Annotated in this window: 123 protein-coding genes and 1 tRNA gene (2 of these 124 only partly in view); 103 read left to right on the top strand and 21 right to left on the bottom strand. The window is 68.1% G+C overall.

Annotation, left to right across the window (positions count from 1 at the left end):
- Positions 1-84: the final stretch of a 2-succinyl-5-enolpyruvyl-6-hydroxy-3-cyclohexene-1-carboxylic-acid synthase gene (gene menD / locus V7Z82_RS09205; RefSeq protein ID WP_334150451.1), read on the top strand. It extends 1590 nt beyond the left edge of the window; 84 of the gene's 1674 nt are visible here — the last part of the coding sequence; the start codon falls outside the window, past its left edge; it ends in the stop codon at positions 82-84.
- A 44-nt stretch (positions 85-128) separates the two neighbouring features.
- Positions 129-971 (top strand): PPK2 family polyphosphate kinase, encoded by an 843-nt coding sequence (locus V7Z82_RS09200; protein WP_334150449.1) that lies wholly within the window; start codon positions 129-131, stop codon positions 969-971.
- 9 nt (positions 972-980) lie between these two features.
- Here V7Z82_RS09200 and V7Z82_RS09195 read toward each other — a convergent pair whose 3' ends face one another.
- Positions 981-2228, bottom strand: a complete 1248-nt coding sequence (locus V7Z82_RS09195) for an isochorismate synthase (RefSeq protein ID WP_334150447.1) — start codon at positions 2226-2228, stop codon at positions 981-983.
- 82 nt (positions 2229-2310) lie between these two features.
- On the opposite strand from V7Z82_RS09195, the gene V7Z82_RS09190 reads away from it, so the two are divergent.
- From V7Z82_RS09190 to V7Z82_RS09170, 5 genes are read left to right on the top strand one after another with little or no spacing between them, the layout of a single operon-like run.
- Positions 2311-2868, top strand: a complete 558-nt coding sequence (locus tag V7Z82_RS09190) for a hypothetical protein (RefSeq protein ID WP_334150444.1) — start codon at positions 2311-2313, stop codon at positions 2866-2868.
- Positions 2869-2885: 17 nt separating this feature from the next.
- Entirely contained in the window at positions 2886-3605 is a 720-nt protein-coding gene (locus V7Z82_RS09185; protein WP_334150442.1) for a class I SAM-dependent methyltransferase, read from the top strand.
- 45 nt (positions 3606-3650) lie between these two features.
- The gene (locus V7Z82_RS09180) at positions 3651-4712 is read left to right on the top strand and encodes a polyprenyl synthetase family protein (RefSeq protein ID WP_334150439.1); all 1062 of its coding nucleotides are present in this window, start codon (positions 3651-3653) and stop codon (positions 4710-4712) included.
- 55 nt (positions 4713-4767) lie between these two features.
- Positions 4768-6141 (top strand): FAD-dependent oxidoreductase, encoded by a 1374-nt coding sequence (locus V7Z82_RS09175; RefSeq protein WP_334150437.1) that lies wholly within the window; start codon positions 4768-4770, stop codon positions 6139-6141.
- A gap of 60 nt (positions 6142-6201) precedes the next feature.
- Positions 6202-7209 carry an alpha/beta hydrolase gene (locus tag V7Z82_RS09170; RefSeq protein WP_334150435.1) on the top strand — a complete coding sequence of 336 codons (1008 nt, stop codon included), beginning with the start codon at positions 6202-6204 and terminating at the stop codon, positions 7207-7209.
- Positions 7210-7216: 7 nt separating this feature from the next.
- Here V7Z82_RS09170 and V7Z82_RS09165 read toward each other — a convergent pair whose 3' ends face one another.
- A complete protein-coding gene (locus V7Z82_RS09165; protein ID WP_334150433.1) occupies positions 7217-7849 on the bottom strand; it encodes a GntR family transcriptional regulator in 633 nt (210 codons plus the stop codon).
- Positions 7850-8310: 461 nt separating this feature from the next.
- Positions 8311-8799 carry a YajQ family cyclic di-GMP-binding protein gene (locus tag V7Z82_RS09160; protein ID WP_045278762.1) on the bottom strand — a complete coding sequence of 163 codons (489 nt, stop codon included), beginning with the start codon at positions 8797-8799 and terminating at the stop codon, positions 8311-8313.
- Between the two features lie 73 nt (positions 8800-8872).
- On the opposite strand from V7Z82_RS09160, the gene V7Z82_RS09155 reads away from it, so the two are divergent.
- From V7Z82_RS09155 to rplQ, 41 genes are all read left to right on the top strand, one after another.
- Positions 8873-9199: a PadR family transcriptional regulator gene (locus V7Z82_RS09155; RefSeq protein ID WP_334150430.1), complete on the top strand. Its 327-nt coding sequence runs from the start codon at positions 8873-8875 to the stop codon at positions 9197-9199.
- Positions 9200-9201: 2 nt separating this feature from the next.
- A complete protein-coding gene (locus V7Z82_RS09150; protein WP_334150428.1) occupies positions 9202-9849 on the top strand; it encodes an HAAS signaling domain-containing protein in 648 nt (215 codons plus the stop codon).
- Positions 9850-9914: 65 nt separating this feature from the next.
- Positions 9915-10067 carry a hypothetical protein gene (locus V7Z82_RS09145; RefSeq protein ID WP_334150425.1) on the top strand — a complete coding sequence of 51 codons (153 nt, stop codon included), beginning with the start codon at positions 9915-9917 and terminating at the stop codon, positions 10065-10067.
- Between the two features lie 112 nt (positions 10068-10179).
- Entirely contained in the window at positions 10180-11172 is a 993-nt protein-coding gene (locus V7Z82_RS09140) for an ABC transporter (protein ID WP_334150423.1), read from the top strand.
- A gap of 8 nt (positions 11173-11180) precedes the next feature.
- Complete coding sequence (locus V7Z82_RS09135; protein ID WP_334150420.1) at positions 11181-11672, top strand: hypothetical protein; 492 nt, start codon at positions 11181-11183, stop codon at positions 11670-11672.
- 61 nt (positions 11673-11733) lie between these two features.
- Entirely contained in the window at positions 11734-12381 is a 648-nt protein-coding gene (locus V7Z82_RS09130; RefSeq protein ID WP_334150755.1) for a spermidine/putrescine ABC transporter substrate-binding protein, read from the top strand.
- A gap of 217 nt (positions 12382-12598) precedes the next feature.
- On the top strand, positions 12599-12967 hold the full coding sequence (gene rpsL / locus V7Z82_RS09125) for a 30S ribosomal protein S12 (RefSeq protein WP_017201609.1): 369 nt from the start codon (positions 12599-12601) through the stop codon (positions 12965-12967).
- A gap of 5 nt (positions 12968-12972) precedes the next feature.
- Complete coding sequence (gene rpsG / locus V7Z82_RS09120) at positions 12973-13443, top strand: 30S ribosomal protein S7 (protein ID WP_017201608.1); 471 nt, start codon at positions 12973-12975, stop codon at positions 13441-13443.
- 90 nt (positions 13444-13533) lie between these two features.
- Positions 13534-15648, top strand: coding sequence for an elongation factor G (fusA, locus tag V7Z82_RS09115; RefSeq protein ID WP_334150405.1), 2115 nt, complete (start codon positions 13534-13536; stop codon positions 15646-15648).
- A gap of 167 nt (positions 15649-15815) precedes the next feature.
- Complete coding sequence (tuf, locus tag V7Z82_RS09110) at positions 15816-17006, top strand: elongation factor Tu (RefSeq protein ID WP_045278755.1); 1191 nt, start codon at positions 15816-15818, stop codon at positions 17004-17006.
- A 182-nt stretch (positions 17007-17188) separates the two neighbouring features.
- A complete protein-coding gene (locus V7Z82_RS09105) occupies positions 17189-17401 on the top strand; it encodes a hypothetical protein (protein ID WP_334150401.1) in 213 nt (70 codons plus the stop codon).
- Between the two features lie 836 nt (positions 17402-18237).
- Positions 18238-18546 (top strand): 30S ribosomal protein S10, encoded by a 309-nt coding sequence (gene rpsJ, locus V7Z82_RS09100; RefSeq protein WP_030147986.1) that lies wholly within the window; start codon positions 18238-18240, stop codon positions 18544-18546.
- Positions 18547-18554: 8 nt separating this feature from the next.
- Complete coding sequence (gene rplC, locus V7Z82_RS09095; RefSeq protein WP_045278753.1) at positions 18555-19214, top strand: 50S ribosomal protein L3; 660 nt, start codon at positions 18555-18557, stop codon at positions 19212-19214.
- 2 nt (positions 19215-19216) lie between these two features.
- Positions 19217-19879: a 50S ribosomal protein L4 gene (gene rplD, locus V7Z82_RS09090; protein WP_091029526.1), complete on the top strand. Its 663-nt coding sequence runs from the start codon at positions 19217-19219 to the stop codon at positions 19877-19879.
- Complete coding sequence (rplW, locus tag V7Z82_RS09085; RefSeq protein WP_045278752.1) at positions 19876-20199, top strand: 50S ribosomal protein L23; 324 nt, start codon at positions 19876-19878, stop codon at positions 20197-20199. The genes rplD and rplW overlap by 4 nt, the downstream gene beginning before the upstream one ends.
- An 18-nt stretch (positions 20200-20217) precedes the next feature.
- Positions 20218-21057, top strand: a complete 840-nt coding sequence (gene rplB / locus V7Z82_RS09080; RefSeq protein ID WP_045278751.1) for a 50S ribosomal protein L2 — start codon at positions 20218-20220, stop codon at positions 21055-21057.
- 12 nt (positions 21058-21069) lie between these two features.
- Positions 21070-21351, top strand: coding sequence for a 30S ribosomal protein S19 (gene rpsS / locus V7Z82_RS09075; RefSeq protein ID WP_045278750.1), 282 nt, complete (start codon positions 21070-21072; stop codon positions 21349-21351).
- Positions 21352-21375: 24 nt separating this feature from the next.
- Positions 21376-21774 (top strand): 50S ribosomal protein L22, encoded by a 399-nt coding sequence (rplV, locus tag V7Z82_RS09070; protein WP_334150392.1) that lies wholly within the window; start codon positions 21376-21378, stop codon positions 21772-21774.
- Positions 21774-22529 carry a 30S ribosomal protein S3 gene (gene rpsC, locus V7Z82_RS09065; RefSeq protein WP_017201587.1) on the top strand — a complete coding sequence of 252 codons (756 nt, stop codon included), beginning with the start codon at positions 21774-21776 and terminating at the stop codon, positions 22527-22529. Before rplV ends, rpsC begins: the two co-directional genes overlap by 1 nt.
- A complete protein-coding gene (gene rplP, locus V7Z82_RS09060) occupies positions 22529-22948 on the top strand; it encodes a 50S ribosomal protein L16 (RefSeq protein WP_045278748.1) in 420 nt (139 codons plus the stop codon). Before rpsC ends, rplP begins: the two co-directional genes overlap by 1 nt.
- Complete coding sequence (gene rpmC / locus V7Z82_RS09055) at positions 22948-23265, top strand: 50S ribosomal protein L29 (RefSeq protein ID WP_045278747.1); 318 nt, start codon at positions 22948-22950, stop codon at positions 23263-23265. The genes rplP and rpmC overlap by 1 nt, the downstream gene beginning before the upstream one ends.
- The gene (gene rpsQ / locus V7Z82_RS09050) at positions 23265-23597 is read left to right on the top strand and encodes a 30S ribosomal protein S17 (RefSeq protein WP_334150383.1); all 333 of its coding nucleotides are present in this window, start codon (positions 23265-23267) and stop codon (positions 23595-23597) included. The genes rpmC and rpsQ overlap by 1 nt, the downstream gene beginning before the upstream one ends.
- Complete coding sequence (gene rplN / locus V7Z82_RS09045; RefSeq protein WP_045278746.1) at positions 23594-23962, top strand: 50S ribosomal protein L14; 369 nt, start codon at positions 23594-23596, stop codon at positions 23960-23962. The genes rpsQ and rplN overlap by 4 nt, the downstream gene beginning before the upstream one ends.
- 2 nt (positions 23963-23964) lie before the next feature.
- Positions 23965-24324, top strand: a complete 360-nt coding sequence (gene rplX / locus V7Z82_RS09040; RefSeq protein WP_230113953.1) for a 50S ribosomal protein L24 — start codon at positions 23965-23967, stop codon at positions 24322-24324.
- Positions 24324-24914, top strand: coding sequence for a 50S ribosomal protein L5 (rplE, locus tag V7Z82_RS09035; protein WP_334150377.1), 591 nt, complete (start codon positions 24324-24326; stop codon positions 24912-24914). Before rplX ends, rplE begins: the two co-directional genes overlap by 1 nt.
- Positions 24915-25066: 152 nt before the next feature.
- Positions 25067-25465 (top strand): 30S ribosomal protein S8, encoded by a 399-nt coding sequence (rpsH, locus tag V7Z82_RS09030; protein WP_334150374.1) that lies wholly within the window; start codon positions 25067-25069, stop codon positions 25463-25465.
- 6 nt (positions 25466-25471) lie between these two features.
- Positions 25472-26008 carry a 50S ribosomal protein L6 gene (gene rplF / locus V7Z82_RS09025; RefSeq protein ID WP_045278742.1) on the top strand — a complete coding sequence of 179 codons (537 nt, stop codon included), beginning with the start codon at positions 25472-25474 and terminating at the stop codon, positions 26006-26008.
- Between the two features lie 2 nt (positions 26009-26010).
- On the top strand, positions 26011-26370 hold the full coding sequence (gene rplR / locus V7Z82_RS09020; protein WP_029260926.1) for a 50S ribosomal protein L18: 360 nt from the start codon (positions 26011-26013) through the stop codon (positions 26368-26370).
- Between the two features lie 20 nt (positions 26371-26390).
- Complete coding sequence (gene rpsE, locus V7Z82_RS09015; protein ID WP_374197751.1) at positions 26391-27083, top strand: 30S ribosomal protein S5; 693 nt, start codon at positions 26391-26393, stop codon at positions 27081-27083.
- Positions 27083-27268: a 50S ribosomal protein L30 gene (gene rpmD, locus V7Z82_RS09010; protein ID WP_042538783.1), complete on the top strand. Its 186-nt coding sequence runs from the start codon at positions 27083-27085 to the stop codon at positions 27266-27268. Before rpsE ends, rpmD begins: the two co-directional genes overlap by 1 nt.
- Positions 27268-27903 (top strand): 50S ribosomal protein L15, encoded by a 636-nt coding sequence (rplO, locus tag V7Z82_RS09005; RefSeq protein ID WP_052678921.1) that lies wholly within the window; start codon positions 27268-27270, stop codon positions 27901-27903. Before rpmD ends, rplO begins: the two co-directional genes overlap by 1 nt.
- 130 nt (positions 27904-28033) lie before the next feature.
- The gene (gene secY, locus V7Z82_RS09000) at positions 28034-29356 is read left to right on the top strand and encodes a preprotein translocase subunit SecY (RefSeq protein WP_334150363.1); all 1323 of its coding nucleotides are present in this window, start codon (positions 28034-28036) and stop codon (positions 29354-29356) included.
- Positions 29353-29949 (top strand): adenylate kinase, encoded by a 597-nt coding sequence (locus V7Z82_RS08995; protein WP_334150361.1) that lies wholly within the window; start codon positions 29353-29355, stop codon positions 29947-29949. Before secY ends, V7Z82_RS08995 begins: the two co-directional genes overlap by 4 nt.
- A gap of 10 nt (positions 29950-29959) precedes the next feature.
- Entirely contained in the window at positions 29960-30811 is an 852-nt protein-coding gene (gene map, locus V7Z82_RS08990; protein WP_334150359.1) for a type I methionyl aminopeptidase, read from the top strand.
- Positions 30811-31470 (top strand): DsbA family protein, encoded by a 660-nt coding sequence (locus tag V7Z82_RS08985; RefSeq protein WP_334150357.1) that lies wholly within the window; start codon positions 30811-30813, stop codon positions 31468-31470. The genes map and V7Z82_RS08985 overlap by 1 nt, the downstream gene beginning before the upstream one ends.
- 179 nt (positions 31471-31649) lie before the next feature.
- A complete protein-coding gene (gene infA / locus V7Z82_RS08980; protein ID WP_017201569.1) occupies positions 31650-31871 on the top strand; it encodes a translation initiation factor IF-1 in 222 nt (73 codons plus the stop codon).
- A 65-nt stretch (positions 31872-31936) separates the two neighbouring features.
- Positions 31937-32053, top strand: coding sequence for a 50S ribosomal protein L36 (rpmJ, locus tag V7Z82_RS08975; RefSeq protein WP_005050492.1), 117 nt, complete (start codon positions 31937-31939; stop codon positions 32051-32053).
- Between the two features lie 183 nt (positions 32054-32236).
- Positions 32237-32611 carry a 30S ribosomal protein S13 gene (gene rpsM, locus V7Z82_RS08970; protein ID WP_334150289.1) on the top strand — a complete coding sequence of 125 codons (375 nt, stop codon included), beginning with the start codon at positions 32237-32239 and terminating at the stop codon, positions 32609-32611.
- Between the two features lie 31 nt (positions 32612-32642).
- Entirely contained in the window at positions 32643-33041 is a 399-nt protein-coding gene (gene rpsK / locus V7Z82_RS08965) for a 30S ribosomal protein S11 (protein ID WP_017829189.1), read from the top strand.
- 156 nt (positions 33042-33197) lie between these two features.
- Complete coding sequence (locus V7Z82_RS08960) at positions 33198-34187, top strand: DNA-directed RNA polymerase subunit alpha (protein WP_045278736.1); 990 nt, start codon at positions 33198-33200, stop codon at positions 34185-34187.
- A gap of 32 nt (positions 34188-34219) precedes the next feature.
- Positions 34220-34765 (top strand): 50S ribosomal protein L17, encoded by a 546-nt coding sequence (gene rplQ / locus V7Z82_RS08955; protein ID WP_334150264.1) that lies wholly within the window; start codon positions 34220-34222, stop codon positions 34763-34765.
- Between the two features lie 74 nt (positions 34766-34839).
- Here the strand turns inward: rplQ and V7Z82_RS08950 are convergent, their stop codons facing one another.
- Positions 34840-36414, bottom strand: a complete 1575-nt coding sequence (locus V7Z82_RS08950; protein WP_334150262.1) for an AMP-binding protein — start codon at positions 36412-36414, stop codon at positions 34840-34842.
- A gap of 85 nt (positions 36415-36499) precedes the next feature.
- Positions 36500-37750, bottom strand: coding sequence for a PAS domain-containing protein (locus V7Z82_RS08945; protein WP_334150260.1), 1251 nt, complete (start codon positions 37748-37750; stop codon positions 36500-36502).
- A gap of 165 nt (positions 37751-37915) precedes the next feature.
- Between V7Z82_RS08945 and V7Z82_RS08940 the strand changes: the two genes are divergently transcribed.
- The 8 genes from V7Z82_RS08940 (at position 37916) to V7Z82_RS08905 (ending at position 44381) form a co-directional block, all read left to right on the top strand.
- Positions 37916-38929 (top strand): Bug family tripartite tricarboxylate transporter substrate binding protein, encoded by a 1014-nt coding sequence (locus V7Z82_RS08940; protein ID WP_334150258.1) that lies wholly within the window; start codon positions 37916-37918, stop codon positions 38927-38929.
- A gap of 1 nt (position 38930) precedes the next feature.
- Complete coding sequence (locus V7Z82_RS08935) at positions 38931-39491, top strand: tripartite tricarboxylate transporter TctB family protein (RefSeq protein WP_334150256.1); 561 nt, start codon at positions 38931-38933, stop codon at positions 39489-39491.
- Positions 39491-41038: a tripartite tricarboxylate transporter permease gene (locus V7Z82_RS08930; RefSeq protein WP_334150254.1), complete on the top strand. Its 1548-nt coding sequence runs from the start codon at positions 39491-39493 to the stop codon at positions 41036-41038. Before V7Z82_RS08935 ends, V7Z82_RS08930 begins: the two co-directional genes overlap by 1 nt.
- A gap of 80 nt (positions 41039-41118) precedes the next feature.
- Positions 41119-41919 carry a sulfite exporter TauE/SafE family protein gene (locus tag V7Z82_RS08925; RefSeq protein WP_334150253.1) on the top strand — a complete coding sequence of 267 codons (801 nt, stop codon included), beginning with the start codon at positions 41119-41121 and terminating at the stop codon, positions 41917-41919.
- A gap of 40 nt (positions 41920-41959) precedes the next feature.
- A complete protein-coding gene (locus V7Z82_RS08920; protein WP_334150250.1) occupies positions 41960-42406 on the top strand; it encodes an FAS1-like dehydratase domain-containing protein in 447 nt (148 codons plus the stop codon).
- The gene (locus V7Z82_RS08915; protein ID WP_334150248.1) at positions 42406-42804 is read left to right on the top strand and encodes a MaoC/PaaZ C-terminal domain-containing protein; all 399 of its coding nucleotides are present in this window, start codon (positions 42406-42408) and stop codon (positions 42802-42804) included. Before V7Z82_RS08920 ends, V7Z82_RS08915 begins: the two co-directional genes overlap by 1 nt.
- Positions 42805-42817: 13 nt before the next feature.
- Positions 42818-43948, top strand: a complete 1131-nt coding sequence (locus V7Z82_RS08910; protein WP_334150246.1) for a UDP-N-acetylmuramate dehydrogenase — start codon at positions 42818-42820, stop codon at positions 43946-43948.
- 31 nt (positions 43949-43979) lie between these two features.
- Positions 43980-44381: a VOC family protein gene (locus V7Z82_RS08905; RefSeq protein ID WP_334150244.1), complete on the top strand. Its 402-nt coding sequence runs from the start codon at positions 43980-43982 to the stop codon at positions 44379-44381.
- Positions 44382-44442: 61 nt separating this feature from the next.
- On the opposite strand, the gene V7Z82_RS08900 is transcribed toward V7Z82_RS08905, so the two are convergent.
- Both V7Z82_RS08900 and ald read right to left on the bottom strand, forming a co-directional pair.
- Positions 44443-45642, bottom strand: a complete 1200-nt coding sequence (locus tag V7Z82_RS08900) for a pyridoxal phosphate-dependent aminotransferase (RefSeq protein ID WP_334150243.1) — start codon at positions 45640-45642, stop codon at positions 44443-44445.
- Positions 45643-45735: 93 nt separating this feature from the next.
- On the bottom strand, positions 45736-46830 hold the full coding sequence (gene ald, locus V7Z82_RS08895; protein WP_334150241.1) for an alanine dehydrogenase: 1095 nt from the start codon (positions 46828-46830) through the stop codon (positions 45736-45738).
- 122 nt (positions 46831-46952) lie between these two features.
- On the opposite strand from ald, the gene V7Z82_RS08890 reads away from it, so the two are divergent.
- Entirely contained in the window at positions 46953-47471 is a 519-nt protein-coding gene (locus V7Z82_RS08890) for an Lrp/AsnC family transcriptional regulator (RefSeq protein WP_334150239.1), read from the top strand.
- 112 nt (positions 47472-47583) lie between these two features.
- Here V7Z82_RS08890 and V7Z82_RS08885 read toward each other — a convergent pair whose 3' ends face one another.
- The 3 genes from V7Z82_RS08885 to aceA all read right to left on the bottom strand — a co-directional run bounded on the left by V7Z82_RS08885 (position 47584) and on the right by aceA (position 51149).
- Positions 47584-48018 carry a hypothetical protein gene (locus V7Z82_RS08885; RefSeq protein WP_334150237.1) on the bottom strand — a complete coding sequence of 145 codons (435 nt, stop codon included), beginning with the start codon at positions 48016-48018 and terminating at the stop codon, positions 47584-47586.
- A 114-nt stretch (positions 48019-48132) separates the two neighbouring features.
- Positions 48133-49788, bottom strand: a complete 1656-nt coding sequence (gene aceB / locus V7Z82_RS08880) for a malate synthase A (protein ID WP_334150235.1) — start codon at positions 49786-49788, stop codon at positions 48133-48135.
- 20 nt (positions 49789-49808) lie between these two features.
- Positions 49809-51149, bottom strand: a complete 1341-nt coding sequence (aceA, locus tag V7Z82_RS08875) for an isocitrate lyase (protein WP_334150233.1) — start codon at positions 51147-51149, stop codon at positions 49809-49811.
- 149 nt (positions 51150-51298) lie between these two features.
- Here aceA and V7Z82_RS08870 point away from each other — a divergent pair, with 149 nt between their 5' ends.
- The 8 genes from V7Z82_RS08870 (at position 51299) to V7Z82_RS08835 (ending at position 60354) form a co-directional block, all read left to right on the top strand.
- A complete protein-coding gene (locus tag V7Z82_RS08870) occupies positions 51299-52771 on the top strand; it encodes a helix-turn-helix domain-containing protein (protein WP_334150231.1) in 1473 nt (490 codons plus the stop codon).
- 119 nt (positions 52772-52890) lie between these two features.
- A complete protein-coding gene (locus tag V7Z82_RS08865; RefSeq protein WP_442927603.1) occupies positions 52891-54447 on the top strand; it encodes a glucoamylase family protein in 1557 nt (518 codons plus the stop codon).
- 36 nt (positions 54448-54483) lie between these two features.
- Entirely contained in the window at positions 54484-55110 is a 627-nt protein-coding gene (locus V7Z82_RS08860) for a TetR/AcrR family transcriptional regulator (RefSeq protein ID WP_334150226.1), read from the top strand.
- 136 nt (positions 55111-55246) lie between these two features.
- Positions 55247-56353, top strand: coding sequence for an ABC transporter substrate-binding protein (locus V7Z82_RS08855; RefSeq protein ID WP_334150224.1), 1107 nt, complete (start codon positions 55247-55249; stop codon positions 56351-56353).
- Entirely contained in the window at positions 56353-57150 is a 798-nt protein-coding gene (locus tag V7Z82_RS08850; protein ID WP_334150222.1) for an ABC transporter ATP-binding protein, read from the top strand. Before V7Z82_RS08855 ends, V7Z82_RS08850 begins: the two co-directional genes overlap by 1 nt.
- Positions 57143-57991, top strand: coding sequence for an ABC transporter permease (locus V7Z82_RS08845; protein WP_334150221.1), 849 nt, complete (start codon positions 57143-57145; stop codon positions 57989-57991). Before V7Z82_RS08850 ends, V7Z82_RS08845 begins: the two co-directional genes overlap by 8 nt.
- Positions 57992-58097: 106 nt before the next feature.
- Positions 58098-59477, top strand: coding sequence for an NtaA/DmoA family FMN-dependent monooxygenase (locus V7Z82_RS08840; RefSeq protein WP_334150219.1), 1380 nt, complete (start codon positions 58098-58100; stop codon positions 59475-59477).
- Positions 59470-60354 carry a ribokinase gene (locus V7Z82_RS08835; protein WP_334150218.1) on the top strand — a complete coding sequence of 295 codons (885 nt, stop codon included), beginning with the start codon at positions 59470-59472 and terminating at the stop codon, positions 60352-60354. The genes V7Z82_RS08840 and V7Z82_RS08835 overlap by 8 nt, the downstream gene beginning before the upstream one ends.
- A 16-nt stretch (positions 60355-60370) precedes the next feature.
- Here V7Z82_RS08835 and V7Z82_RS08830 read toward each other — a convergent pair whose 3' ends face one another.
- Entirely contained in the window at positions 60371-60961 is a 591-nt protein-coding gene (locus V7Z82_RS08830) for a PadR family transcriptional regulator (RefSeq protein ID WP_334150217.1), read from the bottom strand.
- 103 nt (positions 60962-61064) lie between these two features.
- Between V7Z82_RS08830 and V7Z82_RS08825 the strand changes: the two genes are divergently transcribed.
- A complete protein-coding gene (locus V7Z82_RS08825) occupies positions 61065-61574 on the top strand; it encodes a flavin reductase family protein (RefSeq protein ID WP_334150215.1) in 510 nt (169 codons plus the stop codon).
- Positions 61571-61969 carry a riboflavin kinase gene (locus V7Z82_RS08820; RefSeq protein WP_334150212.1) on the top strand — a complete coding sequence of 133 codons (399 nt, stop codon included), beginning with the start codon at positions 61571-61573 and terminating at the stop codon, positions 61967-61969. Before V7Z82_RS08825 ends, V7Z82_RS08820 begins: the two co-directional genes overlap by 4 nt.
- Here V7Z82_RS08820 and V7Z82_RS08815 read toward each other — a convergent pair.
- The gene (locus V7Z82_RS08815) at positions 61966-62619 is read right to left on the bottom strand and encodes an amino acid deaminase (protein WP_334150210.1); all 654 of its coding nucleotides are present in this window, start codon (positions 62617-62619) and stop codon (positions 61966-61968) included. The two genes, V7Z82_RS08820 and V7Z82_RS08815, sit on opposite strands and share 4 nt — an antisense overlap.
- Before the next feature lie 118 nt (positions 62620-62737).
- Here V7Z82_RS08815 and V7Z82_RS08810 point away from each other — a divergent pair, with 118 nt between their 5' ends.
- The 7 genes from V7Z82_RS08810 to V7Z82_RS08780 all read left to right on the top strand — a co-directional run bounded on the left by V7Z82_RS08810 (position 62738) and on the right by V7Z82_RS08780 (position 68553).
- Positions 62738-63376, top strand: coding sequence for an HAD family hydrolase (locus V7Z82_RS08810; RefSeq protein WP_334150208.1), 639 nt, complete (start codon positions 62738-62740; stop codon positions 63374-63376).
- A gap of 43 nt (positions 63377-63419) precedes the next feature.
- Entirely contained in the window at positions 63420-64409 is a 990-nt protein-coding gene (gene phnD, locus V7Z82_RS08805; protein WP_334150207.1) for a phosphate/phosphite/phosphonate ABC transporter substrate-binding protein, read from the top strand.
- Positions 64410-64431: 22 nt separating this feature from the next.
- Positions 64432-65235 carry a phosphonate ABC transporter ATP-binding protein gene (phnC, locus tag V7Z82_RS08800; RefSeq protein ID WP_334150205.1) on the top strand — a complete coding sequence of 268 codons (804 nt, stop codon included), beginning with the start codon at positions 64432-64434 and terminating at the stop codon, positions 65233-65235.
- Complete coding sequence (phnE, locus tag V7Z82_RS08795; RefSeq protein WP_334150204.1) at positions 65232-66044, top strand: phosphonate ABC transporter, permease protein PhnE; 813 nt, start codon at positions 65232-65234, stop codon at positions 66042-66044. Before phnC ends, phnE (V7Z82_RS08795) begins: the two co-directional genes overlap by 4 nt.
- Positions 66041-66856 carry a phosphonate ABC transporter, permease protein PhnE gene (gene phnE / locus V7Z82_RS08790; RefSeq protein WP_334150203.1) on the top strand — a complete coding sequence of 272 codons (816 nt, stop codon included), beginning with the start codon at positions 66041-66043 and terminating at the stop codon, positions 66854-66856. The genes phnE (V7Z82_RS08795) and phnE (V7Z82_RS08790) overlap by 4 nt, the downstream gene beginning before the upstream one ends.
- Positions 66843-67709: a MurR/RpiR family transcriptional regulator gene (locus V7Z82_RS08785; protein WP_334150202.1), complete on the top strand. Its 867-nt coding sequence runs from the start codon at positions 66843-66845 to the stop codon at positions 67707-67709. The genes phnE (V7Z82_RS08790) and V7Z82_RS08785 overlap by 14 nt, the downstream gene beginning before the upstream one ends.
- Before the next feature lie 115 nt (positions 67710-67824).
- On the top strand, positions 67825-68553 hold the full coding sequence (locus V7Z82_RS08780; protein ID WP_334150201.1) for a hypothetical protein: 729 nt from the start codon (positions 67825-67827) through the stop codon (positions 68551-68553).
- Between the two features lie 5 nt (positions 68554-68558).
- Here the strand turns inward: V7Z82_RS08780 and V7Z82_RS08775 are convergent, their stop codons facing one another.
- The gene (locus tag V7Z82_RS08775) at positions 68559-70058 is read right to left on the bottom strand and encodes a PucR family transcriptional regulator (RefSeq protein WP_334150200.1); all 1500 of its coding nucleotides are present in this window, start codon (positions 70056-70058) and stop codon (positions 68559-68561) included.
- A gap of 120 nt (positions 70059-70178) precedes the next feature.
- Here V7Z82_RS08775 and gabT point away from each other — a divergent pair, with 120 nt between their 5' ends.
- The 7 genes from gabT (at position 70179) to poxB (ending at position 80264) form a co-directional block, all read left to right on the top strand.
- On the top strand, positions 70179-71546 hold the full coding sequence (gene gabT, locus V7Z82_RS08770) for a 4-aminobutyrate--2-oxoglutarate transaminase (RefSeq protein ID WP_334150199.1): 1368 nt from the start codon (positions 70179-70181) through the stop codon (positions 71544-71546).
- 79 nt (positions 71547-71625) lie between these two features.
- Positions 71626-73032 carry a flavin monoamine oxidase family protein gene (locus tag V7Z82_RS08765; RefSeq protein ID WP_334150196.1) on the top strand — a complete coding sequence of 469 codons (1407 nt, stop codon included), beginning with the start codon at positions 71626-71628 and terminating at the stop codon, positions 73030-73032.
- Positions 73029-73913 carry a universal stress protein gene (locus tag V7Z82_RS08760; RefSeq protein WP_334150194.1) on the top strand — a complete coding sequence of 295 codons (885 nt, stop codon included), beginning with the start codon at positions 73029-73031 and terminating at the stop codon, positions 73911-73913. Before V7Z82_RS08765 ends, V7Z82_RS08760 begins: the two co-directional genes overlap by 4 nt.
- The gene (locus V7Z82_RS08755; protein WP_334150193.1) at positions 73913-75454 is read left to right on the top strand and encodes an APC family permease; all 1542 of its coding nucleotides are present in this window, start codon (positions 73913-73915) and stop codon (positions 75452-75454) included. Before V7Z82_RS08760 ends, V7Z82_RS08755 begins: the two co-directional genes overlap by 1 nt.
- Positions 75455-75481: 27 nt before the next feature.
- Positions 75482-76957, top strand: a complete 1476-nt coding sequence (locus tag V7Z82_RS08750; RefSeq protein WP_334150189.1) for an NAD-dependent succinate-semialdehyde dehydrogenase — start codon at positions 75482-75484, stop codon at positions 76955-76957.
- A gap of 67 nt (positions 76958-77024) precedes the next feature.
- On the top strand, positions 77025-78389 hold the full coding sequence (locus tag V7Z82_RS08745) for an NAD-dependent succinate-semialdehyde dehydrogenase (RefSeq protein ID WP_334150187.1): 1365 nt from the start codon (positions 77025-77027) through the stop codon (positions 78387-78389).
- A gap of 153 nt (positions 78390-78542) precedes the next feature.
- The gene (gene poxB / locus V7Z82_RS08740; protein ID WP_334150185.1) at positions 78543-80264 is read left to right on the top strand and encodes a ubiquinone-dependent pyruvate dehydrogenase; all 1722 of its coding nucleotides are present in this window, start codon (positions 78543-78545) and stop codon (positions 80262-80264) included.
- A 71-nt stretch (positions 80265-80335) separates the two neighbouring features.
- On the opposite strand, the gene V7Z82_RS08735 is transcribed toward poxB, so the two are convergent.
- The gene (locus tag V7Z82_RS08735; RefSeq protein WP_334150183.1) at positions 80336-83134 is read right to left on the bottom strand and encodes a tetratricopeptide repeat protein; all 2799 of its coding nucleotides are present in this window, start codon (positions 83132-83134) and stop codon (positions 80336-80338) included.
- A gap of 43 nt (positions 83135-83177) precedes the next feature.
- Positions 83178-85022, bottom strand: coding sequence for an HSP90 family protein (locus V7Z82_RS08730; protein ID WP_334150181.1), 1845 nt, complete (start codon positions 85020-85022; stop codon positions 83178-83180).
- A gap of 173 nt (positions 85023-85195) precedes the next feature.
- Here V7Z82_RS08730 and V7Z82_RS08725 point away from each other — a divergent pair.
- From V7Z82_RS08725 to V7Z82_RS08690, 8 genes are all read left to right on the top strand, one after another.
- A tRNA-Trp gene (locus tag V7Z82_RS08725) sits at positions 85196-85268 on the top strand.
- A 39-nt stretch (positions 85269-85307) separates the two neighbouring features.
- The gene (secE, locus tag V7Z82_RS08720; protein WP_045278705.1) at positions 85308-85580 is read left to right on the top strand and encodes a preprotein translocase subunit SecE; all 273 of its coding nucleotides are present in this window, start codon (positions 85308-85310) and stop codon (positions 85578-85580) included.
- 42 nt (positions 85581-85622) lie between these two features.
- Positions 85623-86666: a transcription termination/antitermination protein NusG gene (gene nusG, locus V7Z82_RS08715; RefSeq protein ID WP_334150178.1), complete on the top strand. Its 1044-nt coding sequence runs from the start codon at positions 85623-85625 to the stop codon at positions 86664-86666.
- A gap of 375 nt (positions 86667-87041) precedes the next feature.
- Positions 87042-87473: a 50S ribosomal protein L11 gene (gene rplK, locus V7Z82_RS08710; RefSeq protein WP_334150176.1), complete on the top strand. Its 432-nt coding sequence runs from the start codon at positions 87042-87044 to the stop codon at positions 87471-87473.
- 11 nt (positions 87474-87484) lie between these two features.
- On the top strand, positions 87485-88171 hold the full coding sequence (gene rplA / locus V7Z82_RS08705) for a 50S ribosomal protein L1 (RefSeq protein WP_334150174.1): 687 nt from the start codon (positions 87485-87487) through the stop codon (positions 88169-88171).
- 207 nt (positions 88172-88378) lie between these two features.
- Positions 88379-89197, top strand: a complete 819-nt coding sequence (locus V7Z82_RS08700; protein ID WP_334150172.1) for an amino acid ABC transporter substrate-binding protein — start codon at positions 88379-88381, stop codon at positions 89195-89197.
- Between the two features lie 3 nt (positions 89198-89200).
- Positions 89201-89866, top strand: a complete 666-nt coding sequence (locus V7Z82_RS08695) for an amino acid ABC transporter permease (protein WP_045278701.1) — start codon at positions 89201-89203, stop codon at positions 89864-89866.
- Complete coding sequence (locus V7Z82_RS08690) at positions 89853-90653, top strand: amino acid ABC transporter ATP-binding protein (RefSeq protein WP_334150170.1); 801 nt, start codon at positions 89853-89855, stop codon at positions 90651-90653. The genes V7Z82_RS08695 and V7Z82_RS08690 overlap by 14 nt, the downstream gene beginning before the upstream one ends.
- A 175-nt stretch (positions 90654-90828) precedes the next feature.
- Here V7Z82_RS08690 and V7Z82_RS08685 read toward each other — a convergent pair whose 3' ends face one another.
- The gene (locus V7Z82_RS08685) at positions 90829-91491 is read right to left on the bottom strand and encodes a LysE/ArgO family amino acid transporter (RefSeq protein WP_334150168.1); all 663 of its coding nucleotides are present in this window, start codon (positions 91489-91491) and stop codon (positions 90829-90831) included.
- A gap of 70 nt (positions 91492-91561) precedes the next feature.
- Here V7Z82_RS08685 and V7Z82_RS08680 point away from each other — a divergent pair, with 70 nt between their 5' ends.
- Entirely contained in the window at positions 91562-92455 is an 894-nt protein-coding gene (locus V7Z82_RS08680; protein WP_334150166.1) for an ArgP/LysG family DNA-binding transcriptional regulator, read from the top strand.
- Here V7Z82_RS08680 and V7Z82_RS08675 read toward each other — a convergent pair.
- Both V7Z82_RS08675 and V7Z82_RS08670 read right to left on the bottom strand, forming a co-directional pair.
- On the bottom strand, positions 92452-92949 hold the full coding sequence (locus V7Z82_RS08675) for a MarR family winged helix-turn-helix transcriptional regulator (RefSeq protein ID WP_334150164.1): 498 nt from the start codon (positions 92947-92949) through the stop codon (positions 92452-92454). The genes V7Z82_RS08680 and V7Z82_RS08675 overlap by 4 nt on opposite strands.
- The gene (locus tag V7Z82_RS08670; protein WP_334150162.1) at positions 92936-94651 is read right to left on the bottom strand and encodes an MDR family MFS transporter; all 1716 of its coding nucleotides are present in this window, start codon (positions 94649-94651) and stop codon (positions 92936-92938) included. Before V7Z82_RS08670 ends, V7Z82_RS08675 begins: the two co-directional genes overlap by 14 nt.
- Positions 94652-94934: 283 nt before the next feature.
- Between V7Z82_RS08670 and V7Z82_RS08665 the strand changes: the two genes are divergently transcribed.
- From V7Z82_RS08665 to V7Z82_RS08645, 5 genes are read left to right on the top strand one after another with little or no spacing between them, the layout of a single operon-like run.
- Positions 94935-95570, top strand: coding sequence for a SipW-dependent-type signal peptide-containing protein (locus V7Z82_RS08665; protein WP_334150161.1), 636 nt, complete (start codon positions 94935-94937; stop codon positions 95568-95570).
- Between the two features lie 7 nt (positions 95571-95577).
- Entirely contained in the window at positions 95578-96195 is a 618-nt protein-coding gene (locus tag V7Z82_RS08660) for a SipW-dependent-type signal peptide-containing protein (protein WP_334150159.1), read from the top strand.
- Positions 96196-96232: 37 nt separating this feature from the next.
- A complete protein-coding gene (locus V7Z82_RS08655; RefSeq protein WP_334150157.1) occupies positions 96233-96850 on the top strand; it encodes a signal peptidase I in 618 nt (205 codons plus the stop codon).
- Positions 96847-97485, top strand: coding sequence for a hypothetical protein (locus tag V7Z82_RS08650; protein WP_334150155.1), 639 nt, complete (start codon positions 96847-96849; stop codon positions 97483-97485). The genes V7Z82_RS08655 and V7Z82_RS08650 overlap by 4 nt, the downstream gene beginning before the upstream one ends.
- The gene (locus tag V7Z82_RS08645) at positions 97485-98006 is read left to right on the top strand and encodes a hypothetical protein (RefSeq protein ID WP_334150153.1); all 522 of its coding nucleotides are present in this window, start codon (positions 97485-97487) and stop codon (positions 98004-98006) included. The genes V7Z82_RS08650 and V7Z82_RS08645 overlap by 1 nt, the downstream gene beginning before the upstream one ends.
- Positions 98007-98017: 11 nt before the next feature.
- On the opposite strand, the gene V7Z82_RS08640 is transcribed toward V7Z82_RS08645, so the two are convergent.
- Entirely contained in the window at positions 98018-98710 is a 693-nt protein-coding gene (locus V7Z82_RS08640; RefSeq protein WP_334150151.1) for a YqaJ viral recombinase family protein, read from the bottom strand.
- 304 nt (positions 98711-99014) lie between these two features.
- Here V7Z82_RS08640 and V7Z82_RS08635 point away from each other — a divergent pair, with 304 nt between their 5' ends.
- The gene (locus V7Z82_RS08635; protein WP_334150149.1) at positions 99015-100025 is read left to right on the top strand and encodes a type IV toxin-antitoxin system AbiEi family antitoxin domain-containing protein; all 1011 of its coding nucleotides are present in this window, start codon (positions 99015-99017) and stop codon (positions 100023-100025) included.
- Between the two features lie 119 nt (positions 100026-100144).
- Here V7Z82_RS08635 and V7Z82_RS08630 read toward each other — a convergent pair whose 3' ends face one another.
- Positions 100145-101509 carry a glucose-6-phosphate dehydrogenase gene (locus V7Z82_RS08630; RefSeq protein WP_334150147.1) on the bottom strand — a complete coding sequence of 455 codons (1365 nt, stop codon included), beginning with the start codon at positions 101507-101509 and terminating at the stop codon, positions 100145-100147.
- 51 nt (positions 101510-101560) lie between these two features.
- Between V7Z82_RS08630 and V7Z82_RS08625 the strand changes: the two genes are divergently transcribed.
- From V7Z82_RS08625 to rplL, 3 genes are all read left to right on the top strand, one after another.
- Positions 101561-103354: a glycoside hydrolase family 15 protein gene (locus V7Z82_RS08625; RefSeq protein WP_334150145.1), complete on the top strand. Its 1794-nt coding sequence runs from the start codon at positions 101561-101563 to the stop codon at positions 103352-103354.
- A 235-nt stretch (positions 103355-103589) separates the two neighbouring features.
- Entirely contained in the window at positions 103590-104078 is a 489-nt protein-coding gene (gene rplJ / locus V7Z82_RS08620; RefSeq protein ID WP_045255761.1) for a 50S ribosomal protein L10, read from the top strand.
- 48 nt (positions 104079-104126) lie between these two features.
- Positions 104127-104504, top strand: a complete 378-nt coding sequence (rplL, locus tag V7Z82_RS08615; protein ID WP_042539579.1) for a 50S ribosomal protein L7/L12 — start codon at positions 104127-104129, stop codon at positions 104502-104504.
- 113 nt (positions 104505-104617) lie between these two features.
- On the opposite strand, the gene V7Z82_RS08610 is transcribed toward rplL, so the two are convergent.
- Positions 104618-105622 (bottom strand): LacI family DNA-binding transcriptional regulator, encoded by a 1005-nt coding sequence (locus V7Z82_RS08610; RefSeq protein ID WP_334150134.1) that lies wholly within the window; start codon positions 105620-105622, stop codon positions 104618-104620.
- A 287-nt stretch (positions 105623-105909) separates the two neighbouring features.
- Between V7Z82_RS08610 and V7Z82_RS08605 the strand changes: the two genes are divergently transcribed.
- From V7Z82_RS08605 to V7Z82_RS08590, 4 genes are all read left to right on the top strand, one after another.
- On the top strand, positions 105910-107226 hold the full coding sequence (locus V7Z82_RS08605; protein ID WP_334150132.1) for an ABC transporter substrate-binding protein: 1317 nt from the start codon (positions 105910-105912) through the stop codon (positions 107224-107226).
- Between the two features lie 101 nt (positions 107227-107327).
- Positions 107328-108467 (top strand): carbohydrate ABC transporter permease, encoded by a 1140-nt coding sequence (locus V7Z82_RS08600; RefSeq protein WP_334150130.1) that lies wholly within the window; start codon positions 107328-107330, stop codon positions 108465-108467.
- Complete coding sequence (locus tag V7Z82_RS08595; RefSeq protein ID WP_334150128.1) at positions 108467-109429, top strand: carbohydrate ABC transporter permease; 963 nt, start codon at positions 108467-108469, stop codon at positions 109427-109429. Before V7Z82_RS08600 ends, V7Z82_RS08595 begins: the two co-directional genes overlap by 1 nt.
- Before the next feature lie 121 nt (positions 109430-109550).
- Positions 109551-109897: the start of a cystathionine beta-synthase gene (locus V7Z82_RS08590; RefSeq protein ID WP_334150126.1), read on the top strand. Its footprint extends 1150 nt past the window's final position; 347 of the gene's 1497 nt are visible here — the first part of the coding sequence; it begins with the start codon at positions 109551-109553; its stop codon lies beyond the right edge, outside the window.

Below are 109897 nucleotides of genomic sequence, written 5' to 3'. Positions count from 1 at the left end.
GTGACGACCCGCACGGCGCTCGATCAGGTGCTGACGACGCCGTTCGGCGGGCGTCAGCTGATCGAGGTGCCGCTGCCCCGCTGAACCGGGGGCGTGCACTGCACGCCGGGACTCGGCAGGATGAGCACATGAACGCACACAGCTGGGCAGACATCCTCCGCGTCGACGAAGGGTTCCGTCTCGCCGACGTCGACCCCGGCAGCAGGCCGGGCTACGACCGCGGCAAGACGCACGGTACGAAGGATCTCGAGACCGGTCTCGTGACGCTGAGCGGACTGCAGGAGCGCCTGTTCGCCGAGAGCCGGGTGGGGGTCGCGAAGAACGCCGTGCTGCTCGTGCTGCAGGCGATGGACTCCGCCGGGAAGGGCGGCATCGTCCGTCATGTCGTCGGCGGCGTCGACCCGCAGGGCGTCGCGCTCGCGGCGTTCAAGGCGCCGACTGCCGAGGAACGGGAGCATGACTTCCTGTGGCGCATCGAGAAGCGGCTGCCGGAGCCGGGGTTCATCGGCGTCTTCGACCGCTCGCACTTTGAGGACGTGCTGATCGGCAAGGTCCGCGAGCTCGCCGATGCCGCCGAGATCGAGCGCCGCTACGACGCCATCAACCGATTCGAGGCCGGCGTCGCGGCATCCGGCGTTCGCATCATCAAGGTCATGCTGCACATCTCCCCGGAGGAGCAGAAGGAGCGCCTGCGCGAGCGGCTCGAACGTCCCGACAAGCACTGGAAGTACAACCCGGGAGACGTCGACGAGCGGCTGCTGTGGGACCAGTACATGCAGGCGTACCAGACCGTGTTCGACCGCACCTCGACCGAGGCCGCGCCCTGGTACGTGATCCCGGCGAACAGCAAGTGGTACGCACGGCTGGCCGTGCAGGAGCTGCTGCTCGCCGCGCTCGAGGACATCGACCCGCAGTGGCCGGTGGCCGACTTCGACGTCGAGGCCGAGAAGCAGCGTCTCGACGCGAGCTGAGTGTGCGCCTCAGGCGAGGGCGTCGACCAGCGGGCGGAACTTCACCCTGGTCTCGAGCAGCTCCGACTCCGGGTCGGAGCCCGCGACGATGCCAGCGCCCGCGTAGGCGGTGACGCGGATGTCGCCGTCGCCGTCCTCGAACTGCGCGCAGCGCAGCGCGATGGCCCACTCGCCGTTGCCCGCGGCGTCGACCCAGCCGACCGGACCGGCGTAGCGCCCGCGGTCGAAGGGTTCGAGCTCGCGGATCACGCCGATCGCGATCGTGGTCGGCGTGCCGGCGACGGCGGCGGTCGGATGCAGCGCGCCGACGAGGTCGAGGGCCGATTCGCCCTCAGCGAGCTCGCCCTCGACGTCGGTCGCGAGGTGGAACAGGTTCGGCAGCTTCAGCAGGAAGGGCTGCTCGCTCGCCGCGAGGACCCGCGTGTGCGGGCGGAGCGATGCGAGCACGCTCTGCACGGCGTACTGGTGCTCGTCGAGATCCTTCGTGCTCGAGGCGAGGGATGCCGATGCCGCGGTGTCGGCATCCGCGTCGGCCCCGCGGCCGATCGTGCCAGCGAGCACGCGTGCGGTGACGGTGCGGTTCTGGACGGTGACCAGCGTCTCCGGGCTCGCGCCGATCAGCCCGTCGACCGCGAAGGCCCACGTGTCGGGATACCCGGTCGAGAGCGCTCGCACGAGTCGGCGCAGATCTGATCCTTCGGGGATGCTGCCGGTCAGGTCACGCGCGAGCACGACCTTGCTCAGCTCGCCCTGCGCGATGCGGCCGAGGGCCTCGCGCACCGAGTCCTGATACCCCTGCGGGCTCTGCGCGCCAGGGCCGACCGTGCCGGCCCAGTGCGGCCCGTACGGGTGCTCCGTCGCAGCGGCGGGCGCCTCAGCATCCGCATACCCGATGGTGGTGCGCCAGAAGCGATCGCCGTGGCGTCCGAGCACCTCGGACGGGATCACGAGCACGCTGTCTGCGGCCGAGCGCTCGTCGAACGCGAGCGCGCCGAAGGCGATGAGTCCGGTCCCTGGAAGGCCGAGCGGGTCGTCGATCCGCGCATCTGTCGTGAGGCGGCGCCAGGCTGTCGCGAGTGCAGCGCTGCGCTGCATCGGGGCGCCGGCCCTGGCGCGCAGCTCGCGCAATGGCTCGCCGACCGCGACGATGCCGTCTCCGCGACGCAGCCAGGCCAGCGGGCGGGCTGGGTCGGCCGCAGCCAGGAGATCCTCGATCGGATCGATCTCTCGGGTCTCCACGACCAGCGCGCTGCTCACCGCTCCAGCCTAGGACTCGCTCCTGTGCGCGAGAAACCGACGCGTTCAGCCTCGCGTCGCCGCACGCTCCTAGGCTGAGCGGATGAGCGACGCACGGCCCGCACCAGGCACCGAGATGATCTTCCAGTGGCGCAAATGGGACGGCTCGCCGCACTGGCGCCACGAGTGCGTGTATCTCGGCGCCGACGAGTGGGGCGACTGGATCGGGCAGCCCGTCGGCTGGCCCAGCGAACGACCCGGAGCCGCATTCATCGCGGCAGGGCCGAATGTCACGCTCGTCCCCAGGCGGACCGACTACGCGCTCACCGTGAACCGCGATCATCCGAAGGGGATGCGGATCTACATCGACCTCGGATGGGATGTGCGCTGGTCCGATGATCCACTGCTCGCGACCGGCATCGACATGGACCTCGACGTCGTGCGGGTGGTGGGGGAGCGCGGCACCTGGGTCGACGACCGTGACGAGTGGGCGGAGCACAGCATGCGCTACGGGTATCCGGCCGAGGTGAAGGCGGTGCTCGAGCCGCTCGCACTCGACCTCGAGGACCGGGTCCGCAGGCAGGTCGCACCATTCGACGACGCGACGGCCGATGCGTGGCTCGACCGGCTCGAAGCCCTGCGGCTCGCTCCAAGGCGGTGACACCTACACTGGGTCAGGTGACCCCGAACGAGCCCAATCGCGCCGATCTCGGCAAGGACCCCGCCCGCGTCAGCGGCATGTTCGACCAGGTCGCGGCCGGCTACGACCGCACCAACACGGCGATGACCTTCGGCAACGACGCGCTGTGGCGCGCTGCCACCACTCGCGCGGTCGCGCCGAAGCCGGGCGAGCGCATCCTCGATCTCGGCGCCGGCACCGCGTCGTCATCCGCCTCGCTCGCGCGCAGCGGCGCGCAGGTCGTGGCGGCCGACTTCTCGCCCGGCATGCTCGCGGAGGGGCAGCGCCGCCACGGCAGCATCCGCAATCTCTCCTTCGTCGAGGCCGATGCGACCGACCTCCCGTTCGAGGATGCCGAGTTCGACGCCGTGACGATGTCGTACGCGCTGCGCAACGTCAGCGACCCGAAGCAGGGGCTGCGCGAGCTCTTCCGCGTGACGAAGCCCGGCGGCCGACTCGTGATCAACGAGTTCTCCACGCCTCCCGGCGCGCTGTTCCGCGGCGCCTACCGCTTCTACAACGACCAGGTGCTGCCGCGCGTGGCCCGCATCGCGGGCACGAACGGCGACGCGTACGACTACCTGAACGAGTCGATCCGCGACTGGCCTGACCAGAAGAAGCTGTCGGCCTGGATCCGCGAGGCGGGGTGGACCGACGTCGCGTACCGCAACCTCACCTTCGGCATCGTCGCCCTGCACCGCGCCCGCAAGCCGGAGTAGTGCCGTGGGCGCTGCACGGACGCGCGACGGCGCTAGGCTGAGAACGTGACTTCGAGCCGCGTTGCCCCTGGTTCGCGACTGGCGAGCCGTCTCGGCTTCAGCGACCGTGTTTTCATCGGTCCAGCCGCACGCCGGGTCGCCCGCGCCATCGAGGACGGCCTCGAGCTCGTCGAGACGGGGCTCGCGGAGGACGTGCGCGTCGCCGACCCGCTGGCCGATGCTGCGAGCCGCTACCTGTACGAGGCCGGTGGCAAGCGCATCCGTCCTGTGCTGACGCTGCTGGCAGCGCAGCTCGGCGACGGCAACACCGAGCAGGTGATCGACGTCGCCAAGGCGCTCGAGATCACGCACCTCGGCTCGCTGTATCACGATGACGTCATGGACGGCGCCGACCGTCGTCGCGGAGTTCCTGCCGCGCATGCGGTGTGGGGCAACAACATCGCGATCCTCACCGGCGACATCCTGTTCTCCCGCGCGAGCCAGCTGATGTCTCGCCTCGGCGAGCGCGCCATCCGCCTGCAGGCCGACACCTTCGAGCGGCTCGTCCTCGGTCAGATGCACGAGACCCTCGGCGCGCAGCCGGACGACGATCCGATCGAGTTCTACATCCAGGTGCTCGCCGACAAGACGGGGTCGCTGATCGCTGCCGCCACGCAGGGCGGTGTGATCTTCTCGAACGCGCCCAGCGAGTACGAGGAGCCGCTGCGCGTGTACGGCGAGAAGATCGGCGTCGCGTTCCAGCTGCTCGACGACGTGATCGACCTCTCTGCCAAGCCGGAGGACACCGGCAAGGTGCCGGGTACCGACCTGCGCGCCGGCGTGCCGACCATGCCCTATCTGCTCCTGAAGGCCGAGACGGACGACGCGTCCGTCGATCTGGCCGCGCGGATCGACGACGGCGTCGCGCGCATCGCGGACGGCGCGGACCCTGCCATCCTGGACGGGCCGCTCACCGAGCTGCGCGACCACGTCGGAACGCAGAACACCCTCGCGCTCGCGCACACCTGGACCAAGGATGCGATCGACGCACTCGGCCCGCTGCCGCGCGGAACGGTGCGCGAGGCGCTGACCCGATTCGCAGAGACACTCGTCGAACGCTCCAGCTGAGCACGGCGCGGCCCTCGTCGGCCGCGCGGCTCGCTGCGGCACCAGAAAGGACCCCATGACCAAGCTCAGACTTGCCATCGTCGGAGCAGGGCCCGCCGGCATCTACGCCGCCGACATCCTGCTGAAGGCCGAGCGGAAGTTCGATGTCTCGATCGACCTGTTCGAGCAGCTCCCCGCGCCCTACGGTCTGGTCCGATACGGGGTCGCCCCCGATCACCCCCGGATCAAGGGGATCATCGGAGCGCTGCGCGATGTGCTCGACCGCGGTGACATCCGCCTGTTCGGCAACGTCCGCTTCGGCGAGGACATCACGCTCGAAGACCTCAAGAAGCACTACAACGCGGTGATCTTCGCGACCGGCGCGGTCCGCGACACCTCCCTCGACCTTCCCGGCATCGATGCGGTCGCCTCCTACGGCGCTGCGGACTACGTCAGCTGGTTCGACGGCCACCCCGATGTCCCCCGCGAATGGCCGCTGGACGCGGCGTCCGTCGGCGTGCTCGGCAACGGCAACGTCGCGCTCGATGTGGCGCGCATGCTCGCGAAGCATGCCGAGGATCTGCTCGTCACCGAGGTCCCGGCGAACGTCTACGAGGGCCTCAAGGCCAGCGAGATCACCGATGTCCACGTCTTCGGACGCCGCGGACCGGCGCAGGTGAAGTTCACCCCGCTGGAACTGCGCGAGCTCGGTGAGCTGCGCGACGTCGACATGGTCGTCTACGACGAGGACTTCGACTACGACGAGGCGTCGAAGGATGCCGTCGCCAGCAACAAGCAGGTCATGGTCATCGACCGCGTGCTGCAGTCGTGGCGCAAGCGCGACTCGGTCAACAACGCCGGCGGGACGGCATCCCGTCGTCTGCACCTGCACTTCTGGGCTCGCCCGGTCGAGGTGCGCAAGGACGAGAGCGGCCGTGTCGCAGCGCTCGTCTACGAGCGGACCAAGCCCGACGGCCAGGGCGGTGCTGTGGGCACCGGAGAGCTCCGCGAGGTGCCGCTGCAGGCGCTCTACCGCGCGATCGGCTACTTCGGTTCGCCGCTGCCCGACGTGCCGTTCGACAAGAAGCACGGCGTGATCCCGAACCGCGAGGGCCAGGTGCTGGCGAAGGACTCCAACCAGCAGCTCCCCGGCGTCTACGCGACCGGCTGGATCAAGCGCGGCCCGGTCGGCCTGATCGGACACACCAAGTCCGATGCCATGGAGACGGTCCGTCACATCATCAACGACCAGGGCTCGTGGTGGCACCCCGAGGACCCCTCGGAAGAGGCGATCGTCGATCTCCTGCTGGAGCGCGGCGTGAAGTGGACCGACCTCGACGGATGGCACCGTCTCGACGAGCACGAGATCTCGCTCGGTGCTCCCGACGAGCGCGCACGCGTGAAGGTCGTCCCGCGCGACGAGATGGTGCGCGTCTCCCGGGGGGAGTGACCTCCGTCGCCCTGCGTGAGCCGCCCGGAAGGCGTGAGAGCGCTCGGCTAGCCTGGCGACATGGCTGACTGGATTCCCGACGTCCTCGGAGACGAGTTCGAGCAGCTCACGCTCGACCTGGACGATGACGATCACGGGCCGGTCGTCGCGACGCTCGTGCGGGCGCTGCCGACCGAGCAGGGCTGCTGGGAGCGCGTGCGCGGCATCCGACGTCCACTCGAAGGCGTCGACGTGCTGTACGTGCACGGCTGGTCGGACTACTTCTTCCAGAAGCGCCTCGCCAGGTTCTGGACCGCGCGCGGTGCGCGGTTCCACGCGCTCGACCTGCGTCGCTACGGCCGCAGCCTGCGCGAGGGGCAGATCCCGGGGTACATCAGCGACCTGAAGAGCTACGACGAGGACATCGCCGCGGCGCTCGAGGCGATGGGGCGGGGGACCGAGGGCGACGCATCCGGCCGGAAGCTCGTGCTGCTCGGGCATTCCACCGGTGGACTGACGCTGAGCCTGTGGGCCTCGCGGCATCCGGATGCCGCGGATGCCCTGATCCTGAACAGCCCGTGGCTGGAGTTCCAGTTCGCCTCCGTCCGCTCCGCGATCGCGCCGGTGGTCGAGCTCACTGCACGGATCAGGCCACTGGAGGTCGCGCCGCAGGTGGACCTCGGGTTCTACACGCGCGCGCAGCAGGAGGCGGCAGACCCGGACGACCCGGTGGAGGTGAACACCGACTGGCGGCCGGTGCAGAGCATGGCCGTCTACGCGGGGTGGCTGAGCGCGATCCTCTCCGGGCACGCGACGGTGGCCGCAGGGCTGTCGATCACCGCCCCCGTGCTCGTGCTGCTGTCCGCCCGCTCGTCGACGCCGAACAAGTGGACCGAGGATCTGACGAGGACCGATTCCGTCCTGGTCGTCGACGACATCGCGCGTGCGTCGCTGCGCCTGGGATCCTCGGTCACGGTCGAACGGATCGACGGCGCGCTCCACGACGTCTTCCTGTCGCGGCACGCGGCGCGCGAGGATGCGTATCGCCGGCTCGGGCAGTGGGCGACCGCCTGGCGCGCCACCTGGTGACCGTGCGTCACACGTAGAACATCGCGCGGGCGAGGGTCTCCGCGGCGTCTCCGTCGCCCGACAGCACCGCGGCCCTGAACTCGGCGTAGATCCCGCGCATGTGCTCGTGGTCCGCGACCGGGACGCGCCAGTCGCGCAGATTGCGGAACAGTGCGACGGTCGCGTCGTCGAGCAGTGCGGCCAGCGCGGTGTTGCCGCTGTGCTCGCCGAGGAACGAGAACACCGGCCATCGTGCCTCGGTGACCGGGATGTCGTCACCGAGCGCAGAGGACATCTGATCGATGAGCGCCGCCACCCGCTCGCGCTGCGGGAGGGTCATCCGGATCACGCCCATCCTGGCGGCGAAGCCGATCTGATAGCCGGCGAACTCCAAGGACTGCTCGACGATCTCCGGGGTGACATCGGTGACCTCGGTGTACCGACTCGGGTACATCACCACCAGCCCGTGGCGCTCCAACCGCTGCAGCGCTTCACGCACCGGCGTGCGGGAGACATGCAGCTCCTCGGCCACCTCGACATCCCGGATGCGGTAATGCGGCGGGAGGACCCCGTCGATGATCTGTCGTCCGATGTGCTGGAACACCTCGTCTGCGAGCGGCCGCTTGGTCTCGCTCTGGGTGTTCGTTGCTGCGTCGCTCATGGATTCTGCCCCCGGTCGTGCGTCCTGATCCCCATGCTCCGTGTCTCGCCGCACGCACGGCGACAGCGGGAGCTCGTCTTCGGTGCTCACGGTAGACGAGCCGTGTTCACAGACGAGCAGGCCGTGAGTGCACACGTCCTGCTCGTCCATGACCGGTGAGTCCGCATGACGCCCACCGAGTCTTCGACGCGAGCCACGGGAACACCGAGTGCCCGATCCCCACCGGGCGGGCCCCATGCTTCGAGGTGGTCACGACATCCAGGGATGCCGCGCATCGCGAAGTTCACGTCGTCGGCCGCCTCTGACGGACGGCCGAGGACAAGTCTTCGACATCCGCGCCGGTATACCGATATGCAATTCGCGAGCCGCTGAGCGCGGGGGAGGGCCGCCGTGTGGAGCACAGATGAACGACCCCCGCTCACCCAGAGGGGAGCGGGGGTCGGATGCCCAGCGGGCAGGTATCAGCGGTAGTTGATGAACTGCAGGTCGACGTCGAGGTCGGAGCCCTTCAGGAGCGAGATCACGGCCTGGAGGTCGTCACGGCTCTTCGACTGCACGCGCAGCTCATCGCCCTGGATCTGGCTCTTCACGCCCTTGGGGCCCTCGTCGCGGATGATCTTGTTGATCTTCTTCGCGTTCTCGGAGGAGATGCCGTCTTTGATCGTCGAGACGATGCGGAACTCCTTGCCACTCGCGAAGGGGTCGCCCGACTCGAGGCTCTTCAGCGAGATGCCGCGCTTGATGAGCTTCGACTGGAACACGTCGAGCACCGCCTTCGCGCGCTCCTCGGAGCCGGCGATGATGAGCACGCTCTCGCCGCTCCACGCGATCGAGGCGCCGGTGCCCTTGAAGTCGTAGCGCTGCTCGATCTCCTTGCGGGCCTGGTTCAGGGCGTTCTCGGCCTCCTGGTGGTCGACTTTCGAGACGATGTCAAAGGAACTGTCAGCCATACAGGCAGTGTACCGAGGGTCATCGCGGATCGGGGGTGGGCAGTAACGTGCGTCGCATGCTAGCTTGTGATGCATGACAGCCGACATCGGAGCGCAGATGCGCAAGGGGGTCGTCGAGTACTGCGTGCTCGGCCTCCTGGCGCGCGAGCCGATGTACGGCTGGCAGCTCGCGGAGGAGCTCACCGGCGTCGGCCTCATCGCGAGCATCGGCACGCTCTATCCGCTGCTCGGACGCCTTCGCGACAACGGCTGGGTCAGCACCTTCGACCAGCCGTCGGAGAGCGGGCCCGTTCGCAGGTACTACCGGCTGACGGATGCCGGCACCGAGCAGCTCGAGCGCTTCCGCGCGCAGTGGAGTCCGTTCGCCCGTGTGGTCACGGGCATCGTCGGAGAGGGATGAACATGACCGAGAATGCCGCTCAGGAACTGCGCGAGGAGTACCTCTCGCAGCTCGACGAGGCCATGCGGGGACTGCCGCACGGCGTCGCCACCGACATCCGCGCCGGGATCGACGAGGAGCTCCAGGGACTCGACGCGTCCGCGACGGCAGAGCGTATCGCCCGGCTGGGCGACCCGGCGGAGATCGCGCGCGGTGCTCAGGAGGAGACGCCCGGCGGCCAGGCATTCGCGCCGCCGCCGGTGGTCGCGCCGACGACACCTCGCGGGCCTGTGTCGGCGACCAAGGGGTTCGCGATCACCGCGGCGCTCGCCCTGGGGTTCGGTGGATTCCTGGTGCCGGTGCTGGGCTGGTTCATCGGTGTCGTCCTCGTGTCGCTGAGCGCACTCTGGAAGACCTGGGAGAAGGTCGTCGCGATCCTGGTGCCCTTCGTCGTCACCGGGCTGTCGTTCCTCGCCGCCTCGGCGTTCACCGGCTTCTCATCGGGTGCATCCGGCGGCAGCTCCTCCGGCATCGGCCCCGAGGTCGAGGCCGCCAACCCGCTGGTTCCAGGCATCGGCGAATGGCACGTCCTGATCCTCCTCGGGTTCCTGCTCATCCCGGCATCCGGTCTCTGGCTGCTCTGGCGGCTCCGCGGGCGCGCAGCTCGCTGACCGCGACGCGAGTCGCCTCGGCGTTGCTCCCGTGCTGTGCGGCTGCGCCGTCGTACCGTTGTCCCATGGCACGGGTCGACGGTCGCAACCTCACGATGAGCTGGATCGCAGGGATCTTCTGCGCCGGCATCGTCGGGGCGCTGCTGTGGCTCTCGCTCCCGATGATGCCGGTGCTCGCGGAGCTCGCGGGTGACACCCTGCGGAGCATCCTTCCCTGACACCGAGAACCCGTGATCCGGCGGTCCGACGACACGTCGGCACGCCTCCCTGAGCGCCCCGTTCCCCGGCGGTATCCTCGCACTGCACACTTCCGATGAGAGGCGCACCCACATGAGTGACCCCGACGTTCCCCAGTCCGAGCGGCCGAAAGACGTCGACGACGTCGTCGGCAGCGCGAACGCCGGTCTCGACGCCGCCGCCGCGGCAGGTGCCGACATCCCCGGTGGCCCTGCGCAGCCGGCAGCCGACGAGTCGGTCGACCCCGACCTCGCGGCCTTCGAAGCCGCCGAGCGCGACCACCCCGGAACCTTCCAGCCTCCTGCGGCTCCGGCAGCGCCCCCGCTCTTCACCGCGGACGCCGACGAGACCGCGGTCGTGTCGACGCCGGTCGCCGACCGCGACGAGACCACCCCGTTCTCGTACCGCGATGAGGAGCCGACGATCGCGGATGCCGCGTACTCGCCGTCGTACGCCGGCGACGAGACGCGCGTCCTGCCATCCGAGCCTCTGGTCGCCGCGGCTGCTGCACCGCTGGTCCCGCAGCCGATCTTCGTCCAGGCTCCGGAGCCGCCCCGTGATCGCGGCAACCGGGGGACCGCCGGAGCGATCGGACTCCTCGCGACCCTCGTGTTCGCGCTGCTGTACCTCGGCACCACGATCGGCCTCGGCGCCCTCGCCGGCGACGTGACCGCCGAGAACATCGGTACCGCCGCAGCCGCACCGCTGCTCACCTGGGGCTTCTGGACCCCGGTGGTCGTGTTCTTCCTCGGCTTCTGGTTCCTCGGCGCGATCATCAACCGCGGACGCTGGGGCCTGTGGGTCGTGTTCGGCATCATCGTCGGCGCGATCGCCTACGGCGGCCACATCCTCGGCCAGGTCTTCGAGGCCAGGTTCTGGACTCTCAGCCCTTCGACCGGACTCGAGCTCGTCGGCGAGCAGCTGCTCGCCCCGCTCGCGATCGCGGCCTTCGTCTTCGCCCGCGAGCTGACGATCTGGTTCGGCGCCTGGGTCGCCCGCAGCGGCGCGCGCAAGACCGAGCTGAACGCCGAGGCGCAGCGAGAGTACGAGCGCACGCTCGAAGCCGGCCCGACGCTGGCGCGCTGATCGCAGACATGACGACACCGAACCCCCGCGGACCCGAGTCCGCGGGGGTTTCGCTGCCTCTGGCGCTGGTCCTGGCGACCATCGGCTTCTTCGCCCTCGCGGTGTTCGGCCTCGGGGCGGTCAGCATCATCACGGACGCCGACATCATCTCGGTCCCAGGTCTCGGCCAGGCGCCGGGCGTCATCGGGATGAGCGTGGCGCTGCTCGCGTTCGCGGTGACGCTGTGGTCGGCGCTGCGACGGGATCGCCCGTCATACGTCTCGGCCGCGGCGATCGCGCTCGTCTCGGCCCTCGCCCACCTGATCGCGGTCTGGATGGCCGTGTTGATCGCCACCGGCGGCATCATCACCGCCACCGCCGTCGCCGGCGACCTCGTCCGCGGCGGGGCGAGCGCGGTGCTCCTGCTCGCAGCCGCCATCGCGGGCTGGGCTGGTGTCGCGCTCCGTCGAACCCGTTCGCGGCGTCCGCAATGGCCGTGGGAACGCGACGACGAGGAGTGACGCCCCGCCGGTGAGTGCGGAAATCGGCGCGCTGCGGCGCGACGCGCCGTACGCTGGTCCTGTGGAGCGCTCGTTGGAGACGCAGGTCGACCAGGCCGTCGAGGCCTGGCTGCGTTGGGTGCCCCGCTGGGAGCCGGCCACCCATCGAGGCAGAGTCGCTCCGTGCCGTCGCTGCCTCGGCTCGCCGATCCTCTCGGCAGCGGGTATCGGTGCCAACGTCCCGCACGGCGTGCAGCACGGACTGTCGACGCGCATCAAGACGATCGTCGACCATGCGGTCGCCGAGTACACGGCACGAAACCTTCCGACGCTGCAGGGTGAGCTCGATCAGCAGTCGGCTCGGAACCGTGCGCGCGGCTATCGCCCGACCGAGAACCTCGACCCCGAGTTCGACGGGCTGCCCCTCGATCCGGAGCCGGTCGCCGGTGCGCCGTTCCTGTTCACGATCGCCGGACTCGCGGATGACGCGGCCGCAGAGCTGCCTCCGCTCCCGCCCCTGAGCGAGGAGGCGAAGGCCGCGCTCCGTCAGGAGGTCGGGCTCGCCGACGAGTACGCCAACATGGTCGGGCGCGAGGTGTGCGGGCTGCTGCTGCGCCACCGGATCTCCATCCAGGCCGCGATCTCGCAGCACGTCGAGCCGCAGATCGAGGCGCTGCTGGCCGAGCTGACGCAGTCGCTGGACTCGCCGTTCGACCCAGACCGCCCCTGACGCTCCGGGACCGGCATCCATTTGACCGTCAGGTTACGCGGCATTACACTTGATCAGGTGTGTGCACGTCTCGACGTGCGCACTGGGCGTCGGCACCTTGCCGGTCCGCCTCCACGGCATACCCACCACACCACAAAGCTCGTCGATTCCGGCGTGCCGGTGGGTCATGATGTGAAACCCATCACGCTGTCACCGTGCAGCACTATGAGGAGAGAACGTGCCAACCATTCAGCAGTTGGTTCGCAAGGGTCGCTCGCCCAAGGTCACCAAGACCAAGGCGCCCGCACTCAAGTCGAACCCGCAGCAGGCCGGGGTCTGCACCCGCGTCTACACCACCACCCCGAAGAAGCCGAACTCGGCGATGCGCAAGGTCGCTCGTGTGAAGCTCCGCAACGGCACCGAGGTCACCGCGTACATCCCCGGTGAGGGCCACAACCTGCAGGAGCACTCGCTGGTGCTCGTCCGCGGCGGTCGTGTCAAGGACCTCCCCGGTGTGCGTTACAAGATCGTCCGTGGCGCCCTGGACACCCAGGCAGTCAAGAACCGTAAGCAGGCTCGTTCCCGCTACGGCGCGAAGAAGGGTTGAGTTAGATGCCTCGTAAGGGTCCCGCCCCGAAGCGCCCCGTTGTCAACGATCCGGTATACGGCGCACCGATCGTCACCTCGCTGGTGAACAAGATCCTCGTCGACGGCAAGAAGTCGCTGGCCGAGTCGATCGTCTACGGCGCCCTCCGCGGCGTCGAGGCGAAGAACGGCCAGGATGCCGTCGCCACCCTCAAGAAGGCGCTCGACAACGTGCGTCCCACCCTCGAGGTCCGCAGCCGCCGTGTCGGTGGCTCGACCTACCAGGTTCCGGTCGAGGTCAAGCCGCACCGCGCGAACACCCTCGCACTGCGCTGGCTCGTGAGCTACGCCAAGGGTCGTCGTGAGAAGACGATGACCGAGCGTCTCCAGAACGAGATCCTGGACGCGTCGAACGGCCTGGGTGCCGCGGTCAAGCGCCGTGAAGACACTCACAAGATGGCCGAGTCGAACCGCGCGTTCGCTCACTACCGCTGGTAAACCCTTCGACAGGCTCAGGAGCCCATCCGCGTTCCTGAGCCTGTCACCCCCTCTGCGCAGTACGACTGCACGAAAGATAAGGACACTCCTGTGGCACAAGACGTGCTCACCGACCTGAGCAAGGTCCGCAACATCGGCATCATGGCGCACATCGATGCCGGCAAGACGACGACGACCGAGCGCATCCTGTTCTACACGGGCGTCAACCACAAGCTCGGCGAGACGCACGATGGCGCCTCGACCACCGACTGGATGGAACAGGAGAAGGAGCGCGGCATCACGATCACGTCTGCCGCCGTGACCTGCTACTGGAACAAGAACCAGATCAACATCATCGACACCCCCGGTCACGTGGACTTCACGGTCGAGGTGGAGCGCTCGCTCCGCGTCCTCGACGGTGCGGTCGCCGTGTTCGACGGCAAGGAGGGCGTCGAGCCCCAGTCCGAGACCGTGTGGCGTCAGGCCGACAAGTACAACGTTCCCCGCATCTGCTTCGTCAACAAGATGGACAAGCTCGGCGCGGACTTCTACTTCACGGTCGACACGATCATCAACCGCCTCGGCGCCAAGCCGCTGGTCATCCAGCTGCCGATCGGTGCGGAGAACGACTTCATCGGTGTCATCGACCTCGTCGAGATGCGTGCACTCGTCTGGGCCGGTGACTCCAAGGGTGACGTGACCATGGGTGCCTCCTACGAGATCCAGGAGATCCCGGCCGACCTCAAGGAGAAGGCTGACGAGTACCGTCAGGCTCTCCTCGAGACCGTCGCCGAGACCGACGACGCGCTGCTCGAGAAGTTCTTCGGTGGCGAGGAGCTCACGGTCGCCGAGATCAAGGGCGCGATCCGCAAGCTCACCGTGGCTTCGGAGATCTACCCGGTCCTCTGCGGTTCCGCGTTCAAGAACCGTGGCGTCCAGCCGATGCTGGACGCGGTCGTCGACTACCTGCCGAACCCGCTCGACGTGGGTTCCATCGAGGCGCACGACCCCAAGGACTACGACACGATCATCGAGCGTCACCCCGACGCGAAGGACCCGTTCGCGGCCCTCGCGTTCAAGGTCGCCGTGCACCCGTTCTTCGGTCGTCTGACCTACGTCCGCGTGTACTCGGGACACCTCGACTCCGGCGCTGCGGTCATCAACTCGACCAAGGGCAAGAAGGAGCGCATCGGGAAGATCTTCCAGATGCACGCCAACAAGGAGATCCCTGTCGCCTCGGTCACCGCCGGCAACATCTACGCGGTCATCGGCCTGAAGGACACCACCACCGGTGACACCCTGACCGACCCCGCCGCCCCGGTCGTCCTCGAGTCGATGACGTTCCCGGAGCCGGTCATCGAGGTCGCGATCGAGCCGAAGACCAAGGCCGACCAGGAGAAGCTGGGTGTCGCCATCCAGAAGCTCGCTGAGGAGGACCCGACCTTCCGCACGGAGCTCAACCCCGAGACCGGTCAGACGACCATCAAGGGCATGGGCGAGCTGCACCTCGACATCCTCGTGGATCGCATGAAGCGCGAGTTCAACGTCGAGGCGAACGTCGGCAAGCCGCAGGTTGCGTACCGCGAGACGATCAAGAAGGCCGTCGAGAAGTACGACTACACCCACAAGAAGCAGACGGGTGGATCGGGCCAGTTCGCGAAGATCCAGTTCAACATCGAGCCGCTCGACCTCGACGGCGAGAAGACCTACGAGTTCGTGAACGCCGTCACCGGTGGTCGCATCCCTCGTGAGTACATCGGCTCGATCGATGCCGGTTTCCAGGACGGGATGAACGTCGGCGTGCTCGCCGGCTACCCGATCGTCGGCGTGAAGGCGACCATCGTCGATGGTGCGGCTCACGACGTCGACTCCTCGGAGATGGCGTTCAAGATCGCAGGATCGATGGGCTTCAAGGAAGCTCTTCGTCGGGCGAACCCCGTGCTCCTCGAGCCGCTCATGGCGGTCGAGGTGCGTACTCCCGAGGAGTACATGGGCGACGTCATCGGTGACCTGAACTCGCGTCGCGGCCAGATCCAGTCGATGGAGGATGCCGCAGGCGTCAAGGTCGTCCGTGCACACGTCCCGCTGTCCGAGATGTTCGGCTACATCGGCGACCTGCGCTCGAAGACCTCGGGCCGCGCCGTCTACTCGATGGAGTTCAACAGCTACGCTGAGGTTCCCCGCGCAGTGGCCGACGAGATCGTCCAGAAGAACCAGGGCGAGTAATCGTCCTTCTGGGATACCCGGGGCGTCGAGCCCAGCGAAGCGCCCCGGGTTCCCAGCTCCCCTACAACTTCACATTCCCTCTCTACTAAACTGAGATTCACACCCGTAGAGAACCGGTCGCAAACCAGTGCCCGGCAACCTCTACATGACGTCCTGAGGAGGACCCAGTGGCTAAGGCCAAGTTCGAGCGGACCAAGCCGCACGTCAACATCGGAACCATCGGTCACGTTGACCACGGCAAGACCACGCTCTCCGCAGCGATCTCGAAGGTGCTTGCTGACAAGTTCCCGTCTGACACCAACGTGCAGCGCGACTTCGCTTCCATCGACTCGGCGCCGGAAGAGCGCCAGCGTGGTATCACCATCAACATCTCGCACATCGAGTACGAGACCCCGAAGCGCCACTACGCGCACGTTGACGCCCCCGGCCACGCCGACTACGTCAAGAACATGATCACCGGTGCGGCTCAGATGGACGGCGCGATCCTCGTGGTCGCCGCCACCGACGGCCCGATGGCTCAGACGCGTGAGCACGTGCTGCTCGCCAAGCAGGTCGGCGTGCCGTACCTGCTGGTCGCGCTGAACAAGTCCGACATGGTCGACGACGAGGAGATCCTGGAGCTCGTCGAGCTCGAGGTCTCCGAGCTGCTCGCATCGCAGGGCTTCGCCGAGGACGCTCCTGTCGTCCGCGTCTCCGCGCTCAAAGCCCTCGAGGGCGACGAGAAGTGGACGCAGTCGATCCTCGACCTCATGGAGGCCGTCGACAACAACGTCCCCGACCCCGTGCGCGACAAGGACAAGCCGTTCCTGATGCCCGTCGAGGACGTCTTCACGATCACCGGTCGTGGAACCGTCGTCACCGGCCGCGCCGAGCGTGGCACGCTGGCCATCAACTCCGAGGTCGAGATCGTCGGACTGCGTCCGACCGTCAAGACCACCGTCACGGGTATCGAGATGTTCCACAAGCAGCTCGACGAGGCATGGGCCGGCGAGAACTGCGGTCTCCTGCTCCGTGGCACGAAGCGTGAGGACGTCGAGCGCGGTCAGGTCATCGTCAAGCCGGGTTCGGTCACGCCGCACACGGACTTCGCTGGCACCGCGTACATCCTGTCCAAGGATGAGGGTGGGCGTCACAACCCGTTCTACACGAACTACCGCCCGCAGTTCTACTTCCGCACCACCGACGTCACCGGCGTCATCACGCTGCCCGAGGGCACCGAGATGGTCATGCCCGGCGACACCACCGACGTGACGGTCGAGCTGATCCAGCCGATCGCCATGGAGGAGGGCCTCGGCTTCGCCATCCGTGAGGGTGGACGCACCGTCGGCGCCGGTACGGTCACGAAGATCATCAAGTAAGCATCTGCTTCCTCGCAGCGGGGTCGGGCCTTCGGGTCCGGCCCCGCTGTCGTTGACGGGCGACCTCTCGCGACGCAGTCGGGAGCAATCGCGGCCGGGGGTTCCGTTCGCAGCCGGCGACATGCACAATGAGGGTGATCGACCGAACTGGTCGTCAGCACACACCTCTGAAGGGGAACACCATGGGTATCGAAGACACCGTCAACAAGGGCAAGGATCTCTTCGAGCAGAACAAGGACAAGATCGCCGAGGCCGTCAAGAGCGAGCAGGCCGAGGACATCAGCGACAAGGTCCTCGACGGCGTCGCGGACTTCGCGAAGAAGATCGCGCCGGGTGCTGCCGACAAGATCGATGAGATCCGCGACTCGGCCGACAAGGCGATCGGCAACGAGTAGGTCTCTTCCGCAGACGATGACGGCGGTCCGCTCCACGGAGCGGGCCGCCGTTCTGTGTGCGGGGTGGGAATCCGGCTCCGGAAGCTCGCATCCGTCCCGCCGAACCCGTAGACTGTGCATGACCGCCTGGGGATCTTGCGGTCGGGAATGTCGAAGGGGTTCGGCATTCCGACATACGCGGTCTTCCGCGTTCAATCTGGGGAATGACGATCTTGGGGATCATCGTACGACGCGCGCACGCTCTGTGCCTCAGCGTCTCCCTGCCTGCGCGGCGAGGGTTTCTCCGTCGCGCCCTCGGTCGAGGATCCTGGCGTCCCTTCACGCCGGATTCCTCGCGTTCGGTGTGCCCCCTCGCACTGAACGCCCTCCCCAAGCGGGGCGAGGCATGGGGATGCCTCGCCCCGCTATCTCCCGCGATCTGACCTGATCAGAGCGTCGTCGGCGCCTCGACGAGGAGGCGCGACACGCCCGGGTTTGCAGAAGTGAAATCGGTCGTGGCAGAATAGACAGGTTCGACATTCCGGCGTGCGTCATGCGTGCCGGATCACTGCCAGGGCAGTGCATAGACGGCGGGTCCTCCGGGACGACGCAGGGTTCTAGGCCGCGGGTAGCAGAACATCCCCGACAACCTTCATTCCGAGGGCTTCGCCATGCGTGGTGGAGTGTCGGCATCCTGCAGGTCGAGAGACATGCGGGCTGATACAAGAACAGTGGTGCAGCAGATCGACTCGCGAGAGCCGTTCGAGTGCCGAGGCGCGAACAGCGCCGACGTGCGTCCAATGCCCCTGGGTCACCCGGCCCAGGTCGGTAAGACGCTTATAGAGAGTGAGCAGACAATGGCGGGACAGAAAATCCGCATTCGCCTGAAGTCGTATGACCACGAGGTCATCGACTCGTCGGCACGCAAGATCGTCGACACCGTGACCCGTGCGGGCGCGACCGTCGTCGGCCCCGTGCCGCTTCCGACCGAGAAGAACGTCGTGTGCGTCATCCGGTCGCCCCACAAGTACAAGGACAGCCGCGAGCACTTCGAGATGCGCACCCACAAGCGTCTGATCGACATCGTCGACCCGACGCCCAAGGCCGTCGACTCGCTGATGCGTCTCGACCTCCCGGCCGATGTCAACATCGAGATCAAGCTCTGAGGTTCGACATGGCTGACATCAACGCAAAGATTTCCAAGGGAATGCTGGGCACGAAGCTCGGCATGACCCAGGTGTGGAACGAGAGCGGCAAGCTCATCCCCGTCACCGTCATCGAACTCGCACCCAACGTGGTCACGCAGGTTCGTACCCCCGAGAAGGACGGCTACAACGCCGTGCAGATCGCGTACGGCCAGATCGACCCCCGCAAGGTGAACAAGCCCCTCTCGGCTCACTTCGAGGCTGCCGGCGTCACGCCGCGTCGCCACGTGACCGAGATCCGCACCGCGGATGCTGCTGACTACTCACTCGGTCAGGAGCTCACGGTCGACGGCACGTTCGAAGCCGGTCAGCTCGTCGACGTCGTCGGCACGAGCAAGGGCAAGGGCTTCGCCGGTGTCATGAAGCGTCACAACTTCAAGGGCGTCTCGGCATCGCACGGTTCGCACCGCAACCACCGCAAGCCCGGCTCCATCGGCGCTTCGTCGACCCCGAGCCGCGTCTTCAAGGGCATGCGCATGGCCGGCCGTATGGGTGGCGAGCGCGTGACCGTCCTCAACCTCACGGTGCACGCCGTCGACATCGAGAAGGGTCTGCTGCTCGTCAAGGGCGCCGTCCCCGGTGCTCGTGGCCGCATCGTCTATGTCCGCAACGCAGTGAAGGGTGCCTGAACATGGCTGACTCCACTCTCGCGCTCGACGTCCTGAAGGCAGACGGCAAGAAGGCAAGCTCCATCGAGCTTCCCGCCGCCCTGTTCGACGCCAAGACGAACATCCCGCTCATCCACCAGGTCGTCGTCGCGCAGCTCGCGGCGGCACGCCAGGGCACGCACTCGACCAAGCGTCGTGGCGAGGTCTCCGGTGCCGGCCGCAAGCCCTTCAAGCAGAAGGGCACGGGTAACGCCCGTCAGGGTTCCATCCGCGCGCCGCACATGACCGGTGGTGGCATCGTCCACGGACCGAAGCCGCGCGACTACTCGCAGCGCACCCCCAAGAAGATGATCGCCGCCGCCCTCCTGGGCGCGCTCAGCGACCGCTTCCGTGGTGACCGCATCCACGCCATCGAGTCCTTCGGCATCGACGGCACGCCTTCCACGAAGACCGCGGTGAACTTCCTCACCAACGTCGTCTCGTCGAAGAACGTGCTCGTCGTCATCGAGCGCAACGATGACGTGACGCTGAAGAGCATCCGCAACCTGTCGAACCTGCACGTGCTGACGTTCGACCAGCTCAACGCCTACGACGTGCTCGTCTCCGACGACATCGTCTTCACCCAGGCCGCGCTCGAGGGCTTCATCGCCTCCAAGTCCGGCGCCAACCAGGAGGTCTCCGCATGAGCGAGCAGGCATCTGTTCTCCAGACGGCCCTGAACAAGGACCCGCGCGACGTCATCCTGAAGCCGGTCGTGTCCGAGAAGAGCTACGGGCTCATCGACGAGGGGAAGTACACCTTCCTCGTCGACCCGCGCGCTTCGAAGACCGAGATCAAGCTCGCCATCGAGAAGATCTTCGGCGTCAAGGTCGCTGGGGTCAACACTCTCAACCGCGTCGGCAAGTCTCGCCGCACCCGCTTCGGAACCGGCAAGCGCAAGGACACCAAGCGCGCCATCGTCACCCTGAAGTCGGGCACCATCGACATCTTCACGGCAATCGGCTGATCGGGGATAAGGACAATCATGGCTATTCGCAAGTACAAGCCCACGACCCCGGGCCGTCGCGGCTCGTCGGTGGCTGACTTCGCCGAGATCACTCGATCGACGCCGGAGAAGTCGCTGCTGCGCCCGCTCTCGAAGACCGGTGGTCGCAACAACCAGGGCCGCATCACGACCCGTCACATCGGTGGTGGCCACAAGCGCCAGTACCGTGTCATCGACTTCCGTCGCAATGACAAGGACGGCGTCGACGCTCGGGTCGCTCACATCGAGTACGACCCCAACCGCACCGCGCGCATCGCGCTGCTGCACTACTTCGACGGCGAGAAGCGCTACATCCTCGCGCCGGCGAAGCTGAAGCAGGGCGACGTCGTCGAGTCGGGTGCCGGGGCTGACATCAAGCCGGGAAACAACCTCCCGCTGAAGAACATCCCCACCGGTACCGTCATCCACGCGATCGAGCTCCGCCCCGGTGGCGGCGCGAAGATGGCACGTTCGGCCGGAGCATCCGTCCGTCTCGTCGCCAAGGACGGCCCCTACGCCCAGCTGCGTCTGCCCTCGGGCGAGATCCGCAACGTCGATGCGCGCTGCCGCGCGACCATCGGCGAGGTCGGCAACGCCGAGCAGTCGAACATCAACTGGGGCAAGGCCGGCCGCATGCGCTGGAAGGGCGTCCGCCCGACCGTGCGTGGTGTCGCGATGAACCCGGTCGACCACCCCCACGGTGGTGGTGAGGGCAAGACCTCCGGTGGACGTCACCCCGTTTCCCCTTGGGGCCAGGCTGAGGGTCGTACCCGTCACGCCAACAAGGAAAGCGACAAGTACATCGTGCGTCGTCGTAACGCCGGCAAGAAGCGCAAGTAGGAGTAAGAGAAGATGCCTCGCAGTCTTAAGAAGGGCCCCTTCGTCGACGAGCACCTGCTTCGCAAGGTGATCGGTCAGAACGAAAAGGGCACCAAGAACGTCATCAAGACCTGGTCTCGCCGGTCCATGATCATCCCGGCCATGCTGGGTCACACGATCGCGGTCCACGACGGTCGCAAGCACATCCCCGTGTTTGTGTCCGAGACCATGGTCGGCCACAAGCTGGGCGAGTTCGCGCCCACCCGCACCTTCCGCGGCCACGAGAAGGACGACAAGAAGGGTCGTCGGCGCTAACGCGCTGGCGTAGAGGAGAGAGAAATGGTGGAGTCCATCGCACGCGTGCGACACATCCGCGTGACCCCTCAGAAGGCTCGTCGTGTCGTCGCGCTCATCAAGGGCAAGCAGGCCCAGGAGGCTCTGGCGATCTTGAAGTTCGCACAGCAGAGCGCCAGTGAGCCGATCTACAAGCTTGTCGCGTCGGCCATGGCCAACGCACAGGTCAAGGCGGATCGTGACGGCGAGTACCTCGACGAGCAGGACCTGTACGTAGCGAATGCCTACGTCGACGAGGGCACGACGCTCAAGCGTTTCCAGCCCCGTGCACAGGGTCGCGCTTTCCAGATCAAGAAGCGCACGAGCCACATCACGGTCGTGCTCTCGACGCCTGAGGCTGCTCCGGCCGCCCCGGGCGACAGCAACAAGAAGGCGAGCAAGTAATGGGACAGAAGGTAAACCCGTACGGCTTCCGTCTCGGTATCACCACGGACCACGTGTCGCGCTGGTTCTCGGACTCGACGAAGCCCGGTCAGCGTTACGCCGACTACGTCGCCGAGGACATCAAGATCCGCAACCTGCTGAAGACGCAGCTCGACCGCGCCGGTGTCTCGAACATCGAGATCGAGCGCACCCGTGACCGCGTCCGCGTCGACATCCACACCGCCCGTCCGGGCATCGTGATCGGTCGTCGTGGCGCCGAGGCCGAGCGCATCCGCGGCGACCTCGAGAAGCTCTCGGGCAAGCAGATCCAGCTGAACATCCTCGAGGTCAAGAACCCCGAGGCTGACGCTCAGCTCGTCGCGCAGGGCATCGCCGAGCAGCTCTCTGCTCGTGTGGCGTTCCGTCGTGCGATGCGCAAGGGTCTCCAGGGCGCGCAGCGCGCTGGCGCCAAGGGCATCCGCATCCAGGTCTCCGGCCGCCTCGGCGGCGCTGAGATGAGCCGCTCGGAGTTCTACCGCGAGGGTCGTGTGCCGCTGCACACGCTGCGTGCGAACATCGACTACGGCTTCTACGAGGCGAAGACCACCTTCGGCCGTATCGGTGTGAAGGTCTGGATCTACAAGGGCGACCTGACCGCAAAGGAGCTCGCTCGCGAGCAGGCCAATGCACCCAAGGCCCGTCGTGACGACCGTGGTGGCGACCGCCGCCGCGCGCCGCGCAACGAGGCACCTGTCGCAGAAGGAGCGTCGGCATAATGCTCATCCCCCGTAAGGTCAAGTTCCGCAAGCAGCACCACCCGGGTCGCTCGGGTCAGGCGACCGGTGGCACGAAGGTCTCCTTCGGCGAGTTCGGTATCCAGGCACTCACGCCTGCGTACGTCACGAACCGTCAGATCGAGTCCGCTCGTATCGCGGTCACCCGTCACATCAAGCGTGGCGGCAAGGTGTGGATCAACATCTACCCTGACCGTCCGCTCACGAAGAAGCCTGCTGAAACCCGCATGGGTTCCGGTAAGGGTTCCCCCGAGTGGTGGGTCGCCAACGTCAAGCCGGGTCGCGTCCTCTTCGAGGTCGGCGGTGTGAGCGAAGAGCTCGCCCGCGAAGCACTGACCCGTGCAATTCACAAGCTGCCTCTCAAGGCACGCATCATCAAGCGCGAGGAGGGCGACGCGTAATGGCGATCGGCACCAAGGAGCTCGCTCCGGCAGAGCTCGACACGTTCGAAGACCAGCGCCTCGTTGAGGAGCTGCGTAAGGCCAAGGAGGAGCTGTTCAACCTCCGTTTCCAGTCGGCCACCGGCCAGCTGGAGAGCCACGGCCGCATCCGCGCCGTCAAGCGCGACATCGCGCGTCTCTACACCGTGATCCGCGAACGCGAGCTGGGCATCCGTGCGACGCCCGCTCCGGTCGAGGTCCCGGCGAAGAAGGCGACCAAGTCGAAGGCGAAGAAGGCGGACTCCGCTGACGACGCCGTGAAGGAAGAGGCTGAGTGATGGCCACCAAGAAGGAAGCGACTGCTGAGACGCAGACCGCAGGACACGAGTCGTCCGCGCACGACGTGCGCGACTCCGCAGCCCGCGGCTACCGCAAGGCGCGTCGTGGCTATGTCGTCAGCGACAAGATGGACAAGACCATCGTGGTCGAGGTCGAGGACCGCGTGAAGCACCCGCTTTACGGCAAGGTCATCCGCCGCACCTCGAAGGTCAAGGCGCACGATGAGGCCAACTCCGCCGGCATCGGCGACCTGGTCCTCATCAACGAGACCCGCCCGCTGAGCGCCACGAAGCGCTGGCGCCTGGTGGAGATTCTGGAGAAGGCCAAGTGATCCAGCAGGAATCCCGACTCAAGGTCGCCGACAACACCGGCGCCAAGGAGCTCCTCACCATCCGCGTGCTCGGTGGCTCCAAGCGTCGTTACGCCGGCCTCGGTGACACCATCGTCGCGACCGTCAAGGACGCGATCCCCGGTGGGAACGTCAAGAAGGGCGACGTCGTCAAGGCGGTCATCGTCCGCACCAAGAAGGAGACGCGCCGTCCCGACGGCTCGTACATCAAGTTCGACGAGAACGCCGCCGTGATCCTGAAGAACGACGGGGAGCCTCGCGGCACCCGTATCTTCGGACCGGTCGGCCGTGAGCTTCGCGACAAGAAGTTCATGAAGATCGTCTCGCTGGCGCCGGAGGTCATTTAATCATGGCGAAGATCAAGAAGGGTGACCTGGTTCAGGTCATCACCGGAGCCACGCAGGAGCGTGGCGGCGACCGCGGGAAGCAGGGCAAGGTCCTCGAGATCCTTGCCGAGAAGAACCGCGTCATCGTTGAGGGCGTGAACTACGTCACCAAGCACACCCGCGTCGGTCAGACGCAGCGTGGCACCAAGACGGGCGGCATCGAGACTGTCGAGGCCTCCATCCACATTTCGAACGTCGCACTCGTCGACCCCTCGACCAAGAAGCCGACCAAGGTCGGCCACCGGGTCGAGGAGCAGGTGAAGGACGGCGTGAAGCGCAACGTCCGCGTGCGCTTCGCGAAGAAGTCAGGTAAGGACCTCTGATGGCAACCACCGACGCCGCGGTGGCTGGCAAGATCCAGCCCCGCCTGAAGGCGAAGTACAACGCTGAGATCAAGAAGGCGCTGCAGGAAGAGTTCGGTTACGCGAACGTCATGCAGATCCCCGGACTGGTCAAGGTCGTCGTGAACACCGGTGTCGGCGAGGCAGCTCGCGACAGCAAGGTGATCGATGGTGCGGTCGACGACCTCACCAAGATCACCGGCCAGAAGCCGATCGTCACGAAGGCTCGCAAGTCCATCGCGCAGTTCAAGCTGCGTGAGGGTCAGGCCATCGGCGCGCACGTCACCCTCCGCGGTGACCGCGCGTGGGAGTTCGTGGACCGCCTCGTCTCGCTCGCACTGCCCCGTATCCGCGACTTCCGCGGCCTCTCGGGCAAGCAGTTCGACGGCAACGGCAACTACACCTTCGGTCTCCAGGAGCAGAGCGTGTTCCACGAGATCGATCAGGACAAGATCGACCGGGTTCGCGGTTTCGACATCACCGTCGTCACCACCGCGAAGACGGATGACGAGGGTCGGGCACTGCTCCGTCACCTCGGCTTCCCGTTCCGCTCGGAAGACGCGCAGGCGTAACCCTTCGACAGGCTCAGAGACCTTCCGGTCTCTGAGCCTGTCGTTCGGTCACTGAGTTCGTCGAAGTGGCCGTACAATTGAAGATTGCGTGTCATCGCAGGCCGTCTGTCGTGTAACGGCAGCCGGAACCTCATGAACAAAGGAAAACAACAATGACAATGACAGACCCGGTCGCAGATCTGCTGACCCGTCTGCGCAACGCGAACTCGGCGCACCACGATTCCGTGACCCTGCCGTCGAGCAAGCTGAAGACGCACATCGCCGACATCCTCCAGCAGGAGGGCTACATCGCCGGCTGGGAGATCTCTGACGCTCGCGTCGGGAAGAACCTGACGCTGACGCTGAAGTACGGCCCGAACCGCGAGCGCTCCATCGCCGGCATCAAGCGTGTCTCGAAGCCCGGCCTCCGCGTGTACGCGAAGTCCACCGAGCTCCCCACGGTCCTCGGCGGTCTCGGCGTGGCCATCCTGTCCACCTCCTCCGGTCTTCTCACCGACCGTCAGGCAGAGCAGAAGGGCGTGGGCGGAGAAGTTCTCGCCTACGTGTGGTAATCCGAAATGTCGCGTATTGGACGACTTCCCATCGACGTTCCCGCGGGCGTGACCATCTCGGTCGACGGCCGTGAGGTCGCGGTGAAGGGCCCCAAGGGTGAGCTCACCCTGACGGTGGCCAGCCCCATCGAGGTCGCGGTCGAGGAGAACCAGGTTCTGGTCTCCCGTCCCGACGACGAGCGTGAGTCGCGGTCGCTTCACGGCCTGACCCGCACGCTCATCAACAACAACATCATCGGCGTGACCCAGGGCTACACCAAGGGTCTCGAGGTCGTCGGAACCGGTTACCGCGTGGCGCAGAAGGGCAGCTCGGTCGAGTTCGCCCTCGGCTTCTCGCACCCGGTCCTCATCGACCCGCCGGCCGGTATCACGCTCACGGTCGAGGGCAACAACAAGCTCACCGTCAGCGGAATCGACAAGCAGGCTGTCGGCGAGGCAGCTGCGAACATCCGCAAGATCCGCAAGCCCGAGCCGTACAAGGGCAAGGGTGTGCGCTACGCCGGCGAGAACGTGCGTCGCAAGGCCGGAAAGAGTGGTAAGTAACCATGGCTCTCAAGTCAAAGTCTGACGCCCGCGCGCGTCGTCACGCCCGCCTTCGCAAGAAGGTCGTCGGCACCGAGGTGCGTCCGCGCCTCGTCGTCAACCGTTCGGCTCGCCACGTCTTCGTGCAGCTCGTCGACGACAGCAAGGGTCACACCGTGGCGTCGGCTTCGACGCTCGAGACCGACCTGCGCTCGCTCGAGGGTGACAAGACCGCCAAGGCACGCAAGGTCGGCGAGCTGCTCGCCGAGCGCGCGAAGGCCGCCGGCGTTTCCGAGGCAGTGTTCGACCGTGGTGGCAACCGCTACGCCGGTCGTGTCGCAGCCATCGCCGATGGCGCCCGTGAAGGGGGGCTGGCACTGTGAGTGACAACAAGGAGAACGAAGTGACCGAAACGGCTGCTGCCGCTCCTGAGGCGGCTGCTGTCGTCTCTGAGACGGCCGCCGGCACGACCCAGGCTGAGCCGGCTCGCGAGGGCCGCCGCGGTGGCGGTCGCGATCGCAACCAGGGTGGCGGACGTGACCGCAACTCGCGCGATCGTGGCGACAACCAGTTCCTGGAGCGCGTCGTCACCATCAACCGCGTCTCGAAGGTCGTGAAGGGTGGTCGTCGCTTCAGCTTCACCGCCCTCGTGGTCGTCGGTGACGGCAACGGTCTGGTCGGTGTCGGCTACGGCAAGGCACGAGAGGTCCCCCTGGCGATCTCGAAGGGTGTCGAAGAGGCTAAGCGCAACTTCTTCCGCGTTCCGCGCGTCGGCAGCACCATCCCGCACCCCGTGCAGGGTGAGGCGGCCGCCGGTGTGGTCCTGCTCCGTCCGGCTGCTGCCGGTACCGGTGTCATCGCGGGTGGTCCGGTTCGCGCCGTCCTCGAGTGCGCCGGCATCCACGACGTGCTGTCGAAGTCGCTCGGCTCGTCGAACACGATCAACATCGTGCACGCGACCGTTGCTGCCCTGAAGCAGCTCGAGGAGCCCCGTGCGGTCGCCGCACGTCGCGGCCTCGAGTTCGACCAGGTGGCTCCGGCGCGTCTGGTCCGCGCGGAGGCAGACGCCATCGCCGCACAGAAGGTAGGTGCCTGATGGCTGCGCGCCTCAAGGTCACACAGGTCAAGTCCAAGGTGAGCGAGAAGCAGAACCAGCGTGACACGCTGCGCAGCCTCGGTCTGAAGCGAATCGGTGACAGCACCGTTCGCCCCGACGACGCGCAGACGCGCGGGTACGTCAAGACCGTCGCCCACCTCGTCAAGGTTGAGGAGATCGACTAATGGCTGAGAAGAACGACGCCGTCGAGGCCGAGAAGGCCCCGAAGAAGGCTGCCGCTCCCAAGGCTGCCGCTGAGAAGAAGCCCGCAGCGAAGAAGGCACCGGCCAAGGCCGCCGCCTCCAACGCCACGGCTGACTCCGCGGCCAAGAAGCCCGCTGCCAAGAAGGCTGCGCCGAAGAAGGATGCTCCGGCATCCCGCCCCGGCGTGCTGAAGGTGCACCACCTGCGTCCCGTCCCCGGCGCCAACACCGCGAAGACCCGTGTCGGTCGCGGTGAGGGCTCCAAGGGTAAGACCGCTGGTCGTGGTACCAAGGGCACCAAGGCTCGCAACACCGTTCGCGTCGGCTTCGAGGGTGGGCAGATGCCGCTGCACATGCGCACCCCGAAGCTGCGCGGGTTCAAGAACCCGTTCCGCGTCGAGTACCAGGTCGTGAACCTGGAGAAGCTCGCGGAGCTGTACCCGAAGGGTGGCGATGTCACCATCAGCGACCTGGTCGCCAAGGGTGCCGTTCGCAAGAACGAGAAGGTCAAGGTTCTCGGAAACGGCGACATCGCCGTGAAGCTCACCGTCGCGGTCGACAAGGTCTCGGGTTCTGCCGAGCAGAAGATCGTGGCTGCAGGCGGATCCGTCAAGTAACCATCACACAAGAGGGGCCGGAGATTCTCCGGCCCCTCTTGTGCTTCGGTCTCCCGGCATGGTCGGGGTAGGTTACCCTGGTCATTCAGCCGTCCTTCGGGATCCGGCAACCTTTTCAGGAGGAACGTCCTTGTTTAGCGCCATCGCGCGGATCTTCCGCACGCCCGACTTGCGTCGGAAGATCGGTTTCACCCTGGCCATCGTCGCCATCTACCGTCTCGGGTCCAACGTCCCCGCGCCGTTCGTGAACTTCCCGAACGTGGAGCAGTGCCTCGCGCAGAACCAGGGTGCCGACGGACTCCTGGGGCTGGTCAACCTCTTCTCCGGCGGTGCGCTGCTCCAGCTGTCGATCTTCGCCCTCGGTGTGATGCCGTACATCACCGCGACGATCATCACCCAGCTGCTGCGCGTCGTCATCCCGCACTTCGAGGCGCTGCACAAGGAAGGCCAGGCCGGCCAGGCCCGCCTGACCCAGTACACGCGCTACCTGACGATCGCTCTCGCGCTGCTGCAGTCGACGACGCTCGTCACGGTCGCTCGCAGCGGCCAGCTGTTCGGTGCATCCGACATCGCAGCCTGCCAGAACCTGCTCACGAACGACGTGTGGTGGGCGCAGCTGCTCATCATCATGGCGATGACCGCCGGCACCGGCCTCATCATGTGGTTCGCCGAGCTCGTCACCGAGCGCGGCATCGGCAACGGCATGTCGCTCCTCATCTTCACCTCGATCTCTGCCACGTTCCCCGGCGCGATGTGGATGATCTGGGAGAGCCGCGGCTTCGAGACCTTCCTGCTGGTGCTGCTGGTCGGCATCATCGTGATGGGCCTCGTGGTGTTCGTCGAGCAGTCGCAGCGACGGATCCCGGTGCAGTACGCCAAGCGCATGGTCGGACGCCGCACGTACGGCGGCACGAACACGTACATCCCGATCAAGGTGAACATGGCGGGTGTGATCCCGGTGATCTTCGCCTCGTCGCTGCTGTACATCCCTGCGCTCATCGCGCAGTTCAACACCCCGCAGGACGGCTCGACGCCGGCCGCCTGGGTCACCTGGATCAGCACGTACTTCACCACGGGCAACCACCCGATCTACATGCTGGCCTACTTCCTGCTGATCATCGGGTTCACCTACTTCTACGTCGCGATCACCTTCAACCCTGTCGAGGTCGCCGACAACATGAAGAAGTACGGCGGGTTCATCCCCGGCATCCGTGCCGGTCGTCCGACCGCCGAGTACCTCGACTACGTCCTGACGCGCATCACGCTTCCCGGATCCATCTACCTGGGTCTCATCGCGCTGATCCCGCTGATCGCCCTCGCCACGGTCGGCGCCAACCAGAACTTCCCGTTCGGTGGCGCGTCCATCCTGATCATCGTGGGTGTCGGTCTCGAGACGGTCAAGCAGATCGACGCGCAGCTGCAGCAGCGCCATTACGAAGGGCTTCTTCGATGACGACATCCGCACGTCTCCTGATCGTCGGCCCGCAGGGCTCCGGAAAGGGCACGCAGGGTGTCCGCATCGCCGAGTCCTACGGCATCCCGGTCGTCTCGACCGGCGACATCTTCCGCGCGAACATCAAGGAGGGGACTCCGCTCGGCCAGCAGGTCACGCAGATCCTCGACAAGGGCGACCTCGTGCCGGACGAGCTGACCAGCGAGATCGTGCGCGACCGTCTGTCGCAGGACGACGCGGCGAACGGGTTCCTGCTCGACGGGTACCCGCGCAACACCGCGCAGGTGGCGCACCTGGAGTCGTTCCTCTCTGAGCGCGGCGCGGCCCTCGACGCCGTGATCCTGCTCGACGTGCCCCGCGAGGAGAGCCTGGAGCGTCTGACGCTCCGCGCCACCGAGCAGGGACGATCGGATGACACCCCTGAGGCCATCGGTCACCGCCTCGACATCTACGAGCGCGAGACCGCTCCGATCCTCGAGGTCTACGGCGCCAAGGGCATCGTCGACCGCATCGACGGGGTCGGCTCGCTCGACGAGATCACCTCCCGCGTGTTCGCCGCACTGACCGCTCGCGGTCTGCGCCTCGCGGCCTGAGCGTCCGGAGATGTTCCGCCGGTCGATCTACAAGACCCCGGCTCAGCTGAGGTCCATGGTGGAGCCAGGGCTCATCACGGCGGCGGCGCTCGACGCCGTGCGGCCGCTGATCCGTCCGGGTGTCACCACGCTGGAGCTGGATGCAGCGGCGAACGCCGCGATCATCGCCCGCGGCGCCGAGTCGAACTTCCAGCTCGTGCGCGGCTACCACCACACGATCTGCGTCTCGGTCAACGAGCAGGTCGTGCACGGCATCCCCGGGGAGCGCGTGCTGCAGGCCGGCGACATCGTCTCGGTCGACTGCGGAGCGCAGTTCGAGGGGTGGAACGGCGACAGCGCCGTGACCTTCGTCGTCCCCGACCCTGAGCGTCCAGAGCTCGTCGCCCGACGCGAGGAGCTCTCCCGCGTCACCGAGGGCTCCATGTGGGCCGGTATCGCTGCCATGGCCTCGGCATCCCACATCGGCGAGATCGGTGCGGCCATCCAGGCGTACATCGAGGCGCAGGGGCCGTCCGAGGTGTCGGGGGAGACCTACGGCATCCTCCGCGAGTACGTGGGTCACGGCATCGGTCGCAAGATGCACGAGGCGCCCAGCGTCTTCAACTACCGCACACCTGACCCCGGCGCCGAGGTCAAGCCCGGTCTCGTGCTGGCGATCGAGCCCATGGTCACGGCGGGCGGCGAGGCCACGTTCATCGAGGACGACGACTGGACCGTCACGACCGTCGACGGCACAGATGGCTCACACTGGGAACATAGCGTGGCCCTGCATGATGGGGGTATCTGGGTGCTGACCGCGCCCGATGGTGGAAGAGCCGGACTCGCCCCGTTCGGGGTCGAGCCTCGAGAGATCGGAAAGTAATGGCAGCGGCGAAGAGCAACACCAACTGGTTCGCGATCGGCGTCTCGGCCGCCGTGGTCGTGGTGCTGGTGGTCCTCGGCGGACTCGTGGTGTTCCTGAACAATCAGGCGACCGCTCCCGGTCCGACGCCCGGCGGCGCATTGATCAGCGAGGAGACCGGCGCGATCACCGTCGGCAAGGGCGACAAGACGATCGACACGTACATCGACTTCATGTGCCCGATCTGCGGCCAGTTCGAAGACGCGTACGGTGAGCAGCTTCAGACGGCAGCAGCGAACGACGAGATCACGCTGAACATCCACCCGATCGCCATCCTCGACTTCCGCTCGACGACCGAGTACTCGTCGCGCGCGGCAGCGGCCATGTACTGCGTCGCGGAGAACGACCCCGACTCGGCGATCCCCTTCATGAACCTGCTCTTCCAGAATCAGCCCGCAGAGGGCTCGGCGGGGCTCGACGACAACCAGCTCGCGTCGTACGCGGAGCAGGCCGGTGCGACGAAGTCGGCTGACTGCATCGCCGACAAGGAGTACATCAAGTTCCCTGTCGCTCAGGCGAAGGAGCATGACATCAAGGGCACGCCGACGGTCGAGATCGATGGAAAGCGCATCGACAACACCGAGATCGCCACGCAGTTCGCGGACATCTTCGGCGGATGACCTGCGGGAGGCCCCGAGTTCCCAGCGGACTCGGGGCCTCTGCATTTGCCGGATGGCCCCAGAGCGTCTAACATAGATCTTTGGTGCTTTGTGCCTTGATTCGGCGTGTCCGGCGGCGCAGTACCACAACCCAATCACCCACCGCAGATCGACCGGTCTGCAGAAGCGTCAGCGAGGCTATGGCTAAGAAAGACGGTGTCATCGAGATCGAGGGCGTGATCTCCGAGGCTCTCCCCAACGCGATGTTCCGCGTTGAACTGAGCAACGGACACAAGGTCCTGGCAACGATCTCAGGCAAGATGCGGCAGAACTACATCCGCATCATCCCCGAAGACCGCGTGGTCGTGGAGCTCAGCCCCTACGACCTCACCCGCGGCCGTATCGTCTACCGCTACCGCTAGCCGGTCGAGAAGTAACGGCCTGCCTCGGATTCGGGGCGGTACGAAGACAGCGAACAGGAAACATCATGAAGGTCAACCCCAGCGTCAAGCCCATCTGCGATCACTGCAAGGTGATCCGCCGTCACGGCCGCGTCATGGTGATCTGCAAGAGCAACCCGCGTCACAAGCAGCGTCAGGGCTAAGCACCTGCGCTGCGCGGCATCGCTCGCGCACATCTCACAACTGAATACACAGACGGCAGGATCAGACGCTTCGACTGGCTCAGCGACCGGGTGACCGGTACGAGACAATCGACGCCGACACCTCGGGGCGGAGGCCCGGGCACCGATCCTGTTCCACACCTCCACAACATCCAGGAGAACCGCATGGCACGTCTTGCCGGCGTTGACATCCCGCGCGACAAGCGCGTGGTGATCGCCCTTACCTACATCTACGGCGTCGGCCGTACCCGCTCGGTCGAGATCCTCAAGGCAACTGAGATCGACGAGAGCATCCGCGTGAAGGACCTCAGCGACGAGCAGCTGATCGCCCTCCGCGACCACATCGAAGGCAACTACAAGGTGGAGGGTGACCTGCGCCGCGAGGTTGCAGCAGACATCCGCCGCAAGGTCGAGATCGGCTCCTACGAGGGCATCCGCCACCGTCGTGGTCTCCCGGTCCGTGGTCAGCGCACCAAGACCAACGCCCGTACCCGCAAGGGCCCGAAGCGCACCGTCGCAGGCAAGAAGAAGGCCCGCTAAGCGCGGCCTCAGGGACTAGGAGAACACTTTCATGGCTGCACCCAAGGCCGCCGCGCGCAAGCCGCGCCGCAAGGAAAAGAAGAACATCGCGCTGGGCCAGGCCCACATCAAGTCGACGTTCAACAACACGATCGTCTCGATCACGGACCCGTCCGGCGCTGTCATCGCGTGGGCATCGTCGGGTGGCGTGGGCTTCAAGGGCTCCCGCAAGTCGACCCCGTACGCCGCCGGCATGGCAGCCGAGTCCGCTGCCCGTCAGGCTGCGGAGCACGGCGTCAAGAAGGTCGACGTCCTCGTGAAGGGTCCGGGCTCCGGCCGCGAGACCGCGATCCGTTCGCTCCAGGCCGCTGGCCTCGAGGTCGGCTCGATCCAGGATGTCACCCCGCAGGCGCACAACGGCTGCCGTCCGCCGAAGCGTCGCCGCGTCTGATCCGGCTCGGTGAGCCGCTCGCCCTCCGACAGGCTCAGGGAGCCAACGTCTGAGGGCCGGGCGGCTCTCCGCCCGCATGCGGGCATCGACTTCCACAACTCAAGACCTCACCCACCACATGTCATATAGCGGTCATGTGATCGAAAGGAACACAGAGTGCTTATTGCACAGCGTCCCACACTCACCGAGGAAAAGATCGTCGAGAACCGGAGCCGGTTCATCATCGAGCCTCTGGAGCCCGGCTTCGGATACACGATCGGCAACGCGCTGCGTCGCAGCCTGCTGTCGTCGATCCCCGGCGCCGCTGTCACCAGCGTTCGCATCGACGGTGTGCTGCACGAGTTCAGCACCATCCCCGGCGTGAAGGAGGATGTCACCGAGATCATCCTCAACATCAAGGGACTGGTCGTCTCCTCGGAGCGCGACGAGCCCATCACCGCGTACCTGCGCAAGACCGGTTCTGGCGAAGTGACCGCCGCTGACATCTCGGCTCCGGCCGGTGTCGAGGTGCACAACCCCGAGCTCGTCATCGCGACGCTGAACGACACCGCGAAGTTCGAGCTCGAGCTGACGATCGAGCGTGGCCGTGGCTACGTCTCGGGCACGCAGAACCGTAACGAGTACGCCGAGGCCGGTCAGATCCCGATCGACTCGATCTACTCGCCCGTCCTGAAGGTCAGCTACCGCGTCGAGGCGACTCGTGCCGGTGAGCGCACCGACTTCGACAAGCTCATCCTCGACGTCGAGACCAAGAACAGCATCGTCCCGCGCGATGCCGTCGCTTCGGCCGCCAAGACGCTGACCGAGCTGTTCGGCCTCGCCCGCGAGCTGAACGTCGAGGCCGAGGGCATCGAGATCGGCCCGGCGCCGGTGGAGGCAGTGAACTCCAGCGAGCTGTCGATGCCGATCGAGGACCTCGACCTGTCGGTCCGCTCGTACAACTGCCTGAAGCGTGAGGGCATCAACACCGTTTCCGAGCTCGTCGCCCTGTCGGAGACGCAGCTCATGAACATCCGCAATTTCGGCCAGAAGTCGGTCGACGAGGTGCGCGACAAGCTCATCTCGCTCGGTCTGTCGCTCAAGGATTCGGTGCCCGGTTTCGACGGCGCCCACTTCTACGGCGGCAGCGAAGACGAGTCCTTCTGAACCCCGACCTTCTGACCAGGAGTTAGACGATTATGCCCAAGCCCACCAAGGGTCCCCGCCTCGGAGGCGGCCCCGCACACGAGCGCCTCATGCTTGCCAACCTCGCAGCGGCGCTCTACACCCACAAGTCGATCAAGACGACCGAGACCAAGGCCAAGCGCCTGCGTCCGCTCGCCGAGCGTCTGATCACCTTCGCCAAGCGCGGCGACCTGCACGCACGCCGTCGCGTGCTCGCGGTCATCGGCGACAAGAGCGTCGTGCACACGCTCTTCGCTGAGATCGCTCCGCTGGTCGCTGACCGTGAGGGTGGCTACACCCGCATCACGAAGGTCGGCAACCGCAAGGGTGACAACGCACCCATGGCCGTGATCGAGCTCGTCCTCGAGCCCGTCACGCCGAAGGCGAAGTCGGCCAAGAAGACCGCTGCCGCTGAGAAGCCGGCAAAGGTCGAGGAAGCCCCCGTCGAGGAGGCTCCCGTCGAGGAGGCTCCCGCCGAGGACGCCGCCGACGCCGGTGCCGAGTCGCAGGCCGAGGGCGAAGCAGCCGAGGCTGCCGCCGAGGACGCTGTCGAGAAGTAAGCACCTCTCATCACGACGAAGCCCGCCGCCCCTTCCGGGGTGGCGGGCTTCGTCGTTTCCTGAGCCGGGGCGGGTCAGCGCGCGCGGAGGTCCTTGCGCAGGATCTTCCCGGAGGCCGACTTGGGGATCGCGTCGATGAATTCCACCTGCCGCACCTTCTCGTGCGGTGCGACGCGCGCGGCGACGTGGGCCATGACGGCATCCGCATCGAGCTCCGCACCCTGCTGCACCACGACGAAGGCCTTCGGCACTTCCTGGCCGTCGTCGTCGGATGCGCCGATGACCGCTGCATCCGCGATCGAGGGGTGCTCCAGCAGCACCGCTTCGAGCACGGCAGGTGCGACCTGATAGCCCTTGTACTTGATGAGCTCCTTCAAGCGGTCGACGATGCGGAAGATCCCGTCATGCGTCACGGTGGCGACGTCTCCGGTGTGCAGCCATCCGTCGTCGTCGAGCATCTCCGCCGTGGCATCAGGACGGTTCAGGTAGCCCTTCATCACCTGGGGGCCTCGGATCAGGATCTCACCCGGCTCGCTCACGCCCTCGGTCGGCGCCTCGACATCGCGCCCGGTCTCGGAGTCGACCAGCCGGGCCTCGGTGCCGGCGAGCAGCAGCCCGACGCTCGAGCGGTCCAGGTCGTCGCGGTCCGCGGGGATCGCGTGCGTCACCGGGCTGGTCTCGGTCATGCCGTAGCCCTGGCAGACCGTGCAGTGCAGACGCGTCGCGACCGCGGACGCGAGCGCTCCGTCGAGGGGAGCGGCTCCCGAGAAGATCACCTTGATCGACGACAGGTCGTACTGATCGACGAGCGGATGCTTCGCCAGGGCCACCGCGATCGGCGGCGCGATGAACACCCACGTCGTCCGATGCTCGGCGACGACCCTGAGGAAGTCGGTGAGATCGAACTTCGGCATCGTGACGAGCGCAGCGCGCTGGCGGAGTGCGAAGTTCAGCAGCACGGTCATACCGTAGATGTGGAAGAAGGGGAGCACCGCGAGGACGCGGTCGTCGTCGGCGAGCGAGATCGTCGAGCGGCACTGGCTCACGTTCGCGACGAGGTTGCGGTGCGTCAGCATCACGCCCTTGGGACGACCGGTCGTGCCGGAGGAATACGGCAGCACCGCGAGGTGCTCGGCAGGGTCGAACGTCACGTCCGGAGCCTGGTGCCCTTCTCCGAGGAGTGCGGGGAGGGACGGATGCCCGTCGGCGCCGTCGAGCACGATGAGGTGGTCGGCGGCGATCCCGACCTTCTCGGCCGCTGCCTGCGCGCCCGGGAGCAGCGGCGACACGGTGATGAGCCAGTCGGCCTCGGCGTCGGTGAGCTGGTTGGCGATCTCGTCGGCTGTGTAGAGCGAGTTGACGGTGGTCGCGGTGGCGCCGGCGCGGAGGATGCCGTGGAACACCGTCGCGAACGCGGGGATGTTCGGGCAGAGCACGCCGACACGCGTGCCGACGCCGACCCCGCGCGCTGCGAGCGCACCCGCGAAGAGCTCGATCTGGCCGATGAGCTGACGGTAGGTGGTCTCGGCGCCGCTCGTCCCGTCGATCAGCGCGGTGGCGTCGAGCCTGGCGTCGTCGAGGTCGCCGAACAGGAAGTCGAAGACGGAGACGTCGGGGATCTCCACATCGGGGAAGGTGCTGCGAACCATGAGATCTCCTTCGATCCGGCCGGAGACCGCGTCGTCCCCGGTGATGGGATCAAGTGTCGCATAGACGGGGACTGCGTCCCAGAGCTCATCGAGGATTCCCCGGCTCCTGCCGGGAGTCGGCCCCCTCGATGACCCGGTAGCGCGTGCTCGGCCGTCCCTTGGTGGAGTAGTCGAGTGTGCGGACCGCCCTGCCGGAGCTCGCGAGGTGCTCCAGGTAGCGACGAGCGCTCACCCGTGAGACCTGCACGTCATCGCCGATCTCCGACGCCGAAGCATCAGGATGCGCGACGAGCGCGGCCACGACCCGGTCGAGCGTCTCTGCGCTCAGCCCTTTGGGCACCCCGAAGCGCTCCCGGAACGCGATGATCGCATCCGCCGTCTCGACGCGTCGGACCGCGTCGTGCAGCTCGGTGTGGTCGCGCAGCAGCAGGGTCGCCCCGACACCCCGCCCGCCGGCATCGCTGCCGGTACTGCGAGCCACCAGCACACGGGCGCCGACGATGACCGGCCGCCCGACCGTCTCTCCCTCGCGCAGCACGGTGGCGAGCTCAGGACCCAGCGCCTCGTCGGCATCCGCTCCGTCCAGCGCTTCGACGCCGGTGCCGAGGAAGCGAGCGGCCGCGTCGTTCGCGAGCGTGATGCGTCCCTGCTCGTCGACCGTGATCACGCCCTCGCTGAGACCATGCAGCGTCGTCTCCTGATTCTTCACCAGCGCGGCGATCTGGTGCGGTTCGAGTCGGTAGATGCGGCGGCGGATGACCGCGGTCACCCACGCCGAGCCGAAGACGCCGGCGACGGCGGCCGCCAGCATCGCGGCGATGAGCCAGGAGAGGTTCGACATGAACTCGGCGTTGAGCTCGGACTCGAGGATGCCGACGGATGCGGTGCCCATCACTGTGCCGTCGGCATCGCGGATCGGCACCTTGACCCGCCACGACGGGCCGAGCGTGCCGGTCTGCGTGCCGACGTAGACCTCGCCGGAGAGCGGGATCGACGGGTCCGTCGACACGCGTTCCCCGATGCGGTCCGGATCCGGGTGCGAGTAGCGGATGCCGTCGGAGTTCGCGACGACGACATAGGCCAGGTCCGACGCCTTGCGGATGACCTCGGCGACGGGCTGGATCTCCGCGGATGGATCGGCGTCGTCGAAGGCCTCGAGGATGGTCGGCAGCTGCGCGATCGATTGGGCCACCGCCTGCATCCGGTCCTTGTAGCCCTCCCGGAGCGCATGCTCCTGGAACGCCCCGGCGACCACACCGGTCGCGAGCGTCACGAGGAACACGATCAGCGCCTGCAGAAGCAGCAGCTGCACGCGAAGCGTCATCTTCGAAGCCACCTGACCATTGTCGCGGGTGCCGGTGCAGCCCGCGAGCGGATGGAGGCGGCGTTCGCGACCAATAGTTTCGGAACCGGGAGCAATAGTTTCCGAAGCTTGAGCGCCGGGGTCGCTGCTCCCAGGGTTGACGGACAGCATTCATCGACGCTCAAGGAGGAGCGCATCATGAACACAGCACGCATCGGCACCCTGGTCGCACTGGCGGCGGTCGCCGCAGTGACACTGACCTCATGCGCAGGCGGCTCGGCGCCGGCCGCGGATCAGAGCGACGAGGCGGTGACCGTCACGGATCTGTCGATCGTCGTCCCGGCCGACCCGGGCGGCGGGTGGGACCAGACCGGCCGGGCGCTCTCGCAGCTGCTCACCGAGGAGAAGATCGTCGGCTCCGCGCCGGTCACCAACGTCGGCGGCGCAGGCGGCACGGTCGGGCTCGCGCAGCTCGCGAACGAGCGCGACCCCGACACGCTCATGGTCATGGGCCTCGTGATGGTCGGTGCGGTGGAGACCAACGCGTCCGCCGTCCGCATCGAGGACATGACGCCGATCGCCCGGCTGACCGATGAGCCCCTCGTCGTGGTGGTTCCGGCCGACTCGGAGTACGACACGCTCGAGGATCTGGTCGAGGACGTCGTCGACACCGGCCAGGCGGTCACGATCACGGGTGGGTCCGCTGGCGGCGCCGACCACATCCTCGCCGGGCTCATGCTGGAGGAGGCGGGCCTCGACGGCGCCGAGATCGCCGAGAAGCTCAACTACACGCCGAATTCGGGCGGCGGCGAGGCGACCTCGCTCATCCTCGGCGGCAAGGTCTCAGCCGGCATCTCCGGCGTCGGCGAGTTCCTGCAGCACATCGAGGCAGGCACCATGCGGGCGCTCGCGGTCTCGTCCGACGCGGAGGTTCCGCAGCTGCCCGACGTGCCCACCATCACCGACTCCGGTTACGACGTCGTGCTGACCAACTGGCGCGGCGTGATCGCTCCCGGTGACATCGACGACGCCCACCGTGCCGAGCTCGAGCGCATCGTCACCGAGCTGCATGACACGGATGCGTGGACCGAGGAGCTCGAGACCAGGGGATGGGCCGACGCCTTCCTCACCGGCGCCGAGTTCGAGGACTACCTCACCGGGAACATCGACGAGGTCACGACCACGCTGCAGAACATCGGTCTGGTCGGCTGACATGGCGCGCGGGTCTCTGCGGGGATCCGAGGAGGTGCGGGTCGGCGTCGACCGACCCGCACGGCTCCTCGGTGGTCTCCCGCCCGGCGAACTCGTGTTCGCCCTGCTCATGGTCGCGCTCGGGCTGTTCGCGCTCATCGGCGTGTTCACGATCCACGTGCCCGTCGGCTCGCAGGTCGGGCCGACCGTGTTCCCGATCTTCGTCGCGGTGCTGCTGCTCGGCTCGGCGGTCGCGGTGGTCATCGGCATCCTCCGGGGTGACCGAGGGGTGCCGGAGGACGGCGAGGACGTCGACCAGAGCCTGCCGACCGACTGGATCACGCTCGTGAAGATCGCCGCATTCCTGGTCGCGCACCTCGCGCTCATCGAGGTGCTCGGCTGGGCCCCAGCCGCCGCACTCCTGTTCGGCGGGGTCGCGTGGTCGCTCGGCGCCAAGAAGTGGTGGCGCGCGCTGATCATCGGCGTCGTGCTCGCGCTCGTCGTCCAGGTCGTGTTCGGCGGACTGCTGGGGCTCTCGCTGCCCTGGGGCCCGGCGCTCGGGTGGCTGGGGAGGATGTTCTGATGGACAGCTGGACCCTGCTCCTGGAAGGCTTCGCCACCGCGCTGCAGCCGCAGTACCTCGTCTTCGCGTTCTTCGGCGTGCTGATCGGCACCGCTGTCGGCGTGCTCCCCGGCATCGGGCCGGCGATGACGGTCGCGCTGCTGCTGCCGCTCACCTACACGCTCGATCCGACCGCGGCGCTCATCACGTTCGCCGGCATCTACTACGGCGGGATGTACGGCGGCTCGACCACCAGCATCCTCCTGAACACCCCGGGGGAGTCCGCCTCGATCGTGACCGCGATCGAGGGGCACAAGATGGCCAAGCTCGGTCGAGGGGCCGCGGCCCTCGCCACGGCTGCGATCGGCTCGTTCATCGCCGGCACCATCGCGACGATCGGCCTCACGCTGCTCGCACCGGTGCTCGCCCAGTTCGCGGTGAACCTCGGACCGTCGGACTACGTCGCGCTGATCGTGGTGGCCTTCGTCACGGTCGGCGCCCTGATGGGTTCGTCCGTGCCGCGCGGGCTGCTCTCGCTCGGCGTCGGACTGTTCCTCGGCCTGATCGGCACCGACCAGCTCTCCGGACAGCAGCGGTACACGCTCGGGCTGCTGCCGCTCGCCGACGGCATCGACATCGTGCTGGTGGCGGTCGGACTCTTCGCGGTGGGGGAGACGCTGTACATCGCGGCGCGGCTCCGGCACGGCGCGATCGATGTGATCCCGGTGAGCCGCGGATGGAAGAACTGGATGACGCGAGACGACTGGCGTCGCTCGTGGAAGCCGTGGCTGCGCGGGACGGCGATCGGCTTCCCGATCGGCACGATCCCGGCGGGCGGTGCCGACGTCGCGACCTTCCTGTCGTATGCCACGGAGCGCAAGCTCTCGAAGCGCAAGGACGAGTTCGGACGGGGCGCGATCGAGGGCGTCGCAGGACCGGAGTCCGCGAACAACGCGGCGGCCGCCGGCGTGCTCGTGCCGCTGCTGACGCTCGGCCTGCCGACGACGGCGACGGCCGCGATCATCCTGACCGCCTTCCAGTCCTACGGCCTCCAGCCGGGGCCGATGCTCTTCACGAGCCAGTCCTCGCTGGTGTGGGCGCTGGTCGCCAGCCTCTACATCGGCAACGTGATCCTGCTCGTGCTGAACCTGCCGCTCGTCGGCATGTGGGTGAAACTGCTGCAGATCCCTCGGCCGTACCTGTACGCCGGCATCCTCATGTTCGCCGCCTTCGGCGCCTACGCGCTGAACTACTCGGTCGTCGACATCCTCATCCTGCTCGTGATCGGTGTGCTCGGCTACTTCATGCGGCGTTATGGCTTCCCGGTCGCGCCGCTCGTCGTCGGCATGATCCTGGGACCGATGGGCGAGGCGCAGCTGCGCCGTGCGCTGCAGCTGAGTCAGGGCGATCTGACGACGCTCGTCGCGCAGCCGTTCGCAGCGATCGCGTACGGTGTGCTGGCACTCCTGATCGTCGGCGGACTGTGGCTGCGCCGCCGTCAGCGGCGGTACGAGCAGGCGCTCACCGAGTCGATCGCGGTGCCGATACGCACGGACTCGGAGGTCTGAGCACGGAACAGGACGAGCGGGTCGCGGGAGTAGGCTGAGCACGGTGCGGCCTTCGTCGGGTCGCGTGGAAGGAACGAAGCGTGAACGACGCCGCCACTGGCCTGCATCGGGGGCCGCGAGCGTACGCGGCGTTCATCGGGATCGGCCTCCTCGCCGGCCTCCTCTCCGGCCTCTTCGGTGTCGGCGGTGGCACGGTGATCGTACCCCTGCTCGTCCTGTTCCTGCACTTCGACCAGCGCCTCGCCGCCGGCACCTCGCTCGCGGCGATCGTGCCGACCGCGAGCGTCGGCGTGATCTCGTACGCCGTGTCGGGTTCGGTCGCCTGGATCCCGGCGCTGATCCTCGCGGCCGGAGCCGTGGTCGGCGCGCAGATCGGCACCCGCCTGCTGCCGCGGATCTCGCAGACCGCGCTGCGGTGGGGCTTCGTCGGCTTCCTCGTCGTCGTGATCGTCACGCTGTTCCTGGTCGTCCCCTCTCGCGATGCCGTGTTCGAACTGACCTGGCTCACCGGCATCGCGCTGGTCGCGGTCGGTGTCGGCACCGGCGTCCTGGCCGGACTCATCGGCGTCGGCGGCGGGGTGATCGTCGTCCCGGTGCTGATGCTCGTGTTCGGCACCAGCGATCTCATCGCGAAGGGCACCTCGCTGCTCATGATGATCCCGACCGCGATCTCGGGAACGGTCGGCAACATCCGCCATCGCAACGTCGACCTGCTGGCCGGAGCCCTGATCGGCGTCGCGGCCTGCACGACCACCGCCCTCGGCGCGTGGATCGCCACCATCGTCGACCCGTCCGTCGGCAACATCCTGTTCGCGGCATACCTCGTCGTGATCGCGGTGCAGATGGCGCTCAAGGCGATCCGCGGTCGGAAGAAGGGCTGATCGGAGCACGGGTGCCGGCTGCCCTCGGTAGGATCGAGAGGTGGCAGTGAACCCAGAACTGGTCGGCCGGGAGTTCCCGCCGACGCTCCCGTACCTCGTCGGACGAGAGAAGATTCGCGAGTTCGCTCGCGCCGTCTTCGCCGATGCCCCGCAGCACACCGACGTCGAGGCGGCCCGCGCGGCCGGATTCGCCGACGTCGTCGCGCCGCCGACCTTCGCGATGGTGGTCCAGGACCAGACGCTGCAGCAGCTGCTCGCCCTCGACGACTCCGGCATCGTGCTCGCGCGCACGATCCACGCCGAGCAGCGCTTCACCTACTCGCGTCCGATCGTGGCCGGCGACGAGCTCGTCGGACGGCTCGAGGTCACCGGCATCCGCACGATGGGCGGCAACGCGCTCATCACCAGCGAGGCCGAGATCACCGATGTCGACGGCGCCCACGTCGTGACCGCGACCAGCGTGCTGCTGGTCGGAGAGGGGGAGTGATGGCGTACGCAGTCGGAGACACGATCGCCGAGCGAACCGTGCACCTCGACCGGGAGTCGCTCGTGCGCTATGCCGGTGCCTCTGGGGACTTCAACCCCATCCACTACCGCGATGACGTCGCAGCATCCGTCGGTCTTCCCGGAGTGCTCGCGCACGGCATGCTCACCATGGGCATCGCGTCGTCGGTCGTCGTCGCCGCCCTCGAGCCCGGCACCAGGATCCTCGACTACGGCGTCCGCTTCACCAAGCCGGTCGTGGTCGACGCCACCGACGGCGCCGACGTGCACGTGCTCGCGACGGTCGGCGCGGTCGACGACGAGTCCGCTCGCATCGATCTGAAGGTCACGTTCGACGAGACCACCGTGCTCGTCAAGGCGCAGCTGCGCGTCGCCGTCTGATGGGCGTGGTCTGATGCGCGAGATCGAGCCGATCCGTCTCGCAGAGCTCACGACGCTGCGCACCGGTGCCGCCCCGGAGCGGATGCAGGAGGCGCACACGACCGAGGGCCTCGTCGAGGCGCTGCGCGACACCTGGTCCCGCGGAGACGACTGGTTCGTGCTCGGCGGCGGGTCGAACCTGTTCGTCGGCGATGAGCCGTTCGAGGGCACCGTCATCCGGGTGCTGACCGAGGGCATCGAAGAGCTGCCCTCGCCGCACACAGGACGGATCCGCCTGCGCGCGCAGGCGGGGCACGGCTGGGATGCGCTCGTCGCCTACGCGGTCGAGCACGGCTACGCGGGCCTCGAGGCGATGTCCGGCATCCCCGGCACGGTCGGCGCTGCGCCGGTGCAGAACATCGGCGCCTACGGCCAGGAGATCCAGGAGACGCTGGTCGAGGTCGAGCTGATCGACGAGAGCACCGGCGTGATCTCGACCGTCCCGGCATCCGAGCTCGGACTCGGCTTCCGCACCTCCGTGCTCAAGCACCACTACGGCAGCGTGCCGGAGCGGCGTGCCGTGATCCTGTCCGCCACGGTCGACCTGGTGGTGGCGAGCGAGCGCATCGTGCGCGGCGAGCAGCTGCGTCGGGCGCTCGGCCTCTCCGATGACACTCCCGTGCCGCTCGCCTGGGTGCGCGAACGCATCCTCGCGACCAGGGCGTCGAAGGGCATGCTGCTCGACGAGAACGATCCGGACACGCACGGCGTCGGCTCGTTCTTCCAGAACGCGATCGTGCCGGAGGGCGTCGCCCGTGCGCTGCCACCGGAGTGCCCTCGGTGGCCGGTCTCGCCGGATCTCGACGCCGTGACCGTGATCCCGCTGGCGACGTACGAGGGACTCGTCGAGGCCCCACGGCGCCAGCCGACCGACGTCAAGGTCAGCGCAGCCTGGCTCATCGAGCAGGCCGGCATCCGCAAGGGGTTCAAGCTGCCACGGTCGCGCGCATCCGTCTCGACCAAGCACGCCCTCGCCCTGACGAACCGCGGAGGCGCGAGCGCCGCCGAGGTCGCGCAGCTCGCGCGATTCATCCAGAGCCGCGTGCACGCCGAGTTCGGCCTGGTGCTGCAGCCCGAGCCGGTGCTCGTCGACGTCGAGCTGTAGTGCGGCGCCGCTCCGGGGCTACACTCGCCGCATGAGTGGACTGACTCCGTACCTGCTGTTCCCCGGGAACGCTGCCGAGGCGATGCGGCACTACCAGTCGGTGTTCGGCGGCGAGCTGCGAATGTTCGACTACGCCCAGTTCGAACGGCACGACGGCCCGTCCGATGCGATCGCGCACGCGATGCTGGAAGGGGTCGTCGACCTCTCCGGCGCGGATGCCGGCATCGATGCGGATGCCGTGCAGATGAACGGCATGTTCTTCTCGCTGCTCGGTACCGCTGACGCCTCGACACTGACCGGCTGGTTCGCCGATCTCTCGGTCGGCGGACGCGTGATCGATCCGCTGCAGCGACGCCCCTGGGGCGACTGGGACGGCACGCTCGTCGATCGCTACGGCGTCCGCTGGCTGATCGGCTACCAGCCGGAATCCTGACAGCACGACGAAGGCCCCCTCTGCAGGCGACTGTGCGAGGGGGCCTTCTCGATTCGTGGGCTCAGGCGAACAGGCGCTGGAGGCGCTGCACCCCTTCGAGGAGTGCATCGTCGCCGAGGGCGTAGGAGAGGCGGAGGTACCCGCTCGGTCCGAACGCCTCACCGGGAACGACTGCGACCTCGGCCTGGTCGAGGATGAGGTCGGCGAGCTCGAGCGAGGTCGTCGGCGTCACGCCGCCCCAGGTGCGGCCGAGCAGGCCCTGCACGTCGGGGTACACGTAGAACGCGCCGAGCGGGTTCGGCACGCGGACGCCGTCGATCTTCGACAGCTCGGCGACGATCAGGCGGCGGCGACGGTCGAATGCCTCGCGCATCTGCTCGGCCTCGTCCTGGGGGCCGTTCAGCGCGGCGATCGCGGCCTTCTGCGCGACGTTGTTCACGTTGCTCGACAGGTGCGACTGCAGGTTCGCGGCGATCTTGATGGCGTCGGCGGGGCCGACCATCCAGCCGACACGCCAGCCGGTCATGGCGTAGGTCTTCGCGACACCGTTGACGAGGATCGTCTGCCCCGCGACCTCGGGGACCGCCTCGACGATCGAGGTCGCCTTGACGCCTTCGTACGTGAGGTTCTGGTAGATCTCGTCGCTGATGACCCAGATGCCGTGCTCGAGCGCCCACTCGCCGATCGCCTTCGTCTCCTCGGCGGTGTAGACGGACCCGGTCGGGTTCGACGGCGAGACGAAGACCAATGCGGTGGTGCGTTCGGTGCGGGCGGCCTCGAGCTGCTCGACGGTGACCTTGTAGTCCTGGTCGGCGCCGGCGAAGACCTCGATCGGGGTGCCGTCGGCGAGACGGATCGCCTCAGGGTAGGTGGTCCAGTACGGCGCCGGCAGCAGCACCTCGTCGCCGGGGTTCACCACGGCCTGGAACGCCTGGTAGACGGACTGCTTGCCGCCGTTGGTCACGATGACCTGGCTCGGCGAGACCTCGAGCCCCGAGTCGCGCAGCGTCTTCGCGGCGATGGCCTCGCGCAGCGCCGGGAGTCCGGCTGCTGGCGTGTACCGGTAACTGGCCGGGTCGGCGAGCGCCTCGGCCGCGGCATCCACGATGAACTGGGGCGTCGAGAAGTCCGGCTCGCCTGCCGCATACGAGATCACGGGCTTGCCCTCAGCCTTGAGAGCCTTCGCCTTGGCATCGACCTTGAGGGTCGCGGATTCGGCGATCGCGGACAGTTTGCGGGAGAGAGGAGCTCGTTCGGTCACGACTACGAGCGTACTCGGGTGGACATGCCGGATGCCGGGCGAGTCGTCATGAAGATCCTGAGTTCTTTCGGATTCCAGCGGGGTTCCGCGAGGTCAGGCGGTGGCGAAGCCGTGCGCCTGAGCGACGGCGTCGAGCACGATGCGGCCACCGTGCACGTTCAGGCCCTTGGCCAGTGCCGCGTCGTCGGCCGCCGCACGGTCCCAGCCCTTGCCGGCGATCGCCGAGACGTAGGGGAGCGTCGCATTCGTGAGCGCACGAGTCGCGGTCTCGGGCACGGCACCCGGCATGTTCGCGACGCAGTAGTAGATCGAGTCGTGCACCGCGAACGTCGGGTCGTCGTGCGTGGTCGGACGAGACCCCTCGAAGCATCCGCCCTGATCGATCGCGATGTCGACCAGCACCGAGCCGGGCTTCATGGTCGCGACCATGTCGTCGGTCACGAGCTTGGGCGCTGCGGCGCCTGGGATCAGCACCGAGCCGATCACGAGGTCTGCGGTGGCGAGTTCCTCGGCGATGTCGTACCGGCTCGAGGCGCGGGTCTCGAGGGCGCCACCGTAGCGGTGCTCGAGCTCGCGCAGACGCGGCAGGGAGATGTCGATCACGGTGACCTTCGAGCCGAGGCCGAGCGCGTTCGCCGCAGCGTGCTCGCCGGCGACGCCACCGCCGATCACGACGGTCTTCGCGCGCGGGGTGCCGGCGATGCCGCCGAGCAGAGTGCCGCGGCCGCCGTTCGAGCGCAGCAGTGCGTAGGAGCCCATCGTCACCGACAGTCGGCCGGCGATCTCGCTCATCGGCACGAGCAGCGGCAGGCTGCGGTCAGGCAGCTGGACGGTCTCGTACGCGACGGCGGTGGTGCCGGCATCGACCAGCGCGGTGGTGAGGGCGCGGTCCGCGGCGAGGTGCAGGTAGGTGAAGAGGGTGAGGTCGGGGCGCAGGAAGCCGTACTCCTGCGCGATCGGCTCCTTGACCTTGATCAGCAGGTCGGCCGCGGCCCACACCTCGGCGGCGGCGTCGACGATCTCGGCCCCGACGGCGCGGTACGCGTCATCCGTGATGCTCGAGCCCAGTCCTGCGCCGGACTGCACGATCACCCGATGGCCCTCGTGCACGAGTCGGTCAGCGCCGGCCGGTGTCAGAGCGACCCGGTTCTCGTTGTTCTTGACCTCGGTGGGGACGCCGATCTTCATCGATCCTCCATATGTCGTGTCCGTGAGGACTACTGTCGCGTGCGTGAAGACAGAATCGCAGAAACGTCGGCACTTCAACAGATTCTCTTCAGAAGATTCGGGCTGAGTCGAAATCCTGAATAATGCTTCGTATGGACGAGGCAGAACAGGCCGCTGGGCCGAAGACTCTTCGGGCGCCGGCGCTCGACCCGATCGATGCGGAGATCGTGAGGCTGCTCAGTCTCGATGGACGGATGACGAACGCCGAGTTGGCCGGAACACTCGGCGTCGCCCCGTCGACCGCGCATGCGCGCCTTCGGTCGCTGATCGATCGCGGTGTGATCACGGGGTTCCACGCGAGCGTCGACGAGCGGATGCTGGGCGCCGGACTCCAGGCGATCATCGGTGTGACGCTGCGTCCGAGCGGGCGGCGGGAGAGCATCGTCGAGTTCGCGGAACGTGTGCGAGTCCTGCCGCAGGTGATCCAGGTGTTCTTCCTCGGCGGCGACGACGACTTCCTGCTGCACATCGCCGTGGCCGACTCGTCGGAGATGCGCGAGTTCGTGCTCGAGCACCTGTCGGCGCAGAGCAGCGTCGCCTCGACCCGCACGAGCATCGTCTTCGACTATCACCGCAACTCGGTCGCCGCGTCGTTCGCGTGAGCGGGTCGCGGCCGCGCGCGTTCCTTCCGGTCGCACTTCGTGCCGCCCCGGCCGGACCGCAAGCGGCACGAACTGCGACCGGAACGACCCAGGGTCCGGTGGTTCGCGCCGGTCAGGCCCCGAAGGAGGCCGGCAGCGCGCAGTAGTCGGCGGTGCGCCGCACCGGGTTGTCCGGGTCGGTGACATCGACGAGAGCGGATGCCACGCTGTGCGGCGGCTCATCGCCGGCGAGCTGCCACAGGGTGAAGTTCCAGATGCCTCGGGTTCCCTCGTCCATCAGCGCGGCTGGGCCGGAGACGATCAGCACGCGTCCGTCCTGCGCTGAGGCGCGGAAGGGCGAGACGATCTCGGCGCGCAGCGCCTCGGCATCCCCGTCGGCGGTGTGCGTGCGCTCGACCCGCTGGTCTGCCGTCGTCAGCGCGGCGGCGAGATCGTCGGCCGCGCGTCGCGAGCGCTCGGCATCCGCTCCGGTCACGGCCAGCAGTCGGTTGCCCCGCGGGTAGAGGTGCAGGAACTCGCCGGCGATGTCACTCCATGCGTCCGTCATGGGTCCAGCGTACGTCCGCTGCGGTGCGTTGGCTCCGGGTGCGCCGAGACGCCACGACGCCCCCGATCGCGCGCCGCCGGATGCGGGCGCGAGCGGGGGCTCGTGGGGGGAACCTCAGTCCTCGTCGATCAGGTACTTCGAGTACGCGCCGAGTGTGAGGAACGCCGGGAACTCCTCGCGCAGCGACACCTCGCGGAAGATCTCCGCCGCGTCGTCGAACCGATCGCCGGCGCTCCGCGTCGCCTGGGCGAGCACCTGGGAGATGAGTCCCTCGATGTACTCGGCCGTGATCGCGGACCCGTCCTGCGTGCTGCGGTCCTGGTGGATCCACTGCCAGACCTGCGAGCGGCTGATCTCGGCGGTCGCGGCATCCTCCATCAGGTTGTCGATCGCGACGGCGCCCAGACCGCGCAGCCACGCCTCGAGGTAGCGGATCGCAACCGAGACGTTGTCGCGAACGCCCTGCGCCGTGATCGGTCGACCGATGTGCAGATCGAGCAGATCGGATGCCTGCACGTGCACATCGTCGCGCTGGCGGTCGACCTGGTTCGGCCGGTCGCCGAGCACCGCATCGAATTCGGCCTGTGCGGTCGGGATCAGGTCGGGGTGCGCGACCCAGGTGCCGTCGAAGCCGTCGCCGGCCTCGCGCTTCTTGTCGGCGGAGACCTTCTCGATCGCGCGCGCCGTCACCTCGGGGTCGCGGCGGTTCGGGATGAACGCGCTCATGCCGCCGATCGCGAAGGCTCCCCGCTTGTGGCAGGTCTGCACGAGCAGGTCGGTGTAGGCCCGCATGAACGGCACCGTCATCGTGACCTCGCTGCGGTCGGGGAGCACGAACCGTGCACCGCGGCCGCGGTAGTTCTTGATGATCGAGAAGATGTAGTCCCAGCGCCCTGCGTTCAGGCCGGCGCAGTGATCGCGCAGCTCGTACAGGATCTCGTCCATCTCGAACGCGGCGGGAAGCGTCTCGATCAGGACAGTCGCCCTGATCGTGCCGTGCGGGATGCCGATGTACTCCTCGCTGAACGAGAAGACGTCGTCCCAGAGCTTGGCCTCTTCGCTGGACTCGATCTTGGCGAGGTAGAAATAGGGCCCACGGCCGCCGTCGATCAGCGCCTGCGCGTTGTGCAGGAAGTAGAGCCCGAAGTCGACCAGGGAGCCGGATGCCGAGGTGCGGCGTCCTGCGCGGTCGATGAAGGCGATGTGCTTCTCCGGCAGGTGCCAGCCGCGCGGACGCATCACGATCGTCGGCGTGCGCTCTGCGGTGACGCGGTACTCCTTGCCTGCGGGAGACGTGAACGAGAGCTCGCCCCGGATCGCGTCGCGCAGCGACAGCTGACCCTCGATGACGTTCTTCCAGGTGGGGCTCGTGGCGTCCTCCTGGTCGGCGAGCCAGACCCTCGCGCCGGAGTTCAGCGCGTTGATCGTCATCTTCGGGTCGGTCGGACCGGTGATCTCGACGCGACGGTCCTCGAGCCCCGGACCTGCACCCGCGACACGCCATTCTGCGTCGTCGCGGATGTGGGCCGTGTCGTCGCGGAACCGCGGGTCGTGGCCGTTGCCGATCTCGAAGCGACGACGCATGCGGTCGGCGAGCCGGTCATGGCGACGCGAGGCGAAGCGATGGTGCAGCTCGGTGAGGAAGGCGATCGCGCCGGGGGTGAGGATCTCCTCGAAGCGGTCGCGCAGTGCGCCGGTGACCTCGATCGCCGGACCCTGCTGGGTCGTCTGGATCGGAGTCGTGGTCGGGGGAGCGGTGGGAGTGGTCATGATCGTGGTCCTTTGCGAAATCAGTGGAACTGCGCGGTCTCGGTGGAGCCGGCGAGGGCGAGGGTCGCGCTGTCGGGGTTGAGCGCGGTGGAGATGACATCGAAGTACCCGGTGCCGGCCTCGCGCTGGTGCTTGGTGGCGGTGTAGCCGTCTGCTTCAGCGGCGAACTCGGCCTCCTGCAGCTCGACGTAGGCGCTCATGGCGCGATCGGCGTAGCCGCGGGCGAGGTCGAACATCGAGTAGTTCAGGGCGTGGAAGCCGGCCAGGGTGATGAACTGGAACTTGTACCCCAGGTCGGCGAGCTCCTGCTGGAAGGTCGCGATCTCGGCGTCCGAGAGGTGGCGCTTCCAGTTGAAGCTCGGCGAGCAGTTGTAGGCGAGGAGCTTGCCGGGGAACTGCTCGTGGACGGCTGCGGCGAAGGCGCGGGCGAGCTCGATGTCGGGCTCTCCCGTCTCGACCCACAGCAGATCGGCGTAGGGCGCGAAGGCGAGTCCGCGGCTGATGACCGACTCGATGCCGGGGCGGATGCGGTAGAAGCCCTCCGGTGTGCGCTCGCCGGTGGTGAACGCCTGGTCGCGCTCGTCGACGTCGCTGGTGAGCAGGTCGGCGGCGAGGGCGTCCGTTCGGGCGATGATGACGGTGGGGACGCCGGCGACGTCGGCCGCGAGGCGAGCCGCATTCAGGGTGCGGATGTGCTGCTGGGTCGGCACGAGCACCTTGCCGCCGAGGTGGCCGCACTTCTTCTCGCTCGCGAGCTGGTCCTCCCAGTGGATCGCCGCAGCTCCGGCCTGGATCAGCGACTGCGCGAGCTCGTAGGCGTTCAGCGGTCCGCCGAACCCGGCCTCGGCGTCGGCGACGATCGGGGCGAGCCAGTCCTGCGTGATCTCGCCGGTGCCGCTCATGGCCTCGGCGTGCTCGAGCTGGTCCTGGCGGATCAGGGCGTTGTTGATGCGGCGGACCACCGCCGGCACCGAGTTCGCGGGGTACAGCGACTGGTCCGGGTAGGTCTGACCGGCGAGGTTGCCGTCGGCCGCGACCTGCCAGCCGGAGAGGTAGATCGCCTTGAGCCCTGCGCGCACCTGCTGCACGGCCTGGCCGCCGGTGTAGGCGCCGAGCGCCCGCACGTAGTCCTCGGTGTGCAGGAGGTTCCAGAGGTTCTCGGCACCGCGGTGGGCGAGCGTCGACTCCTCGCGGACGGAGCCACGGATGCGGATGACGTCGTCTGCCGTGTACGTGCGCTCGACGCCGTCCCACCGGGGGTCCGTCTCCCAGATCTCCTGGAGCTCGGCAGCCGTCTGCACCTGGTCACCGGCTCGCAGGCCGGCGGGGCGGGGTGCGTTGGTTCCTGCGGTGTTCGTCATGGTGTCTCCTCGATGAGCGTGGATCGCTGGGCCTGTCGAAGCGTCCAGCGGGTGGCGTGTTCCCACTGTGTGTGAAGTTCGGGGCATCCGATTGCCGAATCCGAGGAGAAGATCGTGTGAAATTCTGTTTCTGTGACAGAATCACCGCCATGACCCCTTCGACAGGCTCAGGGACCCAGCTCTCCGCTGCAGAGGACGCCGACTCCCTCACGATCGGACGCCGCATCCGTCAGCTGCGCACGGCGCGAGGAATGACCCTGGACGACCTCGCTGCGGCGGTCGATCGCGCGCCGAGCCAGATGTCGATGGTCGAGACCGGCAAGCGCGAGCCCAAACTGACGCAGCTGCAGGCGATCGCCCGAGCGCTCGGCGTCACGATCGATGCCCTGCTCGAGGGTGAGCCGCTCGACGAACGGAGCGCCGTGGAGATCGCGCTCGAGCGAGCGATGAAGGGGCAGACCTTCCAGGCGCTCGGGATCGAGCCGTTCCGCATCGCGAAGAGCGTGCCGACGGATGCGCTGAAGGCGCTGCTCGCGCTGCACGGCGAGATCGACCGCCTCAAGGACGAGCGGGCGGCGACCCCGGAGGAGGCACGCCGCGCGAACGTCGAGCTCCGACACCTGATGCGCAGGCAGGACAACCACTTCGCCGACCTCGAGACCAAGGCATCCGAGATCCTCAGCGCGGTCGGGCACCCTGGCGGACCGCTCACGCAGCGCACGGCATCGGAGATCGCGGCGTACCTCGGCTTCACCCTGCACTACGCACCCGACCTGCCGCAGACGACCCGCAGCGTCGCCGATCTCGCGCACGGCCGGTTGTACCTCTCGAGCCGGGTGCCGGCGAAGGGCGATGCCCGCACCGCGGTGCTGCAGGCGCTGTCGAGCCGCATGCTCGGCCACTCGGAGCCGCGCAGCTACGCCGAGTTCCTGCGCCAGCGGGTCGAGACGAACTACCTCACGGGTGCGCTGCTGATCCCCGAGGCGCACGTGGTGCCTGCGCTCAAGGATGCCAAGGCCCGCCGGTCGATCTCGATCGAGGATCTGCGCGACGCGTACTCGGTGTCGTACGAGACGGCGGCGCACCGGTTCACGAACCTGGCGACCCGGCACCTCGACATCCCGGTGCACTTCCTGAAGGTGCACGAGTCGGGCACGATCACGAAGGCGTATGAGAACGATGACGTGAACTTCCCGACCGATCGCCTGGGCGCGATCGAGGGGCAGATGTGCTGCCGCAAGTGGACGAGCCGCGTCGTGTTCGACGAGGACGACCGCTTCAATCCGTACTACCAGTACACCGACACCGGCAATGGCACCTACTGGTGCACCGCGAGGGTGGAGGCGTCCAGCGAGGGGCTGCACTCGGTGAGCGTCGGTGTGCGATTCGACGACACCAAGTGGTTCGTCGGCCGCGATACGCAGCACCGCGGCGTCTCGAAGCACTCCGTCGAGGTGTGCTGCCGCCGAGCTCCCGCGGATCTCGAGGACCGCTGGCGCGAGCACTCCTGGCCGAATGTGAAGACGCCGCGCACGCTGCTCGCGACGCTGCCGACCGGCGCGTTCCCCGGCGTCGACACGACGGACGTGTACGAGTTCCTGGAGGCGCACGCGCCGAGCTGACGTCTGCTTCTTCCTCGGGAGGTCGCTCCGCAGGGGGTTGAGCGAACATCGAACACGTGTTAGGTTTTCGCGTGTCGGAGCGCCGCAGTCTGCGGTGCCGTTCTCGATGAGGAGACACGATGAAGCGATGGATGAGCACAGTGGTGACGGTCGGACTGGTCGTCTCCGGCCTGACGATCGCCGGCCCCGCGGTGGCGGGCGACGATCGATCCGGCAACCAGGATCTCAACCGATGGGCCACGGACACCTGGCGCTCCCTCGACGCGATGACCGATGAGGCGACGGGGCTGCCGGCCGACAACATCACCGGCGATCTGGTGACACCCAGCGCGTACACCTCGCCGACGAACATCGGCGGCTACCTGTGGTCGACGGTCACGGCTCGTGACCTCGGGGTCATCAGCGCCCATGAGGCACGTGCCCGCCTGTCGACGACGCTCGAGACCCTGGCCGGGCTCGAGCGCAACGACGCGAGTGGGATGTTCTACAACTGGTACTCCCCGACGACGGGTGAGAAGCTGACGACCTGGCCCGACTCCGGCGACCCCGTGTATCCGTTCCTCAGCACGGTGGACAACGGATGGCTCGCCGCCGCGCTGCGCATCGTGCGCGAGGCGGAACCCCGGCTCGCGGCGCAGGCGGACGCCCTCTACGACTCGATGGACTTCGCATCGTTCTTCGACCCCGCCGGCGCGCCAGGGCTGCCGGCCGGCACGAACCGCGGCGGCTTCTGGGACGCGGCTCCGCCGGACTGCAGTGTCGCCGCGCCGATGTACAACGGGTCGGGGGAGACCGCCTACTACACGTGCCATCACTACGACACGACCGTGAGCGAGAGTCGCATCGCGACCTACCTCGGCATCGCCAACGGCCAGATCCCGGCCGACGCGCTCTCCGGCACGCACCGCACCATGCCTCCCGGCTGCGACTGGGCCTGGCAGGAGCAGCTCCCGCAGGGGGAGTACCGCACCTACGGCGACGTCGAGGTCTGGGAGGGCACGTACAGCTACGAAGGGATGTCGTTCGTGCCGAGCTGGGGCGGCAGCATGTTCGAGTCGCTGATGCCCGACCTCCTCGTCCCCGAGACGAAATGGGGGCCGAAATCCTGGCGCCTGAACCACCCGATCACGGTCGCAGTGCAGCAGCAGCACGGACTCGACGAGGCCGGGTACGGCTACTGGGGCTTCTCCCCTGCGAGCAATCCCTTCGGCGGATACGCGGAGTACGGCGTCGACATCGCAGGCATGCGGTCGGACGGCTACACGTCCGATGCCGAGCAGACCGACGTCGACGTCGACCGGCCGGGGTGCGCGACCGGCACGAACCCCGCTCCCGAGTTCGGCGACGGCGTGGTGACGCCGCACGCCGCCTTCCTCGCGCTGCCGTACGACCGCAGTGGCGTGCTGCGCAACCTCCGGGGCATCGAGCATGAGCTCGGCGCCTACGGTCCCGGTGGGTTCTACGACGCCGTCGCCGTGCGCAGCGACACGGTCGCCGAGCGGTACCTGTCGCTCGACCAGTCGATGATCATGGCCGCAATCGGCAACGAACTCACCCGGGATAAGCTCAAGGACTACTTCGTGGATCGCGAGATGGAACAGCGCCTGCGACCCGCGATGCGACAGCAGGAATTCGGCTCGTCGTGGGGGACGCAGGGCCACGGCCACACGGGCTGAGGCGCGAGTTCCCACGCCGAGGGATGGGAGCGGACAGTGGGTGCGGACGGTCAGCCGGCGGCGGGTCGCGGGTCTCGCGGCCCGTACGCCACAGGGCAGGCGCGACGCCAGGCCATCGTGGACGAGGCGCTCGTGGTGTTCTCGCGCACGGGATTCCATGGCGGATCCCTGCGCGAGATCGCGAAGCGCGTCGGGGTGACGCCCTCCGGCTTGCTGCATCACTTCGCCGACAAGGAGGAGCTGTTCGCCGAGGTGCTCCACCAGCGCGACGAGGCGGTGCGTGCCGCAGCGGGCGACCCGGCAGAGCACACCCTGATCGAGCAGGCGAAGCGGGTCGTCGCTCACAATCAGACGTCGCGGGGCCTGACCTCGCTGTACGCGATCGTCTCGGCCGAGGCGACGGATGCCGAGCATCCATCGCATGACGACTTCGCCGCGCGCTATCGGGCCAGGGCCGACGAGGCCGTCGAGATCCTCCGCCGCGGCCAGGAAGCCGGCGAGGTGCGGGACGACATCGACCCAGCGCTCGCGGCCCGCCTGATCAGTGCCGTCATGGACGGGATCCAGCTCCAGTGGCTGCTGGACGAGTCCGTCGACATGGTGCCGCTCTTCGACGAGTTCGTGCGCCGCTACCTGCATCCCGCGGGCCCTTCTCAGGGCTGATCCGGCGGGCCGTGCGTCGGGAGCGGTGATTCGGCGCGCCCTGTTTCGTCAAAAGTTGGTTTGATCTTGCTTAGTCAATCTTGACTATGTTACTTTCATCGAGCCATCAATGACGAACGGCCGAGAAGGGACCCTCATGGCTACTTCCTCTGCGGAAACCCGATTCCGCATCACTGCCACCCTGACGTGCGTTCTCGCCGCCACGCTGATGCTCGGAGCATGCTCCGCGCAGACGCCAGGCGGCGACACCGCCCCCACGAGTGCAGCAGTCGACACCGACACCTGCCAGCGAAATCAGGACGCAGGCACGATCACCTACATCTCCGGCTACGGCTACTCGGCCAGCGCCGGGCAGCTCGACGTGTTCCTCGCGCAGGAGCTGGGCTATTTCGACGAGCTCTGCCTCGACGTCGAGATCAACGCCTCAGGGGCGAACGGGCAGCAGCTCGTCGCATCCGGCCAGGCGCAGTTCACGGCGCTCGGCTCGGCATCCGACGTGATGCTGGCGGCGGCGAACAGCAAGAACCTCACCGCGGTCGCAACCTACGGCACCACCCCGCCGTTCTCGATCTTCGGCAACGAGAAGCTGCAGAGCCTGAAGGATCTCGAGGGCGGCTCGCTGGGCTACTTCATCAACCTGACCCCGATCGCCTCGGCCATGCTCGACGAGGCAGGTGTCGACGTCTCGAAGGTCGAGATGGTGAAGATGACCAACTACGACCCGACCGTCGTGGTGCGCGACCAGGTCGACGCGATCGTCGGCTACGCCTCCAACCAGCCGCAGTCGCTCAAGGCGCAGGACCTGCCGTTCAGCGAGTTCCTCCCGTCGGACCTCGGCGTCGAGGGCACGTACAACGTGATGGAGGTCAACTCCCGCTTCCTCGACGAGCACCGCGAGGTCGCCGCCGACTTCATGCGTGCATCGCTCAAGGCACTGCAGTACTGCCTCGATGAGTCGGATGCCTGCATCGACACCCTCGCCGAGCTCGCCGAGGAGAACAACCAGGGCGCCGCGTTCCCGCGGGACCAGCTCGCCCGCACCTGGGAGGTCGAGTCCGCCTGGGTGCGCGAGAGCGGCGGCGGCAACCCGGGCGTGCAGACCGAGGACATGTGGAAGCCGGAGTACGAGCTCGTCGAGCAGTACGGCGGGGTCAAGGACCTCCCGGACATCGCCGACATGATGGACGCCGACCTCACCGCCGACCTGTACGACGGCGACACGCTGATCTGGCCGGCCGAGTGATGTCGGTCGCACAGGGCGCAGGCGTCGAGGTCAGGGGCGTCACGAAGACCTTCGGGGTCGACGGCGCGAAGGTCACGGTGCTCGATGACGTGAGCCTGACGATCGGCATGGGCGAGTTCGTCTCGGTGATCGGTCCGAGCGGCTGCGGCAAGTCGACGCTGCTCAAGGTGGTCGCCGGTCTCATCGACGCCGACTCCGGCACCGTCACGATCGACGGCGAGAGCGTGACCGCGGCATCTCGAGACAAGAAGATCGGCCTCGTGCCGCAGTCGCCGGCACTGCTGCCGTGGAAGACCGTGCGCGAGAACGTCGAGCTGCCGGTGCGCATCAACGCCAAGGCGAATGCCGGCCGCGCGCTCCGCGACCCGGCGGAGCTGCTCGCGACCTTCGGCCTCGGCAATGCCATGACGAAGTATCCGGGCCAGCTGTCCGGCGGCATGCAGCAGCGTGCGGCGATCGCCAGGGCGTTCGTGTTCGACCCGGCCATCATGCTGATGGACGAGCCGTTCTCAGCGCTCGACGAGATGAACCGCGACCTGCAGCGCATCGCGCTGCTGGAGTTCTGGCAGTCCAACCGCAAGGCCGTGATGTTCGTCACGCACTCCGTGCCGGAGGCGATCATGCTCTCCGACCGGATCGTCGTGATGGCCGCCCACCCCGGACGCATCGCGCAGGTGATCGACGTGGACCTGCCGCGGCCGCGCGACGAGCACGCCTATGCCACGGAGGAGTTCCGCGAACTGGAAGCAGTCGTGCGCGGTGCACTGCGCGCGCAGACGGAGAAGGCCCATGTCTGAGATGACGATCCGCGATACGACGGCGACGCTCGCCACCGCCCGCCTGAAGGCCGAGCCGCGGCGGGGCATCCCGCCCTGGCTGCGCTGGGGATCGTGGGTGCCGACCCTGATCACGTTCGTGATCGCAGCGCTCCTCTGGCAGGTGGTTGCGTGGACGAACCCGTACGTGCTCCCGACCCTCGAGGCGGTCGGCGCGAGCCTCGTCGACGACGCGGGCATGTACTGGTCGAACTTCCTCGTGACGCTGCTCGAGGTCGTGGTCGGCGCCGCGGCCGGCATCCTCGCCGGCTTCCTGCTCGCCGTGGTGATGGCGGAGTTCCAGCTCATCGAGCGGGCGGTGATGCCGCTCGTGATCATCGTGATGGTGACGCCGATCGTGGCGATCGCGCCCGCGCTCGTCGTGGCCTTCGGGTTCGGCATGGTGCCGAAGTTCATCGTCACCGGACTCGTGGTGTTCTTCCCGATGCTCGTGAACTCGCTCGCCGGTCTCCGCGACGTCGACCACCGAGCGCTCGACGTCTTCAAGACGCTGCACGCCTCGCGATGGGAGATCTTCCGCGAGCTGCGGTTCCCCGGCAGCATGCCCTACGTGTTCGCCGGTCTCCGCATCGCGCTGCCACTCGCCGTGGTCGGCGCGGCGGTCGCCGAGTTCGTCGCCGCTGGTCAGCAGGCCGGCCTCGGCTCGCTCGTCACGACCTCGGCGGCGCAGGCCAACCTCGCCGTCACCTGGGCCAGCATCGCGCTGCTCTGCCTGCTCGGCGTGCTCCTCATCATCGTCCTCGCCCTGGTGCGCACGCGCGTGCTGTGGTGGAGCGACGGCGAGGTCACCGCGAAGGGCTGAGGCGGCATCCGCATCCCGGGGCGGGCCCCCACCCGCCCCGGGGTTCCATCGGCATGCCCCGGAACCCCGAATCGACACGAACCACCCACAAGGAAGGCACCCGCACATGACCGATCAGAACAGCGAGAAGCTGCTGCGCCTCGGCCTCTTCGAGAACGCTCAGGCGAACGACTCCGGCACCGCGACCTGGCGCCACCCCGACAACAAGCGGTACCTGTTCGACAAGCTCGAGTACTGGCGAGACACCGCCCGCATGGTCGAGGACGCCGGGTTCGACTTCCTCTTCCTCGCGGATGCCTGGGGCTGGGCCGATGTCGCAGGCGAGCGTCCGGACATCTGCTCGATCGAGGGGCTGGACCTGCCGCGTCTCGACCCGGCGATCATCCTCGCGGCGCTCATCCCCGAGACCACCAGGCTCGGCCTCGTCGCCACCGGTTCGACACTGCTCGAGCCTCCGTACTCCTTCGCGCGCCGGATGGCGACACTCGACATCCTCTCCGGCGGCCGCATCGGCTGGAACGTCGTCACCACCGGCACCGCCGACACGGCAGTGCAGGGCTTCGGCGTGCCGATGGTGGGCCACGACGAGCGCTACCTGATGGCCGATGACTTCATGCAGGTCGTGTACAAGCTCTGGGAGCAGGCCTGGGAGGAGGGTGCACTCGAACGCGACAAGTCCGGTCGATTCGCCGACCCATCGAAGGTGCACCGCATCGCCCATGACGGCCCGTACTTCCGCTCGCACGGCTACGGCAACACCTCGCGCTCGCCGCAGGGAACGCCTGTGCTCTTCCAGGCCGGGGCATCACCCGCCGGTCGGGAGTTCGGCGGCAAGCACGGCGAGGCGATCTTCGTCGGCAGCGGCTCGGTCGAACAGCTCAGGGCGCACTCGAGCGCGATCCGCGAGGAGGCCGTCAAGAACGGCCGAGCGCCCGACGAGGTGAAGATCATGTCGGCATTCGCTGCCGTCGTCGGCAGCACCGAGGAGGAGGCGAAGCGCAAGTACGCCGAGCTCGCCGACGCGCAGAACCCCGAGGTCACGGTCGCCTCCTATGCGTGGTTCACCGGCCTCGACCTCTCGGCGTACGCGCCGAGCACGCCGATGTCGGAGTTGAGCACCGAGCTCTCCCAGACCCAGGTCGCACGGTTCGCCGACAAGACCGTCGGCGACGTCCTCGGCGACTGGCATGCGCACGGCGTCGGCGCCCGACCGATCGTCGGCACGCCCGAGCAGATCGCCGACCGGATGATCGAGCTCGCCGACGGCGCAGACCTCGACGGCTACCTGTTCGCTCCGGTCATCCCGCCGGCATCCACGGTCGACTTCATCGAGCACGTGCTGCCGATCCTCAAGGAGCGCGGTGCGATCGCCGAGCCGTCCGACAAGCCGCAGTCGCTGCGTGAGCGCCTGATGGGCACGCCGACCCCGGCGCTCGCCGACTCGCACGCCGGAGCCCAGTACCGTCGGACGATGTCGCGTGTCTGACACCCTCATGGGCGTCGCCGTGGTGGGGAGCGCGAACCTCGACCTCGTGGTCGAGGTCTCGCGCCCTCCACTGGTCGGCGAGACCCTTCTGGGCAGCGCCGGCGGTCGCTTCGCCGGCGGCAAGGGCCTGAATCAGGCCGTCGCCTCGGCCCGCAGCGGCGCCCCGACCCGCTTCTGCGCGGTCGTCGGTCGCGATGACGGGGCTGACCTGCTGCAGCAGACGCTGGCGGATGCCGGGGTGACGGCGCTTCTTCGCCGGTCGGCCTCGGCGCCGACCGGCGTCGCGCACGTGCTCGCGCTGGACGGCGGCGACAACAGCATCATCGTCGCGGCCGGCGCCAACGCCGAATTGGAGGCGTCGGATGCCGTCGACGGCGTCGAGGGCGCGGCGGTCGTGCTGGTGCAGCTCGAGATCCCGGTGGCCGCGGTCGCGGCCGCCCTCCGCGCCGGTCGCGCTGCCGGCGCGCGCACCCTGCTGAACGCTGCACCCGCCCAGGATGCCGCAATCGGACTGCTCGCCGACGTGGACGTGCTCATCGTGAACGAGACCGAGTGCGAGGAGCTCGGCGGCGTCGATCGGCTGCAGGTCGCCGGTGCGGATGCCGTCGTGCTCACACGCGGTGCGGCAGGGGTGACGCTGCACCGGTCGGGGCAGGCGCCGCTGCACGTGGGTGCCTTCCGAATCGATCCGGTCGACACGACCGGTGCCGGTGATGCGTTCTGCGGAGCGCTGGCTGCTGCGCTCGCCGCGGGGGAGCGGATCGAAGACGCCCTGGTGCGCGCGTGCGCGGCCGGAGCGATCGTGGCGCAGCACCGAGGGGCGACGACGGCCGCACTCTCTCCCGCGTCGATCGCGGCGCTCGTCGCGTCACGCTGAGCTCTCCCGCTGAGGATTACTCGGCGGGGTCGTCGGCCGGCGCCGTCTCGCCGGCGAAGACGTACTCGCCGGAGCGCAGCCGGTCGAGCAGATCCATCAGCCACTGCTTCTCCGCGGCGAGCCGCGCCGTGGAGAGGTCGAAGATCTCACGCACGTACTTCGGGGTGGTCTCCGAGCGCAGCGTGTCCTGTACGTCGAATCCGTTCTGCGTGATGATCGCGTCGCTCTTGATGAGCCGGTGCTCGAGGCCGGCGATGACCTCCTGGCGGCTCAACACGAACATGAACGAGGCGACGGTCATGATCGCCTGTGTGTCGAAGGCGGCGACGTTCCACAGGTTCTCGCGCAGCATCCGCTGCAGCTCGACCTCGCCGGCGGGGGTGATGCGGTAGGTCGTGCGAGCGGGCCGCTTGCCCTCGGCCTCCGTGCCGCTCTCGGCGATGTAGCCGTCGACCTCGAGAGCGCGCAGGGCGTTGTAGATCGAGCCGGGCTGGATGTGCGCCCATTCGTCGACGTGCCAGGTCATCAGCTCTCGACGGAGGAAGTATCCGTGCACCGGCTGGAACTGCTTCACGGCGCCGAGGACGACGAGGCGGGTGGTCGACATGCCCCTCATGCTAACGGCTGCTCCGTGAGATTCCTGTTGTTTGCATGGTCAAAGTTGCCTATGATCAGAACTAGTCAAAGTTGACTAACGAAAGGAACCCGAAATGACGACTGTCGCGACCGACGCTCTGCCGCGGGACCTCGCCCTCCGCCGGGCGTTCTCGGTGTACCCGACCGGTGTGGTCGCCCTCGCGGCCCACGTCGACGACCGTGCCGTCGGTATGGCCGTCAACTCCTTCACATCGATCTCGCTCGAGCCGGCCCTCGTGGCAGTGAGTGCTGCCCGCACGTCGAAGACCTGGCCGGTCCTCCGCGACGTGCCGGAACTGGGCATGAGCGTGCTCGCGGCGCATCACGAGCCGCTCAGCCGCTCGCTGTCGTCGCGAGAGGGCGACCGCTTCGGCGCGCACGGCTGGCAGCGCACGGATGCCGGTGCGGTGCTGATCGCGGATGCGGCGCTCTGGCTCACCTGCCGCCTGCACAGCACGTTCGACGGCGGCGATCACGAGATCGCGCTGTTCGAGATCGCCGACATCACGGTCTTCGACGACGTCGAGCCGCTGGTGTTCCAGCAGAGCCGCTACCGCTCGATCGCGACCGCCGAGACGCCGTGACCGCATCGCCGCTCGGGGTGATCGCCGGCGTGGTGGTCCCGGGTGACGGCCGCGGTCGGATGCTCGGCTTCCCGACTGCGAACGTCGAGTGCGAGGTGCCGGCGCTGCCGGACGACGGTATCTACGCCGCATGGGTGCGGGTCGACGATGATCCGCACCCATGGGCGGCGAGCGTCAGTGTCGGCACGAATCCCACGTTCGCCGGTGAGCGCGAGCGGCGGGTCGAGGTGCATCTGCACGACGCCGAGGTCGACCTGTACGGCCGGATGCTGACGGTCGACCTGGTGGCCAGGCTGCGGCCGACGCTGCGGTTCGACGCGGTCGAGGACCTGATCGCCCAGACGACGGATGACGTGGCCCGGTGCCATGCGCTGCTGGGCGGACGGTCTGCCTAGACCGCGTTCCAGTGCAGGCGAGGGTCGCTCTCGAACGATTCGAGCGGCACTGACGCATCGACCACCGGGAACATGGTGACGAGCTGCGGCTGCGCGCCGGGCGAGGGAGCCACGGCATAGGCGAGCGCCGTCGGGCCGTCAGCGGCGGCGAAGGCGACGCGGGTCTCGCGCCCACCGATGGTTCCGGATGCGTCGAGCGCCGGTGATCGCAGGACCTCGGATGCCGCTGCCGTGGCCCGTGCGAGCAGTGTCGGGCCTTCGCGCCATGGCAGGAAGCCGTCCGTCGGCAGCCCGCATGCCAGCGCGAGCGCGTCGTCGATCCAGCGAGTCCGTTTGAGTCCGTACGGCGTGGACTCGAGCGAGAGCAGGTAGCCGTAGCAGTGCAGCAGCCCCGCGTTGCCGATCGGCCAGAGCGCCGCGATGCCCGCGCGTCGGTGCAGCTCGTCGAACAGCGCCCGAGAGATGACCGCGGATCCGGTGTGCTCGTCGATCACGGTCGAGCGGCCCCAGGCGTCGAAGCCGCCGGTCGAGCGGTCGTCGCGGATCGAGCCGTCGAGCCAGGGGAGTTCGTCGAGTGCGGCGCGCGCGCCCTCGATCGAACCGTCGGCGGCGCCGATGGCCGCACGAGTGAGCAGTCGGAGTTCGGACATGGCGCTCACCATACGTGACGAGTGTGGACGGATTGTTCACACGGCGTTCACACGATTGGGACCTTCTGTCCACAATCGGTGCCCATGCTGGACGGAGCGTCCACACAGAAGGAACTCCGTGAACTCCATTCTCCTCTTCGATTTCGACGGCACGATCGCACTCGGCGACGGCCCGGTCCTCGCCTATGCGCAGCAGGTGGCTGCAGCACTCGGCGACCACGGCGATTTCGTCGACGGCATCCGCGCGCTGCTCGCGACAGCCGACGGCGAGTCGCTCGACGGCTACGACGCCGTGCGCCAGGCGGCTCAGCGCCGGGGAGCGGATGCCCGCCTCCTCAGCGCCGCGTACCTCGCCAGCCGCGCGCAGCTGGCCACCGACGACGCCCCGATCACCGCACCGGACGGACTCGTCGCCTTCCTCGAGGCCGCCCAGGCAGAGCGCATCCTCGTCACGAACGCCCCGGCCATCCGCATCGAGGAGGCACTCGAGTCGCTCGGGCTCACCGGGCTGTTCGATCGGATCGTCACGAGTGCCCGCAAGCCGAAGGGCCTCGAGACCGTGCTCGCCGACCTGCCGGCCGATGCCCGCGTGCTGAGCGTCGGCGACATCTGGCACAACGACCTCGCTCCGGCGCACGCCCGCGGACACGCGACCGCGCTCATCGGCGGATTCCCCGACCCGCACGCCACCCCCACCTTCCGCGCCGCCGAGTTCTCGAGTCTGGTTCCCCAGCTCGAGGCGTGGCTGCGCGGCTGAGACCTCACCCTCCGCACCCACCCACCCCCATCGAAGGATGAACATGCGTACCTCCCTCTTCCGCTCCTCCGCAGCGGGCGTCGTCGCCGTCGGCGCACTGCTGACCGTCGTGCTCGCCGGCTGCTCCGGCAGTGCCGCGGCGCCGGACGGCTCGGCAGCGCCCGCCGCCGATCCCGACTCGATCGTGCTCGCTCTGGTCCCCTCGCAGGACCAGGACGGACTCGTCGACACCGCGGCGCCCCTCACCGACTACCTCACCGAGGAACTCGGCATCGAGGTCACCGGCGTGGTCTCGAAGGACTACCAGGCCGCTGTCGAGGCGATGGGTGCCGGCCAGGCGCAGATCGGCTTCCTGCCGTCGCTGCAGCTGTGGCAGGCGAATGACATGTACGACGCGAAGGTCGTGCTGCAGACCGAGCGCAACGGCAACATCACGTACCCGGCGCAGTTCATGACGAACAACCCGGACAAGTACTGCGACGACGAACCGGTCGAGCGCGACGGGATGCTGTTCTGCAACGGCGCCGACGCGATGACGGGTCCTGCCGGTCTCGACAGCATCGACAAGGTCGAGGGTGCGAAGGTCGCCGTCCTCGGCCCCGGATCGCCTGCCGGCTACATCTACCCGATCCTGGCGCTGCAGGAGGCCGGTCTCGACACCGACACCGACATCCAGCAGATCCCGGTCACTGCGAACGACGCATCGGTGCTGGCCGTCTACAACGGCGACGCCGAGGTCGGCTTCAGCTTCTGGGATGCCCGCACGATCGTCGCCAAGGACACCCCCGACGTCGGCCAGAAGGTCGTCGTGTTCGCGATGACCGAGGAGATCCCGAACGACGGCGTCGCGCTGTCGTCCGACCTCTCGCCCGAGCTGCAGGACCGCATCACGAAGGCTCTCGAGGACTTCTCGAACACGGAGGAGGGCTCCGAGATCCTCACGAGCATCTACTCGATCACCAAGCTCGCTCCGGCCGACCCGGACTCCCTCGACGTCGTCGCGCGCGCCGCACAGGCGCTGGGACTGCAGTAAATTGTCCGATCAGATCCAGCACGTGGACGCCGCAGCTCAGGCTGCGGCGTCCACGCCGTGGTCCATCCGCCTCGACGACGTCACGGTCCGATACCCGAACGGGACCATCGGCCTGAACCGGGTCTCGCTCGACATCGACGCCGGCGAGATGGTCGCAGTGGTCGGGCTCTCCGGCTCGGGCAAGTCCACGCTCATCCGCACGATCAACGGCCTGGTGCCCGTCACGAGCGGCACGCTCGATGTCGGCGAGCATCGGGTCAGCGGCGCTTCGACGCGCACGCTCCGTCGTCTCCGCGGCGATATCGGCATGGTGTTCCAGGGCTTCAACCTCGCGGGCCGGGCGAGCGTGCTCCAGAACGTGCTCGTCGGGCGCCTCGCCCATACGCCGCTGTGGCGCACGCTGCTCGGCGCCTATCCGGACGCCGACAAGCAGCTCGCCTACCAGGCGCTCGACCGCGTCGGCATCCTCCCCAAGCTGCACGCCCGCGCGTCCGAGCTCTCCGGTGGCCAGCAGCAGCGCGTCGCGATCGCGCGTGCCCTCGCGCAGGAACCCCGCATCGTCCTCGCCGACGAGCCGGTCGCGAGCCTCGACCCGCCCACCGCGCACGGCGTCATGAACGACCTGCGCCGCATCAACCGCGACCTCGGCATCACGGTGCTCGTCAACCTGCACCTGCTCGACCTCGCCCGCGAGTACGGCGCACGGATGATCGGCATGCGCGCCGGCGAGATCGTCTACGACGGTCCGGCGACGAGCGCGACGGATGCCGACTTCGAGCGCATCTACGGCCGTTCGCTCACCCCGGAAGACCGGTTGGACACGTGACCCGCGTCGCACCGGCATCCGATCTCGAGGTCCCGGCTCGACCGCCAGGAGCGTGGAGGGGACCGGTCATCGTCGTCGCCGTCGTGGCCGTCACGGTCGTGATGTGCCTGCCGGGCATCGGCATCGGCGTCGACCTCTCGGCCATCGCGCGCAACTGGCAGAACGGCGCCGACAAGATCATCAAGCTGCTCATGCCCGATTGGAGCTTCTTCCCCCGGACGCTCCCACCCCTCATCGAGACGCTGCAGATGGCCGTGATCGCGACAGCGATCGGCGCGGTCGTCTCGCTGCCGCTCAGCTTCTGGGCAGCGCGCGCCACGAACCCGCACGCCCCGACGCGCATCATCGTGCGCGGCATCCTCAACGTCATCCGCAGCGTCCCCGACCTGCTGTACGCGGCCATCCTCGTCGCCATGGTCGGCGTCGGAGCGCTCCCCGGCATCCTCGCGCTGCTGCTCTTCAACGTCGGCATCATCGTCAAGCTCGTCTCGGAGGCGATCGACACGAACGACCGCGGCCCGCTCGAAGCCGGACGCGCGGTCGGCGCGACCCAGACGAAGATCAACCGCACGCTCGCCCTGCCGGACGCCTGGCCGGCCTTCGCGAACCAGACCCTGTACGTCTTCGAGCTGAACGTGCGCGCCTCGACCGTGCTCGGACTGGTCGGCGCCGGCGGCATGGGGCTGCTGATCGATGCGGTGCGCACCTTCTACCGCTACGACCAGCTCTCGCTCATCATCCTGGAGATCCTCATCGTCGTCATCGTGATCGACCTCGTCTCGGACGCCATCCGCAGGAGGCTCGTATGAGCGCGGTGCTCACCGTCATCCCCGACACGCCTCGTCGTCCCTGGCTGATCGCCGGCTGGCTGCTCGTGACCGGCATCGTGGTGCTCGCGGTCTGGTCGATCGATATCGACTGGGCGCGCCTCGCCGACCTGCCGGCCGAGATCGTCCGGTACATCGGCCTGATGTTCGCGAATCCGAACTGGGAGAAGCTGCCGGAGGCGCTCTGGCAGACCTGGCGCAGCATCGAGATGGCGTGGGTCGGCACGATCCTCGGCATCCTGCTCGCGACGCCACTCAGCCTGGTCGCCGCACGCGGCTTCGGGCCTGCATGGCTGCGGGCGCTGCTGCGGGGGCTGTTCTCGCTGATCCGCGCCGTGCCGGAGATCATCATCGCGATCGTGATCCTGTCGGTCACCGGCCTCACCCCGTTCACGGGTGCGCTCGCCCTCGCGATCAACGGTGTCGGCACGCTCGGCAAGTGGGGATACGAGGCTGTCGAGGCCGTGCCTCGCGGACCGATCGAGGCTGCGCGCGCTGCAGGTGGCAGCACCCTGCAGGTGCTGCGCTGGGGCGTGTGGCCGCAGTCGGAACCCGCGTTCTGGTCGTTCTGGCTGTACCGCTTCGAGATCAACGTGCGCTCCTCCGCCGTGCTCGGACTCATCGGCGTCGGCGGAATCGGCGACATGCTCACCTCCTACACCCAGTACCGTGAGTGGTCGACGGTGGGTGTCCTGCTCATCGTGGTCGTCGTCGTGACAATGCTGATCGATGCCGCGTCCGGCGCCATCCGCCGCCGGATCATGGAGGGAGCCCGCACCCGTGTTCTCGCCTAGTGCCCCGCCGACCGCACGCATCGCCGCGGTGCTCAACACGATGCAGCCGGCCGAGCGTCGCGTCGCAGAGCTGATCATCGGATCCGCCGACGAGGTCGTGGAGTGGACGGCGCAGGAGCTCGCCGACCGCGCAGGTGTCGGCCGTGCCACGGTCGTGCGCACCTGTCAGGGCATCGGCTATCGCGGGTATCCGCAGCTGCGGGTCGCGCTCGCGGCAGAACTGGGCAGCGGGCCGGCGGAGGCCGTGGTCGATCACGGACCCGGCGTGCTCGGCCGGATGCGCGGCGAGATCGATCGACTCGCGACCTCGCTCCCGGCGCTCGCGAGTCTGCTCGATCCGGATGCCGTCGCCGAGGCCGTGCGGGTCGCGGCATCGGCTCGCAGGCTGCTCGTGCTCGCGAACGGTCTCTCGTCGCCGATCGCGAACGACCTCGCGATGCGGCTCACCGCGTCCGGGCGCGCTGCGGAGTTCATCGCCGATGCGATCGCGCAGCAGATCGCGGCGCGCCACCTCACTGCGGACGACGTGTGCCTGGTGGTGAGCGGCTCCGGCGCGAACGAGGCGAGCCTGCGCGTCGCGACGGCGGCGGCCCGCGGTGGGGCGACCGTGATCGCGGTGACCTCGTTCGCCTCGTCGGCGCTCACCGAGGTCGCGACCCTGTCGCTCGTGCTCGCACCGACGGGCGTGAGCTTCCGTGATGAGCTGGAGCACGCCTCGCGCGTCGCGTATCTCGTGTTCGCCGAGGTGTTCGCCGCGGCCGTGACGACCGAGCGCGGCGACGACGCGGTGCAGGCACGGGCCCATGTGCTCGAGGTCGTGTCCGACAACCTCGGGGAGAGCGCCGAGGCGTAGCCGTTCTCGGTCCTGCGAGGTCCACGGGCGCGGGCGGCGGGACTGGATACCGGCATATCGATACTCCGGTTCGAGACCGGGCCGAACGGTCCGTGAGCGTTGCTACGGTGCGGAAATGCGCTCCGGGAAGACCCTGGTCATCATCGTCGTCCTGGCGGTGATCGTCGTGGGCGTCGCGACCGCGATCGTGTCGGCGTCCGTGTCGGCCTCTGTCCCGACGACGGGACCGAGGCCGCTGACCACCGCCGAGGCCGAGCGGCTCGCGGTGGCACGATTCCTGAACGTCGAGGGCCGAGGTGTGCGGTTCACCACGAGCTTCGATGCGTCGGAGGGAGCGGTCGAGCTGCGCGGAGTGCTCGACTTCGGCGACGACGTCGGCACCGCGAACGCGAGCATCGACGGTGCACCTGAGGTCATCCAGTGGGATGCCGATACGGTGCTCCGGTGGCAGGATGCGGGCGGCGGCGCCTCGCCGCCGACCAGCCTTCCCGAGGGCCAGGCCGTCAGCCGCCGCCTCGACCCGTCGACGTCGGTCCTCGATCTGATGCTCTGCCTCCTCAGCAGTCTCGGCGCCGACCAGCCGGCGGATGCGGCGGTGCTGCAGCAGTCGGGTGCGCGGTGGCTGCGAACGGATGAGGTCGACGGCACCGCGGTCGATGTGGTCGCCGGCCCACGCAGCGGGGGACGTGCCGGGGACGCCGGACGCACGAGGTACTGGATCGACGCCGGCGGCCGCCTGTTGCGCTTCGAGGCGGATCTGGCGAGCGGATGGGTCGCCGTGCGCCTCGACGCGGACGCATTCAGACCGGTCGAGCCGTCGCCGCAGCTGCGCGCCGACGGCTGAAGCGGTCAGTCCCTCGCCGTCTGCAGCAGCGCCCAGAGCTCGGCGCGCGCGGGGAACGACGACAGGTCGATCCCCAGCAGTGCCCCGGCCTGCGCGATGCGCGCCCGCAGCGTGTGCCGGTGTATCCCGAGCTCGAGGGCTGCCGGCTCGGCGCGCGCATCGTTGCGCAGCCAGCAGCGCAGCGACCGCTCGAGCTCAGCGGAGCCTGACTCGTCGTGTGCGCGCAGTGGAGCGAGGCGTGATTCGGCCACGAGCCTCGCCTCGTCGGTGGCGAGGGCGCTGAGGATGCTCGAGCCGACCGTGTCCGCGTAGCGCTCTGCGCCGGTGCTCGACCGCTGCCGCAGTGCCGTGAGCGCCTGGGCGTGCGCCCGCGAGAATGCGTCGTAGCCCTCCGGCTCCGAGACGCCGAGTCGGATGCCGAAGCGCAGCGCGAGCTCGTCGAGGAGATCGTCATCGGTGGCCGAGACGCAGACGGTGACGCCTTCGTCGGACTCGGCGAGGAAGAACGCGGTGCCGTGGTCGGCCCGGTGCCGCTCCCACCAGTCGGCGATCGGGCCGGCCGGGGCGTCGGCGGCGACGGCGACCACCACCGGAGCCGCCGGGAGCCCGCCGATCACCCGGCGCGTCAGGGTCGGATCGTCAGCGAGCAGCGACTCCAGCAGCTGCGTGTGCAGCCGGCGGCGGCTGCGCGCCAGCTGCTCGCTCTGCTCGAGGGCGAGTCCTGACATCGCGATCACCGAGGTCACGACCGACCTGGCCTCCTGATCGAGGGCGTCGGTCGCGATCGCGATCACCCCGCGCAGATGCCCGCCGCGGCCGATCGTGAACAGCATCAACGTGTCGTCGCCGATCCTGAGCGACTGCCCCGCTTCGAGCCCGCGGGCGAGGATCTCCATCACTCGATCGCCGAGCTCGGCCAGCACACCCGGATCGACCGACTCACGGGGATGCGAGAACAACAGCGCACCGGCAGCGTCGAACATGCCGGCCCACACGCCGAGTCGACGGCCGAGTTCGGCGATGGTGGCGTCGAGCCCGTGCGGACGGAGCGCGGCGAGGGCGAGCGCTCGCTGCGTGTCGAGGGCCCACGATCGGCGCGCGTACGCCTGGGCGGCGATCGCCTCGGAATGCGCGCGGGCGACCGCGATGAACGGCGTGCGGTACGGCACCTCGAACAGCGGCATCCCTCTGCCCGTGCACGCGGCGAGCAGCTCGTCCGGGATGCCGGCGCGATGCACCTCGGTGCCGAAGCCGAGCCCGAGCACGCCGCGGTCGATCAGCCGCGCGACATACGTGTCAGCGGCATCAGGGTCGTCGAACTGCGTGCCGGTCGTGAGCAGCACGAGATCCTCGGCGAGGAAGGGCGTGGGATCGGCGAGATCCGAGCTGTGCACCCAGCGGAGCGCTCGGTCGAGTGCGCCGTCCGACAGCGACGCATCGGGAGACACGAGGCGCAGCCCGAGGTCGCGACGGCCGAGCAGGGCACGCAGCGTCGGCTGGTCCACGGCGACTCCTCTCCGAACGGAACGGCACGATCAGGATTTATACACGCTGGCAGATCCGTGATTCAGATTGTACAGGTCGGCGAATGCGGCAGTCCTCGTGACGCCCGTACGCTCGCGAACATGGCACTCCTCGACACCACTGCTGCTGCTGTTCCTCTCGGCGGACCCGAGCTCCCCCAGGAGCGTCGCCTGGTCACCGAGCTTCCGGGGCCCCGTTCGGCCGAGATCCTCGCCCGCAAGGCGGATGCCGTCGCCGCCGGCGTCGGACACACCGTGCCGGTCGCGACCGTCGCAGCGGGCGGCGGCGTCGTCGTGGACGCCGACGGCAACTCGCTCATCGACCTCGGCTCCGGCATCGCGGTCACCACGGTCGGCAACGCGCACCCGAAGGTCGCGGCCGCCGTCGCCGCCCAGGCAGCGCAGTTCACGCACACCTGCTTCATGATCTCGCCCTACGAGTCGTACATCGAGGTCGCCGAGGCGCTCAACCGCGTCACTCCCGGCGACTTCGCGAAGAAGAGCGCGCTGTTCAACTCGGGCGCAGAAGCCGTCGAGAACGCGATCAAGATCGCCCGCAAGCACACCGGTCGTCAGGCCGTCGTCGCCTTCGATCACGGCTACCACGGCCGCACGAACCTGACGATGGCGCTCACGGCCAAGTCGATGCCGTACAAGAGCGGATTCGGTCCGTTCGCCCCCGAGGTCTATCGTGCTCCGATGTCGTACCCGTTCCGCGACGGCCTCGACGGCAACGAGGCGGCGGCCCGCGTCATCCTCCAGCTCGAGAAGCAGATCGGCGCCGACAACCTGGCCGCCGTCATCATCGAGCCCATCCAGGGCGAGGGCGGCTTCATCGTCCCGGCCGACGGCTTCCTGCCGGCGATCCTCGAATGGTGCCGCGCGAACGGCGTCGTCTTCATCGCCGACGAGGTGCAGACCGGCTTCGCCCGCACCGGGCACATGTTCGCGAGCGAGATCTTCGGCATCGAGCCCGACCTCATCACGACCGCCAAGGGCATCGCCGGCGGCCTTCCGCTCGCCGCCGTCACCGGTCGCGCCGAGATCATGGACGCCTCGCACTCGGGCGGCCTCGGCGGCACCTACGGCGGCAACCCGATCGCCTGCGCTGCGGCGCTCGCCGCGATCGACGTCTTCGAGAACGACGGCGTCATCGAGCGGGCCCGCGAGATCGGCGCCATCCTCACGCAGCGCCTCTCCGCGATCCAGGAGCACGACGCCCGCGTCGGCGACATCCGCGGCCACGGTGCGATGATCGCAGCCGAGTTCGTCGACCCGGAGACCAAGGCGCCGGATGCCGCGCTCACCGCGGCCGTCGCGAAGGCCTGCATCGCGCAGGGCGTCATCGTGCTGACCTGCGGCACCTACGGCAACGTCATCCGATTCCTGCCGCCGCTGTCGATCGGCGACGCGCTGCTGAACGAGGGACTCGACGTCGTCGCAGAAGCGCTCGCCGCCACCGCGAAGTAGTCGCACACAAGCGTCCGGTCGCGACCCTGATCGGGGGATTGCGGGTCGCGACCGGCATTTTTCAACGAAGGAGATGCAGATGGCTGAGATCACCCGGGACGTGCTCATCGTCGGCGCCGGAGCCGCAGGGCTCACGGCGGCGAACGACCTGCGGAAGGCCGGCCTCTCGGTCGCCGTCCTCGAGGCGCGGGATCGCGTCGGAGGACGTCTGTGGACCGACGTCATCGATGGCGCGATGCTCGAGCTCGGCGGACAGTGGGTCTCGCCCGACCAGGACGCGCTGATCGACACGGTCGCCGAACTGGGGCTCGAGACCTTCAGCCGCTACCGCGAGGGCGACAGCGTGTACGTCGGACCCGACGGCGTCACCTCGCGGTTCACCGGCGAGATGTTCCCCGTGTCCGCCGAGACCGAACAGGTCATCGCCGAGATCACCGAGCGCCTCGATGCGATGGTCGCCGAGATCGACCCCGACCGACCGTGGGAGCACCCGAACGCCGCCGAGTGGGACTCGATCACCTGGGATGCCTGGCTCCGCCAGCAGACCGACGACGACGAGGCCGTCCTGAACCTCGCGTTCGCGACCGGCTCTGCGATGCTCACGAAGCCCACGCACTCGTTCTCGCTGCTGCAGTCGCTGCTGATGGCAGCATCCGCCGGCTCCTACTCCAACCTCGTCGACGCCGACTTCATCCTCGACAAGCGCGTCGTCGGCGGTCTGCAGCAGGTGCCGCAGCTGCTCGCCGAGCGCCTCGGCGACGACGTGCTGCTGAACCAGCCGGTCCGCTCGCTCGAGTGGAGCGACCCTTCGACAGGCTCAGGGACCCAGTTCGTCGTCGCGACCACGGACGAGCTCACGGTCAAGGCGCGCTACGCGATCCTCGCGCACGCACCGGTGCTGTACAGCCGCATCTCCTTCGTGCCGCCGCTCCCGCGGCGCCAGCACCAGATGCATCAGCACATCTCGATGGGCTTCGTCATCAAGGTGCATGCCGTCTACGACCGTCCGTTCTGGCGCGAGCAGGGCCTCAGCGGCACCGCGTTCAGCCCGTACGAGCTGTCGCACGAGGCATACGACAACACCAACCACGGCGATGAGCGGGGAACGCTCGTCGGCTTCGTCAGCGACCAGAACGCCGACGACGTGTTCGCGCTCTCGGCCGAGGAGCGCAAGGAGCGCATCCTCGAGTCGCTCTCGCACTACTACGGCCCTGAGGCCAAGAACCCCGTCGTCTACTACGAGAGCGACTGGGGCACCGAGGAGTGGACCCGCGGCGCATACGCCGCGAGCTTCGACATGGGCGGACTGCACCGCTACGGCGCAGACCTCCGTTCGGCGGTCGGACCGATCCACTTCGCCTGCAGCGACCTCGCAGGCGCCGGATACCAGCACGTCGACGGCGCGATCCGCATGGGGCACCTCGTCGCCTCGAACATCGTGGACTCGAGCCGCACGGCGAGCGAGACGGCAGCGGGCCGGGGATGACCGGCGCCATCGTCGTCGGGTACACGGCGACGGATGCCGGCGCGGATGCCGCGGCCCTCGGGGCGCGCCTCGCGCGGAGCCTCGGTGCCGCCGTGCACCTGGTGATCGTGCTCCCGACCGAGGGCACCCGGAGCGCGGCGGTGCCGCCGGAGCGCGCCTACGAGGATCACATCAGGGGGCAGGCGAAGAAGTGGCTGGAAGCCGCGATCGTCCGCCTGCCGCAGGAGCTGACCCGCAGCGGGCACGTGCGCTTCGCCGAGTCGTTCGCCGAGGGACTGATCGCGGCCGGCGAGGAGTTCGGCGCCCGGCTGATCGTCGTCGGTGCAGCCGGCGGAGGGCTGTTCGGCCGTCATCGGCTCGGCAGCGTGGCATCCGAGCTGCTGCACTCGTCGAGCATCCCGGTCGCGCTGGCGCCCAGGGGCACTGCCGATGAGGACGACCACGTCATCCCTCGCGTCACGGTCGCCGTCGGCAACCGCCCCGGCGCCGAGAACCTGCTCGACGAGGCGGCGTCCGTCGCGGCCGCGAGCGGGGTGGGGCTGCGCCTCGTGTCGCTGGTGCCGTTCGACGTGCCGCCCGGGCTCGACACCGGAGCGATCCGACTCGTCGGGGAGGCCCACGCGCATGACGTGCTGGCGGTGGCGAAGGAGCTGCTGCCCGACGCGCTCGACGCCGTGATCGAGGAAGCACCCGGCGACAGCGTCGAGGATGCCGTCGCCCACCTGTCCTGGCTCCCCGGCGAGGTCGTCGTCGTCGGATCCAGCAGACTCGCACAGCCTCGACGGCTGTTCCTGGGCTCCACGGCGGCGAAGATGCTGCACGAGCTGCCCGTCCCGATGATCGTCGTCCCGCGCACGCGCGCCGAAGCAGGAGTCCGCTGATGAGCAGCTCGAAACGGGCGACGGAGCCCGCAGCAGTCACCACCGGCATCTCGAGCAAGGGCCTGAGCGCAGGCACGGTCGGTCTGCTCGGCGCCATCGTGATCGGCATCTCGTGCATCGCACCGGCGTACACCTTCACGGCCGCGGTCGGCCCCGTCGCCTCCACCGTCGGATCCCAGATCCCCGCGATCATCCTGATCGGCTTCATCCCGATGCTGCTGGTCGCGTTCGGCTATCGCGAGCTGAACAACCGGATGCCCGACTCCGGCACCTCCTTCACCTGGGCGACGAGGGCATTCGGCCCCTGGATCGGCTGGATGGCCGGGTGGGGACTCGTCGTCGCGACGATCCTGGTGCTCTCCAATCTCGCCGGCATCGCGGTCGACTTCCTCTTCCTCCTGATCTCGCAGGTCACCGGCAACGCCGATCTCGCCGGTCTCGCCAGCAACACCTGGATCAACATCGGCGTGTGCCTGCTGTTCATGCTCGGCGCGACCTGGGTGTCGTACCGCGACATGCAGACGACGCAGAAGCTGCAGTACTGGCTCGTGAGCTTCCAGATCCTCGTGCTGGTCTTCTTCGCCGGGGCCGCGATCGTGCAGGCGGTGAACGGCAACGGCTTCGACTACCAGCCCTTCGACCTCAACTGGTTCAACCCCTTCGCGATCTCGTCCTTCAGTGCCGTCGCCGCCGGCCTCTCACTGTCGATCTTCATCTTCTGGGGCTGGGACGTCACGCTCACGATGAACGAGGAGACCAAGGACCCGGAGAAGACGCCGGGTCGCGCTGCCACCGCGACGGTGCTGACGATCGTCTCGCTCTATCTGCTGCTCGCGGTCGCGATGATCATGTTCGCAGGCGTGGGCACCGGCGCACTCGGCCTCGGCAACGAGGACATCCAGGAGAACGTGTTCTTCCACCTCTCCGGGCCGATCCTCGGCCCGCTCGCATTCCTCGTCTCGCTCGCCGTGCTCACCAGCTCCGCATCCTCGCTGCAGTCGACCTTCGTCGGACCAGCGCGAACGCTGCTGGCGATGGGGCACTACGGCGCACTGCCGAAGTCCTTCGCGAAGGTCAGCCCGCGGTTCTTCACGCCCGGGTACGCGACGATCGTCTCGGCGATCGTGGCATCCGCCTTCTACGCCGTGATGCGGCTGGTCAGCGAAGACACCCTGTGGGACACGATCCTCACGCTCGGCATGATGATCTGCTTCTACTACGGACTCACCGCCTTCGCCTGCGTCTGGTACTTCCGCAAGCAGTGGTTCGACTCGACGCGGAACGTCTTCTTCACGTTCCTGTTCCCGCTCGTCGGCGGTCTGATCCTCGCGGTGCTGTTCTTCACGACGCTGATCGACTCGATGGACCCGGCCTACGGATCCGGCACGCAGATCGGTGGCGTCGGCATCGTCTTCATCCTCGGGATGCTGATCATCGTGGTCGGCATCGCGGTGATGATCTGGAACGCCGTCAAGCGTCCGGCCTTCTTCCGCGGCGAGACCCTCGGCATCGATGCGCCGCCGAGCCGTCGCCGCCGCTGACCCCCACTCCTCACAGAAAGAGAATCCATGAGCACTCAGATCGCACCGGCCGAGCAGGCACTGCTCGACAGCGTCCCCACCGGCCTCTTCATCGGCGGACAGTGGACGGATGGTGAAACCGGCACGACCTTCGACGTGAAGGACCCGGCCACCGGAGCGGTCATCCGCACGATCGCCGACGCGACGCCCGGCGACGGCATCCGTGCCCTCGACGCCGCCGTGGCAGCGCAGGACGCGTGGGCGGCGACCGCTCCCCGTAAGCGCAGCGACATCCTCCGCCGTGCGTTCGACCTCGTGCAGGAGCACAAGGAAGACCTCGCGCTGCTGATGACCCTCGAGATGGGCAAGCCCCTCGCTGAGGCTCGCGGCGAGGTCGTCTACGGCGGCGAGTTCCTCCGTTGGTTCAGCGAAGAGGCAGTGCGCATCAACGGCCGCTACGGCCTGAACCCCGAGGGCACCGGCCATATGGTCGTGTCGCAGCGCCCGGTGGGTCCGTCGTTCTTCGTGACGCCGTGGAACTTCCCCTTCGCGATGGCGACGCGCAAGATCGCACCCGCACTCGCGGCCGGCTGCACGGTGGTCATCAAGCCCCCGGCACTCACGCCGCTCACCACGATCTACTTCGTGTCGCTGCTCGAGCAGGCCGGGCTCCCCGAGGGCGTCGTGAACGTCGTGCAGACGTCGAAGTCCAGCGCGCTGTCCGCGCCGATCATCGCCGACCCGCGGCTGCGCAAGCTCTCCTTCACCGGCTCGACCGAGGTCGGCCGCAAGCTCATCGCCCAGGCCGCCGAGGGCGTGCTGCGGGTCTCGATGGAGCTCGGCGGCAACGCGCCGTTCGTGGTGTTCGAGGACGCAGACCTCGACAAGGCTGTCGAAGGCGCACTGGCTGCGAAGTTCCGCAACATCGGCCAGGCCTGCACGGCAGCCAACCGCTTCATCGTGCACAAGGACGTCGCCGGCGAGTTCGCCAAGCGGGTCACCGAGCGCGTGAACGGCATGAAGATCGGCCGCGGCACCGAGGACGACGTCGCGATCGGACCGCTCATCGACGAGGATGCCGTCGCCAAGGCGGGCGAGCTCGTCGACGAGGCGGTCGGCCGCGGTGCGACCCTGCTGGCGGGAGGCAAGGCGCTCGAAGGCGTCGGCACGTTCTACGAGCCGACCGTGCTGACCGACGTCGTCGCCGGCAGTGCGATCCTGCGCGAGGAGATCTTCGGACCGGTGCTCGCGATCGCGACCTTCGAGTCGGAGGACGAGGCAGTGCGCCTCGCCAACGACACCGAGTACGGACTCGTCTCGTACGTCTTCACCGAGAGCCTGCAGCGCGGGCAGCGGATGATCGACGCGCTCGAGACGGGCATGATGGGACTCAACGTGGGCGTGGTGTCGAACGCCGCGGCTCCCTTCGGCGGCGTCAAGCAGTCGGGCGTCGGCCGCGAGGGCGGCTTCGAGGGCATCCACGAGTACCTGTCCACCAAGTACACGCTGATCCCGGTCTCCTGACACTGATATCGGCGTGGGTCCCTGAGCCTGTCGAAGGGCCCCACGCCACTCCACGAGAGGACACGACATGACCGACTACGCCGTCATCAACCCCGCCACCGGCGAGACGCTGGCATCCTTCGACACGTTCACGGATGCGCAGATCGACGAAGCCGTCGCAGCGGCAGACAGCGCGCACCGCGAGTGGTCGCGCTCGACGAGCGTCGCAGAGCGCGCAGCGCTGCTGCGCCGTGCGGCAGAGCTGCACCGTGAGCGCCGCGAGGAGCTCGCCGACGTCTTCGTGCGCGAGATGGGCAAGCCTCGCGAGGCCGCCCTCGGCGAGGTCGACTTCGCCGCCGACATCGCCGAGTACTACGCCGACCAGGCCGAGGCCATCATGGCCGATCAGCCGATCGCGATCCTCGGTGACGGCTCCGCCATCATCCGTCGATCCTCGCTGGGACCCCTCGTCGGCATCATGCCGTGGAACTTCCCGGCGTACCAGATCGTGCGGTTCGCGGCTCCCAACCTGATCGTCGGCAACACGATCCTGCTGAAGCCCGCACCGCAGTGCCCGGAATCGTCGACCGCCATCGAGGCGATCTATCACGACGCCGGCTTCCCGAAGGGCGCGTATCAGAACGTGCTCGCCACGAACGAGCAGATCGCGACCATGATCGCCGACCCGCGCGTGCAGGGCGTCTCGCTGACCGGCTCGGAGCGCGCCGGCGCTGCTGTCGCCGAGATCGCCGGCCGCAACCTCAAGAAGGTCGCGCTCGAGCTGGGCGGGTCCGACCCGTTCATCGTGCTCTCGACGGATGACCTCGACGCGACCGTCCGGGCCGGTGTCGACGCCCGCCTCGACAACAACGGCCAGGCCTGCAACGGCGCCAAGCGGTTCATCATCGTCGACGGCCTCTACGACACCTTCGTCGAGAAGTTCACCGCGGCGATGGCAGCCGTCGAGGCGACCGACCCGACGCTCGACGACACGGTCCTCGGACCGGTCTCGTCCGAGACCGCCGCGGAGAACCTGCAGCAGCAGATCGACCAGGCGGTCGAGCAGGGCGCGACGCTGCTGACGGGTGGCACCCGCGACGGCGCGTTCTTCGCGCCGACCGTGCTCGCCGACGTGACGCCGGAGATGAACGTCTACCGCGAGGAGCTCTTCGGGCCCGCTGCAGTGGTCTACCGCGTCGCCGACGAGGACGCCGCGATCCAGCTCGCGAACGACACGACCTTCGGGCTCGGTTCCTACGTCTTCACGACGGACGCGGAGCAGGCGGAGCGCGTGGCCGACAGGATCGAGGCCGGCATGGTCTACGTCAACCTCGTGCTCGCCGACAGCCCGGAGCTGCCGTTCGGCGGCATCAAGCGCAGTGGCACGTCGCGTGAGCTCGGCCACCTCGCGGCCGACGAGTTCGTGAACAAGAAGCTCATCCGCATCGGCTGAGCGCTCGTCGCCGAGCCACCCCTCTGTGTGCGAGCGGCCCCCCTGAGTGATGCACTCAGGGGGGCGGCTCGCACGAAAGGGGGTGGCTCGGCAGAAGCGTGGGCGGGGCAGGCGGGCGGGCCTCGGAGGCCGTGTCGGGCGTAGGGTCGAAGCATGGCCAATGTCGCTGAGAACATCGTCAAGACTCTGCACGCCAACGGGATCGATCGTGTCTACGGTCTTCCCGGAGATTCGCTGAACGGCTTCACGGACGCCCTCCGAAAGGACGGCACGATCCGATGGGTGCATGTGCGGCACGAGGAGTCCGCTGCCTTCGCCGCGGCGGCGGATGCCGCGACGACGGGCCGGCTCGCAGTCGTCGCCGGGTCCTGTGGTCCGGGCAACCTGCACCTGATCAACGGTCTGTACGACGCGAACCGTTCGCGTGTGCCGGTGCTCGCGATCGCAGCGCACATCCCCACGAACGAGATCGGCACCGGCTACTTCCAGGAGACCCATCCGCAGGAGCTCTTCCGCGAGTGCAGCGTCTACGTCGAGTACGTCGCCGACCCGCGACAGATGCCGCGCCTGCTCGAGATCGCGATGCGCGCGGCGATCGAGAAGCGCGGCGTCGCCGTGCTGGTGATCCCCGGTGACGTCGCCCTCGCCGACATCGCCGATGACCGTGCGGTCGTGATCGAGCGCACTCGACCGGTCGTCGTGCCCAGCGGTGCCGAGCTCGAGCGTGCGGCGACCCTGCTGAACGAGGCGAAGCGCGTCACGATCCTCGCCGGTGCGGGTGTCGAGGGCGCACACGACGAGGTCATCGCGCTGGCCGACCGGCTGGGCGCGCCGATCGTGCATGCCCTGCGCGGCAAGGAGTTCATCGAGTACGACAATCCCTTCGACGTCGGCATGACCGGACTGCTCGGCTTCGCCTCCGGCTACCGCGCCATGGAATCGGCCGATGCGCTGCTCGTGCTCGGCAGCGACTTCCCGTACGAGCAGTTCTATCCGGACGGCGCGACGACGATCCAGGTCGATATCCGCGGGGAGCAGCTCGGCAAGCGGCATCCGCTCGATCTGGGGCTCGTCGGCGACGTCGGAGCGACCGCAGAGGCGCTGCTGCCGCGGCTCGCCGAGAAGGATCGAGGACACCTCGACGACGCCACGGCCCACTACCGCAAGACCCGTGCGAAGCTCGACGATCTCGCGGTGCCGACCAAGGCCGGACGCCCCATCCACCCGCAGTACCTCGCCAGGCTGCTGAACGAGCAGGCGGCGGATGACGCGATCTTCACCGCCGACGTGGGCTCTCCCACGGTCTGGGCCGCCCGCTACCTGCGGATGACCGAGCGGCGCCGGCTGATCGGGTCCTTCACGCATGGCTCCATGGCGAACGCGCTCATGCACGGAATCGGCGCCCAGGTCGCGCATCCGGACCGTCAGGTCGTCGCGCTCGCCGGCGACGGCGGCCTCGCGATGATGCTCGGGGAGCTGCTGACCCTCACGCAGAACAGGCTGCCGGTGAAGACGATCGTGGTGAACAACTCGTCGCTGAACTTCGTCGAGCTCGAGATGAAGGCCGCCGGATTCGTCACCTACGGCACGGGGCTCGACAACCCGAGCTTCGCAGCGATCGCCGAGGCGATGGGGATCTTCGCGCGTCGGGTCGAGCGCAGTGAGGACCTCCCGGATGCCGTTCGCGACGTGCTCGCCCACGACGGGCCGGCGCTGCTCGACGTCGTCACCGAGCGGCAGGAGCTGTCGATGCCGCCGGCGATCGAGGCTGCGCAGGTGAAGGGCTTCGCGCTCTACGCGATCCGCACGGTCATGTCGGGCCGCGGCGACGAGCTGCTCGATCTGGCACGGGCGAACTGGCGCCAGCTGTTCTGAGACGGCGCTCGTCGCTCAGGGGCGGAATGAACCGCACCCTGAGCGACGAGCGGAGCGAGGAGACGAGACGCTCAGCTCTCGATGAGCGCCCGCACCTCGGCGGCCTCGCCGTGGCGACCGAGCGCCTCGAGCGTGTCGCCGAGCTCGAGCGCCGCCACCTGGCGCAGCGGCGGGTGGACTGCGCCGTGCTCCAGGGCGCTGCGGTAGACGGCGACCGCATCGTCGGCGCGCTCGTTGCCGGCGAGCAGCCGAGCGGCGAACAGCTCTGATCCGCCGGCCGAGCCGCTGTCGCCGATCCCGGCGAAGGAATCGGCGGCGGTGAGCACCGCGGAGACCGCCTCGTCGATGCGACCGACCTGGGCGAGCGCTCGCCCTCGCGAGTCCGTGACGTCAGCCAGCAGCCACTCGGCCTCGTGCTGCGTGGCGAGGGCGGTGACCTCGTCGAACAGCGCGAAGGCGCGCTCGTCCTGTCGTCCGCCGTAGATCTGGCCGAGATTGTGCAGCACCTCCGCGATCGCGCCGACCGCATCCGGCGCACGCCGCACGACCTCGGCTGCAGTCTCCAGCATCTCCAGCGCGTCGTCGTGCTCGTCGAACTGCGCCAGGATCTTGGCCTGCTCGCTCATCGACAGCGCCTGATCAGCGTGCTCCTCCACCTCGCCGTACAGGCCGGCCGCGTAGCCGAACGCACCGAAGGCCTGGCCGTGCTCGCCGGCCGCGCTCAGCGAGCGGGCGAGCATCGACGCCGTCATGGCGCGCGAGCCAGCCGCGACCTCGGCCTGCTCCTCCTGCTCGAGCACCGATCCGAAGAGTTCGGCCGCCTCCTCGGCATCCCCGACCGCGAGCATCGCCCTCGCCAGGCGGAAGTTCGCGCCAGCGAGATCGCCGCCCTCCTGCGCGGTCAGGCGTGCCGTCACGCGGTAGCGGGCGACTGCCTTCTCCGGCTCCCCGGCATCCTCCCAGAGCGCGCCGGCCAGCAGGTGCGCCGAGGCCAGGGCCTTGGTCGCGCCGATGCCGGCCAGCAGACGGCACGTCTCGTCGGCATCCGTCGCACCCTCACGGAACTCGTTCGTGCCGCCGCGCACGCGAGCTCGCGTGTGCAGCGCCTGCGCCCGGTGTCCGATGCTGAGGTCGTCCTGCGCGAGGAATCGCTCGAGGATCATCGACGTCGCCTCGATGTCGTTCTTCTGCAGCACCGCAGCGATCGCGATGAGCGTCGTGGTGTTCGACAGCCGGGTGTCCTCCGCCTCGGCGAAGGCGCGCGCAGCCTGCTCGGCCAGGTCGAGGGCGGCATCCGCCTCATCGGACTGCAGGTGCAGGGCGGCACGGCTGATCGCGAGATCGCCGCGCGACCAGGCCGGGAGATCGGATGCCGCGGCCAGCGCGTCCTCCAGGTCAGCGGTGGTCTCGGGCGTGTTCAGCCCGAAGGTCGCGAGTCCGAGCCGCTCCTCGAGGTCGGCCTGCTCGACCCGGCCGGCCGCGCGCAGCGCCGCCACGCGCTCCGGCAGCAGCGCCAGCGCCTCGTCGGCGCGGTCGAGCGCCACCAGGATCCCGAGGTGCATCGACAGCAGCTGTGCGCGCTTGGTCGGATCGTCGACGACGAGTGCGCGGGGGAGCGCCTCGAGGGCCTCGTGCTCAGCACCGAACTGGGCGAGCTCCATCACACGGTCGAACCAGCCGTCGGCGTCGGTCGGGGTGCTCGCCGGTGCGGTCGCGACGAAGGCATCCGATCGGATCGGGACGTCGTAGTGCTCGTCCGCGAGCGCCCGCATCCGCACGAGGCTCTGCGCGTGCCCCTCGGTGCCGTCACGGCGGTCGAACTCCGCACCGATGTGCTCGGCTGCCGACCACGCGACCGCGGCGAGCTCTGCGGCGCTCCAGACCCCCTCGTGCGCGCCGAAGAACGGCTCGAGCGCTGACGACTCGGCGCCACGCACCGGGGTGTCGCCGTGACCTGCTGCGGTGACGCGATCCAGCGCGAAGGCGAAGGCAGCCAGCGCTGCGAAGTGCGCGTCGACGTTCAGACCGTCGTGCGCGAGCCAGGCGATGTGGCGCTCGACGAGCGCCAGCGCACGAGCCTCGTTGCCCGTCAGAGCGGCGAACACGATGTTGTTCGCGACGATGCGCAGGTTGTCCGGGTTGTCCTTGGCGAGACGATAGCTGCGCAGGTGCGCGGTCTTCGCCTCCTCGCCCCGACCGGCACGCAGGTACGGCACGAGCACGCGGGACAGCGCGTGCTCCGGCTCCTCGCCGCAGGAGAACCCGCCCTCGATCATCTCCTCGACCAGACGGATCGCATCCTCATCGCGCCCTGTCTCGGCGAAGAACCCGGCGAACTGGCTGCGTCCGCAGGCGTCGCAGTGGCTGTGCTCGTCGCGCGGAGTGGCCTCGAGCTGCACGCGCAGCTGCTCGGCGTCCTCGGTGCGGCCGGCGTCCCAGGCATCCTCGAACCGGGCGGTGAGCACGCCGCTCATGCCGAGGCCTGCCGCACGGTAGTGCGACTCCATGTCGTCGAGCACAGCGACGATCTGCTCCTGCGAGAACGCGGGGGAGGAGCGCAGCGACGACGCCATCCACTTGAACTGCCACATCAGGTCGGCGCCGCCGTTGTCGAGGTCGGCGGGGAAGCGCTGCGGATCCTGGTCGTGATGCGCCAGGCACCAGGCGAAGGAGTTCAGCATCACGTCGGTGGCGCCGGTCATGTTCGCCGAGGCGGTCTGTCGCATCCGAGCCTCGTACTCGAGCTGCTCGTCACCCAGCTCGATCGCGAGTGCGACCGCCTCGGCGACCAGCGCCTGCTCTGCGGGACCCCAGGGGGTGCGGTCGATCTCCTCGATGAGCTGCTGGAAGCGCTGCTTCGGACGTGCCATGCGGATGGGGTTCCCTTCGGGAGGACGGTGTGCGGCGGCGGGTTCAGTGCGCCTCGTCGAAGGGGATGGTGTCCCCTTCCAGCCCCGCGGAGAGGGAGACGAGGTCGCTGAGTGCCGTGGTCATGAGTCGCCGATCGGCGTCGCTGAGCGGGTGGTGTCCTGCCAGCAGTGCCTGGATGTAGAGCAGTTGCACGGTGCGGGCGAACACGGCGTCGTCGTCGACGCGGACGAGCGCCCTGACGACGCGGTTCGACCAGTTCAGGCACAGACGCGCGCTGAGGTCGTCGTCGCGGGCTGCGGAGCGGGTCTGGTCGATGCGATCGAGCACCCCGCCCCAGAGGGAGCCGGCGATGCCCTTGGTGCGGGTGCGGTCGATCGCGCGGAGCACCTCGGGGTCTGCCACGTACAGGCCGGCGAGATCCGCTCGGTCGATGGAGCGGACGACGACGGAGCAGTCGGATGCCGCGAGCACGGCACCAGCGCGGGCCTCCAGGGCGACCGCGGCGTCGCGGTCGTCGAGCGGTGGCGGGTCGAGCCGGTCGAGCTCGCCCGTCACGTCGACCTGCTCGACCGTGACGGCGGGGTACAGCTCCGGCAGCATCCGGATCAGGTCGGCGTCGTACAGGTACCCGCCGTTCACGAGCACCTCGGAGCTCGGCGAGATGCCGGCGACCTGGCGGAACTCGTCGACGGACGCCGCGTAGCGCACGTGCGGGTAGCGGTCGACGAGATCGCCGATGGTGACGGTGCCGTGCGTGGTCTCCACGGTCAGCCAGCGCGTGATGAACTGCGCGAGCTCCGGATCGTGCCGCACGAGCGACTTCAGGCCGACCTCGTGGATCGCGACGAACTGCGCCAGACGGTGCGGTTCGCGCAGACCCAGCTCGAGCACCCAGCGGCGGATGCCGGCGCCGAGCTGTTCGCGAACGCGTTCGAGCGCGGCGTCCTCGACCAGCGACTCGCGACTCGCGGTCGGCGCGAGTCCGGTCGAATCGATCACCGCCCTGACGAAGAACGCCCACTCCGGCAGCACGTCGTCGACGCGCTCCGCCAGCAGCATCCGTCCCAGGTACATGCGGGTGGCCTGGCGGGCACCGGGCGGCGGGGCGAAGGGCAGCACGTAGGCGAGTCCGCGCGTGCCGGTCGCCGATTCGCTCAGCTCGATCACATCGAGGGGGCCGGCGCCGAGCAGATCGCGCCCGTAGGTCACAGCGGCCTCGACATCGGATGCGGCATCGAGGAACGGCGGCTCGCGGGTGATGTCGATGGTGCCGCCTGGAGCGTCGATCGCGACGCGCACCGGCAGGAACTCCCCGAAGGTCGTCGCGAGCTCGTGCACGGCGGCCGGCCGGAGCAGCTCATCGGCGTCGAACCGGGGGACCAGGTGCACACTGGTGCCGATCGGCAGCTCCTCGTCGATCTCGGTGACCTGGAAGGTGCCGTCAGCGCTGCCCGTCCATTCGACCGAGGCGCCGCCCTTGGCGCTGCGCGAGCGGATGACGATCGTGTCGGCGACCATGAAGCAGCTCAGCAGGCCGATGCCGAACTGGCCGAGGTAGTCACTGCGAGGCAGGTCGAAGATGTCGCGCTTGGAGCTGCGTCCGACGGTCGCCAGCAGATCGGCGACCTCGGCGGCGGTGAGCCCGACGCCGTCATCGCGCAGCACGAACTCGCCGTTCTCCGCGGTCAGCGGCGTGATGCGGATCGCTCCGCCACCGCCGTCGACCTCACGCCGTGCCGCGATCGCATCGCGAGCGTTCTGCAGGAGCTCCCGCAGGTAGACCCTGGGGCTCGAGTAGATGTGCCGGCTGAGCAGATCGACGACTCCGCGCAGATCCACCTGGAACTGCTGCACTTCAGCGCTCACCGGCGCTCCCTCCTCCTGCATCCGCTCGCCGAGCCTAACAACAACACGGGTTCCCGATCCCGGTTCGGCTGCGCCGGATCGATGCCGTATGCTTGTCGAGCAGTTGTTGTCTGCATTCTTTCGCCATGCCTCGGGTCCTCGGACCTCGGGATGATGACAGGATGGAGAGGACACCCCGAGACCTCCCGGTCTCTAGGGCGGTAGCTCAATTGGCAGAGCAGCGGTCTCCAAAACCGCAGGTTGCAGGTTCGATTCCTGTCCGCCCTGCGCGTCAGCGTTCGCTGACACACGAAAGGTACATTCAGGATGGATCAGGAAGACCCGCGCGGCGAGGTCGTCGCAGTCGGCGCCACCCGTGAGAAGAAGCAGGGCTTCTTCGGCCGGTTCTTCGGGGGCATCGCCCTGTTCATCCGTCAGGTCATCTCCGAACTGCGCAAGGTCGTCACTCCGACTCGCAAGGAGCTGTTCAAGTTCACCGGTGTGGTGCTCGTCTTCGTTCTGATCGTCATGGGCATCGTCTACGGCTTGGACACTCTGTTCGCGTACGTGACGCACTGGGTATTCGGAATCCCAAGCTGATGACGCCCGCGGCCACGGCCGCAGCGAGGAGCAAGAAACAACGTGTCTGAACGATATTCCGACGATGCCGACTGGGCGACCGCGGCAGAGCAGTCGAGCGAGGAAGACGAGGCCCAGGAGGGCAACGTCCTCGCTGCAGAGGAGCTCTCGGTGACCTCGGCTGAGCACGTCGCCCTGCACGTCGAGGACGTGGATGGCGAAGAAGACGACACCGACCCCGATGGTGACATCGAGGTCGACGACCCGGAAGCGGATGCGATTGTGAACGACGCTCTCAACCTGGACGAAGCGGCTGAGTCTGAGGCCGCCGCTGAGGTCCTCAACGATGCAGTGGCCGAGGAGACGGCTGACCAGGAGGCCGCAGCGGCCGACGAGGTCACCCCCTACGACGGTCCCGACCTCGGTGCTGATGAAGAGCAGGGCGACGACGACTCCGCGGATGACGCGGACGACGACGCCGAGGAGGACCCGTACGAGGCCTTCCGTCTCGACCTGCGCATGCTGCCGGGTAAGTGGTACGTCATCCACTCCTACGCCGGCTTCGAGCGCAAGGTCAAGGCGAACATCGAGCAGCGCAAGTCGACGCTCGAGGTCGAGGACGAGATCTACCAGATCGAGGTCCCGATGGAGGACGTCGTCGAGATCAAGAACGGCCAGCGCAAGATGGTCACCCGTGTGCGCATCCCCGGCTACGTGCTGGTTCGCATGGAGCTCACGGAAGACACCTGGTCGGTCGTCCGCCACACGCCCGGTGTCACCGGCTTCGTGGGCAACGCCCACAACCCGACGCCGCTGCGCTTCGAAGAGGCCTTCAACATGCTGAAGTCGCTCGTCGAGGTCAAGGACATCCCGACCGCCAAGAACATCGCGTCGAAGGGCGGCGTCGCCGTCGCTCGTCCGCTGCCGGCAGAGGTCGACTTCGAGGTCGGCGAGACCATCACGATCAAGGAAGGCTCGTTCGCGGGTCTGCCCGGTTCGATCAGCGAGATCAAGCCGGAGAGCGGCAAGCTCACGGTCCTCGTCTCGCTCTTCGAGCGCGAGACCCCGGTCGAGCTGTCGTTCGACCAGGTCACCAAGATGGTCTGACCTCTGTCTTCCTGAACGGCCGCCTCCTTCCGGGGGGCGGCCGTTTCGCGTCCCCTGCCTTTGCCGAGCGGCCCCTTTGCGTGCGAGCGGCCCCTTTCCAGACGTTCGCAAAGGGGCCGCTCGCACGCAAAGGGCCGGGTCGGCGAGAAGGGGGCGCTGGTCGAGGCGGCGGCGGAACACGCGACGTGCTGGGATCGGGTAGACTTATGTGGTTTGTGCGACGCCCGTCATGGGTCCCTGAGCGTGTCGAAGGGTGCACAGACGACCACGGTCCGGAGATGCCGGACTCGTGGGAGAAACGGATGCTCGTCCTGAGCGAGGCGCGAAGCGCCGAGTCGAAGGCCTCCGGCATCCGGTTCGATGAAAGGAAAGAGAATGGCACCGAAGAAGAAGGTGACCGGCCTGATCAAGCTTCAGATCAAGGCTGGTGCAGCCAACCCGGCGCCGCCGATCGGCCCCGCGCTCGGTCAGCATGGCGTCAACATCATGGAGTTCTGCAAGGCGTACAACGCCGCGACCGAGTCGCAGCGCGGCAACGTCATCCCCGTCGAGATCACCGTCTACGAGGACCGCAGCTTCACGTTCATCCTGAAGACCCCGCCCGCAGCGGAGCTCATCAAGAAGGCCGCAGGCGTCGCCAAGGGCTCTGCGACCCCGCACACCACCAAGGTCGCGAAGATCACCAAGGAGCAGGTCCGCGAGATCGCTGAGACCAAGCAGGCTGACCTGAACGCCAACGACATCGAGGCCGCCTCGAAGATCATCGCCGGCACCGCCCGTTCCATGGGCATCACGGTCGAGGGCTGAGGAGAATAATCATGGCTAAGTCCAAGGCTTACAACGCTGCCGCCGAGAAGATCGAGGCAGACCGTTTCTACACCCCGTCCGAGGCAGTCGCCCTCGCGAAGGAGACCGGCTCGGCGAAGTTCGACTCGACCGTCGAGGTCGCGCTGAAGCTCGCCGTCGACCCCCGCAAGGCAGACCAGATGGTGCGCGGCACCGTCATCCTGCCCCACGGCACCGGTAAGACCGCCCGCGTCATCGTGTTCGCGACGGGTCCGGCCGCTGAGGCCGCGATCGCCGCTGGCGCCGACGAGGTCGGTGGCGCCGAGCTCATCCAGAAGGTCGCCGATGGCTGGACCAACTTCGATGCAGCCGTCTCCACCCCTGAGCTCATGGGCCAGGTCGGTCGCCTCGGAAAGGTTCTGGGTCCGCGTGGCCTGATGCCGAACCCGAAGACCGGTACCGTGACCCCGAACACGGCCAAGGCCGTCGAGGAGATCAAGGGCGGAAAGATCGAGTTCCGCGTCGACAAGCACGCCAACGTGCACTTCGTCGTCGGCAAGGCATCCTTCACCACCGAGCAGCTGAACGAGAACATCGACGCAGCGCTCGAGGAGATCGTCCGCCTCAAGCCGTCGAGCTCGAAGGGCCGTTACATCCAGAAGGGTGCGGTGTCGACCACGTTCGGCCCCGGCATCCCGCTGGACGTCAACGCCATCTGACGCGTCGACACGCTCAGCGACCCAGTCGCCGAGAAACGCCCCCGGGTCCACCCGGGGGCGTTTCTGCGTGCAGCTTCGGCCAGGCGAGCGGATGCCGAAACTCGGCGTCATGCGATGCGGAGTCCGCTGCCGCACCGCATACTGTGATGAGTCCAACAATCGCGCGCCACAGCACTCGCGCTCACTGCACCCCAGGAGGGTTCGCCCATGTCCCGTCGCTTCATCGCCGTCACGGCTCTCGTCCTCACCGCCGCAGCGCTCACCGCGTGCAGCGGAACCAGCGCCCCGGAGTCGACGAGTGGCGGCGACAGCTCGGCATCCTCCGGCTTGGGCCTCGTGAGCGACGGCACCCTCACGGTCGCGACCGAGGGCACCTACCGCCCGTTCAGCTTCCACGCCGACGGCGGCACGGGCGACCTGACCGGCTACGACGTCGAGATCATCCAGGCTGTCGCCGACAAGCTCGACCTCGAGGTGAAGTTCGAGGAGACCCAGTGGGACTCGATCTTCGCGGGTCTCGATGCCGGCCGCTTCGACGTGATCGCCAATCAGGTCAGCATCAACGACGAGCGTGAGGCCAAGTACCTCTTCAGCGAGCCGTACACCGTCTCGCCCGGTGTGATCGTCGTGGCCGAGGACGACGACTCGATCTCGTCGTTCGACGATCTCGCAGGCAAGACCACCGCCCAGTCGCTCACGAGCAACTGGTACGAGCTGGCCACCGACTCCGGCGCCACGGTCGAGGGCGTCGAGGGCTGGGCCCAGGCGGTCGAGCTGCTGCGCCAGGGTCGCGTCGATGCGACCGTGAACGACAAGCTCACCTTCCTCGACTACGAGAAGACCAACAGCCCGTCCGGTCTGAAGATCGCGGCCGAGACCGAGGACGCCGGCACGCAGGCGTTCGTGTTCACGAAGGACAAGACGGCGCTCGTCGAAGCGGTCGACAAGGCCCTCGACGAGCTGCGTGCCGATGGCACGCTCGCTGAGATCAGCGACAAGTACTTCGGCGAAGACGTCACGCAGTAGCACATGGAGAATCCCTGGCAGCTGTTCCTCGATTCGCTCGGGCCCATCGCGCTGGCCGGCGTGACGGTGACGGTGCCGCTCGCGCTCGTCTCGTTCGCCATCGGGCTCGTGATCGCGGTGGGTGTCGCGCTGATGCGCATCTCGGTGCAGCCGGTCGTGTCCGGCATCGCTCGGTTCTACATCTCGGTGATCCGCGGAACGCCGATGATCGTGCAGCTGTTCGTGATCTTCTACGGCCTCGGATCGATCGGACTCAAGATCGATCCCTGGCCGAGCGCGATCATCGCTCTGTCGTTGAACGTCGGCGGGTACGGGGCCGAGGTCGTGCGAGCAGCGATCCTGTCTGTGCCGAAGGGACAGTGGGAGGCCGCGTACACGGTCGGGATGAACCGCACGCGCACCCTCACTCGCGTCATCCTGCCGCAGGCCGCGCGGGTGTCGGTGCCGCCGCTGTCGAACACGTTCATCTCGCTCGTGAAGGACACTTCGCTCGCATCGCTGATCCTGGTGACCGAGCTGTTCAAGGTCGCCCAGCAGATCGCCTCTGCGACGCTCGAGTTCATGGTGCTCTATCTGGCCGCTGCGCTGGTCTACTGGGTGATCTGCCTGGTGCTGTCGTTCGGCCAGAGCGCGCTGGAGAGAAGGTTGGACCGCAATGTCGCGAACTGATCCTGGCGAGCCGTTGCTCACCGCCAGAGGACTGCGGAAGAGTTTCGGCGACAACGAGGTGCTCCGTGGCATCGACCTGACGCTGCATCGGGGCGAGGTGGTCGTGCTCATCGGTCCCAGCGGGTCCGGGAAGACGACGGTGCTGCGCGCGCTGAACGGACTCGAGACGCCCGACGCCGGCACCATCGTCGTCGACGGCGGTCCCGACATCGACTTCGCGGCTGCGGCGAAGACGCCGACTCGCCAGCGTGCGCAGACACGGCTGGCGCTGCGCGACCGCTCGGCGATGGTCTTCCAGCATCACAACCTGTTTCCGCACTTCACTGTGCTGGAGAACGTGATCGAGGGCCCGTGGCGCGTGCAGCGCCGTCCGAAGGACGAGGTGGTGGGCGAGGCGCTGGCGCTGCTCGAACGCGTCGGCCTGAGCGACAAGGCGGATGCTCGTCCGCACCAGCTGTCCGGCGGCCAGCAGCAGCGCGTCGGCATCGTCCGCGCGCTCGCACTGAAGCCGGACCTGCTGCTGTTCGACGAGCCGACCAGCGCGCTCGACCCCGAGCTCGTCGGTGACGTGCTCGTCGTCATCAAGGAGCTCGCCGACGAGGGGTGGACGATGGCCGTCGTCACGCACGAGCTGAGCTTCGCGCGCGAGGCCGCCGATCACGTGCTGTTCATGGACGGCGGCGTCGTGGTCGAGCAGGGAACTCCTGAGCAGGTCTTCACCGCCCCGAAGCATGAGCGGACGCAGCGCTTCCTCACGCGCATCCTCCGCCCGCTCGACGGGATCTGAGCGCCGGACCGCTCGCGGGGCAGCTCGGTCGTCGCGGTCGCAGTTCGTGCCGCATCATGCAGGCATGACGTCGTCGGGGCCGCAGTCGACGTCGCCTGCGACGTTTCGGGACGGCACCACCTGCGAGCGGAGCCGGTGGCGGAGGTCGCCGACCGTCTCGCGGATCACCAGGGGCTCAGCCGCCGAGCACCGGGAGCACGAGGCTCACCGCGATCGACACCATCACGACCGCGATCACCGCGTCGAGGATTCGCCAGGACAGTGGCGTGCGCAGCCAGCGGCCGAGGTAGCGCGCGCCGAAGCCGAGTGCGGTGAACCACAGGATGCTGGCGGCCACTGCTCCGGCGGCGAACAGCCAGCGCTCCTCGCCGTGCGTCGCCGCGATCGAGCCGAGCATCAGCACCGTGTCGAGGTAGACGTGCGGGTTCAACCAGGTCAGGGCGAGGACCGTGAGCAGCACCGGCGCCATGGGCGTGCGAGTGCGCGTCGTGGTGAGCGTGCCGCCGGATGCCACCGGCACCGACTCGTCGGCGCTGTCCACCTGCAGCGCGTCGCCGGTGCCGCGCCAGGCACGGCGCGCAGCCAGCAGTCCGTACACGAGCAGGAACACGGCGCCTGCCCATCGCGCGCCGACCACGAGCCACGGTGCTGCCGAGATGACGAAGCCGAGGCCGGCGACCCCGGCGAGGATCAGCACGGCATCCGAGACCGCGCAGACGATCACGACAGCGAGCACGTGCTCCCGGCGGATGCCCTGGCGGAGCACGAACACGTTCTGGGCGCCGATGGCGACGATCAGCGAGAGGCCGAGACCGAGGCCGGCGAGGACGATGAGCATGCGATCAGCCTACGAACACGTCAGCATCAACACCAGCGAGGATTCCTACCGAACCATTAGCATCGCTTACGTGAGAATCGATCCTGAACTGGCTGCCACCGTCGCTGCAGTCGCGGACGAAGGGACGCTGGATGCCGCCTCTCGCCGGCTGCGCATCACACCGTCCGCCGTGAGTCAGCGGCTCAAGACGCTCGAACAGCAGCTCGGCCGCATCCTGGTCGTGCGCTCGAAGCCGACGCGACTGACCGAGGCGGGGGAAGCGGTGGTGCGGCTCGCTCGGCAGATCGCTCTGCTCGAGCATGATGCGCTGGCCGGAGTCGGGCTGGATCCCGAGGGCGATGCCCGGCGGATCACGGTGCCGCTCGCCGTGAACGCCGACTCGATGGCGACCTGGTTCCTCGCTCCGCTTGCGCGGTTGTCGGCGCAGCACGACATCGACTTCGACCTGCACCGCGACGACCAGAACTTCACCGCTCGGCTGCTCGAGTCCGGCACCGTGATGGCGGCGGTCACGAGTGAGAACGTGCCGGTCGCCGGCTGCTCGGTGACTCCCCTCGGCGTGCTCGAATACGAGGCTGTCGCCGCGCCCGCGTTCGCGGCGCGGTGGTTCGCAGGCGGTGCGACGACGGCCGCGCTGGCGGCTGCGCCGTTCGTCGACTTCGACCGCCGGGACACGCTGCAGCACGAGTGGCTTCGCCGACGAGGGGTGGCGCAGCAGGGTGTGCCGCGGCACTACGTGCCGGCCTCGCACGACTACGCCCTCGCGGTCGAGCTCGGACTCGGCTGGGGGATGCTGCCGCTGCCGCAGGGATCGGACGGGCTGGTCCGGCTCGGCGGACCGACCCTGCGCGTCGCGCTGTTCTGGCAGCAGTGGAACCTGCGCTCCGACCTGCTCGACACGATCGCGGCGGAGGTCGCTGCGGAGGCTCGGGTCGTGCTGCAGCCGGGAGGACGCGTCGACTAGGCGGTCGGCTCCTGCTCGCCGGTACCCGGGTTCACGCCCGACGCGAGTGCGTGCAGCAGCCGGGTGAGGTTGCCGATGTCGGTGAGATTCCAGTCGTGCAGCGTGCTCATCAGCATCCCCTCCTGCGGGGCGCGGGCCGCCGCGAGCCGCTCGGAGCCGAGCGGGGTGAGGCGCAGCAGTGAGGAGCGGCCATCGCTGGGATCGGGAGTCCGCACGATGAGCCCGAGATCCTCGAGCTCGCGGACGGTGCGGCTGACCTGGCCTTTGTCCATCAGCATCCGCTCCGCCAGGGCCGAGGCCGTCACCTGCTCGCACCGCGCGATCGTGGTGAGCGCCTTGTACGCACCGGGAAGCATGCCTGGGCTGACGCGGTTCGCGTTCTCCATGATCAGCCGACGGAAGTGCGTGATCAGCTCGCTGAACTCCGCCTCGAGGGCGCGGACCGCAGCGGCCCGCGCCTCGGGGGACTCGGCCGGGCGCTCAGCCTCGGTCATCGGCGTCCCGGTCGCCGGATCGTCCTGAGACGACCGTGACCGTCCCCGTCGTCGCACCCGAGAGTGCGGTCGCATCCGCGATCGCGACATCGGCTGCCCCGTCGACAGCGCCGCCCTTCGCGGCGTCCGTCTTCGTGGCATCCGCGTGGGCCCGCTCGCTCGTGGTCATCGTGGTCAGCGGCTTGTTCGGCAGGAACAGGATCGCGACCAGGCTGATGACGGCCAGCGGGATGCCGATCAGGAAGGCGTGCGAGATCGCCTGGGCGTAGAAGTCCTCGATGATCGAGCGCACCGGTTCGGGGAGCAGGCGCACCTCGGGGAGCGTGCCGCTGGAGAGCTGCGCCGCGACCTCGGCGCCCTTGTCGCCGAGCTGGGCGATCGCCGTGCCGATGCGCTCCTTGCCGTCGGCGAACAGGGTCGTGAGGGAGTTCGCCAGGACGGCTCCCATGACCGAGACGCCGATCGTGCCGCCGAGACTGCGGAAGAAGGTGACACCGGAGCTCGAGACGCCCATCTCGCTCGGCTTGGCGACGTTCTGCACGATCAGCACGAGGTTCTGCATCGTCATGCCGACACCGGCTCCGGTGAGGAACATGTACAGCGAGACGAGTGCGAAGTTCGTGTCGTAGTGCAGCGTCGAGAGCATCGTGGAGCCGGCGATCAGCAGCACGGAGCCGAGGATCAGGTATCCCTTCCACTTTCCGAAGCGGGTGACGAGCTGGCCGACGACCATCGACGAGAGCAGGAGACCGGCCATCATCGGCAGCGTCATGAGGCCGGCTTCCGTCGGTGAGGCGCCGCGGGAGAGCTGCATGTACTGCGCGAGGTAGACCGAGGTGCCGAACATCGCGACACCGATCGAGATCGAGGCGATCACCGAGAGGGTGAAGGTGCGGCCCTTGAAGAGCGAGAGCGGGATGAGCGGCTCGCGCACCCTGTTCTCGACGATGATGAACGCGATGGCGGCGATGATCGAGCCGCCCACCATCAGCACGGTCTCGGTGCTCCACCACTCGAAGGTGGATCCGGCGTTCGTGATCCAGATGAGGATCAGCGAGACGGCGGCGGAGAGCAGCACGATGCCCGTGTAGTCGATCGATGCCTTGCGCGTGCGATCGGTGCTGATATGCAGCGTCTTCTGCAGGATGATCAGCGCCGCGACGGCGAAGGGGAGGGCGACGAAGAAGTTCCAGCGCCAGTTGGCGACGTCGGTGATCCAGCCGCCGAGCAGCGGGCCGCCGACGGTCGCGACGGCCATGACGGCGCCGAAGAGGCCCATGTACCGGCCACGCTCGCGCGGGCTGATGATGTCGGCCATGATGACCTGGCTGAGCGCGGCGAGGCCGCCGCCGCCGATGCCCTGGAGCGCGCGGAAGGCGATCAGCGTGTTGGTGTCCTGCGCGAATCCGGCGGCAGCTGTCGCGCCGACGAAGATGACGATCGCGAGCTGGATGAGCAGCTTGCGGTTGAACAGGTCTGCGAGCTTGCCCCAGATCGGCGTCGAGATCGCCGTGGTCAGCAGCGTGGCCGTGATGACCCAGGTGTACGCGGCCTGGTCGCCGCCGAGGTCGTGCACGATGACGGGCATCGAGGTCGAGACGACCGTCGTCGCGATCATCGAGACGAACATGCCGAGCAGCAGCCCGGTGAGGGCTTCGAGCACCTGGCGGTGCGTCATCTTGACTGGTGAGTCCGTGGTCATGACAGACCTTTCGTGTGGCGAGGAGCAGTGGTGCCGCGACAGCTCTGGCGCGCACGAGATGGTTGAACTTCGTCAACCATACGCCTGTGGTTGACATGCGTCAACCATCTCTGTGATGAGGTTGTGATCGGTTGCGCGCAATGAGTGCGGGTCCTGCGCGAATTCGCCTTGTCGCCTGGGATTTGTCTGGGGAGGATTGAGTACGGCTGTACACGCAGGTCTCTGAGGGGCGACCGGTCCCACGCGTTCGCACGGTCTCCGGATTCCTGAGGGGGAATGGTTCATGTCGAAGAAAGAGAATCAGCGCAAGGTCCTGGCGGTGCTCGCGGGAGGACTCGTGCTCGGCGTCGGCGTCGCAGCCACGCTCGCCGCGTGGAACGACTCGGAGTTCGCGACCGGTACGTTCACGTCCGGCTCGTTCAACCTGCAGGGCTCCACCGCGGGTGACGTCGCCGCGAGCTACAGCGATCACAACGTCGACACCGGTGGCACTGCGGCGACGCTCGCCTTCACGCTCCCCGCAGGGCTCGTCGGCAACATGTCGCCCGGCGATTCGGTGTACGCCGGGTTCTGGGTGCGCCTTGCGGCCGGCACGACCACCGGCGCGAACCTCGTGGCGAACGGGACGACCGCGGACGCCGCTGCCACGTCGAACTCCGGCCACCTGTCGTACCAGGTGTACCAGCTCGCTCCGGGGGCGACCTGCAACGCTGCATCTGCGATCGGCACCCCGGTCGCGACGGGTGCGACGCTCGACGCCCAGACCGGTGTGACCACCGTTGCCCTGACCAAGGGCGCGGACGCCGCGACCGCCGGCACGGCCGTGCAGCTCTGCTTCAAGGTCACCGGGGATGCGACGCTCAAGCAGGGCACCGCGACGACGGCGACCTGGAAGTTCACGGCCACGTCGACGAACTGAGCCGGCCATGAGAACCCGCAGAAGCGTGCGGGAGGCGAAGCGATTGCGCTCCCGCCGGATTCGCGCGGTGCTCGCCGGCGGACTCGTGTTCGGCATCGGCGTGACGGCGACCCTCGCCGCCTGGAACGACTCCGAGTACGCGACGGCGACGTTCCAGGCCGGGCGGTTCGACATCGTCGGGGCGACCGACGGCGCGACCTTCACGAGTCACGCGACGACGGGGACCGCGGCGTCGTTGAGTTTCGTCCTCGCGCCGACGGCGATGGCGCCTGGCACCACGACGTACGCGCTCTTCAGCGTGAAGACGGCGAACCCGTCGGTCGCCGGCACGGTGCAGCTGACCGCCGGCACACCCGGCGGCACGGGCCTCGCGACGCATCTCACCTACGGGGTCCGCACGATCGCCGGAACGACCTGCAACGCGACGACGTACCCGGCCGGCACTGCGGTGGTCGCCGACGGCTCGGCGCTGACCGCGAACGGAGCCGCGACGCAGGCGGTCACGGCGAACGGCGGTGCGCAGGTGAACTACTGCATCGCCGTGACGCTGCCGACGACGGCGGTGAACGCTGCACAGGGGCTCACGATGACGCAGACCTGGCAGTTCGTGGGGACGTCGTCCTAGGCGATCGGATGCCACGGAGTCGAGCACGGAGAGACGGATGAACGCACCGGTGACCAGACGCAGTCTGCGCGAGCAGCCTGCCGTCGTCGCGCTCGGCGTCGCGGCGGTCGCCGCCGAGCCGCGTCCGAAGCGCGCGCGGTCAGGCGGCGTCGTCGCCGACGTGCTGCTGTGGATCGCAGCGATCGGCGGCGTCGTGTGCATGCTGCTGGTGATCCTGGCCTTCACGGCGCACATCACCCTGATCATGTTCAGCACCGGGTCGATGTCACCGACCATCCCGGCGGGTTCCGTCGCCGTGGTGCAGCGCATCGACGCAGCGCAGATCGCCGTCGGTGACGTCGTGACGGTCGATCGGGAGGGCGAGCTCCCGGTGACCCACCGGGTGACCTCGGTCGCGGACGGCGCAACCGCGACCGAGCGGGTGATCACGCTGCGCGGAGACGCGAACGCGACGGATGACGCCTTCCCGTATGCCGTCTCATCGGTGCGCATCGTGCTGTTCTCGATCCCGGGTATCGCGACGATGGTCGCGGGGATGAGCAATCCGGTCATCCTCGGCGGTCTCACGCTGGCAGCCACCGCGCTCGTGGTCTGGGCGTTCTGGCCTCGCTCGCCCGGAGGATCGCGGGGCCGACGAACCAGCGGTGCGACATGAGACGGCGTCTCATCGCGCCGATCGCCGCACTCGCCGCCGCCGGCGCGCTGCTCGTGCCGGCGACGGCGTCGGCTGCGCCCACGACTCAGGTGGTCCAGGGCGAGGTGCTGCGGCTGGTCTCGGTCGCGGACTGGGACGCGGCCTCCAGCCTGCGTCCCGGTGCTCCGGTGCGATGGGACGTCGCGATCAGCGCAGACGCTCCCGACCCCGGCATCGTGAGCATCGGCGTGAGCGCGACCGGTTCTGCGCCGTTGCTCCTCGACGTCTCGCTCTGCGCACGCGCATGGGAGGCCGCTGGATGCCCTGGTGGTGCGACGGTGCTGCGGGCGAACTGGAACCTCCCACGCGACGGCGCTGAGGTGCAGCTCGCCGAGATCGCCGACGACGAGACGGCGCACGTCCGTCTCGCGATCACGCTCGGCGAGGACGGGGCCGGCGGCAGCACCGAGGTGCGCGTCCACGCGCGAGGTGCGGGAGAGACCGCGGTCGTCGGGCCGGGCGGCGGGTTGGCGACGACGGGGGTGCCGCCGACAGTGCCGTGGGTGTTCGGCGCCGGTGCGGCGCTGCTCCTGGCCGGCTCGATGCTGCTGAGCATCCGTCGTCGTGCTGCGCGTGAGTCGGAGAGTGCCGAGTGATGGCGCCCTGGAAGCGGAGGATGCTGGCGGGGGTCGCGGGACTCGCGGCGCTGACGGGCGTCGCCGTCCTGCCGTCCGCGCAGCTGACGGAAGCTCGATTCACGGACAGCGAGCACACCTCGGCATCGTTCCAGGCCACGACGCTGCTGACCCCGAGCATCACCGCGTGCACCATCCAGAACCTGAGCGTCATCGGGATCGGTCTGGTGTTCCAGAGCGTCACTCTCACCTGGACGTCGACGTACCCGCCGGCGGACATCCTTCTCACCGCGACATCAGGGACGACCACCGGTACCGTGCCGGCGGCCTCCATCACCTCGAGCGGACCGGTCGGAGGCGTGTACACGTATTCTGCGACCCTCAGTCAGGCGCTGCTCACGAGCCTCGTCTCGAACCTCCTCGGCAGCACGACGACCTTGACCGTCACGAACGTCCTCCCCGGGACGGCATGGACGTCACTTGGGGCCACGAGAAGGCTCGCGATCGGGCTCCTCGGCCTCGGCGCGACCTGCACGGTCTGACCTGCGGCGCGCTACTCGGCCAGAGCCAGGGCGCGGAAGGCGTCGCGCTCGCGGAGATGCTCGCGCCGGCTGGCAGCGGCGGCGGCCGTTGCATCGGCGATCCGCGTTGGCACCTGCTGCCCGGTCGTTCGACGGTAGAGCTCGTCGATCAGATCCGTCGCGAGGCCGACCAGCTTGGCGATCTCGCGGTCGTCCCGGTCGATCCACACGCAGCGGGGCTCGTCGTGGATCGGCGCGAAGTCGACGTGCTCCTCCCAGACGAACAGCGTGCGCTCCGCGCCGAGCACGTGCTGCTGCCACCAGACCTGACGCAGGTACGTGCGGGGGATGCCGCGGAATGCCTTGTTCGTCGTCTTGATCTCGGCGAGCTTCACCCGCCCGTCCGCGTCGACGGCGATGCCGTCGGGCGTGGCCAGGTGGCGGTGCTCGACCTTCGCGCGGAAGAGCGCGGATGACGGGAGGATGCCGTGCGTCGCGGCGACCCATGCGGCGATCTCCGGCTCGCGACGTCGTCCGTGATCCGTGTAGGCGTTGCCGCCGAAGCGCGGGCCCCCGCCGAGTTTTGCGTCCGCCGCGCGGACGATCGACTTCTCGCTGGTGAGGCCGGCGACGTCGGTCGCGGTGATGCCGCGGGATCGTGCTCGCAGCCACGCGACGCGGTCGCGGGAGTCCGCGACGATGCGTGCAGCGAGCTCCTCATTCACGCTCTGAGCCTAACTCCACCCGCCGACCTCGCCACTCGCACACGCCGCTCCGCAGCATCCCTCGTTCCCCGTTCCCCGCCTGTCGTTCCCCGCCTGTCGTCCCCCGCACTGTCGTTCCCCGCCTCCTGCGCCGAGCGGCCCCGTTGTGTGCGAGCGGCCCCGTTGTGTCCGTCGAGAAAGGGCCGGGCCGCACACAACGGGGCCGCTCGGCGCGCGGGGGTGAGGCGGCTCGACTTTTCCTGCACGCGGGAAGAAGGACGGGAGGTATGCACAGGGGGAGTCGGGAGGGAACTCGGGGAGTGCGATGGCGGAGCAGGATCTGCGGATGCGCCACGCGACCGTCGACGAGATAGCGGACATCCTCATCAGCAGCCGAAGACTCAGCGCCGAAGGGTGGAGCTCACGAACGCTTCGGTCGGCGATCGATGCTCGACGGTTGCATCGGGTGCGCCGAGGGTGGTTCGTCGAGTACACCCGATGGACGGATCTTCCCTCGGAGTCGCGGCACAGGGCGGAGGTCGTCGCGGCTGCGCTCTCGTCATCCGGCAGCGAGCCGATCTTCTCGCACGTGTCGGCTGCGGTGCTCTGGGGTCTGCCGCTCTACCGGCTCCGGCCGGAGCGCGTCCACGTGCTCACGCCGCCGAATCACCGGCACAGCATCCAGGGCATCCTGCGGCACGAGGGGGCACTGCCGGACTCCGACGTCGTCGAACTGGACGGCATCCGATGCACCTCGCTGGCGCGCACCGTGTTCGATGTCATCCGCACGGTGCGAGGCGAGGCGGCGCTCGCCGTCGCGGATGCTGCGCTCGCATCGCTCGGCGGTGAGCCGTGGGCCTACGACGACGACGCAGCCGACGGGCTGCTCGTTGAACTGGCGAGACGCACGCGGCGGCCGGGAGCGCGCGGCATCCTGCAGGCGCGACGGATCGTCGACCTCGCCGACGGACGCGCCCAGCTGCCGCTCGAGAGCGTGACCAGGTTTCGACTGCACCAACTCGGCTTCGCGCGTCCTCGCCTGCAGGTGCCGATCGAACGCGACGGTGTCTCTCGCTATTGGATGGACATCGCTCTCGACCAATCGCACACCTTCATCGAGTGCGATGGGCGGGAGAAGTATGTGAACGACGAGCTTCGCGGGGATCGATCAGCGGACGACGTCGTGCTCGCCGAGAAGACGCGAGAGGACTGGGTACGAGGCACGACGGGGTGGCGGGTCGCGCGTGTGATGAGCGAGCACGTCGGAACGCTGGATGCCGCGGAGTCGCACTTCCGCGCGATCGGGCTGTTCGACCGCCGCCGCTCCGCGTGGTGAACACAGCGCCGACCCGGCCCCTTGCGACCGAGCGGCCCCCTTGCGAACGTTCAGAAGGGGCCGGGTCGCACGAAAAGGGGCCGCTCGGCAGGGCGTGCGGCGTGGGGGAGAGAGGGGGATCAGGCCAGGAGGGGCCAGGCGGCGGGGCCGGGGGAGCCTGCCTCGTACTCCTCGAGCGGCACGTCGCCGCGCCGCCACGCCTCGAGGATCGGCGCGACGATCCGCCAGCACTGCTCTGCGGCGTCGCCGCGGACGGCGAGCAGCGGGTCGCCGTCCAGGACGCCGGACAGCACTTCGGCGTAGGCCTTCAGGGCGCCCTCGCCGAGCTCGGACGACAGGGTCGCGCGTTCCAGCTCGAACGGGTCTTCCGCGGCGTTCAGGTTCAACTCGAGCGAGATGCGGTCGGGGCCCAGCGAGAAGCGCAGGACTGCGCCGTCCGCAGATCCGGTCAGCCCGGTCGGCACGTGCCGGACGGGGCGGAAACGCACGACGATCTCGGTCGCCGGCGTGCCGAGCGCCTTCCCGGAGCGCAGCCGGAACGGCGTGCCGGCCCAGCGACTGTTGCGCACCTCGAAGGTCGCCTCGGCGAGGGTCTCGGTCTCGCGGTCGGGGTCGACGCCCGGCTCGTCGACGTACGACGGCTTCGCGACACCGCCGATCGTGCCGGCGGTGTACCGCGCCCGGCGCGAGGACGCCACCGCGTCATCGCCCCACACCGAGGTCGCGCGCAGGACCGCGCTCGTCGCCGCGCGGAAGTCGACCTCGTCGAGCGTCGTCGGCTCCTCCATCGCCAGCACGGCGAGCACCTGGAGCAGGTGACTCTGGATCATGTCGACCAGCGCGCCAGCGGAGTCGTAGTAGCCGGCGCGCCCCTCCAGCGCCAGCGATTCGTCGTACACGATGTCGACGGACTCGATGCTCTCGGCCGACCACAGCGGTTCGAGGATGCGATTGGCGAAACGCGCCCCGAGCAGGTTGAGCGTGGTCGAGCGACCGAGGAAGTGGTCGACTCGGAACACCTGGCTCTCCGGCACGAGCGCGGTCAGCGTCCGGTTCAGTGCCCGAGCGCTCGCCTCATCGGTGCCGAAGGGCTTCTCCATGACGAGCACTGCGCCATCCGGCAGCATGTCAGCGGTCATGGCGGATACGGATGCCGCGGCGACCGCCGGCGGCACTGCGAAGTAGAGCGCGACCTGGCCGCTTCGATCCTGCAGCAGTGCGCGCAGGTCGTCTGGCTCGGTGATGTCGGTCCGCACATATGTCACCTCCACGCGCGCGGCGGCATCCTCGGCATCCATCGTCGCGAACGCCGTTCGGACGACGGCCTCGAGGTCGGCGTCGGTCCAGTCCTCGCGGTCGGCGCCGACGATGCGCACCGCGCGGGAGGGCTCCCGCGTCAGCAGCTGTCCCAGCGCGGGGAGGAGGAGCCGGGAGGCGAGATCGCCGCCGGCTCCGAAGATCACGAGCGTCGTCGCTTCGGCCATGATTCCACCGTAACCCGTCCTTCCCGCAGACAGTCATGTCAGAATCGGGCGATGCCTGCTCCGATCGAGGACTACGCCCTGCTCAGCGACTGCCGCACCGGGGCGCTCGTCTCGCGGGACGGCAGCATCGACTGGCTCTGCCTGCCGCGCTTCGATGCGCCGTCGCTGTTCGGTGCGCTTCTGGGCGCACCACGCAACGGATGCTGGAGCCTGCATCCGTTCGATGCGGCGGCGACCTCGCAGCGGCAGTACGTGTCCGACACGTTCATCCTCGTCACCCGCTGGGAGACCGCGACCGGAATCGCCGAGGTGCACGAGTTCATGCCCCTGCATCCCACGCGCAGCGATGTGGTTCGCCGGATCGTCGGCATCTCCGGGCAGGTCGAATTCGTCACCGAGCTGCGGCTGCACTTCGACTACTCCCGCAGACTGCCCTGGGTGCGCCAGGTCGGCACGGCGGACGAGCCGGCGCTTCGCGCGACCGCCGGCCCCGAGGCGGTGATCATCCGCGGCGTGCGACTCGTCGCGGAGGATCACATGCACCGGGCCACGATGACGGTTGCGGCCGACGAGGTCCGCGACCTGACACTCAGCTGGTTCCCCTCGCACGAGCATTCGCCGAAGCCGCTCGACGTCGACGACGCGATCGCCGCCACGCGCTCCTGGTGGCAGGGCTGGGCGAGTGGCATCCAGCACGAGGGCTCGCATCGCGGTGAGGTCGTCCGCTCGCTGCTCGTGCTTCGGGCGCTCACCAACCGGGACACCGGCGGCATCGTGGCAGCGGCGACGACGTCGCTCCCCGAGGAGTTCGGCGGCTCGCGCAACTGGGACTACCGCTTCGTCTGGCTGCGGGATGCTGCGCTGACGCTCGAGGCGCTGATCGCGCACGGATTCCTCACGGAAGCCCACCACTGGCGGCGGTGGCTGCTGCGCGCGGTCGCCGGAGAGCCGAACGAGGTGCAGATCATGTACGGGATCGCCGGGGAGCGCGATCTCATCGAGCGCGAGCTCACGAGTCTCCCCGGCTACGGTGGGGCGGCGCCGGTGCGCATCGGCAACGGGGCGGTCGACCAGTACCAGGGCGACGTGATCGGCGAGGTGCTGGTCGCCCTGGAATCCGCCAGGATCGCCGGACTCGAGGAGGGCGACTTCTCCTGGCCGCTCCAGCGCGCGCTCATCGAGCAGGTGATCGCCTCGATCGATCGTCCGGACAACGGCATCTGGGAGATCAGGGGCGAGCCGCAGTGGTTCACGCACTCCCGAGTCATGATGTGGGCTGCACTCGACCGCGGCGTCCGCGCGGTGCGGGAGCATGGACTCCCCGGCGACGCCGATCGGTGGGCTGCGGTCCGCGACGGGCTGCAGCGCGAGATCGACCAGCGCGGAGTGGATGCCGAGCAGGGATACTTCGTGCAGCACTACGGCTCCATCGAGGTCGACGCCTCGCTGCTCGTGCTCCCGCAGGTCGGCTACTGCCCGCCGGACGACCCGCGGATGCTCCGCACCGTGGAGCAGATCGAGCGCACCCTGCTCACCGAGGGATTCCCGCGGCGGTACCGCACCGAGTCGGGCGTCGACGGGCTCGCCGGAGGCGAGCATCCCTTCATCGCGTGCAGTTTCTGGCTGGTCGAGCAGTACGCGACGAGCGGGCGCATCGATGAAGCGCGCGACCTGATGGAGCGGCTGGTCGCGATGGCGAACGACCTCGGCCTGCTGTCGGAGGAGTACGACGTCGCGAACGCTCGACAGGCCGGCAACACCCCGCAGGCGCTCTCGCACCTGAGTCTCATCCGCGCTGCGGACGCGCTCGCCGGCCACGGTGGTCGCGCGGCCCACCGGCAGTGACCTCGCCTGATTTGGGTGCGGGGAATGCGTGAGGTAGAGTGGTGGCAACCGAAGACCGCTGGTCATCGTCGTGTGCGCAAGTGCACGGAGATCGAAGCTCTGCATCGCAGGGGCCCGCGCAGGACACGAACTTCCCGAAGCTCCGTGCGCTTGCGCCGGAGCTTTTTTGTGTGCAGTCGGGTCGAGGTCGGCGCCCCACCACCGTGCGGCGCCTCGTACACACCAAGGAGTGACCATGGCGCAGAAGGATGCATCGGTTGCCGAGCTCACGAAGTCATTCGAGAACTCGTCCGCCGTTCTGCTGACCGAGTACCGCGGTCTGACGGTTGCCCAGCTCAAGGAGCTGCGCAACAGCATCCGTCAGGACGCTGAGTACGCCGTGGTGAAGAACACGCTGACCAAGATCGCCGCCAACAAGGCTGGCATCACCGCGCTGGACGACGACCTCAAGGGTCCGTCTGCCGTCGCGTTCGTGCACGGTGACTTCGTCGCCACTGCCAAGGCTCTTCGTGACTTCGCCAAGGCCAACCCGCTTCTCGTGATCAAGTCCGGCATCTTCGAGGGCAACGCGCTCTCCGCCGACGAGGTCAACAAGTACGCCGCGCTCGAGAGCCGTGAGGTTCTGCTGGCGAAGGCTGCGGGCATGATGAAGGCGACGATGGGCAAGGCTGCCGCGACCATCGACGCGCTTCGCGAAAAGCTGGAGACCGCAGAGGCCGCGTAAGCGACCTGCGATCTCGTCTACAAACCCCATCTATCTAGGAGATACATCATGGCTAAGCTCACCACTGAGGAGCTGCTCGAGCAGTTCGCCGGCCTGACCCTCGTCGAGCTCAACGACTTCGTCAAGGCGTTCGAGGAGAAGTTCGAGGTCACCGCTGCTGCACCCGTCGCCGTTGCCGGCGCTGGTGGAGGCGCTGCTGAAGAGGTTGAGGAGAAGGACTCCTTCGACGTCATCCTCGAGGCTGCTGGCGACAAGAAGATCCAGGTCATCAAGACGGTCCGCGAGCTCACCTCGCTCGGCCTCGGCGAGGCCAAGGCTGTCGTCGACGGTGCTCCCAAGGCCGTGCTCGAGGGCGCGAACAAGGAAGCCGCCGAGAAGGCCAAGGCTGCGCTCGAAGAGGCAGGCGCCACGGTTACCCTCAAGTAATCGGATTCCGGTCGACGCGCAGCGCGCATCGGCCTGAGCGTCTCGACGCTTCATCGAAGGCCCCGGGTTCGCCCGGGGCCTTCGTGCGTTTCCGGGAGTGGCCCTCCGCGGGTTCAGCGCGGTGCGGCGGTCGAACTGCGCACCACGAGCGCGGATGCCGCCGAGACGTGCTCGAGCGGAGCATCCGCGTCCGCCATCTGCTCCGTCAGCAGACGAACGGCCTCATGGCCCTGCTCGCGCGGGGACTGTCCGATCGTGGTCAGGGCGAACATCTCCGCGTGCTCGTGGTCGTCGATGCCGACGACGCTGAGCTCCGACGGGACGGCGATGCCGAGCCGTCGTGCTGCGATCACCGCCCCGATGGCCGCCTCGTCGCACACTCCGACGATCGCGGTGGGACGATTGCGGCGGTCGCCGAGCATCCCGGCGGCCGCGGTGTAGCCGCCAGGCATGGTCGGCGTGGCACCCACCACGCGGATGTTCGCCGCCAGACCAGCCGACTCGAGCGCGCCACGGTATCCGTCGAGGCGTCGAGCGTCACCGAAGCTCAGGTCCGCGGCATCCGTCTGCCCGCCGACGAAGGCGATGTCCGCATGGCCGAGCTCGATGAGATGCTCCGTGGCGATCCGAGCCGCAGCGGTGTCGTCGATCGACACCGAGCTCGAGCCCTCGCTGTAGGGCCCGACGCTCACGAGCGGCCGGCCGGTTCGCTGCAGCTGCTCGAGTTCGAGCGCGCTCGGCTGGATGCCGACGGCGATGATGCCGTCGAAGCGACGGCGGGGGAGCACGCTCTCGAACAGGCGCTCCCTCGTCGATGACCGCTCCGGCACGCCGTAGAGCGACAGGTCGTAGTCGAGGGCGAACAGCGACTCCTGGATCCCGGCGAGCAGCTCGGCGAAGAACCATCGGTCCACCGGCGGCATCACGATGCCGACGGTCTGCGTGCGTCCGGTGGCGAGGCTCGTCGCCGAGGAGTGCGCGATGTAGTCGAGGGCGTCAGCCGCATCCTCCACGCGACGCCTCGTCGCCTCGGCGACGTAGCCGCGTCCCGTCAGCGCGCGGCTGGCGGTGGCCTTCGACACGCCGGCGCGCTCGGCGACATCCGCGATCGTGCTCATCGGTCCTCCTCGACCTGGCCTGCGCATGCACGTCTGCGTTGCCACCGCAGCGGCACGCGGAGTCAGCGTAGCTCTTCGACGTCGAAAAAGGAACCGGTTCCACAGTCGAATCCTGAGAGCGCTCCCAACACTCGAGGTCCATGCGTGTGAAAGGTTGCGAGCTTGTGATGTTTGCTTATTGTGCGGGGGCGTGAGGGCCAAGTAGGTTTGCCTGGAATCGGTTCCCGATCCGCGCCGGGGGTGGCGTCGGAGGAGGTAGGGGCCGTGAACTCGAAGAGGAGAATCACATGGGTCTTTCGCAGCGTTCCAGGCGGTATGCGCCGATCGCTCTGCTGGGGGTCGCGGGCATCGCGCTCGCAGGTTGCGGTGCGCCGGGCGGTGCTCCCGGCGGCGGCTCCGGCGGAGGTGACGACGCCACGGTCACCATCTACGGCACGATCGTCGATGACGAGGCGAAGCTCCTCCAGGAGTCCTGGAAGGACTGGGCCGACGAGAACGGCATCACGATCAAGTACGAGGGCAGCCAGGACTTCGAGACGCAGCTCGGCACGCGCGCCCAGGGCGGCAACCCGCCCGACATCGCGATCTTCCCGCAGCCCGGTCTGTTCGCGGACTTCGCCAAGCGCGACTTCCTGAAGCCGGCGCCCGAAGAGGTCGAGAAGAACGCGAACGAGTACTGGACCGAGGACTGGGTCAACTACGGCACGGTCGATGACACCTTCTACGGCGCACCGCTGATGGCCAACGTCAAGGGCTGGATCTGGTACTCGCCGGCGAAGTTCGCCGAGTGGGGCGTCGAGGTTCCGACCACGCTCGACGAGATGACGGCACTGACGGAGAAGATCCAGGCCACCACCGGCACGCCGGCATGGTGCGCAGGATTCGAGTCCGGCACCGCGACCGGATGGCCTGGAACGGACTGGGTCGAGGATTACGTCCTCCGCCAGGCCGGTCCCGACGTCTACGACCAGTGGGTCACGAACGAGATCCCGTTCACCGACCCGCAGATCAAGACGGCCTTCGACTCGGTCGGCGCGATCCTGCTGAACCCGGCGAACGTCAACGCCGGCTTCGGCGACGTGCGCTCGATCAACTCGACGGCGTTCGGTGACGTGGCTCCGGCTCTGGCGAAGGGCGACTGCGCCCTGACCCACCAGGCATCGTTCCTCTCCGGGTTCTTCCCCGAGGGCACGAAGGTCGCCGAGGACGGCGACGTCTGGGCGTTCATGCTCCCGGGCGAGAGCGCGGACGACAAGGCCGTGACCGGCGCAGGCGAGATCGTCGGCGCGTTCAGCGAGTCCGAGGCCACGCAGAAGGTGCTCGCCTACCTGTCCAGCCCCGAGTGGGCGAACAGCCGCGTCAGCCTCGGCGGCGTGACGTCCGCGAACAACGGGCTCGACCCGGCGAACGCCAAGGACCCGATCCTCCAGGAGACCATCAAGATCCTGCAGGACCCGGACACCACGTTCCGCTTCGACGCATCCGACCTGATGCCCGGTGCCGTCGGCGCCGGAACCTTCTGGAAGGGCATCGTCGCCTGGGTCAACGGCACCTCGACCGACGAGGTCCTGACGCAGATCGAGACCGGCTGGCCGTCCAGCTGATCGGATGAGGAGGGCCGCCCCCGCGGGGCGGCCCTCCTTCTCCCGTTCGTCCGCACACTGATGTGCGGGCGTGATCCGAACCGCGTCATGAAGGGGATTCCGTGAACGCGACAGCATTCTTCCAATGGATCGGGACGCTTCCCCCGATCCTTCAGGCCGTGGTCGTGGTCATCGCATTCGCGGTGGTCGTGGCCGTCATTCTGCTCCTCGTGGACGTCGCTCCGCGCAGAGGGCCGATCTACACCTGGGTGCGGCTGGCGATGTGCCTGCTCATCCCGCTCGCCGTGATGTTCTTCTTCAGCTCCTATTACTGGGCCATGGGAGTTGCCGTCCTCGTCGGCGCGGTCTTCTTCTTCCTGGACTATCGATCCCGCGATGGCGCCGGATACCTGATCCAGCTGGTCGCCTTCATGGCACCGGCGCTGCTCCTGCTGCTCGTCGGGCTCATCCTCCCGTCGATCCAGACGATGTACTCATCGTTCCTGAACTCGTCCGGCAAAGACTTCGTCGGGTTCGCCAACTACACCTGGATCTTCACGCAGTCCGACGGGATCACCTCGGTGGTCAACTCGATCATCTGGGTGCTGCTCGTGCCGACGGTGTCGACGATCGTCGGCCTGGCCTACGCCGTCTTCATCGACCGCACCCGCGGCGAGAAGATCTACAAGGTCCTCGTCTTCATGCCGATGGCGATCTCGTTCGTCGGCGCCAGCATCATCTGGCGATTCATGTACGAGTACCGCGGCAGCGACTTCAAGCAGATCGGTCTGCTCAACCAGATCCTGGTCTGGTTCGGCGGCACGCCGCAGCAGTGGCTGCTGAACGAGCCGTGGAACAACCTGTTCCTGATCGTGGTGCTGATCTGGGTGCAGACCGGTTTCGCGATGGTGGTGCTCTCCGCCTCCATCAAGGGCGTCCCCGCCGAGCTGCTCGAAGCTGCGGAGCTCGATGGAGCGAACGCCTGGCAGCGGTTCCGCTCGGTGACCATCCCGGCCATCCGTCCCGCGCTGATCGTGGTGCTCACGACCATCTCGATCGCCTCGCTGAAGGTGTTCGACATCGTCCGCACGATGACCGCCGGGAACTACGGCACCTCCGTGCTGGCGAACGAGATGTACACGCAGTTCTCGAAGTTCGAGGCAGGACGGAGCGCCGCGCTGTCGGTCATCCTGTTCATCCTGGTGCTGCCGATCGTCATCTACAACGCCAGACAGATCAAGAAGCAGCGGGAGGTGCGATGATGAGCGACACCCTGAAGACAGAGACTCCGACCTCCACGCGCGCGATCACGACCGGAGGCGGCCTGGACGGCGCTGCCGGACGTGCGCGCAAGAAGCTGTCGCGGCCCTGGGCATCCGTCGGCTCGATCATCATCGCGGTGCTCTGGACGATCCCGACGCTCGGTCTGTTCATCTCGTCGTTCCGACCGCGCGACCAGATCCAGTCCAGCGGATGGTGGGAGTTCTTCGCCAACCCGCAGGTGACCATCGAGAACTACGTCGATGTGCTGCAGTCCGGCACGACGCAGCTCACGATCCTCGAGTCGTTCGTCAACTCGATCGCGATCACGATCCCCGCGACCGTGATCCCGCTGATGATCGCCGCGATGGCCGCCTACGCCTTCGCGTGGATCGACTTCAAGGGGCGCAACGCGCTGTTCATCTTCGTGTTCGCGCTGCAGATCGTGCCGATCCAGATGGCACTGGTACCGCTGCTGAGCTCGTTCTCCCGAGGCATCAATCTGTTCGGGTTGCAGGTCACGCTGCCGCTCGACGCCTCGCAGGGCTACGCCCAGGTGTGGATCGCGCACTCGATGTTCGCGCTGCCGCTGGCGATCTACCTGCTGCACAACTTCATGTCGGAGATCCCGGGCGAGATCATCGAGGCCGCCCGGGTCGACGGTGCATCGCGCGGACAGATCTTCTTCCGGATCGTGCTGCCGCTGACCATGCCGGCGATCGCCTCGGTCGCGATCTTCCAGTTCCTCTGGGTCTGGAACGACCTGCTCGTCGCCCTCGTCTTCGCGGACGGAGCGGCAGCGCCGATCACGAAGCTGCTGGCCGAGATCACCGGAACGCGAGGAAACGACTGGTACCTGCTGACAGCCGGAGCGTTCGTGTCGATCATCATCCCGCTGATCGTGTTCTTCGCGCTGCAGCGGTACTTCGTGCGAGGGCTGCTGGCCGGGTCGACGAAGGGCTGACCCTTCGACAGGCTCAGGGACCCAGTGCTGGGTCACGAGTCATGACGGATTCGGAGAGGACGGATGCCGCGGCGGGCGCAACACATGCCCGCCGCGGCATCCGTCCACGTACCCTGAGACCATGAAGTACGCAGACTCGATCGTCGACCTGATCGGCGACACGCCCCTCGTGAAGCTCCAGCACGTCACCGAGGGCGTCGAGTGCACGGTGCTCGTGAAGCTGGAGTACCTGAACCCCGGCGGCTCCTCGAAGGACCGCATCGCCTCGCGCATCATCGATGCTGCCGAGGCCTCCGGCGCCCTGAAGCCCGGTGGCACGATCGTCGAGCCGACCAGCGGGAACACCGGCGTCGGACTCGCCCTCGTCGCGCAGCAGCGCGGATACCAGTGCGTCTTCGTCGTGCCGGACAAGGTCGGCGACGACAAGATCGACGTGCTGCGCGCCTACGGCGCCGAGGTGGTCATGAC

Origin of the sequence: Microbacterium sp. (assembly GCF_036823965.1) — a bacterium.
GTDB lineage: Bacteria > Actinomycetota > Actinomycetes > Actinomycetales > Microbacteriaceae > Microbacterium.
This window is presented reverse-complemented; position numbering and strand designations above follow the sequence as displayed.

Coding starts and splice junctions, on each gene's coding strand:
- V7Z82_RS08910 (WP_334150246.1), top strand. CDS start 42,818: ATGCGCGAGATCGAGCCGATCCGTCTCGCAGAGCTCACGACGCTGCGC.
- rplJ (WP_045255761.1), top strand. CDS start 103,590: ATGGCGCAGAAGGATGCATCGGTTGCCGAGCTCACGAAGTCATTCGAG.
- V7Z82_RS08625 (WP_334150145.1), top strand. CDS start 101,561: ATGCCTGCTCCGATCGAGGACTACGCCCTGCTCAGCGACTGCCGCACC.
- V7Z82_RS09150 (WP_334150428.1), top strand. CDS start 9,202: ATGACCGAGAATGCCGCTCAGGAACTGCGCGAGGAGTACCTCTCGCAG.
- secE (WP_045278705.1), top strand. CDS start 85,308: ATGGATCAGGAAGACCCGCGCGGCGAGGTCGTCGCAGTCGGCGCCACC.
- V7Z82_RS08840 (WP_334150219.1), top strand. CDS start 58,098: ATGACCGATCAGAACAGCGAGAAGCTGCTGCGCCTCGGCCTCTTCGAG.
- aceB (WP_334150235.1), bottom strand. CDS start 49,788: ATGACCACTCCCACCGCTCCCCCGACCACGACTCCGATCCAGACGACC.
- V7Z82_RS08610 (WP_334150134.1), bottom strand. CDS start 105,622: ATGAGCACGATCGCGGATGTCGCCGAGCGCGCCGGCGTGTCGAAGGCC.
- V7Z82_RS09175 (WP_334150437.1), top strand. CDS start 4,768: ATGACCAAGCTCAGACTTGCCATCGTCGGAGCAGGGCCCGCCGGCATC.
- V7Z82_RS08885 (WP_334150237.1), bottom strand. CDS start 48,018: ATGACGGACGCATGGAGTGACATCGCCGGCGAGTTCCTGCACCTCTAC.
- rplX (WP_230113953.1), top strand. CDS start 23,965: ATGGCGAAGATCAAGAAGGGTGACCTGGTTCAGGTCATCACCGGAGCC.
- V7Z82_RS09155 (WP_334150430.1), top strand. CDS start 8,873: ATGACAGCCGACATCGGAGCGCAGATGCGCAAGGGGGTCGTCGAGTAC.
- rpsJ (WP_030147986.1), top strand. CDS start 18,238: ATGGCGGGACAGAAAATCCGCATTCGCCTGAAGTCGTATGACCACGAG.
- V7Z82_RS08995 (WP_334150361.1), top strand. CDS start 29,353: ATGACGACATCCGCACGTCTCCTGATCGTCGGCCCGCAGGGCTCCGGA.
- rplR (WP_029260926.1), top strand. CDS start 26,011: ATGGCTCTCAAGTCAAAGTCTGACGCCCGCGCGCGTCGTCACGCCCGC.
- aceA (WP_334150233.1), bottom strand. CDS start 51,149: ATGACGAACACCGCAGGAACCAACGCACCCCGCCCCGCCGGCCTGCGA.
- rpmD (WP_042538783.1), top strand. CDS start 27,083: ATGGCTGCGCGCCTCAAGGTCACACAGGTCAAGTCCAAGGTGAGCGAG.
- V7Z82_RS08930 (WP_334150254.1), top strand. CDS start 39,491: ATGGACAGCTGGACCCTGCTCCTGGAAGGCTTCGCCACCGCGCTGCAG.
- V7Z82_RS08595 (WP_334150128.1), top strand. CDS start 108,467: ATGAGCGACACCCTGAAGACAGAGACTCCGACCTCCACGCGCGCGATC.
- V7Z82_RS08630 (WP_334150147.1), bottom strand. CDS start 101,509: ATGGCCGAAGCGACGACGCTCGTGATCTTCGGAGCCGGCGGCGATCTC.
- rpmJ (WP_005050492.1), top strand. CDS start 31,937: ATGAAGGTCAACCCCAGCGTCAAGCCCATCTGCGATCACTGCAAGGTG.
- map (WP_334150359.1), top strand. CDS start 29,960: ATGTTCCGCCGGTCGATCTACAAGACCCCGGCTCAGCTGAGGTCCATG.
- V7Z82_RS09165 (WP_334150433.1), bottom strand. CDS start 7,849: ATGAGCGACGCAGCAACGAACACCCAGAGCGAGACCAAGCGGCCGCTC.
- poxB (WP_334150185.1), top strand. CDS start 78,543: ATGGCCAATGTCGCTGAGAACATCGTCAAGACTCTGCACGCCAACGGG.
- V7Z82_RS08915 (WP_334150248.1), top strand. CDS start 42,406: ATGGCGTACGCAGTCGGAGACACGATCGCCGAGCGAACCGTGCACCTC.
- V7Z82_RS08605 (WP_334150132.1), top strand. CDS start 105,910: ATGGGTCTTTCGCAGCGTTCCAGGCGGTATGCGCCGATCGCTCTGCTG.
- rplL (WP_042539579.1), top strand. CDS start 104,127: ATGGCTAAGCTCACCACTGAGGAGCTGCTCGAGCAGTTCGCCGGCCTG.
- V7Z82_RS08865 (WP_442927603.1), top strand. CDS start 52,891: ATGAAGCGATGGATGAGCACAGTGGTGACGGTCGGACTGGTCGTCTCC.
- rpsK (WP_017829189.1), top strand. CDS start 32,643: ATGGCTGCACCCAAGGCCGCCGCGCGCAAGCCGCGCCGCAAGGAAAAG.
- V7Z82_RS09160 (WP_045278762.1), bottom strand. CDS start 8,799: ATGGCTGACAGTTCCTTTGACATCGTCTCGAAAGTCGACCACCAGGAG.
- V7Z82_RS09105 (WP_334150401.1), top strand. CDS start 17,189: ATGGGTATCGAAGACACCGTCAACAAGGGCAAGGATCTCTTCGAGCAG.
- rplQ (WP_334150264.1), top strand. CDS start 34,220: ATGCCCAAGCCCACCAAGGGTCCCCGCCTCGGAGGCGGCCCCGCACAC.
- rpsH (WP_334150374.1), top strand. CDS start 25,067: ATGACAATGACAGACCCGGTCGCAGATCTGCTGACCCGTCTGCGCAAC.
- infA (WP_017201569.1), top strand. CDS start 31,650: ATGGCTAAGAAAGACGGTGTCATCGAGATCGAGGGCGTGATCTCCGAG.
- rplK (WP_334150176.1), top strand. CDS start 87,042: ATGGCACCGAAGAAGAAGGTGACCGGCCTGATCAAGCTTCAGATCAAG.
- rplW (WP_045278752.1), top strand. CDS start 19,876: ATGAGCGAGCAGGCATCTGTTCTCCAGACGGCCCTGAACAAGGACCCG.
- V7Z82_RS08755 (WP_334150193.1), top strand. CDS start 73,913: ATGAGCAGCTCGAAACGGGCGACGGAGCCCGCAGCAGTCACCACCGGC.
- V7Z82_RS08730 (WP_334150181.1), bottom strand. CDS start 85,022: ATGCAGGAGGAGGGAGCGCCGGTGAGCGCTGAAGTGCAGCAGTTCCAG.
- rplV (WP_334150392.1), top strand. CDS start 21,376: ATGGTGGAGTCCATCGCACGCGTGCGACACATCCGCGTGACCCCTCAG.
- gabT (WP_334150199.1), top strand. CDS start 70,179: ATGGCACTCCTCGACACCACTGCTGCTGCTGTTCCTCTCGGCGGACCC.
- V7Z82_RS08905 (WP_334150244.1), top strand. CDS start 43,980: ATGAGTGGACTGACTCCGTACCTGCTGTTCCCCGGGAACGCTGCCGAG.
- rplF (WP_045278742.1), top strand. CDS start 25,472: ATGTCGCGTATTGGACGACTTCCCATCGACGTTCCCGCGGGCGTGACC.
- V7Z82_RS08760 (WP_334150194.1), top strand. CDS start 73,029: ATGACCGGCGCCATCGTCGTCGGGTACACGGCGACGGATGCCGGCGCG.
- V7Z82_RS08815 (WP_334150210.1), bottom strand. CDS start 62,619: ATGTCCGAACTCCGACTGCTCACTCGTGCGGCCATCGGCGCCGCCGAC.
- V7Z82_RS08845 (WP_334150221.1), top strand. CDS start 57,143: ATGTCTGAGATGACGATCCGCGATACGACGGCGACGCTCGCCACCGCC.
- V7Z82_RS08780 (WP_334150201.1), top strand. CDS start 67,825: ATGCGCTCCGGGAAGACCCTGGTCATCATCGTCGTCCTGGCGGTGATC.
- rplD (WP_091029526.1), top strand. CDS start 19,217: ATGGCTGACTCCACTCTCGCGCTCGACGTCCTGAAGGCAGACGGCAAG.
- V7Z82_RS09200 (WP_334150449.1), top strand. CDS start 129: ATGAACGCACACAGCTGGGCAGACATCCTCCGCGTCGACGAAGGGTTC.
- V7Z82_RS08670 (WP_334150162.1), bottom strand. CDS start 94,651: ATGACCACGGACTCACCAGTCAAGATGACGCACCGCCAGGTGCTCGAA.
- rpsQ (WP_334150383.1), top strand. CDS start 23,265: ATGGCCACCAAGAAGGAAGCGACTGCTGAGACGCAGACCGCAGGACAC.
- V7Z82_RS09170 (WP_334150435.1), top strand. CDS start 6,202: ATGGCTGACTGGATTCCCGACGTCCTCGGAGACGAGTTCGAGCAGCTC.
- V7Z82_RS08750 (WP_334150189.1), top strand. CDS start 75,482: ATGAGCACTCAGATCGCACCGGCCGAGCAGGCACTGCTCGACAGCGTC.
- V7Z82_RS08985 (WP_334150357.1), top strand. CDS start 30,811: ATGGCAGCGGCGAAGAGCAACACCAACTGGTTCGCGATCGGCGTCTCG.
- V7Z82_RS08675 (WP_334150164.1), bottom strand. CDS start 92,949: ATGACCGAGGCTGAGCGCCCGGCCGAGTCCCCCGAGGCGCGGGCCGCT.
- V7Z82_RS09135 (WP_334150420.1), top strand. CDS start 11,181: ATGACGACACCGAACCCCCGCGGACCCGAGTCCGCGGGGGTTTCGCTG.
- phnE (WP_334150203.1), top strand. CDS start 66,041: ATGAGCGCGGTGCTCACCGTCATCCCCGACACGCCTCGTCGTCCCTGG.
- V7Z82_RS09145 (WP_334150425.1), top strand. CDS start 9,915: ATGGCACGGGTCGACGGTCGCAACCTCACGATGAGCTGGATCGCAGGG.
- V7Z82_RS08935 (WP_334150256.1), top strand. CDS start 38,931: ATGGCGCGCGGGTCTCTGCGGGGATCCGAGGAGGTGCGGGTCGGCGTC.
- rplB (WP_045278751.1), top strand. CDS start 20,218: ATGGCTATTCGCAAGTACAAGCCCACGACCCCGGGCCGTCGCGGCTCG.
- V7Z82_RS08665 (WP_334150161.1), top strand. CDS start 94,935: ATGTCGAAGAAAGAGAATCAGCGCAAGGTCCTGGCGGTGCTCGCGGGA.
- rplA (WP_334150174.1), top strand. CDS start 87,485: ATGGCTAAGTCCAAGGCTTACAACGCTGCCGCCGAGAAGATCGAGGCA.
- V7Z82_RS08950 (WP_334150262.1), bottom strand. CDS start 36,414: ATGGTTCGCAGCACCTTCCCCGATGTGGAGATCCCCGACGTCTCCGTC.
- V7Z82_RS08855 (WP_334150224.1), top strand. CDS start 55,247: ATGGCTACTTCCTCTGCGGAAACCCGATTCCGCATCACTGCCACCCTG.
- rpsM (WP_334150289.1), top strand. CDS start 32,237: ATGGCACGTCTTGCCGGCGTTGACATCCCGCGCGACAAGCGCGTGGTG.
- V7Z82_RS08765 (WP_334150196.1), top strand. CDS start 71,626: ATGGCTGAGATCACCCGGGACGTGCTCATCGTCGGCGCCGGAGCCGCA.
- rplE (WP_334150377.1), top strand. CDS start 24,324: ATGGCAACCACCGACGCCGCGGTGGCTGGCAAGATCCAGCCCCGCCTG.
- rpsG (WP_017201608.1), top strand. CDS start 12,973: ATGCCTCGTAAGGGTCCCGCCCCGAAGCGCCCCGTTGTCAACGATCCG.
- rpsC (WP_017201587.1), top strand. CDS start 21,774: ATGGGACAGAAGGTAAACCCGTACGGCTTCCGTCTCGGTATCACCACG.
- V7Z82_RS08825 (WP_334150215.1), top strand. CDS start 61,065: ATGACGACTGTCGCGACCGACGCTCTGCCGCGGGACCTCGCCCTCCGC.
- V7Z82_RS08745 (WP_334150187.1), top strand. CDS start 77,025: ATGACCGACTACGCCGTCATCAACCCCGCCACCGGCGAGACGCTGGCA.
- V7Z82_RS08690 (WP_334150170.1), top strand. CDS start 89,853: ATGTCGCGAACTGATCCTGGCGAGCCGTTGCTCACCGCCAGAGGACTG.
- rpsS (WP_045278750.1), top strand. CDS start 21,070: ATGCCTCGCAGTCTTAAGAAGGGCCCCTTCGTCGACGAGCACCTGCTT.
- V7Z82_RS08850 (WP_334150222.1), top strand. CDS start 56,353: ATGTCGGTCGCACAGGGCGCAGGCGTCGAGGTCAGGGGCGTCACGAAG.
- rpmC (WP_045278747.1), top strand. CDS start 22,948: ATGGCGATCGGCACCAAGGAGCTCGCTCCGGCAGAGCTCGACACGTTC.
- V7Z82_RS08660 (WP_334150159.1), top strand. CDS start 95,578: ATGAGAACCCGCAGAAGCGTGCGGGAGGCGAAGCGATTGCGCTCCCGC.
- V7Z82_RS09190 (WP_334150444.1), top strand. CDS start 2,311: ATGAGCGACGCACGGCCCGCACCAGGCACCGAGATGATCTTCCAGTGG.
- V7Z82_RS08685 (WP_334150168.1), bottom strand. CDS start 91,491: ATGCTCATCGTCCTCGCCGGCCTCGGTCTCGGCCTCTCGCTGATCGTC.
- V7Z82_RS08645 (WP_334150153.1), top strand. CDS start 97,485: ATGGCGCCCTGGAAGCGGAGGATGCTGGCGGGGGTCGCGGGACTCGCG.
- V7Z82_RS08735 (WP_334150183.1), bottom strand. CDS start 83,134: ATGGCACGTCCGAAGCAGCGCTTCCAGCAGCTCATCGAGGAGATCGAC.
- rplP (WP_045278748.1), top strand. CDS start 22,529: ATGCTCATCCCCCGTAAGGTCAAGTTCCGCAAGCAGCACCACCCGGGT.
- ald (WP_334150241.1), bottom strand. CDS start 46,830: ATGAAGATCGGCGTCCCCACCGAGGTCAAGAACAACGAGAACCGGGTC.
- V7Z82_RS08890 (WP_334150239.1), top strand. CDS start 46,953: ATGCTTCGTATGGACGAGGCAGAACAGGCCGCTGGGCCGAAGACTCTT.
- V7Z82_RS08655 (WP_334150157.1), top strand. CDS start 96,233: ATGAACGCACCGGTGACCAGACGCAGTCTGCGCGAGCAGCCTGCCGTC.
- rplO (WP_052678921.1), top strand. CDS start 27,268: ATGGCTGAGAAGAACGACGCCGTCGAGGCCGAGAAGGCCCCGAAGAAG.
- V7Z82_RS08695 (WP_045278701.1), top strand. CDS start 89,201: ATGGAGAATCCCTGGCAGCTGTTCCTCGATTCGCTCGGGCCCATCGCG.
- V7Z82_RS08650 (WP_334150155.1), top strand. CDS start 96,847: ATGAGACGGCGTCTCATCGCGCCGATCGCCGCACTCGCCGCCGCCGGC.
- V7Z82_RS08940 (WP_334150258.1), top strand. CDS start 37,916: ATGAACACAGCACGCATCGGCACCCTGGTCGCACTGGCGGCGGTCGCC.
- V7Z82_RS09140 (WP_334150423.1), top strand. CDS start 10,180: ATGAGTGACCCCGACGTTCCCCAGTCCGAGCGGCCGAAAGACGTCGAC.
- V7Z82_RS08700 (WP_334150172.1), top strand. CDS start 88,379: ATGTCCCGTCGCTTCATCGCCGTCACGGCTCTCGTCCTCACCGCCGCA.
- V7Z82_RS08830 (WP_334150217.1), bottom strand. CDS start 60,961: ATGTCGACCACCCGCCTCGTCGTCCTCGGCGCCGTGAAGCAGTTCCAG.
- phnD (WP_334150207.1), top strand. CDS start 63,420: ATGCGTACCTCCCTCTTCCGCTCCTCCGCAGCGGGCGTCGTCGCCGTC.
- rplC (WP_045278753.1), top strand. CDS start 18,555: ATGGCTGACATCAACGCAAAGATTTCCAAGGGAATGCTGGGCACGAAG.
- V7Z82_RS08870 (WP_334150231.1), top strand. CDS start 51,299: ATGACCCCTTCGACAGGCTCAGGGACCCAGCTCTCCGCTGCAGAGGAC.
- V7Z82_RS08635 (WP_334150149.1), top strand. CDS start 99,015: ATGGCGGAGCAGGATCTGCGGATGCGCCACGCGACCGTCGACGAGATA.